The organism is Pararhodobacter zhoushanensis, from assembly GCF_003990445.1.
Classification (GTDB): domain Bacteria; phylum Pseudomonadota; class Alphaproteobacteria; order Rhodobacterales; family Rhodobacteraceae; genus Pararhodobacter; species Pararhodobacter zhoushanensis.
Genome location: NZ_REEZ01000009.1, coordinates 1 through 113766, shown reverse-complemented (window position 1 = coordinate 113766; position 113766 = coordinate 1). Strand labels below are relative to the sequence as shown.

Genomic DNA, 113766 nt, shown 5'->3' with positions numbered 1-113766 from the left:
TACGCGGTGACGATGCCGAGGTTGGGCTGACGTGCCGCTGCCAGTGCGTCCTTGTCCTGTCCCATTGCTGCATAGGCATGGGCGGCGTTCGAGCAGCCCAGATGCGCGCGGGCCGGGCCTTGTTCGGCGGCTTTGGCGAGTCGCTCAAGATACAGGCTGCGCGTCGGACGCGAGCGCTCGATGATACGCTCGGTGACGGTGCGGATGCGGGGGTCGAGGGTCATTTTGAGAATGCCTCTGCCTTTGGATGCGGGGGAGGGCTCTGCGCGTCTGATACCTCGTTATCGCTAACGCCGCAAGAGTGGGGGCCGCGAGGGGCGCGGTGAAACCATCCTTGCGCAGGTTTCGGGCACAACAGCCTGCATTGCAGGCAGCGGTCTGGCCAGCCTTGCAGCCAACGCAAGGGTGCTTTGTGTATACATCACTGGTGTTTTGCTGCGTTGCGGCATAGGTATGTCTCATGCAAAGCGGGATTGGACCCGCACTGGCAAGGAGCCAAGGCCGTGACCGAGAACACTCAAAACCTGTACGAAATCAAAGAATTCGATCTGCTGACGCTCGAGCGTGAAGCCCGTGCCATGCAAGCGCGCGCTGTTGCGGACATGTTCAAGTCGCTGCGTCGCGGCGTCGTTGCCCTGTTCGCTCGCGGTGGCCAAGCGCACACCGCTTAAGACCTTCGGGTCGCGATCATCCGGGCATCTGGCCCTGATCGCTCAGACGTCAGCATCTGATCGACAATCCCCGCCCTGTGCCGCTCCCTCCGGCACGGGGCGGTGTCAGTATATGCACTGTCGGTTTTGGCTTTTGCCGCGCGCCCGGCAGAGGTATGGGAGGGGAACCGTTTCAGAAAGCCCGCCATGACCTCGCTCTCCCCCAGCCGCCCCATTGTCCGCCTGCGCCCCAAGGCCGAAGCCCGCGCCGTGCGTCACGGATTTCCATGGGTCTATGCCGACGAACTGGTGCTCGACCGCCGCACCGCAGGGCTTGAGCCCGGCGCACTGGCCGTGCTCGAAGATGCCGAGCGCCGCGAGATGGGGCTGGTCACCGTCAATCCCAAATCCAAGATTGTCGCGCGGATGCTCGACCGCGACCATGAAGCACAGCTTGACGCCGCCTGGTTCGAGGAGCGTATCCGTCACGCGCTGGCTCTGCGCGAGTCGCTTTATGATCAGCCGTTCTACCGTCTGATCCATGCCGAGGCCGACCGCTTCCCCGGTGTGGTCATCGACCGTTTCGGCGATGTCGCCGTGATCCAGCCGAACGCGGCCTGGGCCGAGACGCATCTGGACACGCTGGTAGCCGCGCTTCAGGCGGTGACGGGTGTGAAAACGGTGGTCAAGAACGCGACGGGCCGTGCGCGTTCGCTCGAAGGTCTGTCCGAAGAAACCGTCGTCATGACCGGCGCGCTGGATGGCCCCGTGCCGGTGCATATGAACAACGCCGTATACATGGCGGATCTGCTGGGGGGCCAGAAAACCGGCATCTTCTACGATCAGCGCGATAACCATGCTTTCGCGGCGCGTCTCGCCAAGGGTGGCCGGGTGCTGGACGTGTTCAGCCATGTCGGCGGCTTCGGCCTTGCTGCGCTGGCTGGCGGCGCGGCTTCGGCGCTGGCCGTTGACGGGTCCGAGCCTGCGCTGACGCTGGCTGCCAAGGGTGCGGCGGCGATGGGCGCGTCGGATCGGTTTGAAACCCGGCAGTCGGACGCGTTCGAGGCGCTGGAGACGATGGCCACCGATGGCGCGCAGTTTGAGCTGGTCGTCTGTGATCCGCCCGCGTTCGCCCCCAGCCGCAAATCGCTGGACGCAGGCCTGCGCGCCTATGAACGGCTGGCGCGCATGGCGGCTCCCTTGGTGGCACCCGGCGGCTATCTGGTGTTGTGTTCGTGCTCGCACGCCGCGGATCTGGCGAATTTCCGCGCGGCCTGCACGCGCGGGATCGGCAAGGGCCAGCGTCAGGGGCAACTGATCCGCACCGGCTTTGCCGGGCCGGACCACCCGATGCTGCCGCAGCTGGCCGAGAGCGGCTATCTGAAAGCGCTGACGTTCCGGCTTGACTAAGGTCTTTCTCGACACCTGCGTGTTGTTCCCGCCGATCCTGCGCGATCTGGTGCTGGGGCTGGCCGATGCTGGGCTGTTCGTGCCGCTGTGGTCCGAGGGCGTGGCGGCGGAATGGCTGCATGTCACGGCCCGCAAGGGTGAGCCGGGCGCGGCCGAGGCGCTGGCGCGGATGCGCGCGCGCTGGCCCGACGGGCAGGGCGCGGCGGGGGATCTGAGCCTGCTCGATCTGCCCGACGCGGCGGACCGGCATGTACTGGCGGCGGCGATTGCGGCGGGGGCGGATGTCTTGCTGACGCTGAACTTACGCGACTTTCCCCGCCGGGCGCTGGCGCATCACGGGATCCGGGCAGTGTCGCCGGATGATTGGGTGATGGAGTTGTGGTTGGCCGGGCGCGAGCCGGTGGAGGCCGAGGTGGCGCGGGTCTGGCCGGGCTTGTCCGGCCGTGCGCTGCGCAAGGCGATGAAGAAGGCGGATTTGCCCAGATTGGGCCGCGCTTTGGAAGTCGAATGAATAAGGGGGCCTTGCGGCCCCCTTTGTCGTTTCAGCGGCCCCGGATCCGGGGGTCGAGCGCGTCGCGCAACCCGTCACCGATGTAGTTCACGCTGAGCACCACCAGCGAGATGAACACACCCGGCAGCATCGCCCGCGACGGGTATTGCTGCAGGTAATCGATGCCGTCGCTCACCAACCGGCCCCAGGTGGGAAAGTCCGGCGGAAAGCCCATGCCCAGAAAGCTGAGCGCGCTTTCGGTGATGATCGCGGTGGCGATCATCAGCGTGGCGGACACCATCACCGGCGACAGCACATTGGGCAGGATGTGCCGCGTGATCAGACGGCGGTTCGGCGTGCCGATGGACCGCGCGGCCAGAACGTATTCGCGCTCTTTCAGCGCCAGCACGTCGCCGCGCACCACCCGCGCGGTGCGCATCCACGACGTGATCGCAATCGCGGTGACGATCATCAGGAACATGCCGGTCTCGACCCCGAACATCGCTGACAGCTTCTGGCGAAACAGCATCGACATGACCAGCAAGAGCGGCAGCAGGGGCAGGGCGAGGAACAGGTCGGTCAGGCGCATCAGCGGCCCGTCGAGCCGGCGGAAATACCCCGCCAGCACACCGATCAGCGCACCCAGAAACACGGACAGCACCATCGCGGCAATGCCGACGGCCAGAGAAACCTGCCCGCCCTTCATCATCCGGGCAAAGATATCCCGGCCCAGCTGATCCGTGCCAAAGGGATGCGCCCATGAGGGACCCTGATTGCGCGACCGGATGTCGATGTAGGTCGCGCTGTACTCCCACAGGAACGGCCCGATAAAGCAGAACGCGCAGATCAGCAGGAACACGATGCTGCCGATCACGGCGCCGCGGTGGGTCTTGAACTGGTCCCAGACGTCCCACCACTGGTTGCGGGGCGGGCGGATTGTGCCGACGTCAGTCATAACGGATCCTCGGGTCAAGCACGGCATACAGAATGTCGGCGATGAGGTTGAAGAGAACGATCAGGATGGCGAAGACGACCGAGAGGGTCAGCACCATCGGAAAGTCCGAGGCATAGATTGCGATGATCAACAACTGACCCAGCCCGTTCACGCGGAACACCTGTTCGGTGATGATCGCGCCGGTGAACACCGTCGGGATCCCCAGCGCGATGACCGTAACCACCGGGATCATCGAGTTGCGCAGGACGTGGACAAGGATGGTGACCCGCTCGGTCATGCCCTTGGCGCGGGCAGTGCGAACATAGTCCTGCATCATGTTGTCGAGCATCGAGGCGCGCATGAAGCGGGTGATCTGGGCCGCATTGTAAAGCGTCAGCACAAACACCGGCATCGCCATCTGTCTGAGCTGCAAGGCGAAATCATACCAGCTGTCGACGACGAGGGTGGTGTCATAGATGATCGGGAACCAGCCCAGCCAGATCGAGAAGATCAGGATCAGAAGCGGCCCGGTGAAGAAGGTGGGCAGCGAGAACCCGACCATCGAAATGAACGTTCCGGCCTGATCGAACCACGAGTATTGCTTGTAGGCCGAATAGATGCCGATCGGCAGGGCCAGCAGGATGCCGAAGATATAGCTGAGACCGACGACCCACAGCGTCTGCGGCAGGCGCTGCGCGATGATATCGGCGACCGGTGAGCGGCTCTGGAACGAGATGATCCGCTGACCCTCAATCGCGAGGCTCTGGATGCCGGTCAGGTTGGCCAGCACATGACTGGGTTCAACGACCGAGAACAGATAGAGCCATTTGAAGAAGCGGATGTACCAGGCCTCGCCCAGACCGAGGGCGATACGCATCTGCTCGCGCACTTCGGGCGGGATCGTCAGCGGCATGTCGGACATCGGATCGCCCGGCGACAGCTCGAGCAGCAGGAAGATCGTCAGAGCGATGAACAAAAGCGTCGGGATTGCCAGCAGCAATCGTCGAAGGGTGTAGTTGAACATGGGGAGCGGCGCCTTGGTTCAGCGTTCCGGGAAGGAAGGGCCCGCCTGAGAGGCGGGCCCGACGTGATCGGCCGTTACTGGATGCGGTACCAGTCTGCGATGTTCCACAGACCCGAATCCCAGACGTTCAGCTGCACGCCGCCAAGGCTGTTGGCGTGGGCATCGACGCGACCACGGTCAACCAGCGGCACAACGACGAAGTTCTGAACCAGGATGTCGTTCAGCTGACGCGCGATGCGGCCACGATCTTCGATGGCAGCGGTCTGCGCCAGTTCATGGTGCAGGGCGTCATACTCGGGATCGCAGAAGCGGTTGATGTTCTCACCCTGCCATTGGGTCGACGGGCGCGGTTCCAGACCACACCGCCAGGCGCCCAGATAGCTTTCAGGGTCGGTGCCGGTGAAGTTGTTGGCGTACATTTCCACGTCGGCATAGAACTTCTGGAACGTGTCGGGCGAACCCGGATCACCGCCGAAGAACACCGAAGCGTTCACGTTGCGCAGGTTGGCTTCGACGCCAATCTCACGCCACCACTGCTGGATCAGCGCCTGAAAGTCCTGACGCACGGCGTTGGTCGAGGATTGGTAATCCATCACCAGACGCACGCCATCTTTCACGCGGATACCGTCGGGACCGGGAACCCAGCCCGCTTCATCCAGCAGCGCGCGGGCGCGGTCCAGATCCTGCGGGATGCAGTTATCGTTGGCTTCCGACGCAAAGACCGGCGGGTTCGGAACGATGTTACAGGCCGGACGACCCGCCGTGCCATAGCCGATTTCCACCAGCAGCTCGCGGTCGATGGCGCGGCTCAGCGCTTCACGAACGCGGATGTCCGACAGGATCGGGTGCGGCGCTTCGCGGGTCGACCGAATTTCCGGTGCCAGGCTCGGCGACGGATCGGTGAGGTTCATTTCGATCCGCTCAACCAGCGTTCCGAAAGCCGAGACCGGCACGCCCTGACCGCCTTGTGCCATCGTCGCGATGACATCGGGGGCCAGCTGCAGGTTCCAGGCGTAGTCCATTTCGCCGGTTTCCATGACGGCACGACCGGCCGAGGCTGCGTCGCCGCCGCCTTTCAGGGTCACCGTTGCGAAGTTTGGCAGCATCGGATCGCGGAAGTTCGGGTTGGCTTCCAGTTGGATCACGTCATTGGGACGGAAATCCGTCACGCGGAACGGGCCGGTGCCGATGGGCGAGAAGTTCGCTTCGGTGCATTCCGGCGCGCGGGCGCCGAGGCAGTTCTCGAACTGGGCACGCTGGATGATCGGCGAGGCTGCCGACACGAACGGACCGTAGGGAACCGGCTTTGGCACGGTGAAGTGCACGGTGACGGTCAGGTCATCGACGACTTCAACCGACTCGATGTCGTTGAAGTTGCGCAACTGGGCGCAGCCGCCTTCGGGGTGCATGCAGTATTCGGCGGTGAAGGCCACGTCCGCCGAGGTCAGCGGCGTGCCGTCGGACCACAGCAGGCCCGGGGTGATGCGCCAGGTGATCGACATCAGGTCTTCGGACACGCCGCCGTTTTCAACGGTCGGGATCTCGTCAACCAGCCAGGGCGTCAGCACGCCTTCTGCGTCATAGCGCGCCAGAGGCTCCAGCACGATGCTGGACGCTTCCTGTTCCTTGGTGCCGCCCGACAGGTACACGTTCATGATCGACGGGGCTTGCCAGTAGATCAGGTTCAGGTGCCCGCTGTCCCCGCGATCGGCCGATGCCGCCAGGGGCATCAGCGCAAGTGCGGCAGCCGCCCCGCTCAGGGCTATTCTGCGTTTCATACAACCTCTCCTTGTTGGATTCGTGTTTGATTGTGCTCGACCTCGGCGCCACCGGTTTGTCCGGCGGTCTGGGGTATAAGATGGCACGCTGCGAAATGACCGGGAGCGACTTCTACGGTCACAGGCTCGGTCTCGCGGCAGATATCCATCACCTTGGGGCAGCGGGTGCAGAAGTTGCACCCTTTGGGCGGGTTGGCCGGTGAGGGCACGTCGCCTTGCAGAACGATGCGATCCTTGCGCCGTTCCAATGAGGGGTCCGGTTCAGGCACCGCCGACAGCAGCGCCTCGGTATAGGGGTGGGCCGGATGGTCATAGAGCCGCGACACCGGCGCCAGCTCGACAATCTTGCCCAGATACATCACCGCCACGCGGTCGGCGATGTGACGCACCATGCTCAGATCGTGGCTGATGAACATATAGGTCAGGCCGAACTGCTCTTGGAGCTCTTCCAGCAGGTTGACCACCTGCGCCTGAATCGACACATCCAGCGCCGCGATCGGCTCGTCACAGACGATGAACCGCGGGTTCAGCGCCAGAGCGCGCGCAATGCCGATGCGCTGGCGCTGGCCGCCCGAGAACGCGTGCGGATAGCGGTTGGCGAAGTCGCGGTTCAGGCCGACAGCATCCATCAGTTCATAGATGCGCTCGAGCTTTTTGGCACGGGGCCAGTTGGTGTGCTCGTCCAGCGGCTCGCCGATGATGCCTGCCACCGTCATGCGTGGGTTGAGACTGGCCTGCGGGTCTTGAAACACCATCTGCATGGCTGGACGTTTCTTGCGCAGCTCTTCCTGCGACAGGGTGGCGATATCGACGCCGTCGATCAGGATCGAACCCGCCGTGGTCTCATAGAGCCGCAGCACGGCGCGCCCGGCGGTGGACTTACCGCAGCCCGATTCGCCAACGATCCCCAGCGTTTCGCCTTCAAAGATGTCGAACGTCACGCCATCGACCGCCTTGACTGCCCCGACCTGCCGCCGCAACAGCCCGCCATAGATCGGGAAATGCAGCTTCAGGTCGATGACTTGCAGCAGTTTCTTGCGCTCGCTCATACCGGTACCCCTTGGTGATCCCAGTGACAGGCCACGTCATGGCCATTGCCGACGTCACGGCGCTGCGGGTTTTCGGTGCCGCAGCGTTCAAAGGCATGCGCGCAGCGCGCCATGAACGGGCAGGCGGTGGGGTGACGGCCCAGAATCGGCGGCTGGCCTTCGATCACCCGCAGCTTGGCGTCGCGGGTGCCGGTCAGTTTGGGCATCGTACGCAGCAAGGCGCGCGTGTAGGGATGCGCGGGGTTGGCGAAAATCTCGCGCACCGGGCCATGCTCGGCGACCTGACCGCCGTACATGACCATCACCCGATCAGCGATGCCCGCAATCACGCCCAGATCATGGGTGATCCAGATGATCGCCATGCCCAGCTTCTCGCGCAGCTCTTTCACCAATTCCAGAATTTGCGCCTGAATGGTGACGTCCAGCGCTGTCGTCGGTTCATCCGCGATCAGCACCTTGGGGTCACAGGCCAGCGCGATGGCGATCATCACGCGTTGGCGCATGCCGCCGGAAAACTGGTGCGGATAGTCGTCCAGGCGGCGGCGGGCATCGGGGATGCCGACCAGTTCCAGCAGTTCCACCGCCCGGTCGCGCGCCTTGGCCTTGGACAGGCCCATATGCTTGCGCAGCGGCTCGCAGATCTGGAAGCCCACGGTGAACACCGGGTTGAGCGAGGTCATCGGATCTTGAAACACAAACCCCACATCGCGGCCCCGGATCGCGCGCAGCTTGTCTTCACCGATGGCAAGCAGGTCGATGTCACCCAGCATGACCGTGCCTTCACGCACTTCAGCCGGAGGGGAAGGGAGAAGCCCCAGCAGGGACATCATGGTCACGGATTTACCCGAGCCGGATTCGCCAACAACACCCAGAAGTTCACCGGGGCGAAGATCGAAGCTGACGGAGTTGACGGCATGCACTTCGCCAGAGCGTGTGCTGAAAACGGTCTTGAGGTCCTTGACGTCAAGAACCGGCGTAGCCCCATCGGGCATGCGCATCTCCCTGTTTGTTATTATCCCGTTCAGTAGGTCTGAATCGGCTGTTGTTTCGATGAGCTTGGCAACATTCAAACGACCTAGCAAGCCTAAATCCGTGTAGTTATACAGGTGTCTAACCCCCGCTTTTGCGCAAACATTGTGCACTATGCGGTTCGGAGAGGCCGAATTTGCTTGGAGTTGCGCCATGGACTTGCTGCTGTCTTGGGCTTGACCTCTCAATCCATGCACAGCGAGGATAGCCTGTGCGACATGCGGAGACAGTGATGATACCGACCCAAGAAACGACCCTCACGGCCCGAGAGATTCTGGAGAAACTGATCGCGTTTCCCACCGTGAGTCGCGATACGAACCTGCCCTTGGTGGACTGGGTTCAGGACTATCTGTCCGCGCATGGCATCGCGTCCGAGCGCATCCTGTCACCTTGCGGGACCAAGGCGCATCTCTATGCGCAAGTCGGCCCGGATGCGGCGGGCGGGGTGATTCTGTCGGGGCACACCGATGTCGTGCCAGTCGACGGGCAGGCCTGGACGACCGACCCCTGGGTGCTGACCGAAAAGGATGGCGCGCTGTTCGGGCGTGGCACCTGCGACATGAAGGGCTTCGATGCGCTGGCGATTGCCGCGATGGTTGCCGCGACGAAAGCACCGCTGAAAAAGCCGCTGCAACTGGCGCTCAGCTATGACGAAGAGGTTGGCTGCATGGCCGTGGCTGATCTGGTCGAGGCGATGGTCGGCTCGGATCTGCCACGCGCCGAATCGGTCATCGTGGGAGAGCCCTCGATGATGAAGGTTGTGACCGGCCACAAGGGCGGTGTGGGCCTGAACGTGCATATTCACGGGTTCGAGGTGCATTCCTCGATGCAGCCTTACGGCGTCAGTGCCGTGATGGAAGCCGCGCGGCTGATCGACTGGGCCAACCAGCAGAACGCCGCCAACGCGCTGGCGGAACCCAGCACGCTGGCCGCCCCGTTCGATCCGCCGTTTTCGACCCTGCATGTCGGCATGATCAGCGGCGGCACGGCGCATAACATCACCGCCAAGGACTGCGAGTTCCTGATCTCGGTGCGTCAGGTGCCGGGCGATACGGGCTGGGGCGACAAGATCATCGCCGCCGCGCGCGAGATCGAAGCCGGGATGAAGGCGATTCGACCCGAGGCCTCGATCGAGCTGTCGAGCACCTTTGGCGTGCCCGCGCTTGCGCCCGAGCATGGCGGACCGGCTGAAACGCTCTCGCGTCGTCTGACCGGCGACAATGGCGAGCATGTGGTCAGCTATGGCACCGAAGGCGGGCAGTTTCAGGTTCGCGGCTATTCCGCCGTCGTCTGCGGACCCGGCGACATCGCGCAGGCGCACCAGCCCGACGAATTCCTGACGCTGGAGCAATTCGCGGCAGGGCAAGAGTTCATGGACCGGCTGATCGACGACCTCTGCCAATGAGCCGGATTCTGCTGGTCGAGCATCTGGACGACACGCCGCCCCCTGACCGGGTGCGGCTGTTTCTTGAGCGGACCGGGCGGCCCTATGAGGTGCTGCGCCCGTTTGCCGGGGATGCTCTGCCAGATGATCTGGCGGACATCGGCGCGGTCGTGATCTACGGCGGCGCGCAAGAGGCGTATCAGACCGACCTCTATCCCTATCTGGCCGACGAACACGCCTTTATCCGCCGCGCGGTCGCGGCGGATGTGCCGCTGCTTGGCATCTGTCTGGGCGCGCAGAACATCGCGTTTGCGCATGGGGCAGAGGTTCGGACACGCGCGGATGAAGCCTATGAGTTCGGCTACTACCCGGTCGTGCCGACCGAAGCCGGGCGTGGGCTGTTCGGCGATGCGCCTGCGGTGATGCCGCAGTGGCACTGGCACAATGCGGTACTGCCCGAGGGGGCCGAACTGCTCGCGTCAAGCGAGCTATTCGCCAATCAGGCGTACCGGCTGGGCTCGGCCTGGGGCTTCCAGTTTCACCCTGAGGTCACGCCGGAGGTGATGCGCTTCTGGCAAGGGCTCGACATGGCGCCCTGGGGCGCTCCCGGCGCGCAGACGCTGGCCGAGCAAGAGGCGCTTATGGCCGCGCATGACCCGGCAATCGACGGCTGGTTCAACGGGTTTCTGGCGGAGTTCTTTGCATGACCGGCTTCCCCTTCGCCGGGCCTTTGCCGGTCGAGCATCAGGCACCTTTGCCCAAGGCCGCCGATGTCGTGGTGATCGGCGGCGGCATCGCCGGGATCAGCGCGGCGTGGGAGCTGGCGGGCAAGGGGCTGTCGGTGGTGGTCTGCGAAAAGGGCAGGGTGGCGGCCGAGCAATCGGGCCGCAACTGGGGCTGGATACGGGTGCAGGGGCGCGATCCGGCTGAGATCCCGCTGGCGATCGAAGCCCGCGCGCTGTGGCAGCGCTGGTCGGATCGGTTGGGGCCAGAGCTGGGCTACCGCCGCGTCGGCGTGACCTACATGGCCAGGACCGAGGCCGAAATGGCCGGGTTCGAGGACTGGCTGACCAAGGCAAGCGCGCATGATCTCGACAGCCGGATGATCACCGCCGCCGAGACCGAGCGCCTGATCAAGGCGGCACCGGGGACGTGGATCGGCGGGATGCACACGGCCTCGGATTGCCGGGCTGAACCTTGGGTCGCCTTGCCGATGATCGCGCGTGCGGTGGCGCAGGCGGGGGGCGTGGTGATCCGCGAAAGCTGCGCGGTGCGCGCGCTGGACATCGAGGCGGGGCGGGTGACCGGCGTGATCACCGAGCACGGGCGCATCAAGGCCGATGCCGTGGTGTTGGCCGGGGGCGCGTGGTCATCGCTGTTGCTGCGCTCGGCAGGGGTGTCGCTGCCACAGCTGGCGGTCTTGTCGTCGGTGTCGGCCACGGTGCCGCTGCCCGATATTGCCGCGGGTGCGGCGGCGGATGAGGACTTCGCGATCCGGCGGCGGGCGGATGGCGGCTATACTCTGGCGCCGGGCACCCCGCCGGTTATGTTCGTCGGCCCCGATGCGTTCCGGCACTTCGGCGCCTATCTCACCATCCTCAAAGCCGACTGGCGGCGAACCAAACTGCGCCCCGCAGCCCCGCGCGGATACCCCGACAGCTGGACCACCCCGCGCCGCTGGTCCGCCGATCAGCCCGGCCCGTTCGAGGCGATGCGCGTGCTCAACCCCGCACCGGACAACAATGCGATCGAGGCTGCGCGCGAGGCCTTCGCGCGGGCGTTCCCTGCTTTGGGAAAACCCGAACTTGCCGCCAGCTGGGCCGGGATGATCGACACCATGCCCGACGTGGTCCCCGTGCTCGACCACATCCCCGCGCTGCCCGGTCTGGTGCTGGGCACCGGGCTGTCCGGCCACGGCTTCGGCATCGGGCCCGCCGTGGGCCGGGTGCTTGCCGATCTGGTGACCGGCAATGATCCGGGCCATGACCTCAGCCGCTTCAGATTTGGGCGGTTTTCGGATGGCAGCAGGGTGACGCCGGGGCCGGCCCTGTGACAAGCCTTGCTACCCTCGATTTTCCGCGCCAAGTTCACAGGTGAAGAAACTCAAGGAGTCGCCGATGCCCGTCCGCAATCGTCTCGCTGAGATGCACCCCGAGATCACCGCCTGGCGGCATGATCTGCACGAAAACCCCGAGCTGATGTACGACCTGCCGCGCACCTCGGGCATCGTCGCCGACAAGCTCAAGGGCTTTGGCTGCGATGAGGTGGTCAGCGGCATCGGGATTTCCGGCGTGGTCGGGGTGATCCGGGGCAATCGGACCGACTCGGGCAAGGTGATCGGCTTTCGCGCCGACATGGACGCGCTGCCGATCAACGAGGCAACGGGGCTGGAGTTCGCCAGCAAGACCCCCGGCAAGATGCACGCCTGCGGCCATGACGGGCACACCTCGATCCTGCTGGGCGCGGCGAAATACCTTGCCGAGACGCGTAACTTCAACGGCACCGTCGTGCTGGCCTTTCAGCCCGCCGAAGAGGGCGGCGCGGGCGGCAAGGCGATGGTCGATGACGGGCTGATGGACCGCTGGGGCGTGCAGGAGATTTACGGTCTGCACAACATGCCCGGCTTTCCCGTCGGCCAATTCGCCACGCGGACCGGCCCGCTGATGGCCTCGGCGGATGAATTCGAGATCACCGTGACCGGCAAGGGCGGCCATGCCGCGATGCCGCATCAGACGATCGATACCACGCTGGTCGCCAGCCATATCGTCATAGCCCTGCAGAGCATCGTCTCGCGCAACATCGACCCTTTGGGCAGTGTCGTGGTGAGCGTCGGCAGCTTTCGCACCGATTCCGTCGCCTCGAACGTGATCGCGCATGAGGTCACGCTGAAAGGCACCGTGCGCACGCTGGACCCGGCGCTGCGCCTTCTGGCGCAGCAACGGATCGAGGCGTTGGTGCCCGCCACGGCGCAGGCATACGGCGCGGTGGCGGCGGTGGATTACCGGCTGGGCTATCCGGTGACGGTGAACCACCCCGAGCAGACCGATTTCGCCGCCGATTGCGCCGAGGAAGTCTCAGGCTCGGTGATCCGCGACATCGCACCCGTGATGCCCGCCGAGGATTTCGCCTTCATGCTCGAGGCCCGGCCCGGCGCCTATCTGTTCCTTGGCAACGGCGACACGCCGATGTGCCACCATCCCGCCTATCAGTTCGACGACGCGATCATCCCGGTCGGTTGCAGCTGGTTCGTCACCCTCGCTGAACGTCGTATGCCGTTGGAGATCAACTGATGCCCGTCAAGAACCGTTTCGCCGAACTGCACCCCGAGATCGCCGAATGGCGTCAGGATCTGCACGCGCATCCCGAGCTGCGTTTCGATCTTCCCCGAACAACGGCCAAGGTCGCGGCCCTGCTGCGTGACTTTGGTGTCGATGAGGTGACCGAAGGCGTCGGCCAGTCGGGAATCGTTGCGGTGATCAAGGGGCGGCAGAGCGGCTCGGGCAAGGTGCTGGGGTTCCGCGCCGACATGGACGCGCTGCCGATCATCGAGGCCACAGGGTTGCCGCATGCCTCGACCGATGCGGGCAAGATGCACGCTTGCGGGCATGACGGGCATACCTCGATCCTGCTGGGCGCGGCGAAATACCTCGCCGAGACGCGCAATTTCGACGGCACCGTGGTGCTGGCTTTTCAGCCCGCTGAAGAGGGCGGCGGCGGGGCGCGGGCGATGCTGAAAGACGGGCTTATGGACCGCTGGGGCATTCAGGAGGTTTACGGGCTGCACAACATGCCGGGCCTGCCCGCCGGTCAGTTCGCGATCAAATCGGGGCCGTTGCTGGCAGCGGCAGATTTCTTTGAGATCACCGTCAAGGGCAAGGGCGGCCACGGCGCGCAGCCGCATGTCAGCTACGATTCGACGCTGGCAGCCTCGGCCATCGTGATGGCGATGCAGCAAGTGGTGGCGCGTAACGTGGACCCGCAGCAACCGGCGGTGGTTTCCGTTACCGGCTTTGCCACGGATACGATGGCGCATAACGTCATCCCGGCCTCGGTCAAACTGACCGGCACGGTACGCACGTTCGATGTGCCGACCAAGGAAATGATCCGCGACCGCATGAAGGTGATCGCGGACTCGACGGCGGCGGCGTATGGCGCCACGGTCGAGTTCCTCTATGTCGACGGTGTGCTGCCGACGATCAACGCCGAGGATCAGACCGACTACGCGATGGCGGCGGCGCAACTGGTTGCGGGATCGGTGAAAACCGATGTCGTGCCCTCGATGGGCGGCGAGGATTTCTCGGAAATGCTGGCCGAGCGTCCGGGCGCGTTCATCCTGCTGGGCAATGGTGCCTCGGCCGATCTGCACCACCCGGAATACGAATTCAACGACGAGGCGATCCCGGCGGGCTGCAGCTGGTTCGCCACGCTGGCTGAACAGCGCATGCCGCTGAACGCCTGAGCGAGGAGAGACAGAATGCCGGTCAAGAACCGTTTTGCCGAACTGCTGCCCGAGATCACGGCGTGGCGGCGCGATTTTCATGAGAACCCGGAACTGCTGTTCGACGTGAACCGCACCGCCGGGATCGTCGCCGAAAAGCTGCGCAGTTTTGGCTGTGACGAGGTGGTCGAGGGGATCGGCCGAACCGGCGTGGTGGCGGTGATCAAGGGCCGCGCCACGGCGTCGGGCAAGGTGATCGGGCTGCGCGCCGATATGGATGCGCTGCCGATCTTTGAAGCGACGGGCGCGCCGCATGCGTCCAAGACCCCGGGCAAGATGCACGCCTGTGGCCATGATGGGCACACCGCCATGCTGCTGGGCGCGGCGCAATACCTGGCCGAGACGCGCAACTTCGACGGCACGGCGGTGATCATCTTCCAACCCGCCGAAGAGGGCGGCGCGGGCGGCAAGGTGATGTGCGACGACGGGCTGATGGACCGTTGGGGCATTCAGGAGGTCTACGGCATGCACAACATGCCCGGCCTGCCGCTGGGCAGCTTTGCCATTCGCGAGGGGGCGTTCTTTGCCGGGACCGACACGTTCACCATCCATGTCGAGGGCAAGGGCGGGCATGCGGCCAAACCGCACGAGACGGTCGATACCACGGTCGTGGCCGCACAGCTGGTGACGGCGCTGCAAACCGTCGCCAGCCGCAACCATGATCCGGTGAAGAATCTGGTGGTTTCGGTGACGTCGTTCCGTACCGAATCCGAAGCGTTCAACGTGATCCCGCAGCATGTCGAGCTGCGCGGGACGGTGCGCACGATGGATGCCGACACCCGCGCGATGGCCGAGGTCCGGATCAAGGCGCTGGCCGAGGGGATCTGTTCGGGCTTCGGCGCGAAGGCCGCGGTGAATTACATCAAGGGCTATCCGGTGATGGTCAACAGCCCCGAGCAGACCGAGTTTGCCGCCCGCGTGGCCGAGAAAGTCTCGGGCAGCTGCGCGCCGGCGCCGCTGGTCATGGGCGGCGAGGATTTCGCCTTCATGCTCGAAGAGCGGCCGGGCGCGTATATTCTGGTCGGCAATGGTGACACGGCGATGGTGCACCATCCGGCCTATGATTTCGACGACAACGCGATACCCGCCGGATGTTCGTGGTGGGCGGAAGTGGTCGAGCAGCGGATGCCGGCGTAAGGGTCGGCGCGGCTCAGGGGCATCGAGCCCCTTCGCCGCGCGCGGGGGGCGCTGCCCCCCACGGCCTGACGGCCTCCCCCCGGGATATTTTTGGACAGATGAGGGGTGCGGGGCTTACGTCTTGCGCTCATTTTTTGTGCGCAGGTCGGTGTGGGCCTTTTGGCTGAGCGCATCGAGCACGGCGGCGCGGCCGAAGGCGCGGGCGGCGGCGGGTTTCTGGCGCAGCCAGTCGGCGGAGACGAGGGCGAGTTGCTGGTTGAGGCGGCGTTGCTGGACCTCGCTCCAGCGGCGATGGGCGAGGCGGGCGCCGATCATCGCGGGATCGGCGATGGCCTCGGCCGGGTCGAGCGGGGCTTCGGTCTTGCGCACGGTGTCGAGCGCGGATTGCAGCCGGGCGCGCGACTGGGCGACGGCGGCGAGTTTGGCCAGTTCGGCTTCACGGGTCAGGGCGGCGAGTTGGGCTAGCCGGGCAAGGGACCGGGCGCGGCGGGGGTCCATCAGCGCGATCCTTTGCGGGCGCGGACCTTGCTGCGCATCGCGTCGGCGAAGCGGATGGCGGCGGCGACGGGCTGGTAATGATCAGGGCTGATCTCGCGCCCCAGATCGACGGTGGCGTGCAGGGCGCGGGCGGTTGGCGGGTCGGCATGGATCGGCACGCCCGCTTCCTGCGCGGCCTTGCGGATGCGGGCGGCGATCTCGTCGACGCCTTTGGCCACGCAGACCGGCGCGCCGCTGCTGCCGGGGGTCCAGGCCAGCGCGACGGCGTAATGCGTCGGGTTCACGATGACCACGGCGGCGGTGGGAACGGCGGCAAGCATCTGGTTGGTGGCGATCTCATGCGCGCGCTGGCGGCGTTGCTGTTTGACATGGGGATCACCCTCGGCCTGTTTGTGATCCTCGCGCAGTTCCTGATGCGACATGCGCTGTTTGCGGGAATGGTCGAAGACCTGCCACAGGTGATCGAGCCCGCCGATTGCCACCATGATCACCACCACAAGCGTCCAGAATTCGGCCATCAGGCTCAGCATCGCCACGGTGGCCTGACCGGGGCTTTGACCGATGGTCAGCATCAGGTCGGGCAGACGGGCGGAAAGGAAGAGCCAGAGCAGGGTGGCATAGATTAGTAGTTTGAGGGCAGATTTGGCAAATTCGATCAGGCCGGAGAGGCCGAACTTGTTCTTGGCATTCGACAGCGGCGAGATGCGCGACAGTTTGGGCGAGAGTTTTTCGGGCGCAAAGACGATGCCGCGCAGGGCGAACAGGACGGCGAGGGCGCACAGGCCGGGGATCAGCATCGCCGGGGCCATGGCCGCGCCGATGCCCGAGAGCAGAGTTCCGCCAAGCGCGCTGCCGCCGCCCAAGAGCGCCGGCGCGATGCTGTCGGCGCGGTCCAGCAGGTTTGCGCCAATCGTGCCGATCCGCGGTGGCACCCAGCCGCCGGGCAGCAGGACCAGCGCCAGAAACCCCGCAGCTGCGGCGGCAGCGGTGAGGTCGGCGGTGCGGGGCAAATCGCCCTTGCGCCGCGCTTCGTCAAGCTTTCGCGGGGTGGCCTCGTGCGGGCGGTCGGCGCCGTCATCCTCGCTCATGGCGTGATGCTCAGCGGGTCCGTGAGCACGGTCAGAAAGGCGGGGAGCCAGAAGCGCAGCATGACGGGGGCGGCGATGAGCAGCAGGATCAGGCCGCCCAAAGTGAGGGCGGGGGCGCCGACAAAGGCCACCATCAGCTGCGGCATGGCGCGGTTGATCACGCCGAGGGCGAGGTTGTAGAGCCCGGCGCCGATCACGAAAGGGGCGGCCAGCGAAAAGGCCAGCGCGAAGGCATGCGAGACTTGTGCCACGCCCCATTGGGCCAGGGCCGAGGGGCTGGGCCAGAGGCCGGGCGGGAAGAGGTCATAAGACAGGACAAGATACTGCGCGAGGCGCTCGGGCAGGCCTGCCATCGCCGCCGCGCAGAGGCCGGCCATGACCAGCACATGCGAGATGGCCGGTTGTGGGTCGACACCTGCGCCGCCAAAGGCTTGCGCCAGCGACGTTGCCTGCGCAGCCTTGGTGCCCGCCATCTGCAAAACCATGACCATCAGGCGCAGCGCCATGCCCAGGATCAGCCCGATCAGGGATTCCGAGCCGATAAACAGCGCCACCGAGACCTGATTGGCGCGCGGCACCGGCAGGGTGCCGATCACGGCAGGGGCGATCACAACGGTTGTCGCGAGCGCCGCGATCAGCCGGATACGCGAGGGCACCACGCGTTCACCGAAGACAGGGACCAGGGCGAAGAGCGGGCCGATGCGGGCAAAGACCAGCCCGCCCGCCGCCAGATAGGCCTGCACCTGTGTCACCAGCGCCATCAGGGCGCTGAACATCTCGTCCGTCATGCGGCGACCTGTCCGACGAGGGCCGGGCGCGCCTCCATGCCGATTTCCTCGAACGCCAGTACCGGGGCGGCGACGTCGCGCGCCGCCATGACCGTACGCAGGAAGCGACGGCGGCGGGCAGGTGACACGAGGGCGGCATTGGTGCCGACCTCGGCCAGATCCGAGAAGGTATCAGCCAAGGCATTGGCGAGGCGTCCGAAATCAGCCGGGGGCAGGGCGATGTCCAGACTGCCACGCTCGCCGTCGATCTGGTACCGGTTGAAGATCTCTTCCCAGGCCGGGTCCAGCTGCACCAGCGGCAGCGTGCCGTCGGCGCGCTTTAGCCCGGCGACCAGCTGAAAGCCCATGCGCTGGCGGACATGTTCGCAGACAGCCTCGGGGCCCAGATGCTGGACGCGCAACTCGGCGATGCTTTCCAGTATCATCGGCAGATTGCGGATCGACACGCGCTCATCCAGCAGCAGGCGCAGTACGGCCAGAAGGGTGTCGATGGGCACCTTGTCGGGGATCAACTCGTCGATCAGGCGGCGGTTCGATTCGGCGCGGGAGCGGTCGGTAAGGTTGGTCATCTCATCGAGCATCCGGCGCAGGCCGCGCAGGGTGAGCAGGCGCGCGAAGTTGGATTTGAGCACTTCGAGCAGATGCGTCGCCAGCACCTCGGCCGGGCCAACAACGGTGAGGCCACTCAGCGCGGCGGTCTCTTCATCCTCAGCACTGATCCAGCGGGCGGGGGCGGCATAGACGGGCTCTTTGACGTCGATCCCGTCCGGGGCGCCCGCGCCGCCGCCATCGGGCAGCAGGGCAAGGCGACGGTCCGGGCGCAACCGGTCGCGGCCCTGTTCGACGCCTTGAATGAGGATGGCATATTCGCCGGGCGCGAGTCCGTGGTCGTCGGTCAACCGGATCTCGGGCAACAGCAGGCCGAAATTGCGCGCGACATGGTTACGCATGTTCATGATGCGCGCGTCGAGGCCGGTGGCGGGGTCCAGCACCATCGGCACCAGATCGGGGGCGAAGGTGACGTGGATCTCATCGAGGTCGAGCACATCGCCCAGTGACGTGCCCTGGTCTTCGCGCGCAGGGGGGGCCTCGGCAGCGGCTTTTCTGGCGGCCGCAGCGTGGCGGGCAGCCCAGGCCGACACGCCGAGAAGGGCGGCGCCGCTGACGAAGGGGACAAACGGCAGGCCGGGGATCAACGCCAGAAGGCCCATCAACAGCGCAACGGTGAGCAGGGCCGAGGGGTAGCGGCCCAGTTGGGCCACCAGCGCGCTGTCTGTCGCGCCGCTGGCCCCGCCGCGGGCGAGCAGCAACGCGGCGGCGATCGAGATGATGACGGCGGGGATCTGGCTGACAAGACCGTCTCCGACGGTGAGGATCGCATAGGTTTCAAAGGCTTCCCCAAGGGGCATGCCGTGCATCAGGGTGCCCATTAACAGCCCGACGGCGATGTTGAGCAGGGTGATCAAAAGCCCGGCGACGGCGTCGCCCTTGACGAATTTCGAGGCGCCGTCGAGCGAGCCGAAGAAGGTTGTCTCGGCCTGTTCCTGCTCGCGCCGGGCTTTGGCCTCGGCATGGGTGATGGCCCCGGCGGACATGTCGCTGTCGATGGCCAGCTGCTTGCCCGGCATCCCGTCGAGCGCGAAGCGCGCGCCGACTTCGGCCATGCGGCCCGCGCCTTTGGTGATGACGATGAAATTCACGATCAGCAGCACGCAGAACACCACGACGCCCAGAAACACGCTGCCGCCCATGATGAAGCTGGAAAACCCCTGAATCACGCTGCCCGCCGCCTGGGGTCCGGTGTGACCCTCGCCGATGATCAACCGGGTCGAGGAAACGTTGAGCGAGAGCCGCAGCATGAGCGACGCAAGCAGCACGGTAGGAAAGATCGAGAAATCCAGCGGGCGTTCGATGAACAGGGTGATGGTGAACATCAGGATTGCCAGCGCAAAGGATGCCGCGAGGCCGATATCGAGCATCCACGCGGGCATCGGCAGGATCATCATCACGATGACCGCCATCAGGGCGAGGGCCAGCAGGACCGTGGGCTGGAAGAGGTTCTTGAGCGAAAGGGTCATGGAGCAGCCTCGAACAGCGGACGGGCGGCGGGAAGGGCCAAAGGCACCAGCGAGGCCCCTTGGGTCAGGGCATCGGCCAACAGGGGAAAGGTGTTCACGCGGACCGACGGCGGGTCGGGGATGGTCGGGGCACTGCCGCTCAAACCCGCGCGCAGGGTGCTGAAGCGGGTGCGGTAGCGGTCAGCGAACTGCGGATTGCGCGAGTGATAGGCGCCTGCCGCGCCTTCCCACGAGCCGAACTCGTCATGGAGCGTTGCCAGCAGCCGGGCGGCATAGCGGGCGGCGGTCAGGGGATCGAGCAGGTCGTCAGGGCGGGTGAAGTTTTCGCCATGCCAATACCAGTTGATCTGAAAGCAGCCGAGATCAAACAACCTCTGGCCGCGCGCCAGCAACCGGTGGGCGAAATCCGCCGCCTCTTGCCGTGTGTCAAACCAATAGCCGCGCCCCTCGGCATTGGCGGTCCAGGGCCAGGGCCGCAGACGGCCCTGCGCCTGCCGCCCTGATTCCGTCAACGCGATGGCGAGCAGCACATCGACGGGCACGTTTGCCTCTCTCGCCGCCGCAACGGCGGCGGATTCGCATAATTCCGGCACCGCGCGGGCGGGCAGGGGTGCGGCATAGAGACACATGAGGGCAAGCAGCAACTGAGGCGTTTTCATCGCAGGTTCCGGGTTCTCCCATGCCCACCCTAGACCGCGTGTGGTTGATGAAAGATTGACGCCCGCCACGAGCCACCAGCAGCGGAACATGGCCCGGTGTTTGGCCTCTCTCCGCGAATTTCCTTGAGTCAGGGGCGGTTTTAGGGCAAATCAGGCAAGCGACGTTATCTCTATCGACCTGTCTAGGCCCCGCAACGGGCACCCTGCGCTCGATCCCGATTTGACTGAGCCGGGCTGTCACATTCTGTGGGCAGCGCTAAACAGGAGTATCACGATGGCCACTGGCACCGTGAAATGGTTCAACGCCACCAAGGGTTTTGGTTTCATCCAGCCCGAAGGCGGTCAGAAAGACATCTTCGTGCACATCACCGCGCTGGAGCGCGCTGGTCTGCGCGGCCTGGACGACGGTCAGAAAGTGACCTTCGATCTGGAAACCAGCCGTGACGGCCGCCAGTCGGCGACCAACCTCGCGCTGGCCTAAGTCGATTTCGCACCTTTGCGGTGCGGTTGGGCGGCCCCGAAACGGGCCGCCCATTTAATTTTCAAGGGGGCCTCACGGCCCTGTGATCGCGTCGGTTTTGCTTGACTTCCTGTCTGTGATTTCAATGTTAAGGCCGCGGGTTGGAGTGAGCCCGTCCCACCCCAACGGCGCCCTGCAAGGCTGCCCTCGGACAAAGGAACCTGCATGTCCCTTGCCCTGATTGCGGCGCTGCCTTTTCTTGGCGCTCTTCTTCCCGGCCTGATGATCCGCGCGGGTCGCAACACCTGCGCCAGCGTCACCTTCTCGGTTACCGCCCTGGCGCTGATCGGCTTGCTGCTGAACGCCCCTGCGGTGATGCGCGGCGAGGTGATTACCCAAGGGTGGGACTGGTTGCCGGTCATCGGTCTGAACGTGACCTTCATGCTCGACGGGCTGGGTCTGCTGTTCGCCACGATGATCCTTGGCATCGGTCTGCTGATCATCGTCTATGCGCGGTTCTATCTGTCCAAAGACGACCCGATGGGCAATTTCTTCACCTATCTGCTGCTCTTTCAGGGCGCGATGGTGGGGATTGTTCTGTCCGACAACATCCTGCTTTTGCTGGTCTTCTGGGAACTGACCTCGCTCTCGTCCTTCCTGCTGATCGGCTTTTGGAAGCATCTGCCCGAAGGTCGTCAAGGGGCCCGGATGGCGCTGGCCGTGACCGGCCTCGGCGGGCTGGCGATGATCGGCGGGATGCTGATTCTGGGTCAGATCGCGGGCAGCTACAACATCCACGAGATCCTGCAGCAGGGCGACGCGATCCGGTCGTCGGAATACTACCTGCCCGCGCTGATCCTGATCCTGCTGGGCGCGTTTACCAAGTCGGCTCAGTTCCCGTTCCATTTCTGGCTGCCGCATGCCATGGCCGCACCGACGCCGGTGTCGGCCTATCTGCACTCGGCCACCATGGTGAAGGCCGGGCTGTTCCTGATGGCGCGGCTCTGGCCGGTGCTGTCGGGCACGCCCGAGTGGTTCTGGCTGGTCGCCGGGGCAGGGCTGATCACCATGGTGCTGGGTGCGGTGATTGCGCTCTTCAAGGATGACCTCAAGGCGCTGCTGGCGTTCTCGACGGTCTCGCATCTGGGCCTGATCACGCTGCTCTTAGGGCTGGGCACCGAGTACGCGGCGACGGCGGCGGTGTTCCACATCATCAACCACGCTACCTTCAAAGCCGCGCTCTTCATGACCGCCGGGATCGTCGATCACGAGGCGCATACCCGCAACATCCGCCTGCTGGGCGGGTTGCGCAAACTGATGCCGGTGACGTTTACCATCGGCACGATTGCGGCGCTGTCGATGGCAGGCATCCCGTTCTTCAACGGCTTTCTGTCCAAGGAAATGATGCTGGAGGCCGCGCATGACACCGGCACCTGGTTTGCGGTGATTGCCACGATTGGCGCGATCTTCTCGGTCGCCTATTCGCTGCGTTTCATCTTCCACACCTTCCTGGGGCCGGTACGCAACGACTATCCGCACCACCCGCATGATCCGGGCTTCGGCATGTGGGTATCCCCGGCGATTCTGGCGGTGCTGGTGCTGGTGATCGGGATTTTCCCGGCGCAGACGGTTGGAAGTTTTGTTGATGTCGTTGCCAGCGCGGTGACCGGCGAGACGGTGCACATGCATCTGGCGCTGTGGCATGGCGTGACCCCGGCGCTGATCATGTCGGGCATCGCGGTCGCTGTGGGGATCGTGCTGCTGGCCTTCCAGCGCGGCCTCGCACCCTTCTGGGACAACGCCCCGCGGCCCGAGGCCAAGTCGATCTTTGACGCCATTGTCGAGTCTGCTGCGCGCGGTGCCGATGAGCTGACGCTGGCGCTGCATGACGGCGCGATCTCGCGTTATCTGGGGATCTTTACCGTGGTCGTCGTCGCCTATGGCGCCTGGGCGTTCTGGGGCGGGTCGTTCACGCCGGGGACGCGGGCGATGCTGCCGGTGGGGCCGGTCGAGCTGATCTTCTTCGTGCTGATCATGGTCGCGTCTATCGGCGTGGTCGCGGTTCACCGGATGCGCTTTGTCTCGCTGATTGTGATCTCGATCTGCGGGCTGGTGGTGTCGATGACCTTCGTGCGCTTCTCGGCCCCCGATCTGGCCCTGACCCAGCTGACGGTCGAGGTGGTGACGGTCATCCTGCTGCTGCTGGCGCTGAACTATCTGCCCAAGGAAACCCCACGCGAATCGTCACCCGCGCGCCGGATCCGTGACGGTGTTATCGCGCTGGTTGCGGGTGGGGGTGTCGGCGCGCTGGCTTACGCCATCCTGACCCGCGACATGAGCCTGCCGACCATTGCCGACTACCATGTCGCCAACTCGTATATCGGCGGCGGCGGCAATAACGTAGTCAACGTGATCCTCGTCGACTTCCGCGGCTTTGATACGATGGGCGAGATCACCGTGCTGGGGATCGGCGCGCTGGTGATCTATGCGCTGGTCGAAGTGATCCTTGTCGGCCCGGCCTCGCGCCGGTTGATGAACTGGGTGCCCGATATGGCGCAGGCGCGGGACCGCCACCCGCTGATGATGGTGGTGGCAACCCGCGTCGCGCTGCCGATTTCGCTGGTGGTGGGGATTTATATCTTCCTGCGCGGCCATAACGAGCCGGGCGGCGGGTTCATCGCCGGTCTGGTCGTCGCCATCGCCTTGTTGATGCAATACATGGCATCCGGCTTCGCCTGGACACAGGAACGCCAGAAGGTTGCCTATCACGGCGTGATCGCCACTGGTGTGCTGATCGCTGTGGTGACCGGGCTGGTCAGCATGGTGCTGGGCTGGAATTTCCTGACCTCGAGCAGCGTCTACGTCGAGATCTGGCCGCTGGACAAAATCCACCTTGCCAGTGCCGCGGCTTTCGATCTGGGGGTGTTCCTGACCGTCGTTGGCGCCGTGATGCTGGCGCTGGCCAGCCTCAGCCGGATCGGCGTGCGGGCAGGCGAGGGGGTTAACCTGACCCCCATGGACATTGACCCGCGCGCCAATCTGGTCGCCAAGATTGAAGAGGCCCGCTGACATGGAAGCACTGGTTGCAATTGCTATCGGCTCGATGACGGCGGCAGGCATCTATCTGATGCTCCGGCTGCGGACCTTTCCGGTCGTGCTCGGGCTGTCGATGCTCACCTATGCGGTGAACGTCTTCATCTTCACCTCGGGCCGGCTGGTGGCCGGAGCCCCGGCGATCCTGGGTGCGGCCGAGGTGATGACCGACCCGCTGCCGCAGGCGCTGGTGCTGACGGCCATCGTGATCTCGTTCGGGATGACCGCTTTGGTGGTGATCCTGGCGCTGGGGTCGTATCTGAACGCCGGGACCGATGCGATCGACATCGAAAAACCCGGCGAACAGCCAGAGACCGGGAACTAAGGGGCCGACATGCAACATTGGATTATCGCCCCCATTCTACTGCCCACCTTCATCGGTGCCCTGATCATTCTCACGATGCGCCACGATGTCGTGCTGCAACGCGTGGCGGGGCTAACCTCGTCTGTGCTGATGGTCGCCGCGACGCTGGCGCTGCTGGTCGCGGCGCAAAGCGGAGCTGTGGAAAGCTACGAACTGGGCTCATGGCCCGCGCCCTTTGGTATCGTGCTGGTGCTGGACCGGTTGAGCGCGCTGATGGTCACGCTGACCGCCGTGCTGGGGCTGGTGGTACTGGCCTATGCGACGGCCACCGGCTGGGATCAGCGCGGCAAGAACTTCCACGCGCTGTTTCAATTCCAGCTGATGGGCCTGTTCGGCGCGATGCTGACCGGCGACATCTTCAACCTCTTCGTGTTCTTCGAGATCCTGCTGATCGCCTCGTACGGTCTGATGACCCATGGCGGCGGGCGGATGCGGCTGCGCGGCGGGGTGCAGTATGTGATGTATAACCTCGCCGGATCGACGCTGTTCCTGTTCGCACTGGGGACGCTCTATGCGGTCTTTGGCTCGCTCAACATGGCCGATCTGGCCGAGCGCGCCACGCAGTTGCCCGCCGGCGATGCGGCACTGGTGCGGGTGACGGCGGCGCTGCTGTTGCTGGTCTTCGTGCTCAAGGGCGCACTGCTGCCGATGCATTTCTGGCTGCCCAACACCTATGCGCTGGCGCCCGCGCCGGTGGCGGCGCTGTTCGCCGTGATGACCAAGGTCGGCGCTTATTCGGTGATCCGTGTGTTCACGCTGATCTTCCCGACCACGCTTGTCTCGATGGGCGGGCTGGTCAGCGACGTGATCGCGCCTGCGGCGATGGTCACGCTGGCGATTGGCATGATCGGCGTGCTGGGCGGCGGGACATTGGCGCGGGTGGCGTCGTTCTCGGCGATCGGCTCGATGGGCACGCTGTTTCTGGCAGTGGGCGCGTTTACCGAGGCCTCAACGGGGGCCGCGCTTTACTATCTCATTCACTCGACCCTCGCCGGGGCTGCGCTGTTTCTGGTCGTCGATCAGGTCCGCGCCCGGCGCGGGAATTCAGCGCTGCGTCTGCAGGCCCCGATTGTCGGGGGCGGGCTGATCTCGGCCATGTTCTTCATGGCCGCGATTGCCTCGGCAGGCATGCCGCCGCTGTCGGGTTTTCTGGGCAAACTGATGGTGCTGCAAGCCATCCGGGATCAGGACTGGTGGGTCTGGGGCTGGGCGTTCGTGCTGGTTACCTCGCTGATCGCCGTGGTGGGTTTTTCGCGCGCGGGTTCGCAGCTGTTCTGGAAGCCCTACGACAATGTGGCCCCGGCATCCGACGGGTTCGAAGTTGCGCCGGGCAGCACCTCAGGCTGGGGCCTTGCCGCACTGGGCGCTTTGCTGGCGCTGGTTGTCGCCCTGACTGTCGCGGCGGGGCCGGTGTCGCGCTATACGACGGCGACGGCGGCGCAGCTTTATAACGCGTCCGAGTACATCTACGCCGTGCTGGGCACCCCCGAGGAGCGCCTCGTGCGCGCCGAGCAGGAAGAAGAGCTGGCCGACGCGCTGCACGGTGCCGACCACGGTGCTCCGGCGCAAAGCCACGCCCCGCAAGAAGAGGGACACTGACATGCTGTCGCGTTTGCTGCCCCATCCGGTCCTGTCGGTGGTTCTGGCGATTTGCTGGCTCTTGCTGGTCAATACCGTCGCCATCAACTCGATCGTTTTCGCCGTGCTGCTGGGGCTTTTCGTGCCGATGCTGATCCGGCCCTACTGGCCTGATATGCCGCGGCTCAGCCGGCCATTGGTTGTCATCGAATACGGCCTGATCGTGCTCTATGACATCATAAAGGCCAATACCGAGGTCGCGCTGATCGTGCTGTTCAAGCCCAGCAAGTCACTGCAACCGGCGTGGATCTGTGTGCCGCTCGACATCACCTCGCCCGAAGCGATCACCGTGCTTGGCATGACCATCACGCTGACGCCGGGCACGGTATCGTGCGATCTGGCCGCGGATGGCCACGCCATTCTGGTGCATTGCCTGCATGCGCCCGATCCGGCGGCTGTGCGTGACGACATCAAGGCCCGCTATGAACGCCGTCTGAAGGAGATCTTCGAATGATCGGTTATGCCCTGACCATCGCCATCGGTGCCTTCTCACTGGGGTTGCTGCTGAACCTGTGGCGCGTGGCCACCGGTCCCAACATCAGCGACCGCATCCTGGCGCTGGACACCATGGTGATCAACGCCATCGCCCTGTTGATCCTGTTGGGAATCGCCTTGGGATCGTCGATCTTCTTTGAGGTGTCGATGCTCTTTGCCCTGGTCGGCTTTATCTCGACCGTCAGCTACTGCCGCTTTCTTCTGCGCGGCGATATCATCGAGTAAGGGAGCAAGCGCATGCAATATGACCTTCCCCTGTGGGCCGATATCGCGGTCTCGGCTTTCCTGCTGATCGCGGCATTCTTTGGCCTTGTCGGCTCGTATGGCCTGATCCGGCTGCCCGACGCCATGACCCGGCTGCACGCGCCGACCAAGGCCACGACGCTGGGTGTCGGCGGCGTGTTGATCGGCTCGATGATCTTTGTTCTGGCCACCGAAGGGCGGTTTTCGGCGCATGAACTGCTGATCTCGCTGTTCTTGTTCCTGACCTCGCCGATCACCGCGCTGTTCATCGCCAAGGTGCATATCCACCTGCACGAGCGGCCCGATACCCTGCCCGAGCCGCGCGATGGGGCGGGTTGGGCCAGTTACACGGCGGATGGCCCGGCGCGCGGTGTGCGCGATCTTTCACCGTTGCCGGAAACCGAACCAGACCAGAACACCTGACCCGGCAAACCCCGGCGTTTGCGTATCCCTCAGATTGCGCTATGAAAACGTCGGGTGTGCGCCGTTCCGGCGCGTGGGACGTGGGGACTGTTCCGGGTGTTAACCACGGACGCAATCGACGCCTTGACCGAAACCGTGGTGACGCGGCTTCTGGTCGAGCAGGCAGCGGCGCGCGTCGTTGTCGTGGATCTGGCGCACCAGCTGGTCGCCGGATCGCCGACGATTCCGGCGCTGGCCTTGGCCTTGCCCTTTACCCTTGCGGCGAATGCGATCGAAGAGATGCTCGGCGCGGGCGCCCCGGCCCGTGCCGCCGCGCAGGACGCGTGGCGCGTCGCCGCGCTGATCGGAACCGATGCGCTGGCCTTACGGATGGCCGGTGAGGGGCGCGACACCTTGGCCGACCTGATTGCGCTGTGGGGCAACGGCGATGAGGTGTTCGGTCCGTCCGCGTGACCGCAGGCCGTGTCACTGAAAAAGGGCGGGCCTCGAAAGACCCACCCCATCATGTGTAGCGCCGGCGTGTTGGTCAGGTCCGGGCGGCCAGCAGATCGCGGATCTCGGTCAGTAGCGCCTCGGGCGAGGGCGGCGGGGGCGCGGCGGGTTCGGCGGCGGCGGGTGCTGCTTCAGCCTCTTTGCGCAGGGCCGAGTCCTTGACCTTGTTGACGCCCTTGACCAGCATGAACACCACCCAGGCGATGATCAGGAAATTGATGATCGCCATGATGAATGACCCGTAGGCAAAGACCGACGCGCCGGATTCGCGTGCGGCGGTCAGGCTGGCGTCGGCTGGAACCTCGCCCGACAGAACGAAATAATTGTTGGTGAAATCGACGCCACCGGTGAAAAGTCCGATGATCGGGTTGATCAGATCGGCCACCAGTGAACTGACGATCGCGGTAAACGCGGCGCCGACGATTATACCGACTGCCATGTCCATGACATTACCGCGGGCGATAAAATCGCGAAATTCTTTAAGCATACCTTCTTGTCCCTTTGTTCACCTTTGCCCTGCATCTTGAAGCGGGTCGCTGCGGCGTTTACCTCGATTAGACCTATGAGTCATGCCTGCAAATGCCGGCTTATCAAGTTGTATTTTGACCAGCCCGTTGTCTGACCTTTTCACCCGGAGCACTCATGCCGACACTCGCCGACCACCCCGTCACCCGCCGCTGGCCCGCCCAACATCCCGATCGCCTGCAGCTTTATTCGCTGCCGACGCCGAATGGCGTCAAGATCGGCGTCGCGCTGGAAGAACTGGAGCTGCCCTATGAAGGCCATCGCATCAGTTTCGCCGACAACGACCAGATGACGCCCGAGTTTCTGGCGCTGAACCCCAACAACAAGATCCCCGCGATCCTTGACCCGAACGGGCCGGACGGTCAGCCGCTCGCGCTGTTCGAGAGCGGGGCGATCCTGATGTATCTGGCCGAGAAAACCGGCAAACTGCTGCCGCAAGACCCCGCGCTGCGCTGGCAGGCGGTGCAATGGCTGATGTGGCAGATGGGCGGGGCCGGTCCGATGTTCGGCCAGCTGGGCTTTTTCCACAAATTTGCCGGCAAGGATATCGAGGACAAGCGCCCGTTCGAACGTTATCGCGCCGAAAGTGAACGGCTGCTCAAGGTGCTGGACCAGCAGCTTGACGGGCGCGACTGGATTGTCGGGGAATACTCGATCGCCGATATCGCCGTCGCTCCGTGGGTCAACGCGGTAATCGGTTTCTATGATGCGAAATCACTCGTGGGATGGGATGCCTTGCGCAACGTTCCGGGCTGGCTGGAGCGTTTTCTGGCGCGCCCGGCTGTCCAGCGCGGTCTGACGGTTCCGCCTGAATCCTGAGCAGACACGCGGGCAGGGCGCAATGTTCAGTCGAAACTGAACATTGCGCTTGAACCCCCTCGGCCTGCGTGTCATCAAGCCACATAATGGCCCCCCAGTTCGCCTGTGACAGGGGGCAGCATTGCCAAGCTCCCGGCCCCTGTGGCAAGAGGGGCGCAGAGATCCAGACGGAGCCTGATCCATGCCCGATTTTGCCACCCGCAGGACGATGATGGTCGACACTCAGGTGCGCCCGTCGGACGTCACCAAGCTGACCATCATTCAGGCCATGCTGGCCATTCCGCGCGAGCGCTTCGTGCCCGGAACGCTGAGCGAAGCCGCCTATGTCGGCGAGAATATCCAGCTGGGCGCGGGCCGCGTTTTGCTCGACCCGCGCACGTTGGCGAAAATGCTCGACACGCTGGATATCAAGCAAGACGAACTGGTGCTCGATGTGGCCGCGGGGACGGGCTATTCGTCGGCGGTCATCGCGCATCTGGCGCAGGCGGTTGTCGCGCTTGAAGCCGATTCGTCGCTGGCCGATGACGCCGAAGCATCGCTGCAATCCATCGGTGCCACGAATGTGGTTGTCGAGCGCGGCGTGGCGACGGCGGGTGCGGCGGCTCACGGGCCTTATGACGCGATTGTCGTGCAGGGTGGGGTCGAAGTGTTCCCTGCCGCCCTGGTCGATCAACTGAAAGACGGCGGCCGGGTTGCAGCCATTTTCATGGAAGCAGCCTTGGGCACGGTGCGTGTCGGGGTCAAGCATGGCGGAGTGATCCGCTGGCGCGACTCGTTCAACGCAACGGCGCCGATCCTGGAAGGCTTTGCCGCGACGCGCGCTTTCGCGCTCTGAGGCGGTGTGCCGCCCCTGCGGGCGGCGCGCAGGGCCCACGCCCGGCGGGCGCGTGCCGAAACCAGATTTGGAGGGCGCGATGAGCGTACTGACACGGATTCGCTCGGCGGTGGCCGGGATTGCGCTGGTGGCCGGTCTGGCGACGCCGCTGATGGTAAACGCCGACACGCTCGCCGATGCCATGGTCGGGGCGTATCGCTCATCGAACCTGTTGGAACAGAACCGTGCCCTTCTGCGGGCCGCGGATGAAGACGTGCAGCAAGCCATCGCCGCGCTCTATCCGGTGGTCAATTTCGCGGTAACGGCAACCGCCGGTACGACTGGCCTGACCGATTCCAGCATCAACGCGGGTCTGACCGCATCGATGACGCTGATCGACTTTGGCCGCAACCGCCGCAGTCTGGACATGACGCGCGAGAGCGTTCTGGCGACGCGCGCCGCGCTGGTCGGCATCGAGCAGAACGTTATTCTGGGGGCGGTGCAGGCCTATCTGGGCCTGTATAACCAGCTTCAAACGGTGCAATTGCAGCGCAACAACGTCTCGGTCATCAACGAACAGCTGCGCGCAGCGCGCGAACGGTTTGAGCTGGGCGATTCCACGCGTACCGATGTGGCGCTGGCCGAAGCCCGCCTCGCCGCCTCGCGCTCGGCGCTGGCTGCGGCCGAGGGTGACGTTGCCATCGCGCGTGAACAGTACAATTTCGCCGTCGGGGCCTACCCCGCGTCGATCTCGGCCCCGCCGCGGCTGCCTCAGTTGCCGTCGTCGCTGGAGGCGGCGCAGGATCTGGCACGCCGCAATCACCCGGCGATCACCCAGGCGCAGCATCTTGTTGCGTCGTCGGAAATCGGCATGGAAGTCGCCCGTCTTCAGCGGCTGGGTGAGGTGTCGGGCTCACTGTCCGCCGGACTGACGGGAACGCAGGGGCCGTCGAGCAACTCTAATTCGGTGAGTGCATCGCTCAGCTACCAGGTGCCGCTGTTCACGGCCGGGCGTCTGAGTTCTGTTGAGCGTCAGGCGCTTGCCGGGACCGAAGCGCAGCGCGCCTCATTGCATCAGACGGTTGCAACCGTGCAGCAATCGGTCGCGTCGAACTGGGCGCGGCTCAGCGTCGCGCGGGCCACTTTGCTGGCCGGCGATCAGCAGATCCGCGCCGCGCAATCCGCCTATGACGCCGTAAGCGCCGAGGCGGAACTGGGGTCGCGCACCACGCTGGACGTGCTGGACGCCGAGCAGGAGCTGCTCGACGCCCGTTCGTCGCGCATTCTGGCGGCGGCCAATGTGCAACTGGCGGCCTATGCCTTGCTCAACTCGATGGGCCAGCTGACCGTCACCGCGCTGAACCTTGGCATCCCGACCTATGACGTCAGCGCCTATTCCAGCACCATGCGGCAAGGCCCGGCGCGGGTCACGCCCTCGACCCAAGGTCAGGCGCTGGATCGCATCATGGATCGCTACCGCTGAGCGCCTGTTGGCGGGCGATGTGATGCAAGGTTGTTAACGTCGCCATCCTTGGGTATCCTTGATCCCAAAATGAGCAGGGGTGCAGGCATGTCGGACGCAATGACCAATCGCGAGATTGAAGACGTTCTGACGTCGATCCGCCGTCTGGTCGCGCAAGAAGGTGCGCCACGCGGCGACACCGGGCGTCTTGTGCTGACAGAGGCCCAGCGGATCACGGCACCGCCGCTGGTCCTGACGCTGGGCGCGAAAGCCGACGATCAGGACGAGGATGAGCCGACGTCGGATCATGACCTGCCGGTCCCAGATTTCGGCAAGCTTGAAGCCACCATCGCCGAACTTGAAGCGGCTGTATCGGCCACCGGTGGGAGCTGGGAGAGCGACTCGGTCGACGAGACTCCGAAAGCGTCGAATGTCACCGAACTGTACGGCCGGTTGAGCTTTGTGCACCGCGCCGATGAGGTCGCGCGGGCCGATGACTCCGTTTCTGCTGTCGGTTCCGTTGCGAATGCACCGGCAAAACCGGCCGAGCCTGCAGTCGAGACCGAAGCCGAGGCCGATCCGGTGGCGACAGAGGCGGTGAGCATCCAGCCAGATCTTTCCGACAGGGAAGAAGCAGGTCTTGAAGAGGGTATCCTTGACGAGGACGCTCTGCGGGCGATGATTGCGCAGATCGTGCGCGAGGAACTGCATGGGCAACTGGGCGAACGGATCACCGCGCAGGTGCGCAAGCTGGTACGCGCCGAGATTGCCAAGGCCCTGGACGAGCGCAGTTTTCTGTAAGCCTCGGCGGCTGTCAGCTTCTTTGAGTCTTTGCGACACGGTGAATGACAAACGCCGCCCCGGGTTGGGGCGGCGTTGTGCATTTGCAGGGGCGTGGGGGTCAGAGCAGGGCTTTGACCTTGGCCACGATCGCCTCGGCGGTGATGCCGAATTCCTGATAGAGCCGCTCGGCCGGGGCCGAGGCACCAAAGCCGGTCATGCCGACGAAATCGGATTTCTTGGCGCGCTCGCCCAGCAGCCAGCGATCCCAGCCACCGGCGCGCACGCCTGCCTCGACGCCGATGCGCACGGGGCCAGCGGGCAGGACACGCTTGCGGTAGGACTCGTCGGCCTGCGCGAACAGCTCCATGCAGGGCAGCGAGACGACGCGGGTGCCGATGCCTTCGGCCTGCAGCATCTCGCGGGCTTTGAGCGCAATCTCGACCTCGGAGCCGGTGGCGATCAGGATCGCCTGACGCTTGCCTTCCGAGTCAGCGAGCACATAGCCACCTTGGGCGACAAGGTTCTTGGCAGTGTGCGTGGTGCGCGCAGGTGCCAGGTTCTGACGGCTGAGCGAGATCACCGAAGGCGTGGTCTTCTGCTGCAGCGCGACTTCCCAGGCTTCGGCGGTTTCCACCAGATCGGCGGGGCGGAACACCAGCGTGTTGGGCGTGGCACGGCTGATCGCCAGATGCTCGACCGGCTGGTGGGTCGGGCCGTCTTCACCCAGACCGATGGAGTCATGGGTCATGACATAGGTCACCGGAATGCCCATCAGCGCGCTCAGACGCATGGCCGGGCGGGCGTAGTCGGTGAAGGCCATGAAGGTGCCCGAGTAGGGGCGCACGCCGCCGTGTAGCGCCATGCCGTTCATCGCCGAGGACATGCCGTGCTCGCGGATGCCCCAGTACATGTAGCGGCCCTTGCGGCTGTCGATGTCGAAAGCGCCCAGATCGGCGGTCTTGGTGTTGTTCGAGCCGGTCAGATCCGCCGAGCCGCCGAAGGTGTCGGTGACGATCGGGTTGATCGCCTTGAGCGCCACTTCAGAGGCCGAGCGCGAGGCCATTTTCTTGGGCTCGTCGACGGCGGTTTTCTTGACCTTGCGGATCGCGGCGGCCAGACGGGCAGGGATCTCACGGGCGAAGATCCGCTCGAACTCGGCGCGTTTGGCCGGGGTGAGGGCGGCAATCTGTGCCTCCCATTCGGTGCGGGCTGCGCGGCCCTTGGCACCGATGGCTTCCCATTCGGTCTTGATCTCGGCGGGGATGACGAAGGCGCCATGCTCCCAGCCATAGGCGGCGCGGGTGTCGGCGATCAGCTTGGCGTCGGTCAGCGCGCCATGGCCCTTGGAGGTGTCCTGCGCGGACGAGCCGATGGCGATATGCGTCTTGCAGGCGACCATCGCCGGGCGGGGCGAGGCTTTGGCGGCGGTGATTGCGCGGTCGATATCCGCCGGATCATGGCCGTCGCATTCGAACACATCCCAGCCCGAGGCAGCAAAGCGCGCCTTCTGGTCGGTTACGTCCGACAGCGAGACCTTGCCGTCGATGGTGATGCCGTTGTCATCCCACAGCACGATCAGGCGGGACAACTTCTGGCGACCGGCGATGCCGATGGCTTCCTGGCTGACACCTTCCATCAGGCAGCCGTCCCCGGCGATGACATAGGTGTAATGGCTCTGGATCTTGGCCCCCCAGCGGGCGCGCAGATGCTCTTCGGCCATGGCGAAGCCGACCGAGTTGGCGATGCCCTGACCGAGCGGGCCGGTGGTGGTCTCGACGCCCTTCACATGACCGTATTCCGGGTGACCGGCGGTGATTGCGCCCCACTGGCGGAAGTTCTTGATCTGCTCAAGCGTCATGTCGGCATAGCCGGTCAGATGCAGCAGCGCGTAGATCAGCATCGAGCCATGGCCCGCCGACAGGATGAACCGATCGCGGTCTGCCCATTCGGGGGCCGAAGCGTCGAACTTGAGGTGGTTCTGGAACAACACCGTCGCGACATCAGCCATGCCCATTGGCATGCCGGAATGGCCCGAATTGGCGGCGGCGACGGCATCCATCGCCAAAACGCGGATGGCGGTGGCGAGACGCCAGTGGTCGGGGTTCTGGGCGCGGAGCGTGGCGATATCCAAGACAGCGTTCCTCATAAAAAGGGGGTGTTATCGGGCGTCATAGCAGGGTTCGGATCGAGTTCAAGCGTACTGGCGCGGCATCGGCGGCGGATCGGTTGGAAAGGGCGGATTTTCAACGTATTCTTACAAACAAAATGACCCTCCGGGTATGCGCGCATGATTCGCGTCGCGAGGACGGGCACAGTCGAGGAGTGTAAGATGAGCGATCTGGCCCCGGTGGAACGCAGGCTGTCGGCCGCGCTCGAGCGGATCTCGCAGCAGTTGGAGAGGGCACCGGCGAAATCAGCCAAGCCTTCGGTCTTTGGCTTGGGTGCGCGGGCGGAAGCCGCCCCTGACCCCGAGCAGGCGGCGACCATCGCCAGCCTGCGCGAGGCGCTTGAAAAAGAGCGCGCCGCCAACGCCCAGCTGAGCGAGCGGGTGCATCAGGTCAAGCAGCGTCAGGAAACCACGATTGCGCAGCTTGAGCGCCGTCTGGCGCGGCTGACCGAGCAGCTCGATCTGCAAAGCCTTGAGATGCTGCGGCTGAAACGGGCCAATTCGAAGCTGATCGACTCAAACGCCAGCCTGCGCGATGCGCAGATCGAGGCGTTCCCGGATGCGACGCTGATCAACCGGTCGATCTCGGCCGAGCTGGAAGCGCTGCAGGCCGAGCGCCGGGCCGAGATGGCCGAGATGGAAGAAATCCTTGCCGAGTTGAAGCCGCTGATCGCGGCTGACGCGCGCTGAACAGGAGGCATGTATGCCCACGGAAACAGTCTCGATCGGTGGCAAGAACTTCGAGGTCGCCTGCTCGCCGGGTGAAGAACATTACCTGCGCTCGGCAGCGGCGATGCTGGATGCCGAAGCCACCACGCTGATTGGCCAGATCGGCCGTTTGCCCGAGTCCAAGATGCTGCTGATGTCCGGCCTGATGCTTGCCGACAAGACCGCAGGGGCCGAAGACCGGGTCAAGCAGCTGGAAGCCGAACTGGGCGCGGCGCGGGCCGAGGTCGAGCGCCTGCGCGCGCTGCCGCAACAAACCGCAGCCCCGGCGATCCCGGCCGGCACGGTTGAGCGGATGTCGGATCTGGCGGCGCGTGCCGAGTATCTGGCCGAGCAGTTCGAAACCCGGGGCTGAGCCGCGTCAGCGGCGCAGCCCGGCCTGCAGGGTCTGGGCGATGTCGAGGAAGCGCTCGATCTCGGCCACCTCTCGGAAGTCGCGCCCGGCGCGGATCTGCAGACCGCTTTCGGTGATCAGCACCATGGACTTGCGCTCGGCGTTGCGGGCGGTGGGGATTTCTGACAGGGCATGCTCGATCAACCGGGCGTCGAACAACGGGTTCGGGTTGACGGTTGCCATGATCGTCAGGGCGATACCCTCGGGTGCGGGATGGTCGTGCATCTCGCCCAGATAGGCGCCGATGTCATCGCCCAGCAGTTTGCCCAACAGCATCTTGGACAGTGAATTGTCAAAGATCCCCATAACCTTGCTCGCTGCGGTCGCGACACCTGCCGCCATCTCGGGCGCATAAAGCGCGATGCCGCCGGGCAGGCGCGGGTCGGCCAGCTGGATCTTGGTGTTACCCGGCGTTGTCCGGCTCTTGCCGTTCGAGGATTTGCTATAGGCGCGGGTGACGGTCAGCGTCAGGCCACGCGCGCGATCGGTGAACTGGATGATGGTCGGGCCGCCGCGTGCCTTGCTCAGCGCATAGGCGAGGCCGCGTCTGTCGGCAAAGGCCTGATACTCGGCCCGGCGACGCTTTTCGATCTGCTGGCTGCGCCAGATCAGGACGCCGACGCCGATCATGACCGCAGCGATGAACAACAAGACGGGGAGGGCGTCGGTCATGAAACCACCTTGCGCAAATGAAGATCCACGGCGTCAAGCCGGTCAGGCCAAGCCGCGGCCAGTATAGCCTGCCAGACCGCGCCCTTCGGCAAAAGCCTCTAACGCGGCAAGGCGGCGCGCGCTGATTGCGCGGCTTCGCAGCACGGCGGCCCGCAGGGTGGCGGTGGCGATCACGAGCGCGAGGAGCTGGACGGCGAAGAGCAGGGACATGGCGGTTACCTGTGGCGTTGATAGCCATAGGTCGGGTGAGCCGTCAAAAGGTTCACAAAAATCCGTCGGCGCATGAAAAAAGGCCGGTGCGCATGGCACCGGCCTTTGTGACGAAGCGACCCTGCGATCAGGCGTTGGCTTCGCGGATTTTCTCGGCGGCGTCCTTGTCATAGGCGACGCCTTTGGCTTCGAACAACTGGTCCAGCTCGCCCGAAAGGGTCATCTCGGTGATGATGTCGCAGCCACCCACAAACTCGCCCTTGACGTAGAGCTGCGGAATGGTCGGCCAGTCCGAGAAGTCCTTGATCCCTTGACGGATTTCGGCATCGGCCAGCACGTTCACGTCGGCATACTCGATGCCCATGAAGTTCAGCACGCCGGCCACGCGGCTGGAAAAGCCGCATTGCGGCATGGTCTTGGTGCCTTTCATGAAAAGCACCACGTCATTGGCTTCGACGGTCTGGCGGATCGTGTCCTGAGCGCTCATCGCTGGTCCCTTTGTCATCGCCGCCCGGTCGGGCTGGCTGGTATTTGCTACGTCAGATAATCCCGAAATCGCGCACGAGAAGGCCCAGGCACGACAGAATTCCAAGTCCCAGCGCCAGAACCGTCACAATCTTGAGCGCACCGCGCCCTTCAACCAGTGACGAGAACCGCAGCGCCATCATCACCAGCGCGCCCAGAATGACGGCGTGAAAGATGAAGGCCATGGCGGTGATCGCGGTTCCGGCGTCAGGCTCGGGCCCGCGCCGGTACGAGATGACGCCAAGCACGACCGCTGCCGCCGCGATGATCATCGCGCTGGCCCAGTTTGACAGTTCGATTCTGGGGCGCACAGCGGTGGTCCGGTTCAGTCGGGGGCTTTGGTGGTCAGGGCAAGCGCGTGCAGGTCGCCCTGCGCGCCGTCCATCTTGCCTTTGAGGGCGGCATAGACGTCGCGCTGTTGCTGCACTCGGTTCTTGCCTGCAAAGCTGGCGTCGATCACTTCGGCCGCATAATGATTACCATCGCCAGCAAGGTCGGTAATGGTGATCTTTGCTGCGGGGAAGGACTCGCGCAGCAGGGTTTCGAGTTCGGTCGCCGAGATGGCCATGTTTGGGGGTCTCCTTGATCCTGAGCTTGATGTAAATCGCAGGGCCGCGCGGTGCAAGGGGCGGCGGCTCAGACGTAGGGCCTGAGTGCCGCCATGAACGCTGAAAAGCGGCGCGGCAGGCCTTGTGCGTCAAAGCTTTGCAAGGTTGCGAGCGTCCAGCCGGTTGCGGGGTGATAGGCGTCGATGAGGGCGGCGCGTTCTTGCGCCAATTCCTCGGGCAGCGTCAACTTTTGCGTGGCCAGCAATAGCTCCAGCCCTGCGTGAATGCGGCGCAGGACGGCGAAGCCGTCGGCCATCGGGCGGCGCAGCGTCGCGTCCTGCCGCCAGTCCTGACCCGGAAACACCTCGGCCATCAGGCGCTGCCCGGCACCGAGGCAATCATAGCCCCGGCAGCCGGAAAAGCCTGACGCGTCAAGCCGGTCGTGGATCTGGCAGCGATGCCTGTCAAGGTGCACGCAGGGGTGCAGCGCAGGTTTGTCGAGCGCAAACTCGTCGCCCTTGTCGAAGGGCAGAGCCATGCAGCACAGCGCCGTGCAGGCGCTGCACCGGGCTTTGAGCTCGGGCAGCGGCCTCAGGCGATCGCCTCTTCGAAGGCCGAGCGATAGCGCGCAGACAGCTCGGCCAGCGGGGCCGAGGATGCGCCCATCGACACCGTGTCACCACCGAATTTGCCGACCGTGTTCATCGGCACACCGGCAGCGGAGGCGGCAACCATCAGCGCCTCGGCCTGATCGAAGCGGCAGGCGACCAGATAGCGCGCCTGATCCTCGCCAAACAGGAACGCGCTGTCGCTTTCATCCAGAGAGACGCCCATGCCCGCAGCTTCGGCCATCTCGAAGGCGGCAAGCGCCAGACCGCCATCGGCCAGATCGGTCGCGGCTTTGATCAGCGCGCGGTTGGCGCGCAGGAACTCGCCGTTGCGGCGCTCGGCCACCAGATCCACGTGCGGCGCGTCGCCGTCTTCGCGGTGGAAGACTTCGGCCAGCAGGGCGGATTGGCCCAGATGGCCAGCGGTCGCGCCGATGACGATGGCGAAATCGCCAGCCGAAGGTTGGCCCGCGATCAGCTCATCAAGCGAGTTGAGCAGGCCGACCGCACCAATCGTTGGCGTTGGCAGGATGCCGGTGCCGTCGGTCTCGTTGTAGAGTGAGACGTTGCCCGACACGATGGGCATGTCCAGCGCCGCGACGGCCTCGCCGATCCCCTGGATCGCACCGACCATCTGACCCATGATCTCGGGCTTTTCGGGGTTGCCGAAGTTCAGGTTGTCGGTGGTGGCAAGGGGCAGGGCCCCGCAGGCGGTCAGGTTGCGATACGCCTCGGCGACGGCTTGCTTGCCGCCCTCAACCGGGTTCGCCTTGACGTAGCGCGGGGTCACATCGCTGGTGAAGGCGATGGCTTTGGGCGTGCCGTGGACGCGGATCACGCCCGCGCCCAGACCCGGGACGCGGACCGTATCGCCCATGACCATGTGGTCGTATTGCTCCCATACCCATGATTTATGGGCATAGTTCGGGCTGCCGATCAGCGCCTTGAGCGCGTCGATTGGATCAACCTGCGGCACCGGCTCCATGTCCGCTGCGGCGGGGGTCGCAACCCACGGACGGTCGTATTCCGGCGCTTCCGAGGACAGCTTGGACAGCGGCAGGTCAGCCTTGATGTCATTGCCGTGCAGGATCAGGAAGCGATCCTCGGGGATGGTTTCACCGACGATGGCGAAATCGAGATCCCATTTCTCGAACACGGCGCGGGCGACGGCCTCTTTCTCGGGGTGCAGGACCATGAGCATGCGCTCCTGGCTTTCCGACAGCATCATCTCATAGGCGGTCATGTTTGTTTCGCGCTGCGGCACATCATCGAGCTGCAGCTTGATGCCCAGTCCGCCCTTGTCGCCCATCTCGACCGCCGAGCAGGTCAGACCCGCCGCGCCCATGTCCTGAATGGAGATCACCGCACCGGTCTGCATCAGCTCAAGCGTCGCTTCCATCAGGCGCTTTTCGGTGAACGGGTCACCGACCTGCACCGTGGGGCGCTTGTCCTCGATCGTGTCATCGAACTCGGCCGAGGCCATGGTCGCGCCGCCAACCCCGTCGCGTCCGGTCTTGGCACCAAGGTAGACCACGGGCATGCCGACGCCCGAGGCCGCCGAGTAGAAAATCTTGTCGGTGTCCGCCAGACCCGCCGCGAAGGCGTTGACCAGACAGTTGCCGTTATAGCTGGCGTGGAAGCGCACTTCGCCGCCGACGTTGGGCACGCCAAAGCAGTTGCCATAGCTGCCGATACCCTCGACCACACCCTTGACGATATGGGCTGTCTTGGGATGCGAGGGCAGCCCGAAGCTCAGCGCGTTCATCGCCGCCACCGGGCGCGCGCCCATGGTGAAGACGTCGCGCAAAATGCCGCCGACGCCCGTCGCCGCCCCTTGGTGGGGCTCGATATAGGACGGGTGGTTGTGGCTCTCCATCTTGAAGATCAGCGCCTGACCGTCGCCGATATCGACCACACCGGCGTTCTCACCGGGGCCGCAGATGACTTGCGGGCCGGTGGTCGGCAGGGTGCGTAGCCACTTCTTCGACGATTTGTACGAGCAATGCTCGTTCCACATCGCGCTGAAGATCCCCAGCTCGGTGAAGCTGGGCACGCGGCCAATGATCTCGAGGATGCGCTCGTACTCGTCTGGTTTCAGACCGTGCGCAGCGATCAGTTCAGCGGTGATTTCAGGTTCGAGCATTCCGTCCCCCGGGCTTGGCGGTTGCGGCGTCTTTTAGAAGCATGGGGGGATGAGGGAAAGGCCACACGGGCCGCCTGCGAAAAATTTTCGCGCAGCTGTCGAAAACCTGCCCGCTCAAGCGTCCTTGGGGTGTCGGCAGCAGGCAGACGGCTTGCCCGGTTGATCTGTTGCAGCGACACTGACCCCAACGCAGGAGACCACGATGAAATACATCGCCCTCATCTATTATGATCCCGCTCAGGAGCCGCAATCGGGCGCGTCGATGAACGAGGCCTATTTTGACCTGAACCGCCGCGCCGTCGAGGCCGGTGTGCTGGTCGCCGGGGACGCGCTGCACCCGCCCGCGACGGCCACCACGCTGCGCGTGCGCGGCGGACGGACCGAGACAATGGACGGCCCCTTTGCCGACACCAAAGAGCAACTTGGCGGTTACTATATCTTCGATTGCCCGGATCTGGACTCCGCGCTGGCCTGGGCGGCGCAGATCCCCTCGGCGCAGGTGGGTGCCATCGAAGTGCGGCCGCTGATCGTTTTTGAATGAGCAAAGAGGCGCTGGCACGGGTGCTGGCGGAAGATCGGGGGCGGCTGTTGGCCGCCCTCATCGCCGGGTTCCGCGACTTTGATCTAGCAGAAGACGCCTTGTCCGACGCGACGGAAGCGGCGCTTCTGCATTGGGGCCGGTCTGGCGTGCCCGATCAGCCCCGCGCCTGGCTGCTCACCGTGGCGCGGCGCAAGGCGCTGGACCGTTTGCGCCGCGCGCAGCGCGCCGGGGCGGCATCGCCGACAGTGGCGCTGCTCGCCGAAGAGTTCAGCAGCGCCGAGACGCCCGAGATACCCGACGAACGCCTGCGCCTTATCTTCACCTGCTGCCACCCGGCACTGGACCCCAAGAGCCGTGTCGCGCTGACCCTGCGCACGCTGGGCGGGTTGACGACGGTCGAGATCGCCCGTGCGTTTCTGGACAGTGAGACGGCGATGGGTCAGCGTCTTAGCCGCACCAAGGCCAAGATCGCGCGGGCCGGGATTCCCTTCGTGGTGCCGGGGCCCGCGGATTGGGCGGCGCGGCTTGAGTCCGTGTTGACGGTTATCTATCTGATTTTCAATGAAGGCTACGCGGTCACTGCTGGTCGTGGGCCGGACCGTGTGGACCTGTGCGCCGAGGCGATCTTTCTGGCCAGGATGCTGAATGAGCAGCGCCCCAGCGAGCCCGAGGTACAAGGGCTTCTGGCACTGCTGCTGCTGACCGATGCGCGCCGCGCTGCGCGGCTTGATGCGGGCACGCTGGTGCCGCTGGACGCGCAGGATCGTAGCTTGTGGGACCGAGGGCTGATAGACGAAGGTGAGGCGCTGATCGAACAGGCGCTGACCCGGCGCGCGCCGGGGCCGTTCCAGATCAAGGCTGCCATCGCCGCGCTGCATATGGGCGACCCGGTCGATCGGGCGCAGGTGCTCTTGCTCTATGACTCTCTCTTGCGGTTCGAGCCGACGCCCGTGGTGCGCCTGAATCGCGCCGTGGCGCTGGCCGAGGTCGGCGCACCCGAGGCGGCGCTTGCTCAAGTCGAGGCTCTGGCGGTTGATCTTGCCACGTATCAGCCGTTTCACGCCGCGCATGCTGCACTGCTATCGCGCACCGGTCGTCTGAAAAAAGCGGCGCAAGCCTATGCGCGGGCGATCGATTTGTCGGGAAATGAGGCGGAAACTGCCTTTTTGCGTGCACGGTTAGCGGATCTGGCAGGCAATTTGACAAAAAAAGAGGCCGAGCAAAGCTCGGCCCAAGTCCAACAGGGAGGTGAAGATACATGAAGAAACATGTATCTTCCCGTCCCAAATAGTCGAATCGTTGCACGCGTTCAATATATTCTTCGCTGCGCATGCGACATAACCGTGATGCGTTGCGCGCATGCCTCACCCTACGTCAACACAACCGCCGCGCGTTCTACTCGCTGTTTATGTTCGAACGGTTGCGTCGATAGGCGATCACACCCTCAAGCACGAAGTCCCGAAAGGCCGACACGCGCTTGGAGTGCCGCAGCTCTTCGGGATAGGCGAGGAACACCGGAACCTCAGCACTTTCCACATCCGGCAGGACGCGGACCAGTTGCGGGAAGTCTTCGGTCAGGTAGTCGGGCAGCACGCCGATGCCCAGATGATTGATCACCGCCTGCAGAACGCCAAAGTAGTTATTGACGGTAAAGGTTGTCCTGATTGCATGGGTCATCAGCTCGCGCACCAGTGCCGCGCCTGCGGCGACCTGATTGGCGTTCGCGTGCTGGCAGACCAGCCGGTGATCGGACATCTCGGGCAGGCTTTGGGGCGTGCCGTTCTGGCGCAGGTATTCGGTCGATGCGTACAGCCGCATGCGCACCGACATCAGCCGCTTGCGGATCAGGTCGGCCTGGCTGGGCTCTTTCATGCGGATCGCCACGTCGGCTTCGCGCATGGGCAGGTCGAGCACGCGCTCTTCCAGCATCAAGTCGATCTTCATCTCAGGGTACTTGGCGTAAAGCGTCGGCAGGCGAGGGGCCAGCCAGAGCGTGCCAAAGGCCGTGGTGGTCGTCACCCGCAGTTCGCCATACGCCTCTTCCTCACTGTCGCGGATGCGCGCGGCGGCGGTATCAAGGCGTTTGGTCATCGCGCGGGTGGCGTCAAACAACAGCTCGCCCTGTTCGGTCAGAATCAACCCCCGCGCGTGGCGGTGGAATAGGGTCGAGCCGAGACCTTCTTCAAGGCCGCGGATCTGTCGGCTGACAGCCGACTGGCTCAGGCCCAGCGTATCGCCGGCATGGGTCAGGCTGCCGGCATCGGCCACCGCGTGGAAGATTCTGAGCTTGTCCCAGTCCATTGTGGTTATATCTGGTGTCTTGGGGAAGGTTGAGGGCGCTTTTCGTATGTAGGGCAGAACCCTGACGCGGAAAAGGAAAGAATTGTTGAACGCCACTTTTAAGGTCAGTCTTTTTGACCTATAATCGGCGCAACGCCAGCGAAACGGCAAGCACTTGGGAGGGTGCCCGATGGGTAAGCAGACAGTATCTCTGAACGATAGGTTTGACCTCGAAAAGTCGCCGGTTCTGTTGAACGGCACCCAGGCGCTGGTGCGCCTCATGTTGCAGCAGGCCGCCCGCGACAAGGCCGCTGGAATGAACACCGCAGGCTATGTGACAGGCTATCGCGGCTCGCCGCTGGGCGCGGTCGATCTGCAGATGGCCAAGGCGAAACCCTTTCTCGATGCCGCGCAGGTAACGTTTCAGGAAGGCCTGAACGAAGACCTCGCCGCGACCGCCATCTGGGGAACCCAGCAGGCCGAGCTGCGCGGTGAGGGCAAGTACGACGGCGTCTTCTGCCTGTGGTACGGCAAGGGCCCTGGCGTGGATCGCTCGGGCGACGTGATGAAGCACGGCAACATGGCCGGGAGCAGCGCCAAGGGCGGCGTGATCATGGCGATGGGCGATGACCACACCGGCGAATCCTCGACCGTACTGCACCAGTCGGATTGGGCGATGGTCGATGCCTATATGCCGATCGTGTCCCCGGCGGGTGTGCAGGAGATCCTTGACTACGGCCACTATGCCTATGAACTCAGCCGGTTTTCCGGGCTTTGGGTGGGTCTTAAGACAATGAAGGACACGGTCGAGGCCACGGCTGTGGTCGACGCCAACCCGCATCGCCTCAGCTTTGTGCGTCCCGACTTCAAGATGCCCGACGGCGGGCTGAACATCCGCCTGCAGGACACGCCGGTCGCCCAAGAAGCGCGGATGATCGACTACAAGCGCTTTGCCGCCGAGGCGTTCTCGCGCGCCAACAAGATGGACAAGCGGGTCTGGGGGCGGCACGGGGCCAAGATCGGTCTGGTCGCCTCGGGCAAGAACTGGCTGGATCTGGTGCACGCGCTGGGGCTGCTGGGGCTGGACGCCGAGGAATGCGAGCGGCTGGGCATCACCACCTACAAGGTCGGGCAACCGTGGCCGCTGGACATGGAGACCTTCCACGAATGGGCGGACGGGCTCGATCTGATCATCGTGGTTGAGGAAAAGCGCAAGCTGATCGAGGTGCAGGTCAAGGAGACGCTGTTTGACGACCGCAACGGTCGGCGCGTTTATGGCTGGCACAAGGGCGATACCTGGGAGCATGGCCGTCAGGTCGAGCTGTTCCCGACGCGCTATGCGCTCGATCCGGTGATGATTGCGGAAAAACTGGGTGAGATCCTGATCGAAGAGGGTCGCGATACCGACGCGATCAAGACCGGACTGACCCGTCTGGGCGAGGCGCGTCGCGCCGACAACGCCCGAGATATCGCGGCGCGGGTGCCGTATTTCTGCTCGGGCTGCCCGCATAACTCGTCGACCAAAGTGCCTGACGGCAGCCGGGCCTATGCCGGGATCGGCTGTCACTACATGGTGCAGTGGATGGACCGCTCGACGCTGGGCTTTACCCATATGGGCGGTGAAGGGGCGAACTGGATCGGTGAGAGCCAGTTCTCGACCCGCAAACATGTGTTCCAGAATTTGGGCGACGGTACCTATAACCACTCGGGCCTGCAAGCGATCCGGGCGGCCATCGCGGCAAAGACGACGATCACCTACAAGATCCTGTTCAACGACGCCGTGGCCATGACCGGCGGGCAGAAGAATGAGGGCGGGCTGACCGCCGACCATATCGCGCATGAGATCCACGCGATGGGGGTCAAGCCTATCGTTCTGGTCTACGACGCCAAGGAAGACATTGATTTCGCCAAGTTTCCGGCGGGGATCGAAAAATTCGAGCGCGCCGAGTTGCCGACGGTGCAAAAGCGCATGGCGGAAACGCCGGGTGTCTCGGCGATCATCTACGTGCAGACCTGCGCCGCCGAGAAACGCCGCCGCCGCAAGCGCGGCGAGTTCCCCGATATCGACAAGCGCGTGTTCATCAACACCGATGTCTGCGAGGGCTGCGGCGATTGCGGCGTGCAGTCGAACTGCGTGTCCATCGTTCCGGTCGAGACCGAGCTGGGCCGCAAGCGCGGCATCGACCAGTCGTCGTGCAACAAGGACTTCAGCTGCGTCAAAGGCTTCTGTCCGTCCTTTGTCACGCTGCAAGGCGCGACGGTCAAGAAATCGCCCACCCGCGCGCTGGATCTGCCAGACCTGCCGCTGGCCGAGCTGCCCGTGATCAAGGGCACGCATAACGTGATCATCACCGGCGTCGGTGGCACGGGCGTGGTGACTGTCGGGGCCGTTCTGGCGCAGGCGGCGCAGATCGACGGCATGGGTGCCGGCATGATGGAGATGGCGGGGCTGGCCCAGAAGGGCGGCGCGGTCCACATCCACCTGCGCCTTGCCAACAAGCCCGAGGATATCAGCGCCGTGCGCGTCGCGGTGGGTGAAGCCCATGCGGTGATTGGCGGCGATCTGGTGGTGACGGCGGGGGCCAAGACGATTGGTCTGATGACGACGGGCCAGACCGGTGCCGTGGTCAACAGCCATGACATCGTCACCGGCGACTTCACCCGCAACACCGAATTCCGTATTCCGGTCAGTGACTTGGAGGTCTCTCTTGAGGCCCGGCTGCGCGACCGGCTGGCGCTGTTTGATGCCTCGGAGCTGGCGCGGGTTGCGCTTGGGGATTCCATCTATTCCAACATGATGGTGCTGGGCGGTGCCTGGCAGAAAGGCCTGATCCCGCTCAGCCTTGAGGCGATCCAGGAGGCGATCCGCCTGAACAAAGCCGCCGTCGACCGCAACCTGCGCGCCTTTGATATTGGCCGTTGGGCGGTGCTGCATCCCGAAGAGGCGGCCAAGGTCATTCAGCCCGAGAGCTTCTCGACGGTGCCGGTTGATCCGATTGCCTACCGTGAGGCGAGGCTGGTCGAGTATCAGGGCAAGCGGCTGGCCAAGCGCTTCCGCAAGCAGGTGGACGCCATCGAGGACCGCGCGCTGCGTGAGGCAGTCGCCAAGGGCTATTTCAAGCTGCTGGCCTACAAGGACGAATACGAGGTCGCGCGCATGCACCTGTCCTCGGCCGCCAAGGCGCGCGAGACGTTTGACGGCGATTTCGCGATGACCTTCCATCTGGCCCCGCCGCTTTTGACCGGCAAGGATGCGCAGGGACGTCCGAAAAAGCGCGAATTCGGGGCGTGGATGCTCAACGGCTTTGCGCTGCTGGCCCGGATGAAAGGCCTGCGCGGCACGCCGTTCGATCCCTTCGGATATTCGACCGAGCGCAAGATGGAACGCAGCCTTATCAAGCAGTTCGAAGGCGATCTTGCCACGGTTCTGCCCAAGCTCACCGCGCAGACCCGCGATGCGGTGATGGAGCTGGCCCTGCTGCCGCTGTCGATCCGGGGCTACGGCCCGGTCAAGGAAGCCGCCGCCAAGGCTGCCGCCAAACGCCGCGAGGAACTGCTGGCAACCATCGCCGCCGGTGGCACCCCGACGCGGATGGCGGCTGAATGATCGTCGCGGATCTGTCACGCTGAGACGCTAGGACGGGGGACAAACCGATACAGGCTTGTCCCCATGTCCCTTGCGATTCTTGATGCTCCCGAACCCCTGCGCCGCCCGTCCCGTGCCCTGCGGGACGGCACCGGCGAGATCACCTACGCCCATTCGGCGCGCACCAAGCCGGGGCGTCTGCTGATCCGCTCGATCGAGAACGCCACCGGGCGGTTGTCGCTGATGCGCCGCGCGGCGGGGTATCAGGACGACATCGCGCAGGGCCGAGATTTCTGGCGGGTGATGATGGAGCGGTTCGGCCTGCGGCTCGATGTCATCAAAGGCTCGCTGGGCGCAATCCCCTCCAAGGGCCCGCTGGTTCTGGTGGCCAACCACCCGTTCGGCATCCTCGACGGGCTGGTCATGGGCCATATCCTGTCCGCCGTCCGGGGCGGCGATTTCCGCATCATCGCGCATCAGGTGTTTCAGCGCGCCGAGGATGTGAACCGTGTGATCCTGCCCATCGACTTCTCGGGCACCCGCGCGGCGCAGGCCGCCAACATCGCCTGCCGCGCCGAGGCGATCCGCTATCTGCAGGGCGGCGGCGCGGTGGGGATCTTTCCGGGCGGCACCGTGGCGACCGGGGCCAAGCCGTTTCAAAGCGCGATGGACCCGGTCTGGCGTGGCTTCACCGCCAAGATGATCGCGAAATCCGGCGCAACCGTGGTGCCGATCTGGTTCGAGGGGGAGAATTCCCGCATGTTCCAGCTGACCAGCCACCTCAGCTATACCCTGCGCATGGGCCTTCTGGTGCGCGAATTTGCCACCCGGACGGACCGCCCGGTGCGGCTGGCCGTGGGGCGGCCGATCCCGTCCGAGGAGCTGGTCACACAGGCGCGAGACTCCAAACAGGTGATGGATTTCCTGCGCCGCAAGACGTATGAATTGTCGCCGAAAGCCTTGGATCCGGCCCGCATGGGCTATGAGTTCGAGGAGCAATATCGGCGATAGAGGCAGTGTATGGCAGTTGGCGTCTTCGATTCGGGTCTCGGTGGTCTGACCGTTCTCGATGCACTGGTGCGCAAACTGCCCGACGTGCCCTTTGTCTATTTCGGTGACAACGCCAACACGCCCTACGGCGTGCGCGATGCCGATGACATCTACAACCTGACCACGCAGGGCGTACAGCGCCTGTTCGATGAGGGCTGCGATCTGGTGATCCTCGCGTGCAACACCGCCTCGGCGGCGGCGCTGCGGCGCATGCAGGACGGCTGGATCCCTGAGGGCAAGCGCGTGCTGGGCGTGTTCGTTCCGCTGATCGAGGCGCTGACCGAGCGCCAGTGGGGCGACAACTCGCCACCGCGCGAAGTCGCCGTACAGCATGTGGCGTTGTTCGCCACGCCCGCCACCGTTGCCAGCCGCGCCTTCCAGCGCGAACTGGCCTTCCGCGCGATCGGTGTGGATGTCGAGGCGCAGCCCTGTGGCGGCGTGGTCGATGCGATCGAGCAGGGCGACATGATCCTTGCCGAAGCGCTGGTTCACAGCCACGTCGAGGCACTGCACCGGCGTATGCCCAAACCCGAAGCCGCCGTGCTGGGCTGCACCCATTACCCGCTGATGGAAGACGCGTTCCGCGCCGCGCTTGGCCCCGAGGTTCAGGTCTACTCGCAACCCGAACTGGTCGCTGCCAGCTTGGCCGACTACCTCTCGCGTCACCCTGAGCTGATCGGCCCGGGCACCGAGAGCAGTTTCCTAACCACCGGCGAACCCGTCGCCGTGGGCCATAAAGCCACGCTGTTCCTGCGCCGGCGCATCCCGTTCCGCGCCGCGTGATGCGGCAATTGCGCCGATTGCCAGACGGGTCCGCACTGCCTATGTCTGGCACGGACCACAGGAGGACCCCATGGCCGGCATGAAGAGCCTGAAAAAGCAACGCCGCGTGCAGATCATCGCCGTCGCGGCGGTGGCACTGGTGCTGTCGACGGGCCTGATCGGCTATGCCATGCGCGACGGGATCAATTATTTCCGCTCGCCCAGTCAGGTCCACGCCGATCCGCCGTCGCCGAATGAAGTGTTCCGGCTGGGCGGCATGGTCGCCGAAGGCTCGCTGCAGCGCGGGCAGGGCGAGCTGATCAGCTTTACCGTGACCGATTTCTGCTCGACCGTGTCCGTGACCTATCGCGGCATCCTGCCCGACCTTTTCGGTGAGAACGAGGGCACCGTTGCGACCGGGCGTCTGGTTGGCGATGTGTTCGAAGCCAGCGAGATCCTCGCCAAGCACGACGAGACCTATATGCCGCGTGAAGTCGCCGCTGCGGTCGGGGCCGAGGGCAGTCCGAACGCGGCAGCGGCGGGTGAGCACCCGGAATGCGAATACCACGGCGACTACGCAACGCGCGCTTCGAATACCTGATCTGAACCCCGTCTGAGCATCCTGCCCCCCGTTTCCCAGTGAACGGAGGGCACTATGCGCGATGTGCGCGAGCTGGCCGAAGAAATCGTCGCCCGCGAGGGTGGCTTTGTGAATGATCCGTCCGATCCGGGCGGCGCTACCAATTTCGGTGTCACCATCCACACAATGCGGCGGCTGGGCATGGATATGACCGGCGACGGGCAGGTGAGCGAGGCCGATGTGCGCGCGCTGACCCGTGAGCAGGCGGTGGACATCTTCCTTGAGCACTATTTCCAGCGCCCCGGCATCGCCGGGTTGCCCGAGGTGCTGCAACCCTCGGTCTTCGATATGTATGTCAACGCCGGGTCCAACGCGGTGCGCATCCTGCAACGGCTGCTGGTGGCGATGGGCTATGACGTCGCGGTCGACGGTACCATCGGGCCGCAGACCCGCCGCGCGGCCGAGGCAGCGGCACAGATCGCCCCGGAGCGGATGGCCGATGCCTATGGCATCGCCCGGCGCGACTATTACTACGCGCTGGCCGACCGCCGCCCGGCCTCGCGCCGCTATGCGCGCAGGCGGGACGGGGGCAAGGGCGGCTGGATCGTGCGGGCCGAGGCGTTCGTGTCACCGCGCTACCGCCTGAGTGAGGCGCAACATTACGCGAGGGTGGCGGCATGGGGGTGATCATGGGACTGGCGCGCGCGCTGTTCTCACGCGGTGGCGCGGCGGAACTGGGGCGCGTCGGGGTCGAGGTGGCCGAGGTCTTTCGCCCCAACGCGACACGGCAACTGGAGCTGGGGCATGACGCCTATTCCGCCGCGCAAGCCTCCTACGCCAGCGAGTTCCACCGCGCACCGGGGGGGTGGTTTGACAGCTTGGTCAACGGCTTGAACCGCTTGCCGCGCCCGATCCTGGCGCTGGCGACGCCAGCGCTGTTCGGCTACGCGATGGTCGATCCGTCCGGGTTCTCGGTGCGGATGCAGGGGCTTCAGGCGGTGCCCGAGCCGCTGTGGTGGCTGCTCGGCGCGGTGGTCGCCTTCTACTTCGGCGCCCGCGAGACGCATTATCTGCGTGCGGGGCGTCCGGTCCCGCCCGAGCCGATCGCACGGCCAGTTCCGGCAGCACCAGACGCCGCTTCGGCTGAGAACCCGGCTCTCACGGATTGGATGGCGGTTCGGGATGGCGATTGAGCGAGCAGCTGCGGCGCTCGGGAGGATTCTCCATCCTCCCGGACCCTCCTGGAGGATATTTGACCGAGCAAAGAGCGGCGTTAACGCTTCATTAACCGCGCCTCTTTGCTCTTCAAATATCCTCGGGGGGTGAATTCGCTGAAAGCGAAGAGGGGGGCTGAAGGCCCCCCTCTCTTTTGTTTTGGCACTCCAAGCTCAGCCGGGGATTTCGCCGGTGATGCCTTCGACGTAAAAGCTCATCCCCAGCAGCGTACCGTCATCGGCGATCTCGCCCTCGGCCAGCCAGGCCGAGCCGTCCTGCTTGTTCAGCGGGCCGGTGAACGGGTGATACGCGCCCGAACCGATCGCTTCGATCAGTGCGTTGGCTTCCTCCTGGACCTCGGCCGGGATCCGGTCGTTGAAAGGCGCAAAGGCCACTTCGCCTGCCCCGATGCCCAGCCAGACGTTCTCGGCAGCCCAGGTGCCGTCAAGCTTGGCCTGAATGCGCTCGATGTAATACGGCGCCCAGTTGTCGATGATCGCGGTCAGGTGCACGTCGGGCGCGAACTGCGTCATGTCCGAGGCTTGGCCGAAGGTCAGTGCGCCGCGCTCTTGTGCCACGCTTAGCGGTGCGGTCGAGTCGGTATGCTGCATGATGATGTCGCAACCCTGTTCAATCAGCGCCTGGGCCGCTGCGGCCTCTTGCGCCGGGTCGAACCACGAGAACACCCAGACGACGCTCAGTTCGACATCGGGGTTGACCTTTTTCGCGTGGATATAGGCCGCGTTGATGCCGCGGATAACCTCGGGGATCGGGAAAGACGCGATGTAACCGATCTTGTTGCTCGTCGTCATGCGGCCAGCAATCGTGCCGATAACCGCGCGGCCCTCATAAAAGCGTGCACTGAATAGCGAGACGTTTGGCGCTTCCTGCAGGTAGCCGGTTGCATGCTCAAACGCGATGTTCGGGAAGCGCTGCGCGACGGCGTTCAGCGATGGCCCATAGCCGAACGAGGTCGCAACGATCATATCGGCGCCCGACAGCGCCATCTGGGTCATGATGCGCTCGGCATCCGGGCCTTCGGGCACGTTCTCGACATAGGAGGTTTCGACCGCCGAGCCGAAATGCTCCTGCGCGGCCAGGCGGGCCTGATCATGGCCGTAGGTATATCCAAAGTCACCCGGGGGGCCAATGTAGACAAAGCCGACTTTTAGCGGGCTCTGCGCGCGGGCGCCGGTGCCGACCGCCGCCAGGCCGAGAGCGGCCGCCGACGTGGCCAGAAGTTCTCTGCGTTTCATAAATAGCCTCCGTGTTGGTGGGCCCGAAGGCCCGGAAAGAACGCGCCGGTTTACCCGGCGGCGTGAAAGGACCGACCCAGCGAACCCGGCGCAGCCATGCTGCGGCGTGCCCGATTCGACGACATGATCACAAGCACAAGGATGGTGATGATGTACGGCGACATGGCAAGATATTCCACGGGGATACGGAAGCCTGCTGCCTGAAGATTCAACTGCAACACCATGATTCCGCCAAAAAGATAAGCACCTGCCAGGGCGCGCCAAGGCCTCCATGATGCAAAAACGACCAAAGCGAGAGCGATCCACCCTGCACCGGCTGTCATGCCTTCGGTCCATTGCGGCACGCGCACAAGGCTGAGATACGCGCCGCCAAGGCCCGCACAGGCCCCGCCAAACGCGATGGACAGAATGCGCACGCGGGTGACCTTGTAGCCAAGCGCATGGGCCGAGTCGTGGTTCTCGCCCACCGCGCGCAGCACACGGCCACCGCGCGAATAGTTCAGCCAGTACCAGACCGCCGCGACCAGCGCGATGGAGACGTAGACAAGGATGTCATGGTTGAACAGGATCGGCCCGACCACCGGCAGATCGGTCAACGGGCCGAAATCCAGTTTGGGCGTCCGCGGCGGCACGATGCCGACATAGCTTTGTCCCAGCAGGGCCGAGAATCCCAGCCCAAACAGCGTCAGCGCAAGGCCCGAGGCGACCTGATTGGCCATCAGGATCTGCGTCAGCACCGCAAAGAGCATCGACACCAGCGCCCCCGCGACGATCGCCGCCAGCATGCCCAGATAGGGGTTCTGCGTGGTCACCGCCACCGCGAAGCCCGCCACCGCGCCGGTGATCATCATGCCCTCGACCCCAAGGTTCAGGACACCGGCCTTTTCCACCACCAGCTCGCCAATTGCGGCCAGCAGGATCGGGGTCGCCGCTACCATGAGCGACGCGATGAGGATGACAGGGTTGATTGATCCGAAATCCATCACACGACCTCCGAGCTGCGGCTGGGAAAGCTCAGCCGGACGCGATAATTGGACAAGACGTCGAGGGCGAGCAGGAAGAACAGCAGCATCCCCTGAAACACCTGAATCGCCGCCGCAGGCAGGTTCAGCATGAACTGCGCCAGCTCACCGCCGATATAGGTCAGCGCCAGAAGCAGCCCGGCCAGCACGATGCCCACCGGATGCAAGCGGCCCAGAAACGCGACGATGATCGCGGTGAACCCGTAGCCAGCGTTGAAATCGATGGTGATCAGGCGGGCAGGGCCGGCGACCTCGAACATGCCCGCCATCCCGGCGAAGGCACCTGACAGCCCCAGACACATCAGCACCAGCCGCGCCGGTGCCACACCCGCAAAGCGCGCCGCGCGCGGGGCCTGACCGGCAAGCTGGACGTGAAAGCCCAGAATATGCCGTTGCAGCAGCACATAGGTAAAGATCACCGCGATCAGCGCCGCGACCACACCCCAGTGCATCCCGGTATTGGCGATCAGCTCCTGGTTCGAGGCCGAGGCATAGTTATGGATGTTGCGCGATCCGGGAAAGCCCGAGCCTTGCGGGTTGCGCATGAAGCCCGTCGCCGCAGCGGCCAGCAGCTTTTCTGCGATATACACCATCAGCAAGGAAACGAGGATCTCATTGGTGTTGAACCGCGTCTTCAGGATGGCCGGGACCATGGCCCAGGCCCAGCCGCCCGCCGCGCCCGCGATGATCATCAGCGGGAAGACCAGCCAACTTTCCGCCGGATAGAAGGCCAGCGCCACGGCAGCGGCGCAAAGCGCGCCGATGATGTATTGACCCTCGGCGCCAATGTTCCAGATCCCGGCGCGAAAGCCGACAGACAGGCCGACCGCGATCAGGATCAGCGGCCCGGCCTTGATCAGCAGTTGCGGGCGCGAATAGCTGGCGAATTGTTCGCTGAACAGCGGATCCCAGAAGATCAGCTTGATCGCTTCGAACGGATTCTTGCCCAGCGCCATGAACAGGATGCCCCCTGCGATCATGGTCAGCAGCACGGCGACCACGGGCGTGGCGTAATTCCACAGTTTCGACGGTGAGGGGCGTTTTTCAAGCCGCAGCATGGGTTTCTCCTTCTGCGCCGCCCAGCATCAGGCCGATCTGGTCCATGGTCAGGCCTTGTACAGGTCTTGGGGCGCTCAATCGTCCCCCGTTAAGGGCGGCGAAATTGTCAGCGACTTCAAGCAATTCATCCAGATCCTGACTGATCACCACCACAGCGGCCCCGGCTTGCGCCAGATCCAGAATGGCCTGCCGGATCTGCGCGGCGGCCGAGGCATCGACGCCCCATGTCGGCTGGTTAACCACCAGCACCGAGGGGCGCTGCATGATCTCGCGGCCGATGACGAATTTCTGCAGGTTGCCGCCCGACAGCGCGCGCGCGGCCACATGCGGGCCGGGCGTGCGCACATCAAAGCGTTTGATGACGCTCTCGGCGAAGGTCTTGGCCTTGCTCCAACTGACAAAGCCATTTGTCACCAGCTTTTCGCGGTAGGCACCGGTCAGCAAGGCATTCTCGGTCAGGCTCATATCAGGCGCGGCAGCATGGCCCAGCCGTTCTTCGGGCGCGCAAAGCAGTCCCATGGCGCGCCGCGCCGTCGGGCCGAACTGGCCGACCGGGTTGCTGTCCATCTGCACCGCTTCGCTGTCCGCCCGGATCTCGCCTGACAGCGCGCCCAGCAGTTCATCCTGCCCGTTGCCCGCAACGCCACCGATGCCCAGCACCTCGCCCGCGCGCACCGACAGGTTCACGCCTTTGAGCGAGGTGCCAAAGGCCGAGGGCGACGCGACCGACAGATCCGTCACCTTGAGCAGCATCTTGCCCGGCGTGCCCGCTTCGCGCGAGGGGGTGTGCAGCACTTGCCCGACCATCAGCTCGGCCAGCGAGCGCGCGCTTTCCTTGCGCGGATCGGCGCGGCCCACCACCTTGCCCAGCCGCAAGACAGTGGAATTCTCGCACAGCGCGCGGATCTCTTCGAGTTTATGCGAAATATAAAGGATCGATTTCCCCTCGGACCTGAGCTGTCGCAGGGTGCGGAACAGGATGTCCACCTCTTGCGGAGTCAGCACCGATGTCGGCTCGTCCATGATCAGCAGTTGCGGGTTTTGCAGCAGGCAGCGGATGATCTCGACGCGCTGACGCTCGCCCGCCGACAGATCGCCGACCATGCGGTGCGGGTCCAGCGGCAGGCCGTAGTTGTTGGACACCTCGGTGATCTTGGCCGACAGCTCGCGGATCGGCGGCGGGTTGTCCATGCCCAGCGCGACATTCTCGGCCACATCCATCGCGTCGAACAGGCTGAAATGCTGGAACACCATCGCGACACCCGTGGCCCGCGCCTGCGCCGGGGCGCTTGGGGCATAAACCTCGCCGCGCCAGAGCATCTGTCCCTCATTAGGTCGGATCAGCCCGTAGATCGCCTTGACCAGCGTGGATTTCCCCGCGCCGTTTTCACCCAGAAGGGCGTGAACCTCGCCCTCGCCGATATCAAAGCTGACGTCACTGTTGGCGACGACGCCGGGGTAGACCTTGGTCAGGCCCTGGAGGGACAGGAGGGGTATGCTCAACGGGCGATCTCTCTGGCTGGGGCAAGGGCGAGGGGCCGCGCGAGCATCTCGGCGGCGACGGAAATGGCGATGGCTTGCGGGTGTTTTCCGAAAGACGGATCACCAATGGGGCAGCGGATGCGGTCGATCTGGGCGGGCGTATGGCCCAGCGCCTGCAGGCGGGACCGGAAGCGCGCCCATTTCGAACCCGAGCCGATGAGGCCACAGGCGGCGAAGCCGTGGGTCAGCAGGCGGTGGCACAGGTCGAGGTCGAGCGCGTGGCTGAAAGTGAGGATCAGGTGTTCGGCGTTACCCGGCGCTTGCGCTGTCAGCGTGGCCGGGTTGGCGGCGGTCAAGGGGGTGACGCCTGCCGGGATGGTGTCGGGGAAACGGCCCGCGTCGGTGTCGATCCACGTCAGGCGCAGGCCGGGCAAGGGGTTCAGCGTGCCCACCAGCGCCCGCCCGACATGGCCCGCGCCCCAGATCCACAGATCGCGCGCTGGTGGCGTGACGGGTTCGGCCAGCCAGCCGTTCAGATAGCGCAGGGCGGGGGTGTCCGTGCCTTGATTGCGCACCGCTTTGAGCGCGCGCAGGATGGCCAGCGGGGGCTCTGCCGCCGCATCGCGGGCGACCGCACGGGCAAAGAGCCCCGTTTCCGGCACATCCCTTAACACCGACGCATCGAACCGCTCGAACCCCAGCGTCACCGCCCCGCCGCAGCATTGCCCCAGCGCTGGCCCCAGTGCCGTTTTCTCAACCCGCGACGCGCCGCCCGCCAGCATCGCCCGGGCCTTGGCCGTCGCCTCAAACTCCAGCGCGCCGCCGCCGATGGTGCCCGACTGCCCGCCCGCCCAGACCAGCATCGCCGCCCCCGCCTCACGCGGGGACGAGCCCTGATGGCCGCAGATCACCACCCGCGTCACCGCGCCGTGGCTGGCCACCGCCTGTTCAAGCCCGGCGCGGTCAAACATACCCACCCCGCTGGCGGGTCACGGCGGCGAGAATGCACTCGGCTGTCGCGGGCGCGTCCAGATTGACGTATTCGGACCCGTCGCCACAGGCCGCCACCGCATCGCTGAGCGCCAGCAGCGTGGCGATCCCATGCATGAAGGGCGGCTCGCCCACGGCTTTGGATTTGTGGATCGTCTCCTCAGGGTTCGCGCCGATCCACAGATCGACGTTGAACACGCGCGGACGGTCGCCGCAGGCGGGGATCTTGTAAGTGCTGGGCGCGTGGGTGCGCAACCGACCCTTGTCGTCCCAGACCAGTTCCTCGGTCGTCAGCCAGCCCGCGCCCTGAATGAAGCCGCCCTCGACCTGCCCCTTGTCCAGCGCCGGGTTCAGCGAAGCGCCCGCGTCGTGCAAGATGTCGGCGCGCAGCATGCGGTTCTCGCCAGTCAGTGTGTCGATCACCACCTCGATGCAGGCCGCGCCATAGGCGAAGTAGAAGAACGGGCGCCCCTGACCGGCATTGCGGTCCCACGAGACCTTGGGCGTGGCGTAAAACCCGGTCGAGGACAGGCTGATCCGGTTGGAATAGGCGGAATTGGCGGCCTCGGCGAAGCTCATCTCGGCCGCGCCCACCCTGACGACGCCGTCCTCGAACACCACCGCGTCGGGTGTGGTCTGGTGCAATTGCGCCAGATGCTCGGCCATACGCTCGCGGATCGTGTCGCAGGCGGCTTTCACCGCCATGCCGTTCAGGTCCGACCCCGAGGATGCCGCTGTGGCCGAGGTATTGGGCACCTTGGCGGTATCCGTCGCGGTGATCTTGATCGCCTCAAGCGGCACGCCAAAGGCGGCGGCGGCCACTTGCGCGACCTTCTGGAACAGGCCCTGACCCATTTCCGTGCCGCCATGGTTCAGGTGGATCGAGCCATCCTGATACACATGAACCAGCGCGCCCGCCTGATTGAGATGGGTCAGCGTGAAGCTGATGCCGAACTTTACCGGGGTCAGCGCGATGCCCTTTTTCAGCACGGGATTGGCGGCGTTCCACTCGGCGACCTTGGCCTTGCGCGCGGCGTAATCGGCGGATTTTTCCAGCTGGGCGACCAGTTCGTGCAGGATGAAATCCTCGACCGGCTGGCCGTAGGGGGTGGTCTGCGGGCCGGTCTCCGCGGGCTGCTTGGGGCTATGCGCGCCGCCAAACCGTTTGGCCGTGCCCGCGCCGGTCTTGGGCGGCGTCGAGGCGCGGTAGAAGTTGGCCTTGCGCACGGCCAGCGGCTCAAGCTTCAGCTCCGACGCGATGTGGTCCATGACCCGCTCGATGCCCAGCATCCCCTGCGGGCCACCGAAACCGCGATACGCTGTGGCCGAGCACATATTGGTGCGCAACCGGTGGCTCTCGATCCGCACATTCGGCAGCCAATAGGCGTTGTCGGCGTGCAGCATCGCCCGGTCGGCGACGGGCGGGGTCAGGTCCAGCGACCAGCCTGCGCGGGTGTAGTGGCGAAACTCGATGCCCAGCACCTTGCCCTCGCCGTCCACGCCGACGGTGTAATCAACGCGGAAATCGTGGCGCTTGCCGGTGATGACCATGTCGTCGTCGCGGTCATAGCGCATCTTGCAGGCCTTGCCGGTGTGCCGCGCGGCCAGCGCACAGGCGACGGCCAAAGCGTTGCCTTGGCTCTCTTTTCCGCCAAATCCGCCGCCCATGCGCCGGGTTTCGACCCGCACCGCGTGCATCGGCAGATGCAGGGCGTGGGCGACCTTGTGCTGGATCTCGGTCGGGTGCTGGGTCGAGCTGACCACATGCATGTCGCCGCCTTCTTGCGGGGTGGCCAGCGCGGCCTGACCTTCAAGATAGAAATGCTCCTGTCCGCCCATCTCGATCCGCCCCTCGATGGTGCGGGGGGCCTTGGCAATCGCGTCAGCGGGTTCGCCGCGCGCCCAGATGCGCGGGCCGCCCTCGAAATAGGATTGGGCGGCGAGGGCCTGATCGACAGTCAGGATCGCCGGTTCCTCGGCATAGCTGATTTCGGCTTTGCGCGCCGCCTTGCGGGCGTTCAGATGCGTGTCGGCGATGACCAGAAACACCGGCTGGCCGACGTAATGCACCGTACCGGTCGCCAGCAGTGGTTCGTCATTGTTTGACGGTGAACAATCGGCATCGCCAATATCCCCGGCGCTGAGCACCGCCACGACGCCGGGTGCTGCCCGCACCGCCGCAAGGTCCATCGCGGTGATCGCGCCGCGCGCCACGGTCGAGAGGCCAAAGGCCAGATGCAGCGTGCCGGCGGGCGTGGGGATGTCATCGACATACCGCGCCTCACCGGTGACATGCAGAGGGGCGGCGTCATGCGGGACGGGTTTGTGGATCGCGCTCATGCAAAGACCTCCAGCACATCGGTGGCAAGGCCCTGATCCTCAAGGAAATACCGCAAGAGCAGGTTCTGCGCGGTTTGCATCCGGTAATCCGCCGAGGCGCGCATGTCCGACATCGGCTGGAAATCTTGTTTGAACGCGGGCAGCGCGGCTTGCACCGTGGCCTCAGACCATGGTTTGCCGATCAGCGCGGCCTCGACCGCAGCGGCTCGTTTGGGGATGCCCGCCATGCCGCCATAGGCGATGCGCGCGGCAGTGACGGTGCCACCCTCAACGCTGATGTTGAAACACCCCAGTAGCGCCGAGATGTCCTGGTCGAACCGCTTGGAGATCTTGTAGCATTTCAGCCGGTCGGGGCCGCGCGGGATGCTGACCGCCTCGACGAACTCGCCCGCTGCGCGGTCCTGTTTGCCGTATTCAAGGAAGAACGCTTCAATCGGCATCGACCGGCGCTCATCCCCCTTGCGCAGATAGAGCGTGGCCCCCAGCGCGATCAGCGCGGGCGGGCTGTCGCCGATCGGGGATCCGTTGGCGATATTGCCGCCCAACGTGGCAGCGGCGCGGACCTGCGCCGAACCATAGCGGCGGATCATCGCGGCGAAGCCGGGGTAGTAGGGGGTGATGGCGGGCAGAAGCTCGGCCAGTGTGGTGACCGCGCCGATGTGGATGGCTTCCTCGGTCACCTCAATGCCGCGCATGTCCTCGACACCAGCCAGAAAGGCAACCGGGCCCAGATCGCGCAACTGCTTGGTCACCCACAGACCGACATCCGTGGCCCCGGCGATGAGCCGCCCGTCCGGATTGGCGCTGTACCACGCCGCCAGCTCGTCCGAGCTGCGGGGCAGGGCGACGCCCTCGGGCGCATCAACGACCGGCAGTGCCGCCGCTTGCGAAGCCAGCCACGCCGGCACCGGCTCTTTCGCCGCCTGTTCAGCCGCGCGCACGATGGGGGCATAGCCGGTGCAGCGGCACAGGTTGCCCGCCAGATGGGTGTCGTGGTCTGTCTCGCCGTTCAGATGGCCCGTGGCCATCGACATGATGAAACCGGGGGTGCAGAACCCGCATTGGCTGCCATGCTCGGCCACCATCGCGGATTGAACCGGGTGCATCGCGCCCTCGGGGCTGCGCAGCCCCTCAACCGTATGCACGACTTTGCCATGCAGCTGCGGCAGGAACAGGATGCAGGAATTCACCGCCCGGCTGCCGCGCTCATCCGACAGCATGACCGTGCAGGCCCCGCAATCGCCCTCATTACAGCCTTCCTTGGTGCCTTTCAGGCCGCGGTCTTCGCGCAGCCAGTCCAACAGCGTGCGCGTGGCCGGTTGCCCTGCAACCTCCACGTCCGTTCCGTTGAGAACAAACCTGATACTGGTCATGCGTCGATCCGCCGCTTTCTCCCCGAGAGGGCTTTTCCCTGCGCCCGATGCGGCGTAAAGCGCCGGGGGTGCCCCTTGTTCTTAACGTTCAGTGAACAGTGACCGGGCTTTTCAGGCAAGCACAGACTTGCTGCGGCCCTGAGAAGCATTTTCGCCCATCTGTTGAAAATAGCGCCGCCCTTGCGCGCGACTGCCTGCCGGATAAGCTGGAACCATGGCCAACCCTCGATTCATTCACCTGCGTGTGCATACCGAATACTCGTTGCTGGAAGGCGCGGTTCCGGTCAAGGCACTAATCAAGACCTGCGGCAAGCGCGACATGCCCGCCGTGGCGATTACCGACACAAACGCGCTGTTCGCCGCGCTGGAATTTTCCGTGCTGGCCAAGGGTGCTGGCATTCAGCCGATTGTCGGCTGTCAGGTCGATGTGCAACTGCCCGTGCAGCAGACGGGCGAAAAGCCCCGGCCTGCCGCTCCGCTGGTGCTGCTGGCGCAGACCGAAACGGGTTATGAGAACCTGATGAAGCTGAATTCGTGCCTCTATTTGCGCACGGATGGCTCGCTGCCCCATGTCACGCCGCAGGATCTGGCCCAGCATGCCGACGGGCTGATCTGTCTGTCGGGCGGGCCCGACGGCGTGGTCGGGCGGCTGATCCGTGAGGGGCAGGGCGCGCGGGCGCGTGAGTTGATGGCGTTCTTTGCCGAAACCTACCCCGAGCGCTTCTACGTCGAATTCCAGCGCCACCCCGGCGAAGGTGGCGCGCTGACCGAGGCCGAGCAGCGCACCGAGCGCCCGTTCCTTGAGATGGCCTATGCGATGGATCTGCCCATCGTCGCCACCAACGACGTCTATTTCCCCGACGCCAAGATGTACGAGGCCCATGACGCGCTTTTGTGCATCAAAGAAGGCGCCTATGTCGACCAGCAGGAACCGCGCCGCCACCTGACGCCGCAGCATTATCTCAAAACGCCGGACGAGATGGCCGCGCTGTTCGCCGATCTGCCGGAAGCGCTGGAAAACACCGTCGAGATTGCCAAACGCTGCGCATTCGCCACTTACAAACGCAATCCGATCCTGCCCAAATTCGCCGATGACGAGGTGCAGGAATTGCGCCGTCAGGCCAATGAGGGGCTGCAAAACCGGCTCAAGGTGATCCCTCATGCGGTGACGCCTGAGGAATATCAGGCGCGGCTGGATTTCGAGCTGGGGATCATCGAGAAGATGGGATTCCCGGGCTATTTCCTGATCGTTGCCGACTTTATCAAATGGGGCAAGGATCAGGGGATTCCGGTGGGACCGGGCCGGGGATCGGGCGCAGGCTCGCTGGTGGCCTATGCGCTGACCATCACCGACCTTGACCCTCTGCGCTATGCGCTGCTGTTCGAGCGCTTCCTGAACCCGGAACGCGTGTCGATGCCCGACTTCGACATCGACTTCTGCATGGACCGCCGCGAAGAGGTGATCCGCTATGTGCAAGAGAAGTATGGCCGCGAAAAAGTGGGCCAGATCATCACCTTCGGTGCGCTTTTGTCCAAGGCGGCGGTGCGCGACGTGGGCCGCGTGTTGCAGATGTCCTATGGGCAGGTCGACAAGCTTTCCAAGATGATCCCGGTCGAGGGGGTCAAGCCCGTGTCGATCACCAAGGCGCTGGCGGATGAGCCGCGCCTGCGCGAAGCGGCCAAGGAAGAGGTTGTCGGGCGGCTGCTCGATTTTGCCGAAAAGGTTGAAGGTCTGCTGCGCAACGCCTCGACCCACGCCGCCGGGGTGGTGATCGGGGATCGGCCGCTTGACGCGCTGGTGCCGCTCTACCGCGACCCGCGCTCGGACATGCCCGCCACGCAGTTCAACATGAAATGGGTCGAACAGGCCGGGCTGGTCAAGTTCGACTTTCTGGGCCTGAAGACCCTGACGGTTATTCAGAATGCCATCGACCTGATCCGCACCTCGGGCCGTGATCTGCATATCGCGCCGGGCGGCGAGGTGCTGTACGAACCGCCCGCCGGGACCGAGAACGAGATCAACCTGATCCCGCTCGATGATCCGCGCACCTATCGCCTCTACGCCGAAGCCAAGACCGTCGCCGTGTTCCAGGTGGAATCCTCGGGCATGATGGACGCGCTGCGGCGCATGAAGCCGACCTGTATCGAGGATATCGTGGCACTGGTGGCGCTTTATCGTCCCGGCCCGATGGAGAACATTCCGACCTATTGCGAGGTCAAGCACGGCACCAAGAAGCTGGAGTCGCTGCACCCGACCATCGATCCCATTTTGGCCGAAACCCAGGGCATCATCGTCTATCAGGAGCAGGTGATGCAGATCGCTCAGGTGATGGGCGGCTATACGCTGGGCGGCGCCGATCTGCTGCGCCGGGCGATGGGTAAGAAGATCGCCGAGGAGATGGCGAAAGAGCGACCCAAGTTCATCGACGGGGCCAAGGCGACACACGGAATCGACGCGAAGAAAGCCGGGGAAGTCTTTGACCTTCTGGAGAAATTCGCCAACTACGGCTTCAACAAATCCCACGCCGCCGCCTATGCCGTGGTCAGCTATCAGACCGGCTGGCTGAAGGCCAATCACCCGGTTGAATTCATGGCCGCGGTGATGAACTGCGATATCCATCTGACCGACAAGCTGGCGGTCTATAAGCGCGAAGTCGACCGGATGGGGATCGAGATTGTCCCCCCTTGCGTCAACCGTTCGCTGGCGACGTTCAGCGTGGTTGAGGGGCGTCTGGTCTATGCCTTGGGCGCGTTGAAAAACGTCGGGATGGAGGTCATGCGCCTGTTGGTCGAGGCGCGCGGCGACACGCCGTTCCGCGATCTGACCGATTTCGCCCGCCGCGTGGACATGAAGAAGGTCGGCAAGCGCCCGCTGGAAATGCTCGCCCGCGCCGGGGCGTTCGATATGCTGGAAAAGAGCCGCAAGCGGGTGTTCGACAGCCTTGACGGTCTGGTCGCCTATTCGGCGGCAGTGTTCGAGGCGGCCAATTCCGGCCAGAACTCGCTGTTTGCCGGCGGCGACGACCTGCCGCCGCCGCGTCTGGGCAAGGCCGGCGACTGGCTGCCGACCGACAAGCTGACGCATGAACACGCGGCGATTGGCTTTTACCTGTCGGGCCATCCGCTGGATGACTACGCCGGGGCGCTTAAGCGCAAGGACGTGGTCACGCTGGCCGAGCTGACCCGCAAGGCGCAAAGCGGCGCGCTTGTGGCAAGGATCGCGGGATCGGTCAGCTCGCGTCAAGAGCGTAAATCGGCGCGCGGCAACCGTTTCGCCTTTGTGCAGCTCTCTGATCCGACCGGGCTTTTTGAGGTGACGGTGTTCTCGGAAACGCTGGAAGCGTCCCGTCAGCATCTGGAAACCGGCATGAATGTCGTGCTGACCGTTGAGGCGACGCTTGAGGGCGACACGCTCAAGCTGCTGGCGCGCGGGGCTGCACCGATTGACGATGTGGTCGCCGATGCCGGGGCCGCTGGCTTGCGGGTGCGGCTGGAAGCGCCCGGTGCGCTCAGCGAGCTGCTCGACGTCTTCGACAACCTGCCGCCCAACGCGCCGCGCAAGGCCTTTGGCCCGCTGCGGTTCTGCGTGCCGGACCCGCTGACCGGCGGCGAGATCGAGATCGACTCGGGCCGTCAGGTGCCCGTGACGCCACTGCTCAAACAGCAGGTCCGGGCGATCGAGGGCGTGCTCGCGATCGAGGAGGTCTGATGTGCTGACAATCGAAACGCAGGGGCGGATACGGGTCTGGACCCTCTCGCGGCCGCAGGCCCGGAACGCGGTGAACCCCGCCTTGGCTCGCGCGCTTTACGACGCGGCGCTGGCGTTCGAGGCGGATGAGAGCGTCGATGTCGCCATCCTGACCGGTGCGGGCGGGGCGTTCTGCGCGGGGTTCGATTTGAAATCGGCCTCGGCGGGGGATGGGGCGGACTGGATCGGTGGGTTGGATTTGCCCGCTGACTGGGCCGATCCGGTGACCGATCCGCGACCCGGTCCGATGGGACCATCGCGCCTGATGCTGTCAAAGCCGGTGATCGCCGCCGTCGAAGGGCCGGCGGTTGCGGGCGGGATGGAGCTGGCGCTGTGGTGCGATCTGCGCGTCATGGCGCAGGACGCGACTTTTGGCGTGTTCTGTCGCCGCTGGGGTGTACCGCTGATCGACGGTGGTACGGTCCGGTTGCCGCGTGTCGTCGGTCAAGGCAGGGCGAATGACCTGATCCTGACGGGCCGGCCGGTGGGGGCGGATGAGGCGTCGCGGATAGGATTGGCCGACCGCGTTACCGCGCCGGGCGCGGCGCTTGAGACCGCGCTGGCGCTGGCCGACAGCCTCACGCGGTTTCCGCAGGGCTGCATGCGCGCCGACTTTCTCTCAGGCCGCATGGCCCCGGCAGATCTGGCCGCCGCGCTCAAGCGCGAATGGGCGAGCGCCGGGATGGTTTTGGCCGAGGGCATCGCCGGGGCGACCCGCTTTGCTCAAGGGGCCGGGCGCGGCGGGTCGTTCGATTAACGGCTCAGGCTTGCCGCTTGCCGTGCCAGCGCCGTGATGCCTTCCCAATCGCCCGTCGCCATCATCTTGGCCGGTGCGACCCAGCTGCCGCCGACGCAGGCGACGTTGGGCAGCGACAGGTATTCACCGGCGTTCTGCGGGCTGACGCCGCCAGTCGGGCAGAAGGTCGCCTGCGGCAGCGGACCATAGAGGCCCTTGAGCAGGGCCGGGCCACCGGCGGGACCGGCGGGGAAGAATTTCATCGTCCGGTAGCCGAGTTCCAGCAGCGCCATGACCTCGCTTGCCGTGGCCGCGCCCGGCAGCAAGGGCAGGCCCTGCGCGGCACAGGCCGCGATCAGCGCCGGCGTGGCACCGGGCGAGACGGCAAAGGTTGCACCCGCCGCCTTTACCCGTTTCACATCATGTGCGCTGAGCACCGTCCCCGCACCGACCCGAGCGCCCGGTACTGTCGCCATCGCCGCCATAGCGTCGAGCGCACATTCTGTGCGCAACGTGACTTCGAGCACCGGCAGTCCCCCGGCCACCAAGGCACGGGCAAGCGGCTCGGCATGGGCGAGATCCTCGATCACCAGAACCGGGATCACCGGCGCGAGATCACACAGGCTGCGTGTGGCATGACTTTGCAGGGCAGGATTCATCGGCGGCCTCATTCGACATGTCGTTTCGCGATAGAGGCTTCAGCGCTGAAAAGCAAATGGTTCCGCTAACACGGGCTGCGTTGCGGGTGCCGGGTCGCTTGATCGTATTGCCAGACATTTAGTGAAATCGACGGGTTCACCCTGTGCATATCGACGCTGAATGAGCGTGCTCGTGGCGAATTTCATACACGAATCTATCCACAGGCTCATAAATGTAAGGCAATAAAACAGGGTGACTTACGGGCCTGTCCTGGGCGCGCCCATGCCCCTGTTAACCAGGCTGAAACGCTTAAGAAAGACTTATAAGACATTGAAACTAAACGCCGCCGAAAAGGGACTGCGCCGCGATGTTTTCCGGCCATTGATCTGCGCCGCAGACGGTGATTCTTCGACAATCCACAGCCGCGCCTGTCCACAAAAGTTATGCACAGGCGCGGCTGTGGGTTATTTCTGGGAAAGAAGCGTCTCGACCTCACGCTTCACCTTGGCCACGGCTGCCTCTTTCACCGGACCGTAGCCGCGAATCCCCATCGGGGCGGTCAGAAGCGCGTGTGCGGTCGTTTCGTCGCAGGTTGCCGCCGTCCGGATCAGCCCCTCGAACCAGTCGATCAGCCCGCGCTCCATGCGCCGCTCTTCGGTCCGGCCAAACGGGTCCAGTGCCGTGCCGCGCAGCGGCTTCATGCGCACCAGCACCGCATAGGCTGGGCGCATCGCCCAGCCGGGGAAGCGGCGCTTCTTGGGGCGGCCGCGTCCGTCAGTGCCGGGCAGCATCGGCGGGGCGAGGTGATAGCTCAGCTTGGCCCCGTCGCCAAAGTCGCGGGCGATCTGCTGGGCAAAGGCGGGATCGCGGTGCAGGCGGGCGACCTCGTATTCGTCCTTGTAGGCCATCAGTTTGAACAGCGAGTTGGCGGCCAGACGGGCGCGCGCCTCATCGCCCATCACCGGCTCCAGCGCCCTGCGGAAGCGGGCGGCATAGGCGGCGTTCTGATAGGTGGTCAGCGCGTCGGCGCGTCGGTTGATCAGGTGTTCGACCGGCTCGACCTCAGGGGTCTTTTCGCGGAACAGATCCGGGTTCACCGCCGCCAGCCGCCCCAGCGCAAAGGCGCGGGTGTTGGCTGCAATCGCCACGCCGTTCAGCGTGATCGCGCGCAGCAGGGCGTCCAGCCCCACTGGCACCAGTCCGCGCTGCCAGGCAAAGCCGAGCATCAGCATATTGGCGAAGACCATGTCGCCCAGCAGCTCCTCGGCCACGCGTCCGGCGTTCAGCGCGCCCAGATCGCCCACCGCGCCATCCAGAGCGCGCAAGCGGGCGGGCACCTTGAGCGAGGCGTCGCGGTTCAGCACGATGTCGCCAGTGGGCATCTCGGCGAGGTTCACCACGGCACGGGTTTGCGGGTTCAGGCAGGTAGAGGCTTTGGGCGACGAGGACACGACGATATCGCAGCCGATCAGCGCATCGGCGCTGGCGCTGTCAATGCGCACCTGCGTCAGCAGGGCGGGCGTACGGGCCAGCCGCAGGTAGCTGAGCACCGGGCCGAATTTCTGCGCAAAGCCGGTGAAATCGAGCACCGAGACGCCGCGCCCCTCCAGATGTGCCGCCATCGCGGTGATCTGGCCGACCGTGACCACGCCCGTGCCGCCGACGCCGGTGACGAGCAGATCCCAGCTTTCGGCATCGGGCAGCGTGGGCAGGGGCAGGGTGGCCAGCGCCGCTTCGACCTCGGGCCGGGCTTGTGGTGCCGGTTTGCGGCGGTCGGCGCCCTCAACGGTGACGAACGACGGGCAGAAGCCGTCGAGGCAGGAGAAATCCTTGTTGCAGGTCGACAGGTTGATGCGGCGTTTGGGGCCGAGGTCGGTCTCGATCGGCTCGACCGACAGGCAGTTCGACGCGACGGAACAATCGCCGCAACCTTCACAGACCGCCGGGTTGATCACGGCGAATTTCTGCGGGTCGGGCAGGGTGCCACGCTTGCGGCGGCGGCGCTTTTCGGTGGCGCAGGTCTGCTCGTAGATCAGGACGGTGACGCCTTCGATCTCGCGCAGCTCGCGCTGGACGGCGTCCATCTCGTCACGGTCATGGAAACTGGTGCCGGCGGGGTAGTCGGATTTGCTGAACTTGCTGATGTCATCCGAGACCAACGCGATCCGCGTCACCCCCTCGGCGCGGCAGACGGCGGCAATGGCCTGCACGCTGACCGGGCCGTCGACGGGCTGGCCGCCGGTCATGGCAACGGCGTCATTGTAGAGGATCTTGTAGGTGATATTCGCGCCCGCCGCGATGGATTGACGGATCGCCATGCTGCCCGAGTGATACCAGGTTCCCTCGCCAAGGTTCTGGAAGACATGGTTTTTCCCGGTGAACCGGCTGGAGGCCGCGTGGTTCACTCCTTCGCCGCCCATCTGGATCAGGCTGGTCGTCTCGCGCCCCATCCAACTGGCCATGAAGTGACAACCGATGCCCGCCAGCGCCTTGGACCCCTCAGGTACGCGGGTCGAGGTGTTGTGCGGGCAGCCCGAGCAGAAATAGGGCGTGCGGGTGGCGCCGGGGATCTGCAACACCTGCGGCTGGTGGCCGAGGATGGCATCGGCGCGGGCCGGAAAGCCCTCGTCCGGGAACAGGCGATGCAGGCGCTTGGCGATCAGCGGCAGCAGCAGGCGCGGGGTCAGCTCGCTGGTCCAGGGCACCAGTCGCTCGCCCAGCTCGTCATTCTTGCCGGTCATGTGGCGCGGTTTGCGGCCGTCCCAGTCGTAGAAATATTCCTTCAGCTGGCTCTCGATGATGCCGCGTTTTTCCTCGACGATCATCACCTCATCCTTGCCCTCGACAAAGCGCAGCGCGTCGCGGCGGGCCAGCGGCCAGACCATGCCGACCTTGTAAAGGTCGATCCCCAGCCGCTCGCAGCCCGCGCGGTCCAGACCCAAGAGGCGCAGCGCCTCGATCAGGTCCAGATGTGCCTTGCCGGTGGTGACAAAGCCAAAGCGCGCCTCGGGCAGGTTGTATTCGGCGCGGTCGATCGGGTTGGCCTCGGCAAAGGCGGCGACGGCGCGTTTCTTGGCCTCCATCCGCTCTTCGATCTGCATGCCGGGCAGGTCGGGCCAGCGGTAATGCAGCCCGCCGGGGTAGTCGGAAAGGTCGGGCGCGCGGAACACGCGGTCTGCGGGCAGCTCGACCGACATGGCACTTTCCACCACATCCGAGACCGCCTTGAAGCCGACCCACATGCCCGTGGCGCGCGACAGCGCATAGCCCCATTCGGCGAAGGGCAGGAATTCGGCGACCGAAGCCGGGTTCAGGCAGGGCATGAACCACGCCATGAAGGCAACGTCCGACTGATGCGACATGGACGAGCTGACGCAGCCGTGGTCATCGCCCGCAACCACCAGCACGCCGCCGTGCTGGCTGGAGCCATAGGCATTGCCGTGCTTGAGCGCGTCACCGGCGCGGTCAACGCCGGGGCCCTTGCCGTACCACATCCCGAAAACGCCCTGCACCTCTTTGAGCGGGTCGCTTTCCACCTGCTGACTGCCCAGAATGGCGGTTGCGGCGAGGTCTTCGTTGACGGCGGGCAGGAATTCGACATGCGCTTCTTTCAGCCGCTTGGACTGCCGCCACATCTCAAGATCGACACCCCCCAGCGGCGAGCCGCGATAGCCACTGACCAGCCCGGCAGTGTTCAGCCCTGCCGCCTTGTCGCGCCGTGCCTGATCCAGCACCGCGCGTACCAGCGCCTGCGTGCCGGTCAGAAAGACCCGGCCCGAGGGGCGGGTGTAGCGGTCATCAAGGGCGTAATCGTCAAGCGGGCGGAGGGGGGCGTTCATGGCTATCCTCATGCTGTTTGCACAAGGATAACGTAGCGCGGGCGAAAAGCGGTGCCAGAGTTACCCCTTTGGCGGGGGTTTCTTTCACGGATGTTCCGCGCTAACCCTGAATTCTGGATAATCCTGTCAGAGTATGCGTAGATGCTGGAAGAGATCGACTGGAAACTGCTGGATCTGCTGCAAGCCGATGCGCGCTTGTCCAATCAGGAACTGGCCGAGCGGGTGGGGCTGTCGGCCAGCTCGTGCTGGCGGCGGGTCAAGGCTTTGGAGGAGGCCGGGATCATCCGCGCCTACCGGGCCGAGGTGGACGCGGCCAAGGCCGGTTTGGGCTTTCACGCCATCATCCACATCACCCTGACCCGGCATTCGGGCGCGGTGGTCGAGCGCTTCACCCAAGAGGTGATGCGCCATGATGAGGTGCTCGATTGCTACGCCACCACGGGGGCGATGGACTACCACCTGCGGGTGCAGTGTCGCGATCTGCAGGCGTTCAACGACTTCATGGAGCGCAGCCTGTTTCGCCAAGAGGGCATCGCGCAGGTGCAGACTCATCTGGTGCTGCGGCCGGTCAAGGTGCAGCGCAGCTTGCCGCGCCCCTGAGACAGCAAAACGGCGGGCCAGAAGCCCGCCGTTTGTTGATCGCTGCAAGACGCCTGAGGCTTAGCATGCCCACTGATAGTGGTGGCCGCCGTGGCCATGGTCGTCGTCATCGTCGTTGTGATCATCGCGGTCGTCGTCGCGATCGTGACGGCCGTGGATGACCTTCAGGAACTTGCTGATACCACCGCAGTCCTTGTCGTCATCATCATCGTTGTTGTCATCGTCGCTGTTGTCGCCGTCGTCGCCCGAGTCATCACTGTCGTCTTCCGCACGCGGGTCTTTGTCGGTGTAGTTCCCGTCGCCGTCCTTGTAGAGCACCTTGATGACCTTGCCATCGGCGTCCTCGACCACAACCTTGAGCACCTCATCGCACGAATCCAGATCGTCGCCGCGGGCTGCGTATTCTTCTTCGGCGGCGGCGACATAGTCGTCCAGATTGCTGGGATCTTCGACATCGTCCGCGTAGACGCGGACATAGTCATCGTACTCGTCATCATTGTCGTCGTTGTTCTCGATCACCAGGATGGCGGAATGGGCATTCTCCGGGATGGTGATGTCAACGCCGTCAGCAGCGCCGCCGCAATCGTCATCATTGTCATCACCGCAATCGCTGCCACCGTGATGGTCATGGTGGCCGTGGTGATCCTTGTCGTGGTCATCCTTGTCGCGTCCATGACCATGACCCCAACCGTGGTGATCATCCTTGTCACCGTGCCGACCGAAATGATTTTTCATTACCACGTTGTTGATCACGCCTTTGCAAGCGGACCCAAAATTGCCGAGCGTTCCACCGAATCTGAAAAACATGCTATCCCCTTTTTGCGTCGAGACTGACCCGGATCAAATGCGGGTTGCCGACCTCATTTGTGACCTAATCTGCCCAAAACCTGCCATAATCTCTGAAATAAATCAAAGAAAAACAAAATGTTACCGTCTCCAAAACGTGCAAGGCCCGTTTCCTTATCGTGTTCAATACCGGCATCTTCGTTGCCAAAACTGCGGTAGATTCTAAAAATGAGCGCGTGTTGTCGTGCTGTCGGAAATAAAACTGAGAAAAGAGGCGAGGAATGCAGAGACTCTGGGGTTTGGTGACCATTCAGGCAACGGTCGCCGCGGCAAGCCTGATTGTCGAAATTGTGGCGGGACGGATGCTCGCGCCCTATGTGGGGATGTCGCTCTATACGTGGACGTCGGTGATCGCGGTGGTGTTGGCCGGCTTCTCGGCGGGCCATTGGGCGGGCGGGCGCATGGCCGAATGGTCGCCAGAGGCCGCGCTCAAGGGCAATGGCTGGGCGATGCTCGGCGCGGCGGCCAGCACGGCGGCGGCGGTGTTCATCCTGCGCGGCGTGGCCGGGACGGTGATCCCGGCGCTGCAAAGCCCGGTGGCGTCGATCGTGGTGCTGACCTCGCTGGTGTTCTTTCTGCCGTCCTTCTTTGCCGGTATCCCGGCACCCATTCTGTCGATGATCGCGGTCGTGCGCCATCCCGAGCGCAAGGGAAGGGCCTTGGGCGCAATGTTCGCCGCCGGAGCCTGGGGCGCGATCCTGGGCACGCTGGCGGCGGGGTTCGTGTTCATCTCATGGCTGGGATCGGTCGGCACGCTGGCCGTGGTCGCGGCGGTCTATGCGGTGCTGGGGCTGATGTCGCTGGCCTCGGCCAGCGGGCTGCGCGGGATCGGGGCGGGTGCTGCGGTGGCGCTTGTGCCGTTGGGGCTGGTGCTGGGCGGGTTGTCATTGCCGAACCCCTGCACGGTCGAGAGCGACTATTTCTGCATCCGCGTGATCGACGAGGGCACGGCGCAGGCACCGGTGCGGCTGATGGTGCTGGATCATCTTGTGCATGGCGCGGCGGACGGGCTGGACCCCACGGCGATGCTGACGCCGCATGGTGTGATGCTCGAGGGCTTGCCGCGCCTGCGGATGGAGGGTCGCGAGGGATGGTCGGCGTTCCTGATCGGCGGAGGCACCTATACCGTGCCGCGCGCCTGGCATGCGCGGGGCACGCCGGTGGCTGTGACGGTGGCCGAGGTCGACCCGGCCGTGACCCGCGCCGCCATCGACTATTTCTGGTACGAACCGGGCGAGGACCGGATCGTGCACGCCGATGCGCGGCGGACCTTGGCGTGGGAGCCTGCAACCTATGACGTGATCATCGGCGACGCCTTTGGCGACATCGCCGTGCCGCAGCACCTGATCACGCGCGAGTTCTTCGCGCTGGTCGATGCGCGGCTGAACCCCGGCGGCGTCTATCTGATGAACGTCATCGACCACATGGACCGGCTGGATGTGCTGGCCTCGATCGTCACCACCGCGCGCGCCGTCTGGCCCTCGGTCGAGGTCTGGGCCGATCCCGCGCATGACGCATCCGAAAACCGCCGGGTGTTCGTGCTGGTTGCCGGGGATGAACCGTCACCGCGCCCGCAGATCAACGGGCCGGACGGGGCGGCGGTGCGGATCGCCGCCAGCTCGCTGCAGGCGATTATCGACGGGCGCACGCCTGTCACCTTCACCGATGATTTCGCGCCCATCGACCGGCTGCTCAGCGACCGGGGCGAGGGGTGACACAGCAAAACGGGGCGCATCGCTGCGCCCCGTCCTTTTTCCTTGTCGCTGTCGCTTACTGCGACTGGCTTTGCAGATAGGCGATCATCGCCTGACGATCAGCCTCGTCGCGCAGCCCGCGGAACGACATCCGCGTGCCGCGCATATAGCCGCGCGGATCGGCGAGGAAAGCGTCCAGCGTCTCGGGCGTCCAGATCAGCCCTTCTTCGCCCGCCTGCGTCATCGGGTTTGAATAGCGGAAGCCTTCAACCCCACCGGCATGGCGGCCGACAACATCCGTCAGCAACGGCCCCGTACCATTGCGCGCGCCCTCGCCGATCTGGTGACAACTGCGGCACTGACGCCACAGACCTTCACCGGCAGCGACCAGTTCGGGGTCGAGCGCGGGCATCGCAGGCTCGGCTGCGGCTTCCTCGACCGGCGCTTCAGCCGGGGCGGCAGCACCCTCGCCACCCTCAGGCGCACCGGCACCGTCCATCACGCCGCTGGGCCGATCTGGTGCGAAGACCGTCACCGCGCCCTCGGGTGTCGATTGCAGATCGGTGGCGCGGCGGGTGATGTGCACCGGCGCGGTGCAGTCACTCATGCAGACGTCGTGGACGAAGATCGGGAACTCGGTTTCGACCCGGTCATCGACATAGAAGCCCTCGGCATTGGGCATGACAACATCGGTGAAGTTCTCGTTCGAGAGGGTGAAGTCATCCTCAACGATGGCGTTGGAGTAGAGGATATAGGCAACGATGGCGTAGGTATCGTCAGCCGACAGGATCTGCGCATTGCCAAAGGGCATCGAGCGGTGGACATAGTCGAACACCGTCGACAGATACGGCCAGTAGCTGCCCACGGTCTTGACCGGGCGGCGGTTGGTCAGCGTGTCCTCACCGCCTGCGATCACCGGATAGGCCCCGGCACCCTCGCCAAAGTCACCATGGCAGCTGGCGCAGTTTTCGACCCACAGGTCTTCGCCGGTGAAGACGTCGCCCGAGCCGACGGGCAGGCCGGTGCCGTCAGGCTCGACCGCGACATCCCAGGCAGCGATTTCTTCGGGCAGGGCGGGACGGCCCAGACCGAGCGTCTGCGCCATTGCCGGAGCGGCGATGAGACCGGCCAGCGCGGTGGTCGCGAGGATCTTAAGAACTGACTTCGACATTTTCCACCGCTCCATTCTCGTAGACGGCCCAGGTCTGGATACCGTTATTGTGGTAGACCGAGTTCAGGCCCCGGATTTCGCGCAGCGCGTCCTTGGTCGGCTGCACATAGCCGTTCTCATCCACCGCGCGCGATTGCAGCAGCATCGGCGATCCGTCCCAGTCGATTTCCAGATAGAAGCGCGACAGCGCGTAGCGCCCGCCCTGCGTGCCCAGACGCGCGGGCTGCCAGTTGACGCCGCCGTCCAGCGACACGTCCACACGGTCAATCAGGCCACGGCCCGACCATGCCAGCCCGGTGATCACCAAGGGGCCCGAGCCGTGGGTAATCGGCTTTTGCGGCGAGGGCGAGGTGATGACGGATTTCGTGTCCATCTCCCACGTCCATTTGCGCGCGCGCCCGTCGGGCATCAGGTCGGTGTATTTTGAGGTTTCCTCGCGCGCTTCGACAGCCGAGTGGTTCACGCCGATGCGGCGCACCCACTTGACCCACATGTTGCCTTCCCAGCCCGGCACGACCAGCCGCACCGGATAGCCATGCTCTTTGCGCAGCGCCTCGCCATTGGCGGTGAAGGCGACCAACACGTCATCCATCGCCTTTTCCAGCGGGATCGAGCGCCCGTTCGACGAGGCATCGGCCCCCTCGACAAACACCCACTGGCCCTCAGCCTGCACCCCGGCCTCTTCCAGCAGCAGCCGCAGCGGGATGCCGGAATATTCCATGTTGTGGATCATGCCATGGGTGAACTGCGCGCCGTTGAGCTGCGCACCGGCCCATTCCATGCCCGAGTTGGCCGCGCATTCGCAGAAATACACATGGTTTTCGCGCGGGAAGCGTTGCAGATCTTCCCAGGTAAACACCAGCGGGCGGTCGACCAGCCCGGTGATCATCAGGCGGTAGTCGTCTTTTGACAGCTCGATCGCGCCGGAATGGTGGCGCTCAAAAGCGCAGCCCTGCGGCGTTATCGTGCCATCGAGCGCATGGATCGGCGTGAAGTTGATCGAGCTGATCGGATCGGCGGTCAGCCAGGACACTGTGCGGCGCACCACGTCGTCCTCAAAGCGGATCGGCAGCCCGTAGGGCGTGGCATCGACGCCTTCGCCGGTCATCGACGCCCAGTCCTGGACCTCTGTGATCAGCGGATCGGCTTGCTGCGCGCTGGCAGCGCCGCCCAAAGCGGCCCCCCCGGCAGCAAGGCTGGCGGTGCGCAGAAAGCCACGGCGGCTGACGCCGGCGGGCTTGTGCGTGTCGTCATCAGACAGATCGGTCATGATGCGTGCTCCCTCAATATTCTCAAATGCCGGTCACGATGACCGAGCCGTTCGGCTCGGCGCTCACGCGGCCCAGTTTGCGGATGTGTTCCTCGACGACATCCCAGATCATCGGCCCCTCGGTGCCTTCGTTGACCGAAGCCCAGCCGCCGACCGTATAGGTCTGCGCGGGGTCCAGCGCTTCGCCGGTGCGCAGCAGGGTCAGGCCGGTGATGCGCTCGCCGATGGATTTGGTGATGTCGATGGAATAGCCAAGGCCGCCCAGCCGCACCATGTCACCGCCCTGCTGATAGTAGGGATCGGTGTTGAACAGGTTGTCGGCGACGTCCTCAAGAATGGTGTGGATCGTCTCGCCGGTCATTTCCGAACGGTAGACCTGACCATAGGTCATCGTGGTGACGGCGTGGATATCCTCGCGCGTGATTGCGTCGCCGGGCATCAGGCTGGCCCCCCAGCGCACGCCGGGCGACAGGGCGATTTCGGTGTCCCGCTCGGACATCACGGCGTCGCAGATCAGGTTGTCCCACGTCCCGGCAAAATTGCCCCGGCGGTAAAGCAGGCTGTCGGTGTGGCCGATCACCTCTTCCATCTGCGCGGCATAGGGCGCGCGCTCGGCGTCGATGACGGCGGCCATGTCGGCGTCCGGGGTGATAACGTCCGAGAAGATCGGGATCAGCTTGTGGCGGAAGCCCATCAGCTGACCGTCGCGCACATCCAGATCCAGGCGGGTGACGAACTTGCCGTGACTGCCCGAGGCGATCAGCAGCGTCGTGCCGACCAGCACAGGCTCGGGCAGGGCGTCATGGGTGTGGCCGGTCAGGATCACGTCAATGCCCTGCACGCGGCTGGCCATCTTGCGGTCCACGTCAAAACCGTTGTGCGACAGCACGACGACCAGATCGGCGCCTTGGGCTTTCACCTCGTCGACCATTTCCTGCATCCGCTCGTCGCGGATGCCGAAGCTGAACTCGGGGAACATCCAACCGGGGTTGGCGATGGGGGTATAGGGGAAGGCCTGACCGATCACCGCAACCTTGGCGCCGCCACGCTCGAACCAGGTGTAGGACGGGAAATCTTCGGACGGCTCGTTCCACTCGGCGTCAAAGATGTTCTGCCCAAGGAAGGGGAAATTCAACTGATCGACCAGTTCCAGCACCCGGTCGGTGCCCAGCGTCCATTCCCAGTGCGAGGTCATCGCCTCGACCCCCAGCGCGTTCATCACGTTGACCATGTCCTGACCGCGCGACAGATAGGACGACATCGAGCCGTGCCAGGTATCGCCGCCGTCCAGAATGATCGCCTCGGGCCGCTCGGCGCGGATCGCCTTGACCACGGTTGCCACCCGGTCCATGCCGCCCATCTTGCCGTAAGCCTGACCCAGCGCGACGAAATCGGGATAGGTCAGCGCATAGGCATCGGCCGAGCCGGGGGTCAGGTTGAACATATCGATGAACTCGCGCCCGACGACGTGAGGAGGCACGCCACGGACGTCACCGACGCCGAAGTTGAACTCGGGCTCGCGGAACCAGATCGGCTTGAGCTGGGCGTGAATATCGGTGACGTGGATCAGCGACACGTTGCCGAAGCTCTCAAAGCGCAGCAGATCGTCTTGCGTCAGCACCTGTTGTGCCGCCAGCTTGGACCAGTTGCCAAAGCCGGACACACCGTAAAGGGCAGATGCAGCCACCGAAGCCTGCAGGAACTCGCGCCGGGAAATCATGATCAGTCTCCTTGGAGCCGAAACTCGGTCAGATGAAGCGGGCACGACGGGGCGGCGTTACATGCCAATCTTCAAAGGAATGAATGTTGTTCGGACAAAAAATTTCGGCGCAGTACCGAATGATCCGAACAGGGTAGGGGAAGGGGGCACGGGCAGCCGTGCCCCCAAAACGCTTACGGACGAACCGAGACGCCTTCGACGTCCAGGCCCATGCCGCGCGAGGCGACATAGAGCTCCAGCGCGCGGAATTCTTCCGACCCTTCGGCGAAGGTTTCGGCGCGCGTGTCACGGATACAGCCACGGAAGCGGTTGTGGATCGACACGATGCCGGCATTCTTCAACCGGTAGGTCGGGAAGCCGCTGATCTGGCCCTGGCTCAGGTGGTCGGCGCGGATCATCATGCCCGTGCTCTCCTCATGGCAGCTGGAGCACGACAGCTCCAACTGGCCATAGCGGGTGTAGTACATATCGCGGCCTTGCTCCCAATAGGGGGCGGCCGGACCGTCGATCTGCACCGCAACCGGCATGCCACGCGACTGCATCGAGATGAACGCGGTCATCGAGGTCATCTCGCCACCACTCCAACGCCAGGCCTCTGCGCCCATGCGTTCGGTGCGACAATTGTTGACGTAGTTCTCCATCGACCACAGTTCGCCGTCAGCGTTGACATGTGGCATCCGGGCACGAACACCGGCCATGCTTTCCTCGGCATCGTCGTGGCAATCCTGACACGACTGACCAGCCGTGCCGTCCGCGGTTTCCCACAGCTCGGCACCCGAATCGACGGCCAGCATCGCCGGGTTCTCGAAGTCGTCGGCTTGCATGTCGCGGGTGGCAGGATCACGGAACAGCCAGCCGGAATACCGGGCAGGCAGGTTCGGAACGATGTCGTCCGCCGGAGCCTGGGTCACGATGTGCAATTCGCCATCGATCATCAGATCCGCCGACAGATCAGGGTCGGCCAGGGCCGCGCCGGACCACAGCGCTGCGACGCAGGCCGAGGCCAGCGCCAGCGTTTTCGCAGGCTTCAGGTGCTGCATAGTGTCTCCTCCCAGACTTCTGTTGCGCCGTATGCTCAGCTGACTTCGAACGTTTCAGTGGCGGTGTAGACTTCGCCATTGTCGTCGTACCAGGTGAAAACGAAATCGCCGGATTCGGGCACGACGGCCTCGAATTCCATATACGGGTTTGCCGAAATGGCGGGCTCAAGGGCGGCGTCCAGAACCATCACACCGTTGAATTCACAGGTGAAACGGTTGATGATCTGGCGCGGAATCGTCTCGCCGGCCGAGTTGCGGCGCTGGCCTGATTCCATGTCGTGGTTGATCAGCGTCTTGACGACGATCGAGTCGCCGGCCGAGGCGCTGCGGGGAAGGCGGATGCGGGGTCTGACTTCGGTCATGATGAAACTCCTGAAACTGGATGGAACGGCGAAACCCTGACGGGATCAGCCGCCACAGCCGCCGATGGTGACTTTCACTTCGACCGAGGTCGACGCAAAGCTGCCGTCTTCCATCTTGGCAATCGCCAGCACGTCCTGGGTCCGGCCCAGACGCATGCGGGTGGCGATCATCGGCGCGCCAGAACCGGGGCCAAAGGTGAATTTGCCCACGTTGGGCGTCGGGTTGCCGGTGGCGATCAGCATGATCTCGACCGCGCCGGGGGCTTCGATCGTGATCGGCACGGTGTTGCCGTTTTCAGCGATCTCGGGCGCGGTGATGGTCACACCGCCTTCGGCAATGGCAGCGCCGCCGGTATAGGCGGCAATCGCGTCGTCAACCGGGGTCGCGGCGGCGGCAACGGGCAGCATTGCCACGGCCGAGGCGCCCAGACCGATCGCGAGGGTGTCGCGTCTTGTCAGCATGGGGAAGCTCCTTATCAAGAGGACGGGGCGGACCGGATCAGTCGGTCAGCGTCATGAGATAGGCGATGGTGTCTTCGATCTGCGCCGCACTCAGCAGCGGACCAAAGGTGGCGGGGTCGGCGGCACGCCCGGTATAGGCGTCACCCGGACGGGTAAAGCCATCGACGCGGTAGAAGGACGGCATGCGCGTGTCGGGGAACATATGCTTGGCATCCACCAGAATGCCGCGCAGTTCCGCTTCATTCCAGCGACTGCCGACACCGTCCAGCGACGGACCGACATTGCCTTGAAACGCGACGTCCGGCAGGGCCGAGATCCCGTGGCAGGCCACGCAATTGCCCGCCGAACGGCTCGACACAACCGAGACGCCTTCTTCGACGTTGCCCGGCGCGCCGGTCAGCGAGGTCGGGATCATCACGTCGTCAACCCAGGTGATGTCGCCGGGGGCGACTTCGGCGATGGCGGTGCCAGCCAGCGCGATTCCGGCGGCGATAAGGCCGGTCACAGCTTTCAGCTTCATGGATGTCCTCCCTGACATTCAGCAGATGGGTTTGCGCTCTCCCAAACGCATCACAAAGGCATGATAGTCGATGCGGGGCCGGGTGAGCAATAGAAAATTCATTTATTTGCATATAGCTTGCGGCCGCATCGGTCCCCGTTTTCCGGGGCGGTCAGCCAGTGGCCGCAAACCTTCGTAAAACAATGGCTTTCGCCACGTCCCCGGTCAAGGTTAACCTTCGTTCAGCATCCGGGCGACGTAGTGCTGGAAATGCTCGTCGCCCTCATAGCCACGCTCGAGAACCCAGCGCAGCATAAGCCCGGTCGTTCCGCGCTCAAACGCGCCCGGCATCATCATCACCGCATTCTGCGCCGCCGTGCCCGACTCAGGCACCTCTTCGGGCATGAACAGCATGGTCGGCGTGAACACCACGCCCCAGCGGCGCATCATGTCACGTTCGCCCAGTTCCTCGCCGTCGAAATCGGTGACGGGGATATCGCCGAACAGGTTCATCTGCACGACCATGTAATCCTCACGCAGGGTGCGCGCGAGGGCGTCATCGGTAAAGACATGCTCGTGCATGCGGGTGCAATAAATGCAGCCACGCTGTTCGACCATGATCAGCAGCCGCTTGCCATTGGCGCGCGCTTCCTCAAGGTCATCGCGCATGTCGCGGAAGGTCTCGACGATCCAGTCGGGTTTGTGCAGGCCATCCTCGCCCAAGGGCGGCACGGGCTCGTCGGCGCGGGCAGGGCGGATCAGGGCAGGGGCGGCCAGCGTCAGGGCAAGGCCGGTCAGCAGCGTGCGGCGGGTGGCAATCATCGGAACCTCCAGATCTCAACCGATCGTGGCCAGCCAGGGCATGGTCTCGATCATCCATTGGGCAATATAGTTCAGTGTATTGGTCGCGATCAGGACCGCAAAGACGATCAGCATCGCGCCCATGACTTTCTCGACGTACTGCAGCTTGTCGCGGTGCCGGGCGACCCAGTTCAGGAACGGCCGCGCAAAGAGCGCCGCAATCACGAAGGGCAGGGTCATCGCCAGCCCGTAGACCGCCAACAGCGCTGTGCCGCGCGTCAGGTCACCCATGCCCGAGGCGATCATCAGAATCGCCGCCAGCGCCGGGCCGACACAGGGCGTCCAGCCAAAGCCAAAGGCCAGACCCATCACATAGCTGCCGATCACCGATTTGGGCGAGCCGGCGTTTTCGATTCGCGCCTGACGGTAGAGGATCGAAATCTTGATAACGCCCAGAAAATGCAGGCCGAACACAAGCAGGACGGCGGCCGCGATCCAGCGCAGCGTGTCTTGCCACTGGATAAAGGCTTGCCCCAGCGCCGTGGCACCAAGGCCCAGCAGCATGAAGATCGTGGTCACCCCGAACGAGAACGCGATGGACGACAGCACCAGCCGCCGCTGCGCACCCGGTGCAAGCCCTTGGTCCGAGCGCAGTTCGGCCATCGACAAACCGGCCATGTAGCACAGGTAAAACGGCACCATCGGCAGGATGCACGGTGAGAGGAACGACAGGATGCCCGCCAACGCGGCCCCGCCGAACGTGATATCCAGCATAGATGACGCCCTCCCTGGCGTACCCGTCAAACCAACCCGAAGGCGGGTCTTGTTTGCGGGGATCGAAAACATTACAATCTTCATATGTATCTCAGTTGTCGTCAATCGGGTTTTCGTACCCTTGGGGTTGAATCCTGCGTAAGCTGACGACAGATCGAGCCTGACAGGCCGCAAGGGAAAACGACGATGGCACATGGATTTCGCACGGCGGTTATTGGCGGCATTGGCGCGCTTGCCCTGTCGCTGCTGTCGGTCAGCGCGGCCTCGGCCCAGGAGCTGCGCCTGCTGATGATCGAGCAGGTCGGCTGCTATATCTGCGCCGCCTTCAACCGTGACGTCGCCCCAGCCTATGAGGCCTCGCCCGAAGCACAGATCGCCCCCCTGATCCGTGCCGATCTGCGCGGCCCGCTGCCTGAGGGGGTCACGCTGACCTCGCGCCCCTTCGTGACGCCGACCTTTATCCTGCTTGATGCCTCGGGGACCGAGGTTGACCGGTTGATCGGCTTTCCCGGGCAGGATTTCTTCTGGCCCTATCTCGATCAGATGATCGACAACGCGCTGGCTGACACCACCGGTTAAGCGCGCGGGACGTGGTGTCACACCCTTGATGCAAAACCCGCATGGGTGCTCGATTCGCTCGGCGCCGCGTGGTAGGGTTCTGCGATAGAAGCAGGGGCTGTTTCGTCGGAGTGCGAAGCAGGGTGGAGTGCGCATGGCGCCAGACGGGCAAAACGCCGACCGGTCAGTCGATCCGAACCCGGAGCGGCAGGCAGTGACGCGCGCGCCGGTGATGCGCGACCGCAGTTGCGACGCGTCGTCGATCCCGCCCGAAGCACTTGCCATCGAGGCCCGCGCTGCCGCCGATTTTCTCAAGGCTCTGGGCCATGATGGCCGCCTGATGATGCTCTATCATCTGTGCGAGCGCGACCACACGGTCACCGAACTGGAGCAACTGATCATGTCGCGCCAGGCCGCCGTCAGCCAGCAGCTTGCCCGGCTGCGGCATGAAAAGCTGGTCACCACGCGGCGTGACGGCAACCAGATCATCTATTCGCTGGCCGATAACCGTGTGCGCGAGATGGTCGAGATGATCCACCGGCTGTTTCGCCGCTAAGGCAAAAGCGTGATCTGAATCAAGGTCCATATTCGGTTTCCCGCATATTGCCCTGTGCAATAGGCTGAGGAGGGCTGTCGATGGACTGGCTGCTGGATCTGTTCACCGTGTTTGTGGAAGCCGTGGGCGAGCCCGTCGCCGGGGCGCTGCTCGGTCTGCTGACCGGCACGATCTTTGGCGTCGCCGCGCAACGCTCGTCCTTTTGCCTGCGTGCCGCGACGGTCGAGTTCGCGCGCGGGATCATCGGCGGCAGGGTGGCGGTGTGGCTGCTGACCTTCTCGACTGCCGTTGTCTGGGTGCAATTGGCGCAGTTTTTGGGACTGTTCGACGCGCAGGACGCGCGGATGATGTCGGTCGCGGGCTCATGGTCCGGCGCGATCCTCGGCGGGCTGATGTTCGGGGTGGGTATGGTGATGGCGCGCGGCTGCTCGGGCCGTCTGCTGGTGCTCGCTGCGACGGGCAACCTGCGCAGCGTGGTGTCCGGGTTGATCTTTGCCGTGGTCGCGCAGATGAGCCTGCACGGCTGGCTGGCCCCCTTGCGCAACGGGCTGGCGGCGCTTTGGGTCACGCCGAACGGGCGCAACCTGAACCTGCTGACGATGCTGGGATTGCCGGATGTCACCGGGCTGCTGCTCGGGCTGGGACTGGCGGCGGTGGCGCTGATCGTGGCGCTGCGCGCGCGGATTGGCGCGCGGGTGCTGGTCTTTGCCTCGGGCGTCGGGTTTGCCGTGGCGGTGGGATGGGTGAGCACCTGGACACTGGCGCAAACGGCGTGGGAGCCGGTCAATGTGACCTCTGCTACGTTTACCGGGCCGTCCGCCAACACGTTGATGTTCTTTCTGGAATCAAGCCCGGTGCTCAATTTCGATATCGGACTGGTGCCCGGCGTGTTCCTTGGCGCGTTTCTGGCGTCGCTCTTTGCCGGAGAGTTCCACTTTCAGGGGTTCGAGGGCGAACGCAGCATGCGCCGCTCGATGGCGGGGGCGGTGCTGATGGGCTTCGGCGGTATGCTGGCCGGGGGCTGCGCCATTGGCGCGGGCGTCACCGGCGGCTCGATCTTTGCTGCGACGGCGTGGCTGGCGCTGCTGTGCATGTGGATCGGGGCGATGCTGACCGACCTGCTGGTCGATCAGCGCAGCGCCCCGGCGCTATCGGCGTAGCCTTACGCGGGCACGAAACGATAACCGCTGTCGGCGCGCTCGACCCGGCCCAGACCGCCGGGCAGATGGAAACCGGCGATCAGCATCTGCGATTGCGCCAGCTGATCCAGCAGCCGCACCCGCGTCGCCGCCGCCGTCGGCGCATCCTGATCCGAGCCCGAGTCCCACTCGGGCCGCTCGAACGCCACATGATGATTGCCCAGCGAATCGCCGACGACCATCAGGCTGTCCGACCCGTCGCGCAGCTCGAACGCCATGTGGCCCGGCGTGTGACCATAGGTGGCGCGGGCGGCGATGCCCGGCAGGATCTCTTGTCCGTCCTCGAAGAAGGTCACCAGATCTGCCACCGTCGCGAGTCGCCGCTGCGCGCCCACGGCAAAAGTCTGACGCCCCGAATCGATGGTCGAGACGGTGTTGTCATCCATCCAGTAGTCAAATTCAGCGCGGCCCATCAGGATCTGCGCGTTGGGCAGGTAGGGCTCATCAAAATCATCCAGCAGACCCCAGATATGATCGGGGTGGCCGTGGGTGATGACCAGATGGGTGATCTCGTCCGGCGAAATCCCGGCGGCGTCGAGCGTATCGGGCAACATCCCCGCGCTCGGCTGGAAATCAGGGCCGGCGCCGATGTCGAACAGGATAACCCGGTCTTCATGACGCAGCAGCGTCACATTGCAGGGCGGGGTCAGCGGCCCGTCGCCAAGGCCGTAGCGGGCAAGGATCGTGTCGGCTTCGGGCTGCGGCATCGTGCCCAGCGTGAAATCGCGCGGCAGGGACAGATTGCCGTCGGACAACATCTCGACCCGCATTGCGCCGAATTCGGTCGTGGCCTGCGCGCGGGCGCGGCGTGTCAGCAGGCCGCCCGCGGTCAAAGCGGTTGCGCCAAGGGTGAAGGCTCGTCTGGTGATGGTCATGATGGCTCCCATGGTCTGTAGCCCGCCGAGCGGCGGGTCTGTGTGGCAGGCCCGAGCGGTGGGAGAACACGCCGTGGCCTTCACCATATTTAAGCGGTCGTGCCGGAAAAGCAAAGACCCCACCGCCGCGACGCTTTGACCGCCAGCCAATCCGCGCTTGCAATTTGCAGGGCAAAACCGGAGTCTGGGCCGAGTTTACCCACCGCCTGAATTTTCAGCAAACCAGAGGCAAAGATGGATGGCATTTCCTATGGTGTGATGGCCGCGCTGGTCGGCCTGATCGCGGGCGTGGTGCTGGGGCTGTCGGCCCGGTTGGGCAATTTCTGCACGCTCGGCGCCCTGGAATCCGCCGCCTATGGCGGCGACCAGCGGCGGTTGCGCCTGTGGGGGATTGTGCTGGCGGTGGCGATTGTTGGCACGTTTGTCGGCGTCGCGCTGGGACAGATCACGCTGAGCGAGACGTTTTACCATCAGATCGTCTGGAACCCGCTGGCCTCGGTCGCGGGCGGGCTGATCTTTGGCTATGGCATGGCATTGGCTGGGAACTGCGGTTTTGGCGCTCTGGTGCGGTTTGGCGGCGGCGATCTGCGTTCGCTGGTCGTGGTGGTGGTGATGGGCGTGTTCGGCTTCATCACCCTGTCCGGCCCTCTGGCACCGCTGCGCGTGGCGCTGTTCGCGCAGGAACCGGCCCGCGAGCCGCAGGGCATCACCGCCACGCTTGAGGCGTTGATCGGCCTGCCGCCACTGGCAACCGCGCTGATCATCGCGGCTGGGTTTCTGATCTGGGCGCTGGCCTATGGTCCCCTGCGCCGCGCGCCGGGTGAGATCGCGTGGGGCGTCGTGGCGGGGCTGGCGGTGGTGTTTGCGCTTTGGGGCACCAGTTGGGTTAACCACGAAAGCTTCGGCGAGATCGGGGTTGAGGGGCTGTCCTTTACCGCGCCCGTAGGCCGAACCATCGTGTTCCTGATGACCTCGACCGCTGGGGGTATCAACTTTTCTGTGGGATCAGTGCTGGGTGTCATGGCCGGTGCGCTGGCCGGATCGCTCTGGCGCGGGATGTTCCGCTGGGAAGCCTGCGAAGACCCGCGCGAGCTGGGCCGTCAGGTCGGCGGCGCGGCACTGATGGGCATTGGCGGGGTGATCGCTCTGGGCTGCTCGGTCGGGCAGGGCGTCAGCGCCTTTGCCACGCTGGCATGGTCCGCCCCGGTGACGCTGGCCGCCATTGCGGCAGGCGCATTGGTCGGATTGCGCCGGTTGATCGGTGTGGCGGCAGAGTAACTCAGCCGTCGCAGGCGCAACCGCGCGGCTGATGGCAGCGATATGAACGGCTGATGCAGGAGTTTCCGCAGGCATAGCCCGTGCGGCACACCCGGCAGCATGATGCCGGTTGCGCGACGCTGCCTGAACCGTGCGCAACCAGATAGCCCCACAGATTTGCCGTTGGCGGCGTTTCGGCACCCGCCGCGCTGCCGCCCAAAGCAACAACGACCGCCAAAGCGGTGATCAGTGATTTCATGGTACTTCCCCCCGGGTCCCACAACCCATGCGAAAGCTTGGGCCCTGGGTACACCGGAAGCAAGGTTAATCGTCTCAGCCGTTCAGGAAGGCGCTGACCTCATCCAGCGTCGGGGTCAGGGCGTCGCGGATCAGGCTTCCGCTGCGCAAGTCGGTCAGGATGCCCTCGACCTTGTCCTGAATGAAGCCCTCGGTGTCGTTCCACAGCAAGGGCTTGTCGGCATCCGGTGCGCCCAGAGCGGCCGTGCGCGCGGCGGCATAAACCGCGCGGTTGCGCGTGGACAGCATGTCCGACGCGTCATAGCCCGGCCGCACCGTATTGGCGCGCAGCTCGACCGCTTGCACGGCAAAGACCAGCGCAGCGGCGAGGAAATGCTCGCAGGCATCCACCGAATCCCGCGCCAGATTGGCCGCGTTCATCGCCTGAGAGTTGATGTTCTGGTTGAACTGCTCGGCGTGGCTTGGGTACAGATCCACCATCGAGCGGCCATAGAACTGCACCAGCGGTGCGACCGAGTTGCAGGTCAGTTGCAGCGATTTCAGGCCCATGTTCAGCCCGTGGGCGGTATTGCCGACCAGGGACGCAGGCAGACCGTTGTTGAACTCGGGCGTGACCAGCATGGCGATCTGGACGTCCAGATGCTTGAGCAACATGGCCAGTTGCGCGCGCAGCGTGTCCATGGCGACGCCGGTGTATTGCGCGAGGAAGTTGCCGGTGTGGTACACCTCGCCCGTGTCGGGATCGACCAGCGGGTTGTCGTTGGCGCTGTTGGCCTCGACCGTGATCTGCTGGGCGGCGACGGCCATCATGTCGACGATGGGGCCGGTGTATTGCGGCAGGCAGCGCAGGGAATAGCGGTCCTGAATGAGCTTGCCGCTGCGGTGACCGCGCTCGCCTGCGGCCTCGGACCGGATCAGCGACGAGCCGTCGAGCAGGTCGCGGAACAGTTTGCCGATGAACACCTGACCCGCGTGCGGCTTGATCGCCTGAATGGTGGCGTGGAAGGACTGGTTGGTGGCGAGCAGCGCCTCGGCCAGCAGCGCCTGCACGTTCAGCCCCAGCGCGAGCACCATCGTCGCCCGACCCATCGCATTGGCCGCCACCCCGGTCGAGGCCGTGGTGCCGTTGTTCATCGCCAGCCCTTCCTTGGGCCGCAGGGTCAGCGGCGCCAGCCCCAGCCGCTTGAGCGCGGTAACGCAATCGAGCACCTCATCGCCCCAGTCGACCAGAAACGCCGGGTCCAACCCGATGACCGAGGCCCCGATATAGCTGAGCGGCACCAGATCGCCCGAGGCCCCGATGGAACCGCGCTGGAACGCGTGCGGCGTCACCCCGGCGTTCAGGAAGGTGACATAGCGCTCGATCAGTTCCAGACGGACGCCGGAATAGCCCTTCATCAGGCTGTTGATGCGCAACAGCATCGCGGCGCGCACATCCTCGGCGGGCAGGCGCGGGCCGGTGGCGGTCTTGTGGTGCCACAGCGCGATATGCTGCAACTCGACCATCCGCTCGACCGGCACATACTGATCCGCCATGCCGCCATAGAGCGTGGTCACGCCATAGACTTGTTCGCCATTGTTGACAGCGGCTTCGATCCGGCCCTGTGACGCCTCGATCCGGCCCAGAACGGCGGCGTCTGTCGTCAGGGCAATCTTGGCCCCCTTTGAGACGGCGACAATCTCGTCCAGCCCCAGCCCTTCGCCACTTACGATAATCATGCGGTTCCTCCCTCGCGTTACCTTGCGGGCAGGCTAGCAGGCGGGCAGGGGTCGTCCATGGGCATTTTCCATGGAAACGATTTAATCTGCGGGACCTTGCCGCGCCCCTGTCGCGGATAGGAAAAGGGCGCACCTTTCGGTGCGCCCATCGGAAACTTTCCGGGTTTGTGCGGCTCAGGGAATGATGCGCTGATAGCGCACGCCCGCCAGCGAGGCCCCGGCGATCAGCCCGGCCTGACCGAACACGACGGCGATCACCGGCGAGAACATCGTCGTCGTCTGCACCCCGGCCGAGCCGCCCTGTTCGGGCGTGGCATAGCGCAGATCGGCCGACGCGGCCCAGCCTTCACCGGCGCGGAAATCGCTGAGGGCTTGCGGCGTCATGAAGAACAGCACATGCGCATACTGCTGCGCCCCGATCTGCAGACCGGCGCTGACACGGGTGGCCGAATAGTAATCGACAGTCGCGTCGTTAATACGCAGCGCACCCTGACCGAAGGATCCGCCCAGGAAGAACCCGGCCTCGGTCACCAGCGGCATGTAAAGCATACCCTGCGCGTTCGCGAACAGTTCGTTCAGTTCGGGATGGTTCTGACGCAGGAAGTCCCGCGTCGCATCAACGCGCGAATCCAGCCGTTCGGCGTTGAAATTGCCAACCGGGTTGCCGCAGGCTGCCAAGAGCGAGGTGGCGGCGCCACCGACCAAAAGGCCCCGCCGCGAAATGCTGTGCGAAACGGGGCGCGTAAGGCGCGAAATCTGGGTCATGCTCATCCTCATATGCGCGGTCCAGAGTCTTGTGCTCCGGTCACCGAAAAAGCCTGTGTTTGTTGAGTATAGGACAGGGGGGCGTCGTTGTCACGCACCCAGCTATGCGTTGCGCGAAAGCTTGCCCTTAAGGTCATCAGCCCCGCAAAGCCTTGGCGGCGGCGGGCGCGAAATAGGTCAGAACCCCGTCGCAGCCCGCCCGTTTGAAGGCCAGCAGACTTTCCAGCATCACCGCCTCACCCAGCCAGCCCCGTTCGATCGCGCCGGCCAGCATCGCGTATTCACCGCTGACCTGATAGGCAAAGGTCGGCACGCCGAACTCGTCCTTCACCGCGCGGCAGATGTCGAGATAAGGCATGCCCGGCTTGACCATGACCATATCCGCCCCCTCATCGAGATCGCGCGCCACGCAGCGCAGGGCCTCAAGCCGGTTGGCGGGGTTCACCTGATAGGTCTTCTTGTCCCCGACCAGACGGCCCGAGGCTCCGACCGCATCGCGGAACGGGCCATAGAAGCCGCTGGCGAACTTTGCCGCATAAGACAGAATTGCAACCTTCTGATATCCGGCGTTTTCCACCGCCTCACGGATCGCGCCAATGCGCCCATCCATCATGTCCGACGGGCCCAGAATATCCGCCCCGGCCTCACACTGCGCCAGCGCCATCTTGACCAGCGCCGCGACCGTCTCATCGTTGACAATCTCTTCGCCCACGACAAACCCGTCGTGACCATTGGCGTTATAGGGGTCGAGCGCGATGTCGGTCATCACGGCCATGCCCGGCAGTTCGGCCTTGAGCAGGCGGATCGCGCGGTTGGTCAGGTTCTCGGGGTTCCAAGCCTCTGCGCAATCCTCAGTACGCAGGGATTGGTCGGTATAGGGAAACAGGCAGATCGCGCCCACGCCCGCCGCATGCGCCTCAGCCGCCTTGCGCAGCATCACGTCCAGCGACAGGCGGCTGACACCGGGCATCGACGGGATCGGTTCCTCAACGCCATGACCCTCACGGATAAACACCGGCCAGATCAGATCGGCGGCGGTGACAGCGTTCTCCGCCACCAGATCGCGCAGCGCAGAGCTGCGGCGCAGACGGCGCAAACGGGCGGCAGGAAAGGCGGCGGGGGTGTGGACGGGCATCGGCAATCTCCCAGATCTGGAGGCTTACGTGCCATGCACGACGGGCAAGCTCAAGAGCATGTGGCTTTTCGACGCTTGGCCCCGGCGCGAAACCCCAGTAGTCAGGGACGTCAAACAGGGGGCGCGCGGGTGAATCTGTCGGACTCGCTAATTTCTACGATCGATCTGGGGTCTTTTTCCAACCTCTGGTTCTGGATCATCCTTGCCGTTGCGTGGTCGAACGCGACCCATTTTGTCATGGGCGTGCCCTTTGATCTGGTCGTGCGCGCCAAGCGCAAGGGCGGTCAGGACATGGAAGATCTGAACACGCTGGCGATGATTCAGGCGCGGCGGCGGATGGCGATCCTGCGCAGCTCGGGGCCATGGCTGCTGGCCTTCTGGATCTCGATCATCACATTTCTGGCCTCGCTTGGGTTCTATTATGGTTTCCAACTGGCGCAGGCGCTGGTTCTGTTGCTGGGTCCGTTGACGCTGGCTGCTTGGATGGGCTTGCGGCTGGCTGCCAAGCTGGAAACCGGCACCCTGAGCGATCTGCCACTGGTCAAGAAAATCACCTGGTACCGCGTCGGGGTGCAATCCATTGGCCTGCTGACCATTCTGGTGACCACGATGTGGGGCATGTGGCAAAACCTGTCGGTCCGGGTTCTGGGTGGCTGAGCGCATGGCGGCTGAACGCATTCTGCTGGGTGGCGCGCCCGAGGGCTTTGACGCCGAACTGCTGCGCCGCGAGATCGCCAAGCGCGGCGCACCGGTCATCCATGTCGCGCGCGATGACAAGCGGCTTGAGGCGATGCGCACCGCGCTGGCGTTCTTTGCGCCCGATCTGGCGGTGCTGACGCTGCCTGCGTGGGATTGCCTGCCCTACGACCGTGTCTCGCCCAACCCTGACATTCTGGCGCGCCGCATGGCAACGCTGGCCGCGCTGGCGCAGGGTGTGCCGGGACCATTCGTGCTGCTCACCACGCTGAGTGCGGCGATGCAAAAACTGCCCGCGCGCAGCACCATCGCCGGGTCGAGCTTTGTCGCCGATGTCGGGCGGCAGGTGAATGAGGAGGGGCTGCGCACCTACCTGACCCGCATGGGCTATTCGCCCAGCCCGACGGTGACCGAGCCCGGCGATTTCGCCATTCGCGGCGGCATCATCGACATTTTCCCGCCCGGCGATACCGAGCCGGTGCGACTCGATCTGTTCGGCGATGTGCTCGACGGGTTGCGCCGTTTCGATCCCGCCACCCAGCGCACCACCGGCAAGCTGACCCGGCTGGAACTGGCACCCGCGTCAGAAGTGATCCTTGACGACGCCGCAATCACCCGGTTCCGCCAGAGCTATCGCATCGAATTCGGCGCGGCGGGCACCGATGATCCGCTTTACGAGGCGGTCAGCGCGGGGCGCAAGCATCAGGGGATGGAGCACTGGCTGGGCTTCTTCCAGCCCGATCTGGAAACCGTCTTCGACTATCTGCCCGGCGCGTCGGTGATGCTGGACGACCAGACCGACGCCGCCCGTGCCGCGCGCTGGGAAACCATCGCCGATCAATACGACAACCGGCGCGAGGCGCTGGCGGTCAAGGCGCGGGTCGATACGGTCTATAAACCCGCGGCACCCCAGCTGCTGTATCTGGACGACGCGGCGTGGGACGGGGCTCTGGCCCCCTTGCGGGTGGTGCAACTCTCTCCCTTGCCGCAGCCGCCCGGACCGGGCGTTCTGGACGCCCAGGGCCGCGCCGGGCGCAGTTTCTCGCTGGAGCGTCAGCAGGAAAGCGTCAATATTTTCAAATCCCTGCGCGATCATGTTCAGAAGGAACGTGAGCAGCGCAGCGTCGTCATCGCCTCATGGTCTGAAGGCGCGCGCGAGCGGCTAGAGGGGTTGCTGGCCGAGCACGGCCTGATCGACGCCAAACCCGCCGCCGACGCCCGCGCGCTTAAGGGCAAGGGGCATGTCGCGCTGGTGGTCTGGCCGCTTGAGGCAGGGTTTGTCACCCCCGATCTGACGGTGATCTCGGAACAGGATGTGCTGGGCGAGCGGCTCGTGCGCACCCAGCGCAAGCGCAAGGCCGAAAACTTCCTGTCTGAAGCGCAAAGCCTCTCACCCGGCGACCTGGTCGTCCATGTCGATCACGGCGTCGGGCGCTACACGGGGCTGGAAACCATCACCGCGATGGGCGCGCCACACGAATGTCTGGCGCTGGAGTATGCGGGCGGTGATCGGCTGTTTCTGCCGGTGGAAAACATCGAACTTCTCAGCCGTTACGGGCATGAGGAAGGCTTGCTCGACAAGCTGGGCGGCGGCGCGTGGCAGGCCAAGAAGTCCAAGCTCAAGGCCCGCATCCGCGAGATGGCCGACAAGCTGATCCGCATCGCCGCCGAGCGCGAGCTGCGCAAAGCCCCGGTGCTGAACCCGCCTGAGGGCCTGTGGGAGGCCTTCGCCGCGCGCTTCCCCTATGCCGAGACTGACGATCAGCTACGCGCGATCGAGGACATCATCGACGATTTCGACCGGGGCCGCCCGATGGACCGGCTGGTCGTCGGCGACGTCGGTTTCGGCAAGACCGAAGTGGCGATGCGCGCCGCCTTCATCGCCGCGATGTCCGGCTTGCAGGTCGCCGTGGTCTGCCCGACCACGCTGCTGGCCCGCCAGCACTACCACAGCTTTGCCGAGCGCTTCCGGGGTTTCCCCTTGATCGTCAAACAGTTGTCGCGCTTTGTTCCAGCCAAGGAAGCCACTGCCACCCGCGCCGGGATCACCGATGGCACTGTCGATATCGTCGTTGGCACCCATGCGCTGCTGGCCAAAACGATCAAGTTCCGCAATCTGGGCCTGATGGTCATCGACGAAGAGCAACACTTCGGTGTGGGGCATAAAGAGCGTCTGAAAGAGATGCGCTCGGATGTCCATGTCCTGACGCTGACCGCCACGCCGATCCCGCGCACGCTGCAATTGTCGCTGACCGGGGTGCGCGATCTGTCGCTGATATCGACCCCGCCGATCGACCGTCTGGCGATCCGCACCTATGTGTCGGAATTCGACACCGTGACCATCCGCGAGGCCCTTTTGCGGGAACGGTTCCGGGGCGGGCAGTCGTTCTTCGTCGTCCCGCGCGTCGCGGATCTGCCTGATATCGAAGCGTTTTTGCGCGATCAGGTGCCCGAGGTTTCCGTGCTGGTCGCCCATGGCCAGATGGCGGCAGGCGAGCTGGATGAGCGCATGAACGCCTTCTACGACGGCAAGCATGACGTGTTGCTGGCCACGACGATTGTCGAATCCGGTCTTGATATTCCCCGCGCCAACACGATGATCGTGCACCGCGCCGATATGTTCGGCCTGTCGCAGCTCTACCAGATCCGTGGCCGTGTGGGGCGCTCGAAAACCCGCGCCTATTGCTACCTGACCACCAAACCGCGCATGCCGCTGACCCCGCAGGCACAGCGACGGCTCAAGGTGCTGGGCTCCATCGACAGCCTCGGCGCCGGGTTCAATATCGCCAGTCAGGACATGGACCTGCGCGGCGCAGGCAATATCCTTGGAGAGGAACAATCAGGCCATATCAACGAGGTAGGCTACGAACTTTACCAATCCATGCTTGAAGACACCATCGCCAAGCTGCGCTCGGGCGAGCTGGCCGACCTGACCGATGGCCAATGGGCCCCGCAGATCAACCTCGGCGTGCCGGTGCTGATCCCCGAGGCCTATGTCACCGATCTGGACGTCCGCCTTGGCCTTTACCGCCGCCTTGCCACGCTGGAGCGCAAGGTCGAGTTCGAGGGGTTCGCCGCCGAACTGATCGACCGTTTCGGCCCGTTGCCCAAAGAGGTCAACACGCTCTTGGTCGTTGTGCGTATCAAGGCGATGTGCAAGAAGGCTCATATCGCCCGGCTCGACGCCGGCCCCAAGGGTGCGACTGTTCAGTTCCACCAGGACAAATTCCCCAATCCCAAAGGCTTGGTCGAGTTTCTTCACACGCAGGGCCCCGGCGCAAAGATCCGCGACAACAAGCTCGTGCTGCCGCGCGACTGGTCGAACGAGAAAGAAAAACTGCGCGGCGCGTTCTCTGTCGCCCGCGATCTGGCCGAAAAGGCCACGATCTGAGCTCTTGCGCCAACGGCGCGCTCACCCCACACTCGCCCGCGCCTTCACCCTGTCCGACACTCGGCGGTGACGGGTTGCAGGCGCCAAGAGGGGCAAGGCCCCTCTGCCAACCGTACCACAAGGAGCCATCATGGCCCGCAACGGAACTCCCATCCTCGCCGTCCTCGTCGACGCCGACAATTCGTCCCCCAAATGGGCCGAAGCCATTTTTGAAGAGATCGCCAGCCTCGGCGAAGCCTCGGTCCGCCGCATCTACGGCGATTTTTCGCGCCAGCAGATGTCGGGCTGGCAAGAGCGCCTGCCGGGCCTCGCACTGGTCCCGCACCACCAGCCGGCCAATACCGTCGGCAAGAACTCCTCCGACATCGCGCTGGTCATCGACGCGATGGACCTGCTGCATTCGGGCCGCTTTGACGGCTTTGTGCTGGTCTCCTCGGACAGCGATTTCACCCGTCTTGCCAGCCGTATCCGCGAGCAGGGGCTCGATGTCTACGGCATCGGCCAGCAAAAAACGCCCGAGGCCTTCCGCAAGGCCTGCAAGCGGTTCATCTTCGTCGAAAACCTGATCCGCGAGCCCGAGCCGCGTGAGGCCCCGCGCGCTGCGACCAACGCGACCGCTGCCGTACCGATGATCAACGCCGCCATGCAAGCGCTTGATCCTGAAGGCGAATGGTTCCAGCTGGGTCTGATAGGCCAGACCATTCAGGCCACGCACCCTGATTTCGACAGCCGGTCATTCGGCTGCTCCAAACTTTCGGATCTGGTGGAAAAAGCTGGCCGTTATGAGATGCGCCGCAACGGCGCGCAGGTCGAAGTGCGCCGCCGCGACTAACGCTTGGGCGGGATGGCGTAGGTCATGCTTGACCGCGCCAGCACGGCCTCAGCGCCTTCGTTGGTGATCAGCACATCGCCCACCGCCAGCGTCTTGCCCAGCTTGTGAAGACGCGCGCGCCCGATCAGGTCGCGCCCGGCTTCGGGTTTGCGCATGAAGTCGATGGAGGCATTTGTCGTCACCGCCAGCGCCACCGGCCCGATCATCGCCAGCAGCACCGCGTACATCGCCAGATCGGCCAGCGCGAACATGCTCGGTCCGCTGACCGTGCCACCGGGGCGCAGATGCGCGTCTCCGACCAAAAGGCGCACATCGGCCTCCATCGAGGCGACACGCTCGACGCGGAAATCGGCCGCAACCTGCGGAAATATCTCGGCCATCAGGCTGTTGAGCGACGCGGCGTCCATCACTGGTGTCATGCTTTCCTCCCGGTTCGGCAGGGCCTAAGGTCAGGCAAAGCCAAGAGGAGGGCAAGAATGCGCGATGATCTGGTGCTGTGTGACGTAGCGGAACAGGTGGCGGTGGTGACGATGAACCGCCCGCAGGCGCTGAACGCGCTCTCGGACGGGCTGCTGGCGGCGCTGACCGGGACGCTCTCAAGCCTTGGCGCGCGTGAGGAAGTCAAGGCCGTGGTGATCCGCGGGGCGGGCAAGGCGTTCTGCGCCGGGCATGACCTCAAGGAAATGCAGGCGGGCCGCGTGGCCCCGGACAAGGGGGCCGCCTATTTCGCCGATCTCTTCACCCGCTGCGGCGCGCTGATGCAGCTGATCCCGACCTTGCCGCAGCCGGTCATCGCGCAGGTCCATGGCATCGCCACAGCAGCGGGCTGTCAGCTCGTCGCCAGCTGCGACATGGCCGTCGCGGCCGAGGATACACGCTTTGGCGTGAACGGCGTGAACATCGGCCTCTTCTGTTCGACCCCGATGGTCGCGCTCACCCGCAACCTGCCACGCAAACAGGCTTTCGAGATGCTGACCACCGGCGAGTTCATCACAGCCTCGCGCGCCCGCGATCTCGGCCTGATCAACCGCATCGCTCCGCCCGAGGACCTCGAGGCCGCAACCCTGACCCTTGCCCGAACCGTCGCCGCCAAGCTTGGCGCCGCTGTGCGCATCGGCAAACGCGCCTTCTACGACCAGATCTCGCTACCGCTCGATCAGGCCTATGCCCACACCGGCGCGGTGATGGTTGAGAACATGTTGCTGCGCGACACCGATGAAGGCATCACCGCCTTCATCGAAAAGCGCAAACCCGACTGGGCCTGAGCCAAACGCGCTTCAACTTTATGCCCTAAATATCCCGGGGGTAGGCCGACAGGCCGTAGGGGGCAGCGCCCCCTGCGCGCGGCGAGGGGGCTCGATGCCCCCAAGCCGCGCCACCACGTCACCCAAACACGCGCTTGAAGATCGTGTCGACATGTTTGGTGTGGTAGCCAAGGTCGAACTTCTCGTTGATCTCCTCGGGGCTCAGCGCCGCTGTGACCTCGGCATCGGCCAGCAGTTCCTCGCGGAAATCCTTGCCCTGTTCCCAGACCTTCATCGCGTTGCGCTGGACCAGACGATAGCTGTCCTCGCGCGACACACCGGCCTGCGTCAGTGCCAGCAACACACGCTGCGACATCACCAGCCCTTTGAACTTGTTCATATTGGCCAGCATGTTGTCGGGATAGATCACCAGTTTTTCGATCACGCCCGCCAGACGGTTCAGGGCGAAATCCAGCGTGATCGTGGTATCAGGGCCAATCGCGCGCTCAACGGACGAGTGCGAGATGTCGCGCTCGTGCCACAGCGCGACATTCTCCATCGCGGGCACCACCGACATGCGCACCAGACGCGCCAGACCGGTCAAGTTCTCGGTGAGCACAGGGTTGCGCTTGTGCGGCATCGCGGACGAGCCTTTCTGGCCCGCGCTGAAGAATTCCTCCGCTTCCAGCACCTCGGTGCGCTGCATGTGGCGGATTTCGATGGCGACGTTTTCGATCGACGAGGCAATGACACCCAGCGTGGCAAAGAACATCGCGTGACGATCGCGCGGAATCACCTGGGTCGAGATCGGCTCGGGGGTCAGGCCCAGCATCTTGCAGACATGCTCTTCGACCGACGGGTCGATGTTGGCAAACGTCCCCACAGCGCCGGAAATCGCGCCCGTTGCAATCTCAGCCCGCGCCGCTTCCAGCCGCGCCTTTCCGCGCGCCATTTCGGCGTAAAAGCGGGCGAAGGTCAGGCCCATCGTTGTGGGTTCGGCGTGGATGCCGTGGCTGCGGCCGATGCGGACGGTGTCCTTATGCTCGAACGCGCGGGTTTTCAGCGCGGCCAGCACACGGTCCATTCCCGCCAGCAGGATGTCGGCGGCACGCACCAACTGCACGTTCAGCGTGGTGTCCAGCACATCCGACGAGGTCATGCCCTGATGCACGAACCGCGCGTCATCCGCGCCGATATGCTCGGCCAGATGGGTCAGGAAGGCGATGACGTCATGCTTGGTGACCGCTTCGATCTCGTCGATGCGCGCGACGTTGAATTCCACGTCCTTGGCTTTCCACACGGCCTCGGCATTGGCCTTGGGGATCACGCCGATGGCGGCCTGCGCGTCGCAGGCGTGCGCCTCGATCTCGTACCAGATCTTGAACTTGGTCTCGGGCGACCAGATGGCGACCATCTCGGGGCGGGAATAGCGGGGGATCATGGGCAATCCTTATCGGTTTTGCGGGCTTGGCGGCCTGATAGACCCCGCGCGCGAGGCGTGCAAGTCTTGGGGGCGGTAACGGAGGGTTGTCATGCGAATCGCGGTGATCGGCGGTGGTATTCTGGGCGCGTCGGTGGGCTGGCATCTGGCGCAGGGAGGTGCGCGGGTGACGGTGTTCCACGCGGCAGCGCCCGGCGCGACCGAAGGCTCGTTTGCCTGGATCAACGCCAGTCTGGGCAATGATCCGGCCTATCGCCGGTTGCGTGTGGTCTCGATGGCTGCGTGGCCGCGATTGGCCGCAGCCGCGCCGGGCACCGGGTTTCAGGCCTGCGGTGGTTTGATGTGGGACGCGCCCGAGGCCGAGCTGCGCGCCTATGTCGCCGGGACCGAGGGCTACCCGTTGCGTCTGGTCGATGCCGATGAGGCGCGCGCATTGGAGCCTGCCTTGCGCCAACCGCCCGCGCTGGCGGTGCATGCGCCGGGCGAGGGGATGGTCGAGCCGGTCGCCGCTGCCGCTGCGTTGCGTCGGGGGCTGGAGGTCGTGCGGTCAGAGGTCGCGCTGGTCGAGGTCAAGGGACGCGCGGCGCTGCGGGTAGCAGGGGCCGTGCGGGCTTACGATGCGGTGGTTCTGGCGGCGGGTGCGGCAAGCGCCGGGCTGCTGGCACCGCTGGGGCTGGCGCTGTCGATGCACGCGCCTTTGGGGATGCTTGCGTGGTCGCGTCCGGTGGCGCGCCTGCTCAACGGCCTGGTGATGATGCCCGACATGCACATCCGCCAGACCGATGAAGGCCGGATCGTGCTGGGCGAGGATTACGGCGGGGCCGATCCGGGGATCGATGCCGAAGCGAAGGCGCGGGCGATGCTGGCGCTGGCCTCCGAGCGTCTGGACGGGCCAGCGCTGATCTTCAACCACGTCACCCTTGCCGGACGCCCGACGCCGGGAGACGGGCGCCCCGCTGTCGGGGCTTTGGCAATGCCGGGGTTGTGGCTGGCCCTCAGCCACTCAGGCGTGACGCTGGCTCCGGCGATTGGCGCGATGCTGGCGACGCAAATGCTGACCGGCGCGCGCGATCCGCTGCTGGACCCCTACGCGCCGGACCGGTTGGTTCAGTTGACGTAGACCCGCAGTGTGGCCAAAGCGCCGAGCGGCAAACCCAGACGTTGCATGGCCTGAAGCGAGATCTGGCTGCCCGACGAGGCTGCGGCCCCGCTGGGGCGCAGCTCGACCTCCGCCGTTGCGCCGGATGCGGCAACGACGCGACCCGTCCGCGCACTCTCGACCAGTCCGGTCTGCACCCACATGCCCTGACCACCGGCAACGCCGAGCCCGGCGAGGGTTTCGCCCAGAAAACCGTCGGCGGCGGGGGCCGGAGCCTCGACCACCGTGGCATCTGTCAGGCCCACACCGGGGCGCGTCTGAGGGCGCAAGACGTCATCGCCAGGGGCTTCGTTGACCATGACATCAGGCATGGCTGCGCTGTCCGGACGGGCCAGAGAGCAGGCGGAGAGGAGAAGGATCAGGGGCAAGGTACGCATGGGCTAAAGAGTAGCGCTGGCAGGGGTCTGCGGCAAGGCGCGTCCCTTGCCAGTCACGCAGACGCGCACTAGCTTTGCCACATGGACAGCCAGCCCCCCCTCATCGACCCCTTCGCCCGCGCCATTCAGTATCTGCGCGTCTCGGTCACCGACCGCTGCGATTTCCGCTGCACCTATTGCATGGCGGAACACATGACCTTTCTGCCCAAGAAAGAGCTGCTGACGCTGGAAGAGCTGGACCGGCTGTGCACGGCCTTTGTCGGCATGGGGGTCGAGAAACTGCGCATCACCGGCGGTGAGCCCTTGGTGCGCAAGGGGATCATGACCTTCTTTGAGGGCATGGCGCGGCATCTGCAAAGCGGCGCGCTGAAAGAGCTGACACTGACCACCAACGGCTCGCAACTGGCGAAATTTGCTCAGCCGCTGGCGGATGTCGGCGTGCGGCGGGTGAATGTGTCGCTTGATACGCTGGATGACGCCAAATTCGCGCAGATCACACGCTGGGGACGGTTGCCGCAGGTGCTGAGCGGGATCGAGGCGGCGCGCGCGGCAGGGCTGCGGGTGAAGATCAATGTGGTGGCGCTGAAGGGCTTCAATGAGAGCGAGCTTTTCTCGATCGTCGACTGGTGCGCGGCCGAGGGCCATGATCTGACCTTTATCGAGGTCATGCCGATGGGCGACATGAGCGAGGAAACCCGGCTCGATCAATACTGGCCGCTCAAGGATCTGCGCGCGCGTCTGGCCGAGCGGTTCACCCTGACCGATCTGGCCGAGCGCACCGGGGGGCCTGCGCGCTATGTGCGGCTGGAAGAGACCGGGCAGAAGATCGGCTTCATCACCCCGCTGACGCATAATTTCTGCGAAAGCTGCAACCGGGTGCGGCTGACCTGCACGGGCGAGCTGTACATGTGTCTGGGGCAGGAAGACATGGCCGACCTGCGCGCGCCGTTGCGGGCGTCGGAAGATCCGGCGGTGATCAATGACGCGATCCGCGCCGCGATTGCGCGCAAGCCCAAGGGGCATGACTTTGACTACTCGCGTCAGGGCGTCGTCGGGCAGATGAGTCGTCACATGAGCCATACCGGCGGGTGAGGGGTTTCGCCCTCGGGCTTTGGCGCTTTCAGCGCCGCGCCTTCGGGCGACCGGGCAGGGGGGCGTTGCCCCCCTCTTTGCTGCGCAAATTCACCCCCCAGGATATTTTCAGACAGATGATAGGCGCGCGCTTTAGCCGCTTTCCTTCCGGCAAGCGCTTGACTAGCCTCGCGCCGAACCCGGAGCGCGCATGACCGATCTGCACGAACCCCATATTGCCTGCCATGTCGAGGATCTGACCGTCAGCTACCGCGAGCGGCCGGTCTTGTGGGATATTGATCTGGATATTCCCCCCGGCGTGATGGCGGCTATTGTCGGGCCGAACGGGGCGGGCAAGTCGACGCTGATCAAGGCGGTGCTGGGGCTGGTGCCACCGGTGGCCGGGCATGTGCGGATCTTCGGGCTGCCGGTGGCCAAGGCGCGGCGGCGGATCGCCTATGTACCGCAGCGGCAATCGGTGGACTGGGATTTTCCGGCGACGGTGCGTGATGTGGTGCTGATGGGGCTTTACGGCCAGCTCGGCTGGCTGCGCCGACCGGGGCGGGCCGAGAAGGCCAGAGCGATGGCGGCGCTGGAACAGGTCGGCATGCAGGATTACGCCGCGCGGCCGATCAGCCAGCTGTCAGGCGGGCAGCAGCAGCGGGTGTTCATCGCGCGGGCGCTGATTCAGGAGGCGGATCTGCTGTTTCTGGACGAGCCCATGGCGGGGGTGGACGCGGTGACCGAGGCGGCGATTGTCGCGCTGCTGAAGGCGCAGCGTGATGCCGGGCGCACGGTGGTGGTGGTGCATCACGACCTGCAGACCGTGGCGCGCTATTTCGACTGGCTGGTGATGCTCAACCAGCGGATCATCGCGCAAGGTCCGGTGGCCGAGGTCTATACCGAGGCCAATCTGCGCGCGGCTTATGGCGGGCAACTGGCCCTGATCGGCACCTTGCGCACCGCCGAGACTCCTGATGCTTAGCCCGACACTGATCACCGTCGCGCTGGCCGCTGCGATGATCGGTGCTTTGGCCGGGGTGTTGGGCACGTTCCTGGTGCTGCGCGGGCAGAGCCTGCTTGGGGATGTGATCGCGCATGCGTCCTTGCCGGGGGTGGTGGCCGGGTTCCTGATCTCGGGCGAGCGGGGGTTCGTGCCGATTCTGGCGGGGGCGCTGGTGTCGGGTGCGCTGGCCGGGCTGTCGGTGCAGTTGCTGCGACGCGGGGCCGGGGTGAAGCCGGATGCCGCCTTGGGCAGCGTGCTGAGCCTTTTCTTCGCGCTGGGGGTCGTGCTGCTGACGGTCGCACAATCACAGGGCGGGTCGGCGGGGCTGACAATGTTCCTGTTCGGACAGGCGGCCTCGGTCCTGCGGGCGGATCTGCTGCCGATGGCGCTGGTCGGCGGGACGGTTTTGCTGGTGCTGGTGCTGTTGTGGAAGGAATTTCAGCTGGTTGCCTTTGATCGCGAGGCCGCGCGCGCGCAGGGTCTGCCGGTCGAGCGGCTGGAGGTTCTGCTGACCCTGCTGACCGCTGTGACCATCGTGCTGGGCCTGTCGCTGGCGGGCGTTGTGCTGATGGTGGCACTGCTCATCGCGCCGGCGGTGGCCGCGCGGCAATGGGTGCGCGGGCTGGCACCGATGGTCTGGCTGGCGGCGCTGATCGGCGCGCTGGCCGGGAGCGGCGGGGCGGTGATCTCGGCCATGGGGCAGGGCGTGGCGACGGGGCCGGTGATGGTGCTGGCCGCTGTGGCGCTGACCGCACTGTCGCTGCTGTTCGCGCCTGAGCGGGGCCTCGTGGCGCGGTGGCGGCGGCAGGGCGCGGCGCGGCAGGCTTTGCACGGGCGTCAGGTTCTGGCGGCGTTGCGCGGGTTGGAGGGCGATCATGCGACGCCCGAGTATGCCAGTGACGAGGCGATGTTGAAGGCCTATCTGGGCACCGACGCCGGGCCCGCGCTGGCGCGGCTCTATCGCGACGGGCTTATCCGACCCGCCGAGCGTCTGGCGCCCGAAGCGACGGCGCGGCGCTGGGAGTTGACCGAAGACGGGCGGCGCCATGTTGACGAGGGCGGCCGGCATGCTTGATTCCGTGGCGCTGATGATCCTTGGCACGGGGGCGCTGGTGGCGGTGTCAGGCGCGCTGCTGGGCACGTTTCTGGTGCTGCGTGGCGAGGCAATGGCGGGCGATGCGATCAGTCATGCCATCGTGCTCGGCATCGTGCTGGCCTGGATGCTCACCGGTGCGCGCTCAGGGCCGCTGGCCGTGGGCGGAGCGGTGCTGGCCGGGGTCGCGGCGGTGTTTGGGGCGCAGTTGTTGGCGCGCAGCCGGCTGCTGGGCAATGACGCCGCGACGGGGATCGTGTTTCCGGCCATGTTCGCCTTGGGCGTGCTGCTGATTAACCTGAACGCGCGCAACCTGCATCTGGACCCCGACACGGTGCTGTTGGGCGAGATTGGCTTTGTCTGGCTGGATACGGTGACGCTGTTGGGCATGGACTGGCCCGTGGCCGGGGTGACGTTGGCGGCGGTTGGGCTGGTGAACCTGCTGTTTGTCGGGCTGTTCTGGAAAGAGCTGAAACTGGCGGCTTTCGACCCCGGTCTGGCACAGGCGCTGGGGTTCCGGCCCGCACTGCTGGGACTCGGGCTGCTGGCGCTGACGGCGGCGACGGCGGTGGCCTCGTTCGACGCGGTGGGGGTGGTGCTGTTTCTGGCGTTCCTGATCGTGCCGGCGGTAACGGGGCGGCTGGTTGCGGCCTCTACCGGCGGGATGATGGGATTGGCGGTGCTCAGCGGGGTGAGCGCCGTGGGCATCGGCTATGTCGGGGCGGTGCATTGGGACGTGTCGCTGGGCGGCTCGATGGCGGTAGCAACGGGCTTGGGACTGGCTGTGGCGCTCGTGGCCTCGCCCCGGTCGGGCATGGTGGCGGCGTTGATCCGGCGACGGGCGATCCGTGAGGAATCGCTGGTCGCCGTGCTGCTCGCCCATCTGGCCGCGCATGAGGGCACGGAACGCGCGGCCGAAGAATGCACGCCCGAAGCGCTGGTTGAGCACTTGCGCTGGTCGCCTGATCAGGCGCAAACGGTGCTGGTAACGGCGCTGGAGCGCGGGGTGATCCGCCGCGACGGCGCGCGCCTGTCGCTGACCGAGGCCGGTCGTGCCCTCGCCCGCGCCGAGGCGCTGCGCCACGATCGCCGCCGGGCCCTGACCGAGGAGCGCTGAGCGTGGCTGACTGGACGATTTTTGCAACGCCGACGATGTTGTGGGTAACCTTGCTGGCCGTGGGGTTGGTGGGCCTGTCCAAAGGCGGACTGGGCGGGGCCTTCGCGCTGGCGGGTGTGCCGATCATGTCGCTGGTGATGCCGCCGGTTCTGGCGGCGGCGGTCTTGTTGCCGATCCTGATTATGATGGATGCGGTCAGTCTGTGGACATGGCGCGGCTGGCGCGACTGGAGCGTTCTCAAGGTGATGATCCCGGCTTCGCTGATTGGGGTGGGCATCGCCTGGGCTTTGGCGGCGGTGACGTCGGACGCAATGGTGCGGTTGCTGGTGGGCAGCGTGGCGCTGGCTTTTGTCGGACGCGCGGTGTTTGGCAAGTTCATCGGCGATGCGCCGAGCTACAGGGTAGCCACCGGCTGGCTGTGGGGAACGGTTGCCGGGTTTACCTCGTTCGTGGCGCATGCCGGGGGGCCGCCGTTTCAGGTACAGGTGCTGCCCAAAAAGCTGGATCCCAAGGTGTACACCGGCACCTCGGTGATCTTTTTTGCCGTGCTGAACGCGGTCAAGGTGATCCCTTACGCCGCCTTGGGCTTTTTCGAGACGCGCGTGCTGTGGTCGGCGCTGATCATGTTGCCACTGGCGGTGGTCACGGTACGCATCGGCGCGGCGATCATCAAACGGATGCGGCCCGAGGTTTTCTATCCCTTCACCTACGTGATGATCACGCTGGTCGGGATCAAGCTGGTCTACGAGGGGCTGGCCGGGATGCTGGGCGGCTGACCCTCAGCGCCCCGAGCGCCGCCGGACCCGGTTGATCGCGTCGATCACCGCTTGCGAGTGTGTGTGGTGCAACATGTGGCCGGCGCCGGGGATAACGGTCAGGTTGGCGCTGGCGACTTCGCCGACAAAGCGGCGGCTGTGGATGTCGAGGCCGACGATGGTATCCGCATCGCCGTGCAGCATCTCGATCGGCAGGGTCAGCGAGGGGTACTCGGGCTGCATCTGCACGATATAGTCGAGCAGGGCGTTGACCTGACGGTTGTTGTTTTCCTGCGATTCCCGGCGCAGGGACAGGCCCACGCCGAATTCCTCGCCGTAGCCGGCGGGGACGGCTTCGGGCTCGAACACCTTGTCCAGCGCCGCATTGATCGCGCTTTCGGTGGCGAACGCGGTGACGATAGCGCGGGCAGGGGTGCCAAGCGGCGTCTCGTTCAGCCCGTACCAAAAGCTCAGACCGCCCTCCCACGGCTCGCTCGCGGCGGCAACCAGCACCAGCCCGGCGGTGTCGCGCTGGTTTTGCAGCGCCCAAGCCAGCGCGACCGCGCCGCCATAGGAATGGCCGAGCACGATGGGACGGCGCACACCGACCTGTTCGACCGCGTCATGCAGCACGCGGGCCTGAAGGCGCGGGTCGCTGTCCGCGTCGCCCCAGCTGTCGGACCAGCCAAGGCCGGGACGGTCGACGGCGATGATGCGGTAGTCATCTTCCAGCAGCTCGACCAGATCAAAGGTGAAATCGCGCAAGTTGCCGTTCGCGCCGTGAATCAGCACCAGATCGGGCGCCGTACCCCGCTCGCGCCCGGTGACGAGGATATGGATGCGGTGCCCCTCGACCTCGACAAACTGACCGATTGGCGGGAAATCCTGCATCCACTCGCTTTCACGCCGGTCGGCGCGGTTGTCGACCAACGCGGCGCAGCCAGCAAGCGCGATGACGGCGACAAGCGTGGTGACGGTCGTAACGGAGGCAGGAAAGGGCATGCATGAACTCGACGTTGCGGGGGCTACGGGACTGATACGAGGATCGGCCCCGCGAGTTTCACTTAGCGCAAGGCCGCCCAGGTTCCAGTTTCACAACGGAACTGTCACGACGCAAGACGCCCCGCACGCCCGCCGCGCCTGCCCGCGCCACCCGCAACGGGCGTAGCCGCTGCGGAGAGCAGGATGCTCATCGGGTGTTCAGCCGGGTAGCCAGGCCGTGCGATCAGGCGGGCTGCCACCGCGGGCTGGTCCACCTCGGGCGGCAGGCTGAGCGCCCAGTCGACAAGGATCGACCGGCATTCGCCGTCCGAGATCCCGTCGATCTTATAGGCTTCACGGATCAGGCCTTTGGGGTCGTCGGGATCCCGGTTTTCCATCAGTCCTCCAGAGCTTTGACGCCGGGCAGTTCTTTGCCTTCCATCCATTCAAGGAAAGCACCGCCAGCAGTTGAGATATAGGTAAAGTCGTCAGCCGCCCCGGCACGGTTCAGCGCGGCCACGGTGTCGCCTCCGCCCGCGACCGAGACAAGTTTCCCTGCCTTGGTCAGCTCTGCAGCCGTGCGCGCGGCGGCGTTGGTCGCGGCATCAAACGGCTCCATCTCGAACGCGCCGAGGGGGCCGTTCCAGATCAGCGTATGCGCGTCTTCAAAAATATCGGCCAAAGCCGCAACGCTGGCAGGACCGGCGTCAAGAATCATCGCGTCGTCGGGGCACACTGTGACCACCTCATGCGGGGCATTCGCCCTGAACTCGCGCGCGACGACCAGATCGACGGGCAGCACGATGCGGCAGCCGACCACGTCGGCCTTTTCAAGGATCTCGCGCGCGGTGTCGGCCAGATCATGCTCGCACAGCGATTTGCCGACCGGATGCCCCTGCGCGGCAAGGAAGGTGTTCGCCATCCCGCCGCCGATCACCAGATACTCGACCTTGCTGACCAGATTGCCCAACAGCTCCAGCTTGGTCGAGACCTTGGCCCCGCCCACAACCGCCACAACCGGACGTTGCGGGTTACCGAGCGCGGCATCCAGCGCCTTCAACTCGGCTGCCATCAGCCGACCGGCGAAGGCGGGCAGTAGTTTTGCGATGCCTTCGGTCGAGGCGTGGGCGCGGTGCGCCGCAGAAAAGGCGTCGTTGACATAGACATCCCCCAAAGCGGCCAGCGAGGCGGCCATCATCGGGTCGTTCTTTTCCTCGCCCGCGTAGAAGCGGGTGTTCTCAAGCAGCAGCACATCACCCGGCTGCATCGCCAGAATGGCGTCCTTGGCCGGTTTGCCGATGCAATCGCTGGCAAAACTCACCGGCTTGCCCAGCCGCGCGCTCAGCGCGGGACGGACGGCTTCCAGCGACATTTCGGGCACGACCTGTCCTTTTGGGCGGCCAAAATGCGCCATCAGCACCACTTTCGCGCCAGCCTCGCTCAGATCGCGGATGGTCGGCAGGACGGCGTCGATGCGGGTAAAGTCGCTGACCTCGCCGTTCTCGAACGGCACGTTGATATCGACGCGAACCAGCGCGGTTTTTCCCGCGAAATTCAGTGAGTCGAGGGTTTTCCAGCCCATGATCTGCTCCTTTGCCTGTACCCCTGAGTGATGCCCGCGCCGCGCGTTATCGTCAACCGCAGGCAGAGGCACCGGCAGGGTCATTCCCAGCCGACGATGCCTTTCACCTCACAAAAGTCGCGGATACCCCAATCGGCGTATTCGCGGCCATTGCCCGACTGTTTGTACCCGCCAAAGGGGGCAAAGGTGTCCCAGTCAGGCCCGTTGAGGTTCACGGTGCCAGCCCTGAGCAAACGCGCCAGTGCACGCGCGGGTTCCTGTGGGCCTGAGATATAAGCCGCAAGGCCATAAGGCGTGTCGTTGGCCATGGTCACGGCGTGGTCGAGGTCGTCATAGGGCAGGATCGACAGCACCGGGCCGAAGATTTCCTCTTGCGCGATGCTCATTTCATTGGTGACCCCGGCAAAGACCGTCGGGCGCACGAACCAGCCGCGGTTCTGGGTTTCCGGGCGGCCCGTTCCGCCCGCGGCGAGCTGCGCGCCTTCGTCGATCCCCGCCTGAATGAGCCGCTGGACCTTGTCCCAGTGCTGCTGCGAGACCAGCGGCCCCATAGTGGTGCCCTCATCGCCCGGATCGCCGGTGATGACCTCGGCAGCTGCCTCGGCCGCCACGGCGGCGGCGCGGTCGTGCAGATCACGCGGGACCAGCATGCGCGTCGGCGCGTCGCAGCTTTGGCCGGTGTTGGCAAAGACAGCCTCGGCCCCGGCTTTCACGGCGGCGTCGAAATTGTCATGCGGCAGGATGATGTTGGGGGACTTGCCGCCCAACTCTTGCGCCACGCGCTTGACGGTGGGGGCGGCGGCGGCGGCAACGGCGGTGCCCGCGCGGGTCGAGCCGGTAAAGCTGACCATGTCCACATCCGGATGCGCTGACAGATGCGCGCCAACATCGGTGCCCAAGCCGTTGATCAGGTTGAAAACCCCGGTCGGAACGCACGCCTCGTGGCAGAGCTCGGCGAACAGCAGCGCAGACAACGGCGCGATTTCCGAGGGTTTCAGCACCATCGTGCACCCGGCGATCAGCGCGGGCGCCACCTTGCACACGATCTGGTTCATCGGCCAGTTCCACGGCGTGATCAGCGCGCAGACGCCGATGCCTTCGTGCACGATCCGCGTGCTGCCGCGCATCTCTTCCCACGGGAAGCTCTCGGCCGCTTTCAGCGTGCTTTCCAGATGGACCTGACCGGCCCAGGCCTGCGCCTCGCGCGCCCAGGTGATCGGCGCGCCCATCTCCAGCGACATGGCCAGCGCGACCTCTTCATAGCGCGCGTTATAGGCGTCGAGCAGGCGCGCAACGACCGCGATCCGCTCAGACACAGGGGTGAAGGTCCAGGCGGGGAAGGCGGCGCGGGCGGCGGCGACGGCGGCGTCAGCGTCGGCGGTCGAGCCGAGCGCCAAGTGTCCAAGGATCTCTTCAGTCGCCGGGTTTTCAATCGGCATCCGGCCCGCGCCCAAGGGGGCAACCCACTCTCCGTTGATATAGAAACGCTCGGTCTGCATGGCGCCCTCGCTGATCGGTTTTCAGCATCCTAGGCGGGGCAGATGGGGCAGGGCAATGCCATCTCCGACACGGCAGGGGTCAGGAGCGCCCCCCGCACACGGATTGAGCGTTCGGCAGGCAGGCCTCAGATGGTGATCTTCAGGAACCCGTCACGCAAGGCGTTGGACCAGGCCTGCGACATGGCGCGGAAATCCTCGTCATTCGGCTCGATCCGCTGCTGGGCACTGATCCGGCATGCGTCCTTGGCGATCACAGCGAAGTCGAGCGGCATGCCAACGGACAGGTTCGAGCGCAGCGTCGAATCCATCGACAAGAGCACCGCCTTGCGCGCGTCTTCCAGTGTGGTGTCGGGGGTCACGACGCGGTCCAGAATCGGCTTGCCGTATTTATGCTCGCCGATCTGCAGATAGGGCGTGTCTTCGGTCGCTTCGATGAAGTTGCCTTCGGGATAGATCAGGAACATGCGCATCGCGCCGCCCTTGCGCTGCCCGGCCAGGATCATTGACGCGGCGGTCGAGACCTTGCTCATCTCCATCTTGGAATTGATGTCGTGCCGGACCGAGGCCAGCGTCGCGCCAACGATCTCGGCCACGTCCAGCATCGTATGCGCGGCCATGATCGAGGCATCCTCGGCGGTATCGGGATGCTCGATCGCTTCGCGTAGACGGGCGATTGTGGTTTGCGTGACCGACAGGCTTCCAGCGGTCAACACTGTGATGCAGCGCTCGCCCGGTTCTTCGAACACGAACATCTTGCGGTAGGTCGCGATATTGTCGAGACCCGCGTTCGTGCGCGTGTCCGACAGCAGAACCATGCCAGCCTTGAGCAGCAATCCGACGCAATACGTCATGTGTCCGACGCGTTCCTTCTAGACGAGAGTCCGCCCCCAGACGGGGGCGGTCAGCCGTGCTTACTGCTGCGCTTGTGCAATCGCAACGGCGATCTCCATCGTCTCGGTGCCCGGACCGCGGGCGATGCCCCGGATCGGCGCAGCGGAAACCGCGTCGCTGCCGCTGCCCAGCCTGATATACCGCTCATCGGGGCAGCATTCATTGGCCGGATCGAAGCCGACCCAGCCAAGGCTTTCTACCCAGATCTCGGCCCAGGCATGCGCCGCTTCGTGGCTTTCGCCCTTGGCATCGGTGAACAGATACCCCGACACATAGCGCGCCGGCAGATCACGCACGCGGGCGCAGGTAATCAGCGCATGCGCCTGATCTTGACACACGCCCGTGCCCAGCGCCAAAGCCTCGGCTGCGGTGGTCGCGGAACTGGTCGAGCCGGGGGTATAGGCGATCGCCTCGGACACCACGCGCGACAGATCATGCGCCAAGGCCAGCGGACTGCTGCCGCTGGCTGTCTGGGCCAGATCGCGCAGGGCAGCGTCGGGGCTGGTGGCAAAGGTGTCGCCCAGCCACGCGACCGGCGGGATCATCTCGCGCTGGCCGCGCAGAATGCCGGACTGGTCGGTGGTGGTGATGTCGCCGGTGACCGTGACAGTGATCTGATCAACGGGGCCCAGAACCGTCCAGGCCTGAATCTCGTCGCCGGCCCCATCGCGAAAACACCCGCCGCGCAGGCCATCGCTGACTTCGACCTTCCAGGCGTTCTCGATCTGGTTCTGACAGATCGTTGGCCGCAGCCGATGACTTTGCACCACGGCGCGGACCGGCTGATCATAGAGATAGGTGGTGACGTGGTTTACGAGCAATCTCATCGCGTGTCCCCGCTCAGATACGACTCATGGACCTTCAGTGCCAGATCCCCGGCCTCGCCGATAAAGCGGGTCAGGAACTCGTGCAGTCCCTCGTCAAAGATGATTTCGGTATTGGTTTCCGAGATGCGCGCCAGCATGTTGCGCGCCGCCGTCTGCGCCGGGGTCGAGCGGCGGTAAGCGCGGGCGAGGCGGTCGAGATGCTTGTTCAGCTCCTCGACGCAAGTGATCAGGCCACGCGGCGTCTGCGGGTTCAGGATCAGAAAATGGGCGATCTTGGCGGCGGTCACTTCACCGCCATACGCCCAGTGGAAAGCCCGGTTCAGCGACATGGCGCGCAAGAGGGTGCGCCACTGGTAATTGTCCAGACCCGAGCCGATGAAACCCACACTGGGCAGCAGGACGTAATACTTCACGTCGAGCAGGCGCGCGGTGGAATCCGCCCGTTCCAGATAATACCCGATGTTGAGGAAATCCCAGCCATCGTTGCGCAGCAGCGTCGTTTCGATCGCCCCGCGTACCTGCGCGCAATGGCGGCGCGTCCATTCGGTCAGACGGCTCAATGACTGTTCTGAGCGTGCTTCGCGCTCGATCTGCCGCAGTTCCTGAAACGCGGTGTTCAGCGCGTCCCAGACCTGCGTGGTCAGTGCGGTGCGCACGATGCGCCCGTTTTCCCGTGCCGCCACGATGCAGGAGGCAACCGACGAGGGGTTCTCGTGGTCAAAGAACAGGTGGCTCTCGATGTTGCGCTGCACCGGGTCACCGTATTTCGCCTTGAAGGCATCAGCGGTGCCACCGGCGTGCAGCAGGGCTTCCCATTCGTTGCGATACCCTTGTTCCGAGTTGGGCAGCATCGCGATGCGCGCGCCCACTTCCAGCAGACGGGCGGCGGTTTCGGCGCGCTCCATGTAGCGGGCCAGCCAGAAAAGATTGTCAGCGGTTCTGCTCAGCATGCGTTCATTCCCCCGCTCATTCCGCCAGCACCCAGGTGTCCTTGACCCCGCCGCCCTGCGACGAGTTCACCACCAGCGAGCCTTCGCGCAGCGCGACACGGGTCAGACCGCCCGGCACCAGTTCGATCCGCTCACCGACCAGACAATAGGGCCTCAGATCGACGTGCCTTGGGGCGACGCCTTCCTCAACAAAGGACGGGACCGTGGACAGCGCCAGCGTCGGTTGCGCGATATAGTTGTCGGGGTCTTCGATGATCTTGTGGCGGAAGACCTCGATCTGTTCCTTGGTCGATTTCGGCCCGACCAGCATACCGTAGCCGCCCGAACCATGGACCTCCTTGATCACCAGATCCCCAAGGTTTTCGAGCACGTATTTGCATTCGTCGTCCTTGGCGCATTGCCAGGTCGGCACGTTCTGCAGGATCGGCTCTTCACCCAGATAAAAGCGCACCATTTCGGGCACAAACGTATAGACCGCCTTGTCATCCGCAACCCCGGCCCCCGGGGCCGAGCAGATCGACACGCCGCCCGAGCGGTAGACATCCATCAGCCCCGGCACGCCCAGCATCGAATCCGGGCGGAAGCACAGCGGGTCCAGAAAGGCATCATCCAGACGACGATAGATCACATCCACCCTGCGCGGACCCTCTGTGGTGCGCATCCAGACGTAGTCGCCCTCGACGAACAGATCCTGCCCCTCGACCAGTTCGACGCCCATCATGTCGGCCAGAAAGCTGTGCTCGTAATAGGCCGAGTTGAAATGTCCCGGCGTCAGGATCACCACATTCGGCTCATCGGGGCAGCGCAGCGGCGCGACCGAGGCCAGCGTGCGGCGCAGCAGTTCGGGATAGGCCTCGACTGGCTGAATGCGGTTCTCCACGAACAGGTCGGGGAACATCCGCATCATGATCTCGCGGTTTTCCAGCATGTAGCTGACGCCCGACGGCGTGCGGCAGTTGTCTTCCAGAACGAAGAAGTCATCCGGCCCGGTGCGCACCAGATCAATGCCGACGATATGGCTGTAGACGCCCTTGGGCGGACGGATCCCCGCCACGGCCTTCTCATAAGCCTCGTTCAGATAGACCAGCTTTGCGGGAATGCGCCCGGCGCGCACGATTTCGCCCCGGTCATAGACATCCGCCAGAAAGGCGTTCAGGGCACGGGCGCGCTGTTTGATGCCGCGTTCCAGCCGCGACCATTCCTGCCCGCTGAAGACGCGCGGGAACATGTCGAAGGGGATCAAACGGTCAGGATCGCCGCCCTCGCCATAGACCGCGAAGGTGATGCCGATCCTTCGAAACAGCGCTTCGGCCTCGGCTTGTTTCAAATTGCGCAGGTCTGCCGGCATCTGGTCGACCCAGTTCTGCAACTGCGCATAGGGCAGACGAACCGTTCCCTGGTTCACCATCTCATTGAAGTAGGCTGTCATGTTCGGTGTCCCCTTTGGCCATAACCTTAGACGATCCTTCGTCGGCGGCAATGGTTAGTCATTGCGGCGATTTCTCGTGCGAAATGGCCGAGTAATGCGTAAATATTGGGCGGAATATCGTCGATTTGATTTATTAATGGTCATAATGCGCCTGTATTACGGGCAGTTAGAGCGTATCGGACCACGGTGAAAGGGCCAGCGCAATTTCGCGATTGTTGCCGGATCAAAGGACAATCGCGCCAATGTCCGGGGGCGATTCCGCTGCGATGCCGCTTTGACCATTAACCCTTTTGTTCTCCCGCAATCGCCTTGCGCCAGCGCGGTGGCGCGCGGCGTTCCCTTCACAAGGATGGTGCGAATTAACGGCTCGGCAAGTGTTCGGTCCTAGGCTGCGAATCGCTCCGGATCGCGGGGCGTTGCGTGGAAGGAACCACTGGCATGAAACATATCGCACTCGCCCTTTGCGCGGCCACCTGGGCGCTGCCCGCAGCGGCACAGGATCTAAGCCAAGCGATGCAAGCGTATTATCAGGAACATCTGCAACTCTGGACGCAAGACCCGGTGATCATCGCTGCACTGCGCGCCCAGAACGCGATGACCAGCACCTATTCTGCGGATCAGGTCGCGGCGCTTGACCGGGACTGGCAAAGTGAGGTGGGCCATGCCTCCATGCCCACCGTCGACCCCGTGCTGAACAACGCCGCCGCCGATTTCCTGCGACAGCAGGTCGAAGCGTCGCGCAGCCGGATTACGGAAGTCATCCTGATGGACGCGATCGGGCTCAATGTCGCCGTCACATCGATCACCTCTGACTATTGGCAGGGCGATGAGGACAAATATTCCGCCACGTTTCAGATTGGCCCGGACGCCGTCCACTTCAGCGACATCGAGCTGGATGAATCCACCGGCCACTATCAGGGCCAGATTTCCTTCAGCGTGGTCGATCCTGCAAACGGTGAGCTGGTCGGCGCGATGACCGTCGGCGTCGATGCTGAACTTCTGATGTGATCATCACTGAACTTGGGGGTCGCGTAATGCGCTCATCTGTTAAAATCTCGCTTGCTGGAGCCCGTAACCTGCGTGTTTCGCTCTTCATCAAGATCACGGCGATGATCGCATTGTCGACCCTCACAGTCGTCGCCGCGAATCTTGCGTTCGGCTATCGGACGACCAACCATCTGGGCATGCTCAATCTCGAACAGAACGCCGAAGCCAGTGTGAACAGCTTTGCCTTTCGCGTTGCCAATGCGATCCGCTTCCAGGACTCTGCGAGTATTCAAGCGTTTGCGACGGATATGCGGGAGGCGCAAAACGGTGAATTGCTGGTCGTCGTGGTCACCAACACCGAAGGGGCCATTCTCTCGACCGAGGGTTCTGCGCCGCAGGCTCAGCTCGACCAGCTTGCCCAACTCGCCGCCGCGGCCGAAGAGATCCAGATGACTCTGCGCGACGACGCAACCTTGACGGTCGCCGTTCCCATCTTTTCAGGATCGAATGGCGATAATCACGTTGGCGCCGTCGCCACAGTCTGGTCCACGCAAGAGGCGTTAATGCGTGCCCATAGCAACGACTGGCAGATCTATTCTACGGCGGCCGCAATTCTGGCCGTGATGATGCTGGTGTCGGTCTTCGCCGTCCGGCGAACCATCGCTCAGCCCATGGAGCGTTTGGGGCTGTCTCTGGCCGACATCGCGCGCGGCGAATACCATCAACCGCTACCTGAACTGGGCCGCGGCGATGAGATCGGTGACTTCGCCCGCCATATCGGGGATCTGCGCGAAGGATTGCGCATTGCGCATGAGGAAGAGCTCGCGCGCGAACGTGACCGCGAGATGCAGATGCGTGTTGTCTCTGCGCTGCGTGACGGGCTTACCGCGCTCTCCAATCAGGATCTTACCAACAGTATCACGACGCCCTTTGACCCGCAGTACGAGGCGCTGCGGACGGATTACAACGCAACCGTCGCGTCCTTGCATGAGACGGTTGTCAACGTGATCAGTTCGGTCGGCGAAATGCGCCAAGGTGCAGATGAGATGGCCGGGTCGGCTGACAACCTGTCCCAGCGTACCGAGACACAGGCCGCAACCCTTGAACAGACCGCCGCCGCGATCCAGCAGATCAACACGCGCGTCACTGAAACCGCAACCAACGCGCGCAAAGCCGAAGAAATCGCCCGCGGCGCCCAGCAAAAGGCGCAGGTCAGCGAACCGATCGTGCGCGAAGCTATTGAAGCCATGGCTTTGCTGGAAAAAACATCCTCCCAGATCGCGCAGATCATCACCTTGATTGACGATATCTCGTTCCAGACAAACCTCTTGGCCCTGAACGCGGGGGTTGAGGCGGCGCGCGCCGGCGAATCCGGTCGCGGCTTTGCCGTGGTTGCAACAGAAGTGCGCGCGCTCGCTCAGCGGTCGTCCGATGCAGCCCGCGAAATCAAAGAGCTGGTCACGGGCAGCACCGAGCAGGTAAACCATGGGGTGGATCTTGTCCGCCGGTCTGGCGCCGTCCTGTCCGAATTCGCCAGCGAGGTCGATGATATCGCAGGCCTGATGTCGGTTGTGGCACAAGCGGCCGACGATCAGGCGCATAGCGTTACCGAGATCAATGTAGGGGTCAGTCAGCTCGACAGCGTTACCCAGCAGAACGCGGCAATGGTGCAGGAAACGACCGCCGCCATTCACGTGCTGCGTCAGCAGTCCCTTGATCTTGCAGATCTCTTGCGCAAGTTCCAACTGGATAGCGGACCACGGTCGCGCGCCGGTGATCAAATGATCCCCGTTCCGCGCCGCGCCGTCGCGTAAAATGGGCCCTGACACCTGAAAACATGACTGATTGAAACAGGGATTTTGTGCAACGGATATCGGGCCGGGAGTAGTTCTGGGAATGAAGACATCATTGAATTGCCCGGAGGCACCGAAGGGCTTTCTCGCGAGCCGGCAGGAACGAAATGCGCGACGCATGCTGGAGAGAACAAAAGTCTGAGTTCATGCTGGCACCCCTGACGACTCAAAAGGGGACGTCCTGGTGATGAAATGAGAGAAACCCTGGACCGCGCGCCGAAGGCGAACCAATCAGGGCGGAAGGTCGCTACCTTGCGGCACCTATCCTCGGACCACCCTAAACCTGATAGCGTCGCTGAAAATCTGCGCCTACCATGATGAGCACAGAGATTGCAGCTACGCATGACCGACTGAGCTGCTCCCCAAAAATCGGACAGTGACGGAAGCTACGATCTGACGTCTGCTGGTCTCCAAGAACGAGGAGATCA

General features: G+C 64.7%; 106 protein-coding genes (1 of these 106 only partly in view). 51 read left to right on the top strand and 55 right to left on the bottom strand.

From position 1 onward, the window contains the following. On the bottom strand, positions 1–224 hold the beginning of the coding sequence (gene edd, locus EAE28_RS17720) for a phosphogluconate dehydratase (protein WP_127108746.1). The gene continues 1582 nt to the left of window position 1, outside the view; the window shows 224 of its 1806 coding nt (coding positions 1–224); its start codon is at positions 222–224; its stop codon lies beyond the left edge, outside the window. A gap of 279 nt (positions 225–503) precedes the next feature. On the opposite strand from edd, the gene EAE28_RS23840 reads away from it, so the two are divergent. From EAE28_RS23840 to EAE28_RS17710, 3 genes are all read left to right on the top strand, one after another. Then, positions 504–671 (top strand): RSP_7527 family protein, encoded by a 168-nt coding sequence (locus tag EAE28_RS23840; protein WP_164736692.1) that lies wholly within the window; start codon positions 504–506, stop codon positions 669–671. Positions 672–857: 186 nt separating this feature from the next. After that, on the top strand, positions 858–2060 hold the full coding sequence (locus tag EAE28_RS17715; protein ID WP_127108744.1) for an RSP_2647 family RNA methyltransferase: 1203 nt from the start codon (positions 858–860) through the stop codon (positions 2058–2060). Next, complete coding sequence (locus tag EAE28_RS17710) at positions 2053–2571, top strand: RSP_2648 family PIN domain-containing protein (protein WP_127108742.1); 519 nt, start codon at positions 2053–2055, stop codon at positions 2569–2571. The genes EAE28_RS17715 and EAE28_RS17710 overlap by 8 nt, the downstream gene beginning before the upstream one ends. A gap of 31 nt (positions 2572–2602) precedes the next feature. Here EAE28_RS17710 and EAE28_RS17705 read toward each other — a convergent pair whose 3' ends face one another. The 5 genes from EAE28_RS17705 to EAE28_RS17685 all read right to left on the bottom strand — a co-directional run bounded on the left by EAE28_RS17705 (position 2603) and on the right by EAE28_RS17685 (position 8327). Next, a complete protein-coding gene (locus EAE28_RS17705; RefSeq protein ID WP_406622265.1) occupies positions 2603–3532 on the bottom strand; it encodes an ABC transporter permease in 930 nt (309 codons plus the stop codon). Further along, the gene (locus EAE28_RS17700; protein WP_127108738.1) at positions 3498–4508 is read right to left on the bottom strand and encodes an ABC transporter permease; all 1011 of its coding nucleotides are present in this window, start codon (positions 4506–4508) and stop codon (positions 3498–3500) included. Before EAE28_RS17700 ends, EAE28_RS17705 begins: the two co-directional genes overlap by 35 nt. A 74-nt stretch (positions 4509–4582) precedes the next feature. Beyond that, entirely contained in the window at positions 4583–6286 is a 1704-nt protein-coding gene (locus tag EAE28_RS17695; protein WP_127108736.1) for a peptide ABC transporter substrate-binding protein, read from the bottom strand. Further along, a complete protein-coding gene (locus tag EAE28_RS17690) occupies positions 6283–7335 on the bottom strand; it encodes an ABC transporter ATP-binding protein (RefSeq protein ID WP_127108734.1) in 1053 nt (350 codons plus the stop codon). Before EAE28_RS17690 ends, EAE28_RS17695 begins: the two co-directional genes overlap by 4 nt. Further along, a complete protein-coding gene (locus EAE28_RS17685) occupies positions 7332–8327 on the bottom strand; it encodes an ABC transporter ATP-binding protein (protein WP_127108732.1) in 996 nt (331 codons plus the stop codon). The genes EAE28_RS17690 and EAE28_RS17685 overlap by 4 nt, the downstream gene beginning before the upstream one ends. A 269-nt stretch (positions 8328–8596) precedes the next feature. Between EAE28_RS17685 and argE the strand changes: the two genes are divergently transcribed. From argE to EAE28_RS17655, 6 genes are all read left to right on the top strand, one after another. After that, complete coding sequence (argE, locus tag EAE28_RS17680; RefSeq protein ID WP_127108730.1) at positions 8597–9769, top strand: acetylornithine deacetylase; 1173 nt, start codon at positions 8597–8599, stop codon at positions 9767–9769. After that, positions 9766–10455: a type 1 glutamine amidotransferase gene (locus EAE28_RS17675; RefSeq protein ID WP_127108728.1), complete on the top strand. Its 690-nt coding sequence runs from the start codon at positions 9766–9768 to the stop codon at positions 10453–10455. Before argE ends, EAE28_RS17675 begins: the two co-directional genes overlap by 4 nt. Next, complete coding sequence (locus tag EAE28_RS17670) at positions 10452–11801, top strand: NAD(P)/FAD-dependent oxidoreductase (protein ID WP_127108726.1); 1350 nt, start codon at positions 10452–10454, stop codon at positions 11799–11801. The genes EAE28_RS17675 and EAE28_RS17670 overlap by 4 nt, the downstream gene beginning before the upstream one ends. A 64-nt stretch (positions 11802–11865) precedes the next feature. Continuing rightward, positions 11866–13038, top strand: a complete 1173-nt coding sequence (locus tag EAE28_RS17665) for a M20 aminoacylase family protein (RefSeq protein WP_127108724.1) — start codon at positions 11866–11868, stop codon at positions 13036–13038. After that, on the top strand, positions 13038–14207 hold the full coding sequence (locus EAE28_RS17660; RefSeq protein WP_127108722.1) for a M20 aminoacylase family protein: 1170 nt from the start codon (positions 13038–13040) through the stop codon (positions 14205–14207). The genes EAE28_RS17665 and EAE28_RS17660 overlap by 1 nt, the downstream gene beginning before the upstream one ends. Before the next feature lie 15 nt (positions 14208–14222). Further along, positions 14223–15383, top strand: coding sequence for a M20 aminoacylase family protein (locus EAE28_RS17655; RefSeq protein WP_127108720.1), 1161 nt, complete (start codon positions 14223–14225; stop codon positions 15381–15383). A 114-nt stretch (positions 15384–15497) separates the two neighbouring features. On the opposite strand, the gene EAE28_RS17650 is transcribed toward EAE28_RS17655, so the two are convergent. Genes EAE28_RS17650 through EAE28_RS17630 form a run of 5 tightly spaced genes read right to left on the bottom strand, consistent with a single transcriptional unit; the run spans position 15498 to position 20494 of the window. Continuing rightward, a complete protein-coding gene (locus EAE28_RS17650; protein WP_127108718.1) occupies positions 15498–15881 on the bottom strand; it encodes a hypothetical protein in 384 nt (127 codons plus the stop codon). After that, positions 15881–16969: an EscU/YscU/HrcU family type III secretion system export apparatus switch protein gene (locus EAE28_RS17645; RefSeq protein WP_127108716.1), complete on the bottom strand. Its 1089-nt coding sequence runs from the start codon at positions 16967–16969 to the stop codon at positions 15881–15883. The genes EAE28_RS17650 and EAE28_RS17645 overlap by 1 nt, the downstream gene beginning before the upstream one ends. Next, positions 16966–17757, bottom strand: coding sequence for a flagellar biosynthetic protein FliR (locus EAE28_RS17640; RefSeq protein ID WP_246022431.1), 792 nt, complete (start codon positions 17755–17757; stop codon positions 16966–16968). The genes EAE28_RS17645 and EAE28_RS17640 overlap by 4 nt, the downstream gene beginning before the upstream one ends. Beyond that, positions 17754–19835, bottom strand: coding sequence for a flagellar biosynthesis protein FlhA (flhA, locus tag EAE28_RS17635; RefSeq protein ID WP_127108713.1), 2082 nt, complete (start codon positions 19833–19835; stop codon positions 17754–17756). Before flhA ends, EAE28_RS17640 begins: the two co-directional genes overlap by 4 nt. Next, positions 19832–20494: a transglycosylase SLT domain-containing protein gene (locus tag EAE28_RS17630; RefSeq protein ID WP_246022423.1), complete on the bottom strand. Its 663-nt coding sequence runs from the start codon at positions 20492–20494 to the stop codon at positions 19832–19834. Before EAE28_RS17630 ends, flhA begins: the two co-directional genes overlap by 4 nt. A 274-nt stretch (positions 20495–20768) precedes the next feature. On the opposite strand from EAE28_RS17630, the gene EAE28_RS17625 reads away from it, so the two are divergent. The 8 genes from EAE28_RS17625 (at position 20769) to EAE28_RS17590 (ending at position 27663) form a co-directional block, all read left to right on the top strand. Further along, positions 20769–20975: a cold-shock protein gene (locus EAE28_RS17625; RefSeq protein ID WP_127108711.1), complete on the top strand. Its 207-nt coding sequence runs from the start codon at positions 20769–20771 to the stop codon at positions 20973–20975. Positions 20976–21179: 204 nt separating this feature from the next. After that, a complete protein-coding gene (locus EAE28_RS17620; protein WP_127108709.1) occupies positions 21180–24023 on the top strand; it encodes a monovalent cation/H+ antiporter subunit A in 2844 nt (947 codons plus the stop codon). A gap of 1 nt (position 24024) precedes the next feature. Further along, positions 24025–24372, top strand: coding sequence for a Na+/H+ antiporter subunit C (locus tag EAE28_RS17615; RefSeq protein WP_127108707.1), 348 nt, complete (start codon positions 24025–24027; stop codon positions 24370–24372). Between the two features lie 9 nt (positions 24373–24381). After that, entirely contained in the window at positions 24382–26010 is a 1629-nt protein-coding gene (locus EAE28_RS17610) for a monovalent cation/H+ antiporter subunit D (RefSeq protein WP_127108705.1), read from the top strand. 1 nt (position 26011) lies between these two features. Then, on the top strand, positions 26012–26503 hold the full coding sequence (locus tag EAE28_RS17605) for a Na+/H+ antiporter subunit E (RefSeq protein WP_127108703.1): 492 nt from the start codon (positions 26012–26014) through the stop codon (positions 26501–26503). After that, positions 26500–26769: a K+/H+ antiporter subunit F gene (locus EAE28_RS17600; RefSeq protein ID WP_127108701.1), complete on the top strand. Its 270-nt coding sequence runs from the start codon at positions 26500–26502 to the stop codon at positions 26767–26769. The genes EAE28_RS17605 and EAE28_RS17600 overlap by 4 nt, the downstream gene beginning before the upstream one ends. A gap of 12 nt (positions 26770–26781) precedes the next feature. Continuing rightward, positions 26782–27210: a Na+/H+ antiporter subunit G gene (locus tag EAE28_RS17595; RefSeq protein ID WP_127108699.1), complete on the top strand. Its 429-nt coding sequence runs from the start codon at positions 26782–26784 to the stop codon at positions 27208–27210. 96 nt (positions 27211–27306) lie between these two features. After that, a complete protein-coding gene (locus tag EAE28_RS17590; protein ID WP_127108697.1) occupies positions 27307–27663 on the top strand; it encodes a hypothetical protein in 357 nt (118 codons plus the stop codon). Between the two features lie 73 nt (positions 27664–27736). On the opposite strand, the gene mscL is transcribed toward EAE28_RS17590, so the two are convergent. Further along, positions 27737–28189: a large conductance mechanosensitive channel protein MscL gene (gene mscL, locus EAE28_RS17585; RefSeq protein ID WP_127108695.1), complete on the bottom strand. Its 453-nt coding sequence runs from the start codon at positions 28187–28189 to the stop codon at positions 27737–27739. A 155-nt stretch (positions 28190–28344) separates the two neighbouring features. On the opposite strand from mscL, the gene EAE28_RS17580 reads away from it, so the two are divergent. The 4 genes from EAE28_RS17580 (at position 28345) to EAE28_RS17565 (ending at position 32123) form a co-directional block, all read left to right on the top strand. Then, a complete protein-coding gene (locus EAE28_RS17580) occupies positions 28345–29046 on the top strand; it encodes a glutathione S-transferase N-terminal domain-containing protein (protein ID WP_127108693.1) in 702 nt (233 codons plus the stop codon). Positions 29047–29227: 181 nt separating this feature from the next. Continuing rightward, the gene (locus tag EAE28_RS17575) at positions 29228–29881 is read left to right on the top strand and encodes a protein-L-isoaspartate O-methyltransferase family protein (protein WP_127108691.1); all 654 of its coding nucleotides are present in this window, start codon (positions 29228–29230) and stop codon (positions 29879–29881) included. A 79-nt stretch (positions 29882–29960) separates the two neighbouring features. After that, positions 29961–31343: a TolC family outer membrane protein gene (locus EAE28_RS17570; protein WP_127108689.1), complete on the top strand. Its 1383-nt coding sequence runs from the start codon at positions 29961–29963 to the stop codon at positions 31341–31343. 87 nt (positions 31344–31430) lie between these two features. Further along, on the top strand, positions 31431–32123 hold the full coding sequence (locus EAE28_RS17565; protein WP_127108687.1) for a hypothetical protein: 693 nt from the start codon (positions 31431–31433) through the stop codon (positions 32121–32123). A gap of 100 nt (positions 32124–32223) precedes the next feature. On the opposite strand, the gene tkt is transcribed toward EAE28_RS17565, so the two are convergent. Continuing rightward, the gene (gene tkt / locus EAE28_RS17560; RefSeq protein WP_127108830.1) at positions 32224–34236 is read right to left on the bottom strand and encodes a transketolase; all 2013 of its coding nucleotides are present in this window, start codon (positions 34234–34236) and stop codon (positions 32224–32226) included. A 198-nt stretch (positions 34237–34434) separates the two neighbouring features. Here tkt and EAE28_RS17555 point away from each other — a divergent pair, with 198 nt between their 5' ends. Then, a complete protein-coding gene (locus EAE28_RS17555) occupies positions 34435–34962 on the top strand; it encodes a hypothetical protein (RefSeq protein WP_127108685.1) in 528 nt (175 codons plus the stop codon). Positions 34963–34975: 13 nt separating this feature from the next. After that, entirely contained in the window at positions 34976–35353 is a 378-nt protein-coding gene (locus EAE28_RS17550) for a cell division protein ZapA (RefSeq protein ID WP_127108683.1), read from the top strand. A 6-nt stretch (positions 35354–35359) separates the two neighbouring features. On the opposite strand, the gene EAE28_RS17545 is transcribed toward EAE28_RS17550, so the two are convergent. From EAE28_RS17545 to purL, 7 genes are all read right to left on the bottom strand, one after another. Next, entirely contained in the window at positions 35360–36064 is a 705-nt protein-coding gene (locus EAE28_RS17545) for a hypothetical protein (protein ID WP_127108681.1), read from the bottom strand. A gap of 42 nt (positions 36065–36106) precedes the next feature. After that, on the bottom strand, positions 36107–36274 hold the full coding sequence (locus EAE28_RS23835; protein WP_164736691.1) for a hypothetical protein: 168 nt from the start codon (positions 36272–36274) through the stop codon (positions 36107–36109). 127 nt (positions 36275–36401) lie between these two features. After that, a complete protein-coding gene (gene grxD, locus EAE28_RS17540; RefSeq protein WP_127108679.1) occupies positions 36402–36761 on the bottom strand; it encodes a Grx4 family monothiol glutaredoxin in 360 nt (119 codons plus the stop codon). Between the two features lie 52 nt (positions 36762–36813). Then, entirely contained in the window at positions 36814–37110 is a 297-nt protein-coding gene (locus tag EAE28_RS17535) for a hypothetical protein (RefSeq protein ID WP_127108677.1), read from the bottom strand. A gap of 14 nt (positions 37111–37124) precedes the next feature. Next, the gene (locus tag EAE28_RS17530) at positions 37125–37367 is read right to left on the bottom strand and encodes a BolA/IbaG family iron-sulfur metabolism protein (protein ID WP_127108675.1); all 243 of its coding nucleotides are present in this window, start codon (positions 37365–37367) and stop codon (positions 37125–37127) included. A gap of 68 nt (positions 37368–37435) precedes the next feature. Continuing rightward, entirely contained in the window at positions 37436–37885 is a 450-nt protein-coding gene (locus EAE28_RS17525) for a hypothetical protein (protein ID WP_127108673.1), read from the bottom strand. Positions 37886–37938: 53 nt separating this feature from the next. Next, positions 37939–40098, bottom strand: a complete 2160-nt coding sequence (gene purL / locus EAE28_RS17520) for a phosphoribosylformylglycinamidine synthase subunit PurL (protein WP_127108671.1) — start codon at positions 40096–40098, stop codon at positions 37939–37941. Between the two features lie 202 nt (positions 40099–40300). On the opposite strand from purL, the gene EAE28_RS17515 reads away from it, so the two are divergent. Both EAE28_RS17515 and EAE28_RS17510 read left to right on the top strand, forming a co-directional pair. Next, positions 40301–40639, top strand: a complete 339-nt coding sequence (locus EAE28_RS17515) for a YciI family protein (protein WP_127108669.1) — start codon at positions 40301–40303, stop codon at positions 40637–40639. Further along, positions 40636–41901: an RNA polymerase sigma factor gene (locus EAE28_RS17510; RefSeq protein WP_127108667.1), complete on the top strand. Its 1266-nt coding sequence runs from the start codon at positions 40636–40638 to the stop codon at positions 41899–41901. Before EAE28_RS17515 ends, EAE28_RS17510 begins: the two co-directional genes overlap by 4 nt. A 133-nt stretch (positions 41902–42034) precedes the next feature. Here the strand turns inward: EAE28_RS17510 and EAE28_RS17505 are convergent, their stop codons facing one another. Then, positions 42035–42940 carry a LysR family transcriptional regulator gene (locus EAE28_RS17505; RefSeq protein ID WP_127108665.1) on the bottom strand — a complete coding sequence of 302 codons (906 nt, stop codon included), beginning with the start codon at positions 42938–42940 and terminating at the stop codon, positions 42035–42037. Positions 42941–43109: 169 nt separating this feature from the next. On the opposite strand from EAE28_RS17505, the gene EAE28_RS17500 reads away from it, so the two are divergent. From EAE28_RS17500 to EAE28_RS17475, 6 genes are all read left to right on the top strand, one after another. Beyond that, positions 43110–46526 (top strand): indolepyruvate ferredoxin oxidoreductase family protein, encoded by a 3417-nt coding sequence (locus tag EAE28_RS17500; RefSeq protein WP_127108663.1) that lies wholly within the window; start codon positions 43110–43112, stop codon positions 46524–46526. A 63-nt stretch (positions 46527–46589) separates the two neighbouring features. Beyond that, the gene (locus tag EAE28_RS17495; RefSeq protein ID WP_127108661.1) at positions 46590–47516 is read left to right on the top strand and encodes a lysophospholipid acyltransferase family protein; all 927 of its coding nucleotides are present in this window, start codon (positions 46590–46592) and stop codon (positions 47514–47516) included. A gap of 9 nt (positions 47517–47525) precedes the next feature. Beyond that, on the top strand, positions 47526–48338 hold the full coding sequence (locus tag EAE28_RS17490) for a glutamate racemase (protein WP_127108659.1): 813 nt from the start codon (positions 47526–47528) through the stop codon (positions 48336–48338). A 79-nt stretch (positions 48339–48417) separates the two neighbouring features. Beyond that, a complete protein-coding gene (ccmE, locus tag EAE28_RS17485; protein WP_127108828.1) occupies positions 48418–48918 on the top strand; it encodes a cytochrome c maturation protein CcmE in 501 nt (166 codons plus the stop codon). A gap of 54 nt (positions 48919–48972) precedes the next feature. After that, positions 48973–49584, top strand: a complete 612-nt coding sequence (locus EAE28_RS17480; RefSeq protein WP_127108657.1) for a holin-associated N-acetylmuramidase — start codon at positions 48973–48975, stop codon at positions 49582–49584. A 2-nt stretch (positions 49585–49586) separates the two neighbouring features. Further along, positions 49587–50090 carry a holin family protein gene (locus EAE28_RS17475; RefSeq protein ID WP_127108826.1) on the top strand — a complete coding sequence of 168 codons (504 nt, stop codon included), beginning with the start codon at positions 49587–49589 and terminating at the stop codon, positions 50088–50090. Between the two features lie 195 nt (positions 50091–50285). Here the strand turns inward: EAE28_RS17475 and EAE28_RS17470 are convergent, their stop codons facing one another. Genes EAE28_RS17470 through xdhA form a run of 7 tightly spaced genes read right to left on the bottom strand, consistent with a single transcriptional unit; the run spans position 50286 to position 59634 of the window. Further along, a complete protein-coding gene (locus EAE28_RS17470; protein ID WP_127108655.1) occupies positions 50286–51368 on the bottom strand; it encodes a BMP family ABC transporter substrate-binding protein in 1083 nt (360 codons plus the stop codon). Between the two features lie 50 nt (positions 51369–51418). Continuing rightward, a complete protein-coding gene (locus tag EAE28_RS17465) occupies positions 51419–52351 on the bottom strand; it encodes an ABC transporter permease (RefSeq protein WP_127108653.1) in 933 nt (310 codons plus the stop codon). Continuing rightward, positions 52351–53448 (bottom strand): ABC transporter permease, encoded by a 1098-nt coding sequence (locus tag EAE28_RS17460; RefSeq protein ID WP_127108651.1) that lies wholly within the window; start codon positions 53446–53448, stop codon positions 52351–52353. The genes EAE28_RS17465 and EAE28_RS17460 overlap by 1 nt, the downstream gene beginning before the upstream one ends. Beyond that, entirely contained in the window at positions 53435–54952 is a 1518-nt protein-coding gene (locus tag EAE28_RS17455) for an ABC transporter ATP-binding protein (RefSeq protein WP_127108649.1), read from the bottom strand. The genes EAE28_RS17460 and EAE28_RS17455 overlap by 14 nt, the downstream gene beginning before the upstream one ends. Further along, positions 54949–55902: a xanthine dehydrogenase accessory protein XdhC gene (gene xdhC, locus EAE28_RS17450; protein WP_181954504.1), complete on the bottom strand. Its 954-nt coding sequence runs from the start codon at positions 55900–55902 to the stop codon at positions 54949–54951. Before xdhC ends, EAE28_RS17455 begins: the two co-directional genes overlap by 4 nt. Beyond that, positions 55895–58261, bottom strand: a complete 2367-nt coding sequence (xdhB, locus tag EAE28_RS17445; RefSeq protein ID WP_127108645.1) for a xanthine dehydrogenase molybdopterin binding subunit — start codon at positions 58259–58261, stop codon at positions 55895–55897. The genes xdhC and xdhB overlap by 8 nt, the downstream gene beginning before the upstream one ends. Next, positions 58258–59634, bottom strand: a complete 1377-nt coding sequence (gene xdhA, locus EAE28_RS17440) for a xanthine dehydrogenase small subunit (RefSeq protein ID WP_127108643.1) — start codon at positions 59632–59634, stop codon at positions 58258–58260. Before xdhA ends, xdhB begins: the two co-directional genes overlap by 4 nt. Positions 59635–59848: 214 nt before the next feature. On the opposite strand from xdhA, the gene dnaE reads away from it, so the two are divergent. Continuing rightward, positions 59849–63343 (top strand): DNA polymerase III subunit alpha, encoded by a 3495-nt coding sequence (dnaE, locus tag EAE28_RS17435; RefSeq protein WP_127108641.1) that lies wholly within the window; start codon positions 59849–59851, stop codon positions 63341–63343. Between the two features lies 1 nt (position 63344). After that, positions 63345–64139 (top strand): crotonase/enoyl-CoA hydratase family protein, encoded by a 795-nt coding sequence (locus tag EAE28_RS17430; protein WP_127108639.1) that lies wholly within the window; start codon positions 63345–63347, stop codon positions 64137–64139. On the opposite strand, the gene eda is transcribed toward EAE28_RS17430, so the two are convergent. Both eda and EAE28_RS17420 read right to left on the bottom strand, forming a co-directional pair. Next, positions 64136–64777, bottom strand: a complete 642-nt coding sequence (gene eda, locus EAE28_RS17425) for a bifunctional 4-hydroxy-2-oxoglutarate aldolase/2-dehydro-3-deoxy-phosphogluconate aldolase (RefSeq protein ID WP_127108637.1) — start codon at positions 64775–64777, stop codon at positions 64136–64138. The genes EAE28_RS17430 and eda overlap by 4 nt on opposite strands. Before the next feature lie 444 nt (positions 64778–65221). Then, a complete protein-coding gene (locus tag EAE28_RS17420; RefSeq protein ID WP_127108635.1) occupies positions 65222–68596 on the bottom strand; it encodes an indolepyruvate ferredoxin oxidoreductase family protein in 3375 nt (1124 codons plus the stop codon). 141 nt (positions 68597–68737) lie between these two features. On the opposite strand from EAE28_RS17420, the gene EAE28_RS17415 reads away from it, so the two are divergent. Beyond that, the gene (locus EAE28_RS17415) at positions 68738–69196 is read left to right on the top strand and encodes an Lrp/AsnC family transcriptional regulator (RefSeq protein ID WP_127108633.1); all 459 of its coding nucleotides are present in this window, start codon (positions 68738–68740) and stop codon (positions 69194–69196) included. Positions 69197–69256: 60 nt separating this feature from the next. On the opposite strand, the gene EAE28_RS23830 is transcribed toward EAE28_RS17415, so the two are convergent. Continuing rightward, positions 69257–70003 (bottom strand): hypothetical protein, encoded by a 747-nt coding sequence (locus EAE28_RS23830; RefSeq protein ID WP_164736690.1) that lies wholly within the window; start codon positions 70001–70003, stop codon positions 69257–69259. A 260-nt stretch (positions 70004–70263) separates the two neighbouring features. Here EAE28_RS23830 and EAE28_RS17400 point away from each other — a divergent pair, with 260 nt between their 5' ends. Further along, on the top strand, positions 70264–71757 hold the full coding sequence (locus EAE28_RS17400; RefSeq protein WP_127108626.1) for a fused MFS/spermidine synthase: 1494 nt from the start codon (positions 70264–70266) through the stop codon (positions 71755–71757). A gap of 55 nt (positions 71758–71812) precedes the next feature. Here EAE28_RS17400 and EAE28_RS17395 read toward each other — a convergent pair whose 3' ends face one another. From EAE28_RS17395 to EAE28_RS17355, 9 genes are all read right to left on the bottom strand, one after another. Beyond that, a complete protein-coding gene (locus tag EAE28_RS17395; protein WP_127108624.1) occupies positions 71813–72907 on the bottom strand; it encodes a c-type cytochrome in 1095 nt (364 codons plus the stop codon). Next, positions 72888–74177, bottom strand: coding sequence for a sulfite dehydrogenase (soxC, locus tag EAE28_RS17390; RefSeq protein ID WP_127108622.1), 1290 nt, complete (start codon positions 74175–74177; stop codon positions 72888–72890). The genes EAE28_RS17395 and soxC overlap by 20 nt, the downstream gene beginning before the upstream one ends. A 22-nt stretch (positions 74178–74199) precedes the next feature. Then, positions 74200–75897 carry a thiosulfohydrolase SoxB gene (gene soxB, locus EAE28_RS17385; RefSeq protein ID WP_127108620.1) on the bottom strand — a complete coding sequence of 566 codons (1698 nt, stop codon included), beginning with the start codon at positions 75895–75897 and terminating at the stop codon, positions 74200–74202. A gap of 173 nt (positions 75898–76070) precedes the next feature. Next, positions 76071–76937: a sulfur oxidation c-type cytochrome SoxA gene (gene soxA / locus EAE28_RS17380; RefSeq protein ID WP_127108618.1), complete on the bottom strand. Its 867-nt coding sequence runs from the start codon at positions 76935–76937 to the stop codon at positions 76071–76073. A 35-nt stretch (positions 76938–76972) separates the two neighbouring features. Then, complete coding sequence (gene soxZ / locus EAE28_RS17375; protein WP_164736693.1) at positions 76973–77302, bottom strand: thiosulfate oxidation carrier complex protein SoxZ; 330 nt, start codon at positions 77300–77302, stop codon at positions 76973–76975. A gap of 42 nt (positions 77303–77344) precedes the next feature. After that, positions 77345–77761: a thiosulfate oxidation carrier protein SoxY gene (gene soxY, locus EAE28_RS17370; protein WP_127108614.1), complete on the bottom strand. Its 417-nt coding sequence runs from the start codon at positions 77759–77761 to the stop codon at positions 77345–77347. A gap of 37 nt (positions 77762–77798) precedes the next feature. Beyond that, positions 77799–78281: a sulfur oxidation c-type cytochrome SoxX gene (gene soxX / locus EAE28_RS17365; protein ID WP_127108612.1), complete on the bottom strand. Its 483-nt coding sequence runs from the start codon at positions 78279–78281 to the stop codon at positions 77799–77801. A gap of 210 nt (positions 78282–78491) precedes the next feature. Continuing rightward, positions 78492–79082, bottom strand: a complete 591-nt coding sequence (locus EAE28_RS17360; RefSeq protein WP_127108610.1) for a thioredoxin family protein — start codon at positions 79080–79082, stop codon at positions 78492–78494. A gap of 15 nt (positions 79083–79097) precedes the next feature. Then, the gene (locus EAE28_RS17355) at positions 79098–79835 is read right to left on the bottom strand and encodes a cytochrome c biogenesis CcdA family protein (protein WP_127108608.1); all 738 of its coding nucleotides are present in this window, start codon (positions 79833–79835) and stop codon (positions 79098–79100) included. Positions 79836–80021: 186 nt separating this feature from the next. On the opposite strand from EAE28_RS17355, the gene EAE28_RS17350 reads away from it, so the two are divergent. From EAE28_RS17350 to EAE28_RS17340, 3 genes are all read left to right on the top strand, one after another. Next, positions 80022–80414, top strand: a complete 393-nt coding sequence (locus tag EAE28_RS17350) for a thioredoxin domain-containing protein (protein WP_127108606.1) — start codon at positions 80022–80024, stop codon at positions 80412–80414. Positions 80415–80547: 133 nt separating this feature from the next. Next, complete coding sequence (locus EAE28_RS17345; protein WP_342773113.1) at positions 80548–80949, top strand: ArsR/SmtB family transcription factor; 402 nt, start codon at positions 80548–80550, stop codon at positions 80947–80949. Positions 80950–81029: 80 nt separating this feature from the next. Then, on the top strand, positions 81030–82109 hold the full coding sequence (locus tag EAE28_RS17340; RefSeq protein WP_425466778.1) for a YeeE/YedE family protein: 1080 nt from the start codon (positions 81030–81032) through the stop codon (positions 82107–82109). Positions 82110–82111: 2 nt separating this feature from the next. Here the strand turns inward: EAE28_RS17340 and EAE28_RS17335 are convergent, their stop codons facing one another. Then, complete coding sequence (locus EAE28_RS17335) at positions 82112–83023, bottom strand: MBL fold metallo-hydrolase (protein ID WP_127108604.1); 912 nt, start codon at positions 83021–83023, stop codon at positions 82112–82114. A gap of 234 nt (positions 83024–83257) precedes the next feature. On the opposite strand from EAE28_RS17335, the gene EAE28_RS17330 reads away from it, so the two are divergent. Next, positions 83258–84301, top strand: a complete 1044-nt coding sequence (locus EAE28_RS17330; protein ID WP_127108602.1) for a YeeE/YedE family protein — start codon at positions 83258–83260, stop codon at positions 84299–84301. Between the two features lie 312 nt (positions 84302–84613). Here EAE28_RS17330 and EAE28_RS17325 read toward each other — a convergent pair whose 3' ends face one another. The 3 genes from EAE28_RS17325 to hemB all read right to left on the bottom strand — a co-directional run bounded on the left by EAE28_RS17325 (position 84614) and on the right by hemB (position 88157). Then, positions 84614–86257: an HAL/PAL/TAL family ammonia-lyase gene (locus EAE28_RS17325; RefSeq protein WP_127108600.1), complete on the bottom strand. Its 1644-nt coding sequence runs from the start codon at positions 86255–86257 to the stop codon at positions 84614–84616. A gap of 174 nt (positions 86258–86431) precedes the next feature. After that, positions 86432–87022, bottom strand: a complete 591-nt coding sequence (locus EAE28_RS17320) for a lipid-binding SYLF domain-containing protein (RefSeq protein ID WP_127108598.1) — start codon at positions 87020–87022, stop codon at positions 86432–86434. A gap of 136 nt (positions 87023–87158) precedes the next feature. Continuing rightward, complete coding sequence (gene hemB, locus EAE28_RS17315; protein ID WP_127108596.1) at positions 87159–88157, bottom strand: porphobilinogen synthase; 999 nt, start codon at positions 88155–88157, stop codon at positions 87159–87161. A 129-nt stretch (positions 88158–88286) separates the two neighbouring features. Here hemB and EAE28_RS17310 point away from each other — a divergent pair, with 129 nt between their 5' ends. The 3 genes from EAE28_RS17310 to EAE28_RS17300 all read left to right on the top strand — a co-directional run bounded on the left by EAE28_RS17310 (position 88287) and on the right by EAE28_RS17300 (position 93076). Continuing rightward, entirely contained in the window at positions 88287–88814 is a 528-nt protein-coding gene (locus EAE28_RS17310; RefSeq protein ID WP_127108594.1) for a component of SufBCD complex, read from the top strand. A gap of 4 nt (positions 88815–88818) precedes the next feature. Then, the gene (mfd, locus tag EAE28_RS17305; protein WP_127108592.1) at positions 88819–92244 is read left to right on the top strand and encodes a transcription-repair coupling factor; all 3426 of its coding nucleotides are present in this window, start codon (positions 88819–88821) and stop codon (positions 92242–92244) included. Between the two features lie 130 nt (positions 92245–92374). Then, positions 92375–93076 (top strand): NYN domain-containing protein, encoded by a 702-nt coding sequence (locus EAE28_RS17300; RefSeq protein WP_127108591.1) that lies wholly within the window; start codon positions 92375–92377, stop codon positions 93074–93076. Here EAE28_RS17300 and EAE28_RS17295 read toward each other — a convergent pair. Further along, positions 93073–93495, bottom strand: coding sequence for a PaaI family thioesterase (locus EAE28_RS17295; RefSeq protein WP_127108589.1), 423 nt, complete (start codon positions 93493–93495; stop codon positions 93073–93075). The two genes, EAE28_RS17300 and EAE28_RS17295, sit on opposite strands and share 4 nt — an antisense overlap. A gap of 57 nt (positions 93496–93552) precedes the next feature. Between EAE28_RS17295 and EAE28_RS17290 the strand changes: the two genes are divergently transcribed. After that, the gene (locus EAE28_RS17290; RefSeq protein ID WP_127108587.1) at positions 93553–94341 is read left to right on the top strand and encodes an enoyl-CoA hydratase; all 789 of its coding nucleotides are present in this window, start codon (positions 93553–93555) and stop codon (positions 94339–94341) included. Between the two features lie 118 nt (positions 94342–94459). Here EAE28_RS17290 and purB read toward each other — a convergent pair whose 3' ends face one another. Next, positions 94460–95761, bottom strand: a complete 1302-nt coding sequence (gene purB / locus EAE28_RS17285) for an adenylosuccinate lyase (protein ID WP_127108577.1) — start codon at positions 95759–95761, stop codon at positions 94460–94462. A 91-nt stretch (positions 95762–95852) separates the two neighbouring features. Between purB and EAE28_RS17280 the strand changes: the two genes are divergently transcribed. Further along, positions 95853–96881, top strand: coding sequence for an NAD(P)/FAD-dependent oxidoreductase (locus EAE28_RS17280; RefSeq protein WP_127108575.1), 1029 nt, complete (start codon positions 95853–95855; stop codon positions 96879–96881). On the opposite strand, the gene EAE28_RS17275 is transcribed toward EAE28_RS17280, so the two are convergent. Continuing rightward, positions 96869–97231, bottom strand: a complete 363-nt coding sequence (locus EAE28_RS17275; protein WP_127108573.1) for a D-galactarate dehydratase — start codon at positions 97229–97231, stop codon at positions 96869–96871. The two genes, EAE28_RS17280 and EAE28_RS17275, sit on opposite strands and share 13 nt — an antisense overlap. 147 nt (positions 97232–97378) lie before the next feature. Here EAE28_RS17275 and moaA point away from each other — a divergent pair, with 147 nt between their 5' ends. The 5 genes from moaA to EAE28_RS17250 all read left to right on the top strand — a co-directional run bounded on the left by moaA (position 97379) and on the right by EAE28_RS17250 (position 102360). Then, positions 97379–98389, top strand: coding sequence for a GTP 3',8-cyclase MoaA (gene moaA / locus EAE28_RS17270; protein ID WP_127108571.1), 1011 nt, complete (start codon positions 97379–97381; stop codon positions 98387–98389). A gap of 190 nt (positions 98390–98579) precedes the next feature. Beyond that, a complete protein-coding gene (locus EAE28_RS17265; protein WP_127108569.1) occupies positions 98580–99353 on the top strand; it encodes a metal ABC transporter ATP-binding protein in 774 nt (257 codons plus the stop codon). Further along, positions 99346–100449, top strand: coding sequence for a metal ABC transporter permease (locus tag EAE28_RS17260; protein ID WP_127108567.1), 1104 nt, complete (start codon positions 99346–99348; stop codon positions 100447–100449). The genes EAE28_RS17265 and EAE28_RS17260 overlap by 8 nt, the downstream gene beginning before the upstream one ends. Beyond that, positions 100442–101584: a metal ABC transporter permease gene (locus EAE28_RS17255; protein WP_220443963.1), complete on the top strand. Its 1143-nt coding sequence runs from the start codon at positions 100442–100444 to the stop codon at positions 101582–101584. The genes EAE28_RS17260 and EAE28_RS17255 overlap by 8 nt, the downstream gene beginning before the upstream one ends. 2 nt (positions 101585–101586) lie before the next feature. After that, entirely contained in the window at positions 101587–102360 is a 774-nt protein-coding gene (locus EAE28_RS17250; RefSeq protein WP_246022419.1) for a sulfite exporter TauE/SafE family protein, read from the top strand. 3 nt (positions 102361–102363) lie between these two features. Here EAE28_RS17250 and EAE28_RS17245 read toward each other — a convergent pair whose 3' ends face one another. The 8 genes from EAE28_RS17245 to EAE28_RS17210 all read right to left on the bottom strand — a co-directional run bounded on the left by EAE28_RS17245 (position 102364) and on the right by EAE28_RS17210 (position 110498). Continuing rightward, positions 102364–103341, bottom strand: coding sequence for an alpha/beta fold hydrolase (locus EAE28_RS17245; protein ID WP_127108563.1), 978 nt, complete (start codon positions 103339–103341; stop codon positions 102364–102366). Between the two features lie 104 nt (positions 103342–103445). After that, positions 103446–103718 (bottom strand): hypothetical protein, encoded by a 273-nt coding sequence (locus EAE28_RS17240; RefSeq protein ID WP_127108561.1) that lies wholly within the window; start codon positions 103716–103718, stop codon positions 103446–103448. Continuing rightward, positions 103718–104902 carry a phosphoglycerate kinase gene (locus EAE28_RS17235; RefSeq protein WP_127108559.1) on the bottom strand — a complete coding sequence of 395 codons (1185 nt, stop codon included), beginning with the start codon at positions 104900–104902 and terminating at the stop codon, positions 103718–103720. The genes EAE28_RS17240 and EAE28_RS17235 overlap by 1 nt, the downstream gene beginning before the upstream one ends. A gap of 80 nt (positions 104903–104982) precedes the next feature. Further along, positions 104983–106401 (bottom strand): aldehyde dehydrogenase family protein, encoded by a 1419-nt coding sequence (locus EAE28_RS17230; RefSeq protein ID WP_127108558.1) that lies wholly within the window; start codon positions 106399–106401, stop codon positions 104983–104985. Between the two features lie 125 nt (positions 106402–106526). Then, positions 106527–107252, bottom strand: a complete 726-nt coding sequence (locus tag EAE28_RS17225) for a proteasome-type protease (RefSeq protein ID WP_127108556.1) — start codon at positions 107250–107252, stop codon at positions 106527–106529. Positions 107253–107312: 60 nt separating this feature from the next. Then, on the bottom strand, positions 107313–108119 hold the full coding sequence (locus EAE28_RS17220; RefSeq protein ID WP_127108554.1) for a transglutaminase family protein: 807 nt from the start codon (positions 108117–108119) through the stop codon (positions 107313–107315). Beyond that, positions 108116–109069, bottom strand: a complete 954-nt coding sequence (locus EAE28_RS17215; RefSeq protein ID WP_127108552.1) for an alpha-E domain-containing protein — start codon at positions 109067–109069, stop codon at positions 108116–108118. Before EAE28_RS17215 ends, EAE28_RS17220 begins: the two co-directional genes overlap by 4 nt. Positions 109070–109085: 16 nt before the next feature. Further along, positions 109086–110498 (bottom strand): circularly permuted type 2 ATP-grasp protein, encoded by a 1413-nt coding sequence (locus EAE28_RS17210; RefSeq protein ID WP_127108550.1) that lies wholly within the window; start codon positions 110496–110498, stop codon positions 109086–109088. Positions 110499–110936: 438 nt separating this feature from the next. Here EAE28_RS17210 and EAE28_RS17205 point away from each other — a divergent pair, with 438 nt between their 5' ends. Together EAE28_RS17205 and EAE28_RS17200 are read left to right on the top strand one after the other, a co-directional pair. Next, positions 110937–111506, top strand: coding sequence for a hypothetical protein (locus tag EAE28_RS17205; protein WP_127108548.1), 570 nt, complete (start codon positions 110937–110939; stop codon positions 111504–111506). Positions 111507–111532: 26 nt separating this feature from the next. Then, positions 111533–113299, top strand: coding sequence for a methyl-accepting chemotaxis protein (locus tag EAE28_RS17200; RefSeq protein WP_164736689.1), 1767 nt, complete (start codon positions 111533–111535; stop codon positions 113297–113299). The last annotated feature ends 467 nt before the right edge of the window (positions 113300–113766 follow it).

Bases quoted from the DNA above. Each gene is read 5' to 3' on its own strand.
- EAE28_RS17360 (WP_127108610.1), bottom strand. From the start codon at position 79,082: ATGATTGCCACCCGCCGCACGCTGCTGACCGGCCTTGCCCTGACGCTG.
- soxA (WP_127108618.1), bottom strand. From the start codon at position 76,937: ATGCAGCACCTGAAGCCTGCGAAAACGCTGGCGCTGGCCTCGGCCTGC.
- EAE28_RS17615 (WP_127108707.1), top strand. From the start codon at position 24,025: ATGGAAGCACTGGTTGCAATTGCTATCGGCTCGATGACGGCGGCAGGC.
- purB (WP_127108577.1), bottom strand. From the start codon at position 95,761: ATGATCCCCCGCTATTCCCGCCCCGAGATGGTCGCCATCTGGTCGCCC.
- EAE28_RS17265 (WP_127108569.1), top strand. From the start codon at position 98,580: ATGACCGATCTGCACGAACCCCATATTGCCTGCCATGTCGAGGATCTG.
- EAE28_RS17320 (WP_127108598.1), bottom strand. From the start codon at position 87,022: ATGACCCAGATTTCGCGCCTTACGCGCCCCGTTTCGCACAGCATTTCG.
- EAE28_RS17595 (WP_127108699.1), top strand. From the start codon at position 26,782: ATGCAATATGACCTTCCCCTGTGGGCCGATATCGCGGTCTCGGCTTTC.
- mfd (WP_127108592.1), top strand. From the start codon at position 88,819: ATGGCGGCTGAACGCATTCTGCTGGGTGGCGCGCCCGAGGGCTTTGAC.
- EAE28_RS17280 (WP_127108575.1), top strand. From the start codon at position 95,853: ATGCGAATCGCGGTGATCGGCGGTGGTATTCTGGGCGCGTCGGTGGGC.
- soxC (WP_127108622.1), bottom strand. From the start codon at position 74,177: ATGACCGATCTGTCTGATGACGACACGCACAAGCCCGCCGGCGTCAGC.
- EAE28_RS17630 (WP_246022423.1), bottom strand. From the start codon at position 20,494: ATGAAAACGCCTCAGTTGCTGCTTGCCCTCATGTGTCTCTATGCCGCA.
- EAE28_RS17660 (WP_127108722.1), top strand. From the start codon at position 13,038: ATGCCCGTCAAGAACCGTTTCGCCGAACTGCACCCCGAGATCGCCGAA.
- EAE28_RS17325 (WP_127108600.1), bottom strand. From the start codon at position 86,257: ATGATTATCGTAAGTGGCGAAGGGCTGGGGCTGGACGAGATTGTCGCC.
- EAE28_RS17495 (WP_127108661.1), top strand. From the start codon at position 46,590: ATGTCCCTTGCGATTCTTGATGCTCCCGAACCCCTGCGCCGCCCGTCC.
- EAE28_RS17330 (WP_127108602.1), top strand. From the start codon at position 83,258: ATGGATGGCATTTCCTATGGTGTGATGGCCGCGCTGGTCGGCCTGATC.
- EAE28_RS17575 (WP_127108691.1), top strand. From the start codon at position 29,228: ATGCCCGATTTTGCCACCCGCAGGACGATGATGGTCGACACTCAGGTG.
- EAE28_RS17610 (WP_127108705.1), top strand. From the start codon at position 24,382: ATGCAACATTGGATTATCGCCCCCATTCTACTGCCCACCTTCATCGGT.
- EAE28_RS17460 (WP_127108651.1), bottom strand. From the start codon at position 53,448: ATGCTGCGGCTTGAAAAACGCCCCTCACCGTCGAAACTGTGGAATTAC.
- flhA (WP_127108713.1), bottom strand. From the start codon at position 19,835: ATGACCCTTTCGCTCAAGAACCTCTTCCAGCCCACGGTCCTGCTGGCC.
- EAE28_RS17240 (WP_127108561.1), bottom strand. From the start codon at position 103,718: ATGGAAAACCGGGATCCCGACGACCCCAAAGGCCTGATCCGTGAAGCC.
- EAE28_RS17490 (WP_127108659.1), top strand. From the start codon at position 47,526: ATGGCAGTTGGCGTCTTCGATTCGGGTCTCGGTGGTCTGACCGTTCTC.
- EAE28_RS17620 (WP_127108709.1), top strand. From the start codon at position 21,180: ATGTCCCTTGCCCTGATTGCGGCGCTGCCTTTTCTTGGCGCTCTTCTT.
- EAE28_RS17665 (WP_127108724.1), top strand. From the start codon at position 11,866: ATGCCCGTCCGCAATCGTCTCGCTGAGATGCACCCCGAGATCACCGCC.
- EAE28_RS17570 (WP_127108689.1), top strand. From the start codon at position 29,961: ATGAGCGTACTGACACGGATTCGCTCGGCGGTGGCCGGGATTGCGCTG.
- EAE28_RS17525 (WP_127108673.1), bottom strand. From the start codon at position 37,885: ATGGCTCTGCCCTTCGACAAGGGCGACGAGTTTGCGCTCGACAAACCT.
- mscL (WP_127108695.1), bottom strand. From the start codon at position 28,189: ATGCTTAAAGAATTTCGCGATTTTATCGCCCGCGGTAATGTCATGGAC.
- EAE28_RS17530 (WP_127108675.1), bottom strand. From the start codon at position 37,367: ATGGCCATCTCGGCGACCGAACTCGAAACCCTGCTGCGCGAGTCCTTC.
- EAE28_RS17200 (WP_164736689.1), top strand. From the start codon at position 111,533: ATGCGCTCATCTGTTAAAATCTCGCTTGCTGGAGCCCGTAACCTGCGT.
- EAE28_RS17415 (WP_127108633.1), top strand. From the start codon at position 68,738: ATGCTGGAAGAGATCGACTGGAAACTGCTGGATCTGCTGCAAGCCGAT.
- EAE28_RS17300 (WP_127108591.1), top strand. From the start codon at position 92,375: ATGGCCCGCAACGGAACTCCCATCCTCGCCGTCCTCGTCGACGCCGAC.
- EAE28_RS17255 (WP_220443963.1), top strand. From the start codon at position 100,442: ATGCTTGATTCCGTGGCGCTGATGATCCTTGGCACGGGGGCGCTGGTG.
- EAE28_RS17245 (WP_127108563.1), bottom strand. From the start codon at position 103,341: ATGCCCTTTCCTGCCTCCGTTACGACCGTCACCACGCTTGTCGCCGTC.
- EAE28_RS17215 (WP_127108552.1), bottom strand. From the start codon at position 109,069: ATGCTGAGCAGAACCGCTGACAATCTTTTCTGGCTGGCCCGCTACATG.
- EAE28_RS17210 (WP_127108550.1), bottom strand. From the start codon at position 110,498: ATGACAGCCTACTTCAATGAGATGGTGAACCAGGGAACGGTTCGTCTG.
- moaA (WP_127108571.1), top strand. From the start codon at position 97,379: ATGGACAGCCAGCCCCCCCTCATCGACCCCTTCGCCCGCGCCATTCAG.
- EAE28_RS17220 (WP_127108554.1), bottom strand. From the start codon at position 108,119: ATGAGATTGCTCGTAAACCACGTCACCACCTATCTCTATGATCAGCCG.
- EAE28_RS17505 (WP_127108665.1), bottom strand. From the start codon at position 42,940: ATGGACTGGGACAAGCTCAGAATCTTCCACGCGGTGGCCGATGCCGGC.
- EAE28_RS17260 (WP_127108567.1), top strand. From the start codon at position 99,346: ATGCTTAGCCCGACACTGATCACCGTCGCGCTGGCCGCTGCGATGATC.
- ccmE (WP_127108828.1), top strand. From the start codon at position 48,418: ATGAAGAGCCTGAAAAAGCAACGCCGCGTGCAGATCATCGCCGTCGCG.
- EAE28_RS17600 (WP_127108701.1), top strand. From the start codon at position 26,500: ATGATCGGTTATGCCCTGACCATCGCCATCGGTGCCTTCTCACTGGGG.
- EAE28_RS17645 (WP_127108716.1), bottom strand. From the start codon at position 16,969: ATGAGCGAGGATGACGGCGCCGACCGCCCGCACGAGGCCACCCCGCGA.
- EAE28_RS17685 (WP_127108732.1), bottom strand. From the start codon at position 8,327: ATGCCCGATGGGGCTACGCCGGTTCTTGACGTCAAGGACCTCAAGACC.
- hemB (WP_127108596.1), bottom strand. From the start codon at position 88,157: ATGCCCGTCCACACCCCCGCCGCCTTTCCTGCCGCCCGTTTGCGCCGT.
- EAE28_RS23835 (WP_164736691.1), bottom strand. From the start codon at position 36,274: ATGTCCCTGCTCTTCGCCGTCCAGCTCCTCGCGCTCGTGATCGCCACC.
- EAE28_RS17565 (WP_127108687.1), top strand. From the start codon at position 31,431: ATGTCGGACGCAATGACCAATCGCGAGATTGAAGACGTTCTGACGTCG.
- EAE28_RS17640 (WP_246022431.1), bottom strand. From the start codon at position 17,757: ATGACGGACGAGATGTTCAGCGCCCTGATGGCGCTGGTGACACAGGTG.
- EAE28_RS17205 (WP_127108548.1), top strand. From the start codon at position 110,937: ATGAAACATATCGCACTCGCCCTTTGCGCGGCCACCTGGGCGCTGCCC.
- dnaE (WP_127108641.1), top strand. From the start codon at position 59,849: ATGGCCAACCCTCGATTCATTCACCTGCGTGTGCATACCGAATACTCG.
- EAE28_RS17420 (WP_127108635.1), bottom strand. From the start codon at position 68,596: ATGAACGCCCCCCTCCGCCCGCTTGACGATTACGCCCTTGATGACCGC.
- EAE28_RS17465 (WP_127108653.1), bottom strand. From the start codon at position 52,351: ATGGATTTCGGATCAATCAACCCTGTCATCCTCATCGCGTCGCTCATG.
- EAE28_RS17395 (WP_127108624.1), bottom strand. From the start codon at position 72,907: ATGTCGAAGTCAGTTCTTAAGATCCTCGCGACCACCGCGCTGGCCGGT.
- EAE28_RS17715 (WP_127108744.1), top strand. From the start codon at position 858: ATGACCTCGCTCTCCCCCAGCCGCCCCATTGTCCGCCTGCGCCCCAAG.
- EAE28_RS17705 (WP_406622265.1), bottom strand. From the start codon at position 3,532: ATGCCGTGCTTGACCCGAGGATCCGTTATGACTGACGTCGGCACAATC.
- xdhA (WP_127108643.1), bottom strand. From the start codon at position 59,634: ATGACCAGTATCAGGTTTGTTCTCAACGGAACGGACGTGGAGGTTGCA.
- EAE28_RS17335 (WP_127108604.1), bottom strand. From the start codon at position 83,023: ATGACCATCACCAGACGAGCCTTCACCCTTGGCGCAACCGCTTTGACC.
- EAE28_RS17670 (WP_127108726.1), top strand. From the start codon at position 10,452: ATGACCGGCTTCCCCTTCGCCGGGCCTTTGCCGGTCGAGCATCAGGCA.
- EAE28_RS17515 (WP_127108669.1), top strand. From the start codon at position 40,301: ATGAAATACATCGCCCTCATCTATTATGATCCCGCTCAGGAGCCGCAA.
- EAE28_RS17545 (WP_127108681.1), bottom strand. From the start codon at position 36,064: ATGACCGACGCCCTCCCCGTCTTGTTGTTCATCGCTGCGGTCATGATC.
- EAE28_RS17340 (WP_425466778.1), top strand. From the start codon at position 81,030: ATGGACTGGCTGCTGGATCTGTTCACCGTGTTTGTGGAAGCCGTGGGC.
- EAE28_RS17225 (WP_127108556.1), bottom strand. From the start codon at position 107,252: ATGACGTATTGCGTCGGATTGCTGCTCAAGGCTGGCATGGTTCTGCTG.
- EAE28_RS17555 (WP_127108685.1), top strand. From the start codon at position 34,435: ATGAGCGATCTGGCCCCGGTGGAACGCAGGCTGTCGGCCGCGCTCGAG.
- EAE28_RS17695 (WP_127108736.1), bottom strand. From the start codon at position 6,286: ATGAAACGCAGAATAGCCCTGAGCGGGGCGGCTGCCGCACTTGCGCTG.
- EAE28_RS17605 (WP_127108703.1), top strand. From the start codon at position 26,012: ATGCTGTCGCGTTTGCTGCCCCATCCGGTCCTGTCGGTGGTTCTGGCG.
- EAE28_RS17345 (WP_342773113.1), top strand. From the start codon at position 80,548: ATGGCGCCAGACGGGCAAAACGCCGACCGGTCAGTCGATCCGAACCCG.
- EAE28_RS17400 (WP_127108626.1), top strand. From the start codon at position 70,264: ATGCAGAGACTCTGGGGTTTGGTGACCATTCAGGCAACGGTCGCCGCG.
- EAE28_RS17235 (WP_127108559.1), bottom strand. From the start codon at position 104,902: ATGGGCTGGAAAACCCTCGACTCACTGAATTTCGCGGGAAAAACCGCG.
- EAE28_RS17625 (WP_127108711.1), top strand. From the start codon at position 20,769: ATGGCCACTGGCACCGTGAAATGGTTCAACGCCACCAAGGGTTTTGGT.
- EAE28_RS17690 (WP_127108734.1), bottom strand. From the start codon at position 7,335: ATGAGCGAGCGCAAGAAACTGCTGCAAGTCATCGACCTGAAGCTGCAT.
- xdhB (WP_127108645.1), bottom strand. From the start codon at position 58,261: ATGAGCGCGATCCACAAACCCGTCCCGCATGACGCCGCCCCTCTGCAT.
- EAE28_RS17355 (WP_127108608.1), bottom strand. From the start codon at position 79,835: ATGCTGGATATCACGTTCGGCGGGGCCGCGTTGGCGGGCATCCTGTCG.
- EAE28_RS17480 (WP_127108657.1), top strand. From the start codon at position 48,973: ATGCGCGATGTGCGCGAGCTGGCCGAAGAAATCGTCGCCCGCGAGGGT.
- EAE28_RS17650 (WP_127108718.1), bottom strand. From the start codon at position 15,881: ATGGACCCCCGCCGCGCCCGGTCCCTTGCCCGGCTAGCCCAACTCGCC.
- purL (WP_127108671.1), bottom strand. From the start codon at position 40,098: ATGCTCGAACCTGAAATCACCGCTGAACTGATCGCTGCGCACGGTCTG.
- EAE28_RS17675 (WP_127108728.1), top strand. From the start codon at position 9,766: ATGAGCCGGATTCTGCTGGTCGAGCATCTGGACGACACGCCGCCCCCT.
- EAE28_RS17275 (WP_127108573.1), bottom strand. From the start codon at position 97,231: ATGCCTGATGTCATGGTCAACGAAGCCCCTGGCGATGACGTCTTGCGC.
- xdhC (WP_181954504.1), bottom strand. From the start codon at position 55,902: ATGTTTGACCGCGCCGGGCTTGAACAGGCGGTGGCCAGCCACGGCGCG.
- EAE28_RS17655 (WP_127108720.1), top strand. From the start codon at position 14,223: ATGCCGGTCAAGAACCGTTTTGCCGAACTGCTGCCCGAGATCACGGCG.
- EAE28_RS17295 (WP_127108589.1), bottom strand. From the start codon at position 93,495: ATGACACCAGTGATGGACGCCGCGTCGCTCAACAGCCTGATGGCCGAG.
- EAE28_RS17350 (WP_127108606.1), top strand. From the start codon at position 80,022: ATGGCACATGGATTTCGCACGGCGGTTATTGGCGGCATTGGCGCGCTT.
- EAE28_RS17470 (WP_127108655.1), bottom strand. From the start codon at position 51,368: ATGAAACGCAGAGAACTTCTGGCCACGTCGGCGGCCGCTCTCGGCCTG.
- EAE28_RS23830 (WP_164736690.1), bottom strand. From the start codon at position 70,003: ATGTTTTTCAGATTCGGTGGAACGCTCGGCAATTTTGGGTCCGCTTGC.
- EAE28_RS17230 (WP_127108558.1), bottom strand. From the start codon at position 106,401: ATGCAGACCGAGCGTTTCTATATCAACGGAGAGTGGGTTGCCCCCTTG.
- soxX (WP_127108612.1), bottom strand. From the start codon at position 78,281: ATGAAGCTGAAAGCTGTGACCGGCCTTATCGCCGCCGGAATCGCGCTG.
- EAE28_RS17290 (WP_127108587.1), top strand. From the start codon at position 93,553: ATGCGCGATGATCTGGTGCTGTGTGACGTAGCGGAACAGGTGGCGGTG.
- argE (WP_127108730.1), top strand. From the start codon at position 8,597: ATGATACCGACCCAAGAAACGACCCTCACGGCCCGAGAGATTCTGGAG.
- EAE28_RS17500 (WP_127108663.1), top strand. From the start codon at position 43,110: ATGGGTAAGCAGACAGTATCTCTGAACGATAGGTTTGACCTCGAAAAG.
- EAE28_RS17550 (WP_127108683.1), top strand. From the start codon at position 34,976: ATGCCCACGGAAACAGTCTCGATCGGTGGCAAGAACTTCGAGGTCGCC.
- EAE28_RS17700 (WP_127108738.1), bottom strand. From the start codon at position 4,508: ATGTTCAACTACACCCTTCGACGATTGCTGCTGGCAATCCCGACGCTT.
- eda (WP_127108637.1), bottom strand. From the start codon at position 64,777: ATGAATCCTGCCCTGCAAAGTCATGCCACACGCAGCCTGTGTGATCTC.
- EAE28_RS17475 (WP_127108826.1), top strand. From the start codon at position 49,587: ATGGGACTGGCGCGCGCGCTGTTCTCACGCGGTGGCGCGGCGGAACTG.
- soxB (WP_127108620.1), bottom strand. From the start codon at position 75,897: ATGATTTCCCGGCGCGAGTTCCTGCAGGCTTCGGTGGCTGCATCTGCC.
- grxD (WP_127108679.1), bottom strand. From the start codon at position 36,761: ATGAGCGCTCAGGACACGATCCGCCAGACCGTCGAAGCCAATGACGTG.
- EAE28_RS17580 (WP_127108693.1), top strand. From the start codon at position 28,345: ATGCCGACACTCGCCGACCACCCCGTCACCCGCCGCTGGCCCGCCCAA.
- EAE28_RS17510 (WP_127108667.1), top strand. From the start codon at position 40,636: ATGAGCAAAGAGGCGCTGGCACGGGTGCTGGCGGAAGATCGGGGGCGG.
- soxY (WP_127108614.1), bottom strand. From the start codon at position 77,761: ATGCTGACAAGACGCGACACCCTCGCGATCGGTCTGGGCGCCTCGGCC.